The 111,134-nt window shown below is 69.1% G+C and carries 112 protein-coding genes (2 of these 112 only partly in view); 53 read left to right on the top strand and 59 right to left on the bottom strand.

Features of this window, described 5'->3' with window-relative positions:
• The 5 genes from E9232_RS06985 to E9232_RS07005 all read left to right on the top strand — a co-directional run.
• Nucleotides 1–471: the 3' portion of a sugar ABC transporter ATP-binding protein gene (locus E9232_RS06985; protein ID WP_309792979.1), read on the top strand. It extends 1,035 nt beyond the left edge of the window; 471 of the gene's 1,506 nt are visible here — the last part of the coding sequence; its start codon lies off the left edge, out of view; its stop codon occupies nt 469–471.
• A gap of 2 nt (nt 472–473) precedes the next feature.
• Nucleotides 474–1,457: an ABC transporter permease gene (locus E9232_RS06990; protein WP_309792980.1), complete on the top strand. Its 984-nt coding sequence runs from the start codon at nt 474–476 to the stop codon at nt 1,455–1,457.
• Nucleotides 1,458–1,492: 35 nt separating this feature from the next.
• Complete coding sequence (locus E9232_RS06995) at nt 1,493–2,998, top strand: xylulokinase (protein WP_309792981.1); 1,506 nt, start codon at nt 1,493–1,495, stop codon at nt 2,996–2,998.
• Between the two features lie 38 nt (nt 2,999–3,036).
• Nucleotides 3,037–4,104 carry a glycerol dehydrogenase gene (locus E9232_RS07000; protein WP_309792982.1) on the top strand — a complete coding sequence of 356 codons (1,068 nt, stop codon included), beginning with the start codon at nt 3,037–3,039 and terminating at the stop codon, nt 4,102–4,104.
• A gap of 175 nt (nt 4,105–4,279) precedes the next feature.
• Nucleotides 4,280–5,032 carry an SDR family NAD(P)-dependent oxidoreductase gene (locus E9232_RS07005; protein WP_309792984.1) on the top strand — a complete coding sequence of 251 codons (753 nt, stop codon included), beginning with the start codon at nt 4,280–4,282 and terminating at the stop codon, nt 5,030–5,032.
• Between the two features lie 4 nt (nt 5,033–5,036).
• Here the strand turns inward: E9232_RS07005 and E9232_RS07010 are convergent, their stop codons facing one another.
• Complete coding sequence (locus E9232_RS07010) at nt 5,037–5,879, bottom strand: aldo/keto reductase (RefSeq protein ID WP_309792986.1); 843 nt, start codon at nt 5,877–5,879, stop codon at nt 5,037–5,039.
• 228 nt (nt 5,880–6,107) lie between these two features.
• Between E9232_RS07010 and E9232_RS07015 the strand changes: the two genes are divergently transcribed.
• On the top strand, nt 6,108–7,010 hold the full coding sequence (locus E9232_RS07015; protein WP_309792987.1) for an NAD-dependent epimerase/dehydratase family protein: 903 nt from the start codon (nt 6,108–6,110) through the stop codon (nt 7,008–7,010).
• Nucleotides 7,011–7,022: 12 nt separating this feature from the next.
• Here E9232_RS07015 and E9232_RS07020 read toward each other — a convergent pair whose 3' ends face one another.
• From E9232_RS07020 to lpxA (E9232_RS07035), 4 genes are all read right to left on the bottom strand, one after another.
• Nucleotides 7,023–7,163: a hypothetical protein gene (locus E9232_RS07020; RefSeq protein WP_309792988.1), complete on the bottom strand. Its 141-nt coding sequence runs from the start codon at nt 7,161–7,163 to the stop codon at nt 7,023–7,025.
• The gene (locus E9232_RS07025; protein ID WP_309792990.1) at nt 7,141–7,731 is read right to left on the bottom strand and encodes an SRPBCC family protein; all 591 of its coding nucleotides are present in this window, start codon (nt 7,729–7,731) and stop codon (nt 7,141–7,143) included. The genes E9232_RS07020 and E9232_RS07025 overlap by 23 nt, the downstream gene beginning before the upstream one ends.
• Nucleotides 7,732–7,829: 98 nt before the next feature.
• Complete coding sequence (gene lpxA / locus E9232_RS07030; protein WP_309792991.1) at nt 7,830–8,612, bottom strand: acyl-ACP--UDP-N-acetylglucosamine O-acyltransferase; 783 nt, start codon at nt 8,610–8,612, stop codon at nt 7,830–7,832.
• A 151-nt stretch (nt 8,613–8,763) separates the two neighbouring features.
• Nucleotides 8,764–9,552 (bottom strand): acyl-ACP--UDP-N-acetylglucosamine O-acyltransferase, encoded by a 789-nt coding sequence (gene lpxA / locus E9232_RS07035; protein WP_309792992.1) that lies wholly within the window; start codon nt 9,550–9,552, stop codon nt 8,764–8,766.
• A gap of 261 nt (nt 9,553–9,813) precedes the next feature.
• On the opposite strand from lpxA (E9232_RS07035), the gene E9232_RS07040 reads away from it, so the two are divergent.
• Nucleotides 9,814–10,425: a LysE family translocator gene (locus E9232_RS07040; RefSeq protein WP_309792993.1), complete on the top strand. Its 612-nt coding sequence runs from the start codon at nt 9,814–9,816 to the stop codon at nt 10,423–10,425.
• Here E9232_RS07040 and E9232_RS07045 read toward each other — a convergent pair.
• From E9232_RS07045 to E9232_RS07070, 6 genes are all read right to left on the bottom strand, one after another.
• On the bottom strand, nt 10,422–11,543 hold the full coding sequence (locus E9232_RS07045; protein WP_309792994.1) for a DegT/DnrJ/EryC1/StrS family aminotransferase: 1,122 nt from the start codon (nt 11,541–11,543) through the stop codon (nt 10,422–10,424). The genes E9232_RS07040 and E9232_RS07045 overlap by 4 nt on opposite strands.
• 101 nt (nt 11,544–11,644) lie before the next feature.
• Nucleotides 11,645–11,968 carry a helix-turn-helix domain-containing protein gene (locus E9232_RS07050; protein ID WP_441721092.1) on the bottom strand — a complete coding sequence of 108 codons (324 nt, stop codon included), beginning with the start codon at nt 11,966–11,968 and terminating at the stop codon, nt 11,645–11,647.
• Nucleotides 11,969–12,256: 288 nt separating this feature from the next.
• Nucleotides 12,257–14,356, bottom strand: coding sequence for a dipeptide ABC transporter ATP-binding protein (locus tag E9232_RS07055; protein ID WP_309792996.1), 2,100 nt, complete (start codon nt 14,354–14,356; stop codon nt 12,257–12,259).
• Nucleotides 14,357–14,360: 4 nt separating this feature from the next.
• The gene (locus tag E9232_RS07060) at nt 14,361–15,251 is read right to left on the bottom strand and encodes an ABC transporter permease (protein ID WP_309792997.1); all 891 of its coding nucleotides are present in this window, start codon (nt 15,249–15,251) and stop codon (nt 14,361–14,363) included.
• An 11-nt stretch (nt 15,252–15,262) separates the two neighbouring features.
• Nucleotides 15,263–16,195: an ABC transporter permease gene (locus E9232_RS07065; RefSeq protein WP_309792998.1), complete on the bottom strand. Its 933-nt coding sequence runs from the start codon at nt 16,193–16,195 to the stop codon at nt 15,263–15,265.
• Nucleotides 16,196–16,271: 76 nt separating this feature from the next.
• Nucleotides 16,272–17,936, bottom strand: coding sequence for an ABC transporter substrate-binding protein (locus tag E9232_RS07070; RefSeq protein WP_309792999.1), 1,665 nt, complete (start codon nt 17,934–17,936; stop codon nt 16,272–16,274).
• Nucleotides 17,937–18,271: 335 nt separating this feature from the next.
• Here E9232_RS07070 and E9232_RS07075 point away from each other — a divergent pair, with 335 nt between their 5' ends.
• Genes E9232_RS07075 through E9232_RS07095 form a run of 5 tightly spaced genes read left to right on the top strand, consistent with a single transcriptional unit; the run spans nt 18,272 to nt 22,130 of the window.
• Complete coding sequence (locus tag E9232_RS07075; RefSeq protein ID WP_309793000.1) at nt 18,272–18,907, top strand: NUDIX domain-containing protein; 636 nt, start codon at nt 18,272–18,274, stop codon at nt 18,905–18,907.
• A gap of 37 nt (nt 18,908–18,944) precedes the next feature.
• Nucleotides 18,945–19,973 (top strand): cysteine synthase A, encoded by a 1,029-nt coding sequence (locus tag E9232_RS07080; protein ID WP_309793001.1) that lies wholly within the window; start codon nt 18,945–18,947, stop codon nt 19,971–19,973.
• Complete coding sequence (locus E9232_RS07085) at nt 19,970–20,695, top strand: alanyl-tRNA editing protein (RefSeq protein WP_309793002.1); 726 nt, start codon at nt 19,970–19,972, stop codon at nt 20,693–20,695. The genes E9232_RS07080 and E9232_RS07085 overlap by 4 nt, the downstream gene beginning before the upstream one ends.
• Nucleotides 20,692–21,546 carry a sulfurtransferase gene (locus tag E9232_RS07090; RefSeq protein WP_309793003.1) on the top strand — a complete coding sequence of 285 codons (855 nt, stop codon included), beginning with the start codon at nt 20,692–20,694 and terminating at the stop codon, nt 21,544–21,546. Before E9232_RS07085 ends, E9232_RS07090 begins: the two co-directional genes overlap by 4 nt.
• A gap of 2 nt (nt 21,547–21,548) precedes the next feature.
• On the top strand, nt 21,549–22,130 hold the full coding sequence (locus E9232_RS07095) for a GNAT family N-acetyltransferase (protein WP_309793004.1): 582 nt from the start codon (nt 21,549–21,551) through the stop codon (nt 22,128–22,130).
• Nucleotides 22,131–22,269: 139 nt separating this feature from the next.
• On the opposite strand, the gene E9232_RS07100 is transcribed toward E9232_RS07095, so the two are convergent.
• The 7 genes from E9232_RS07100 to E9232_RS07130 form a co-directional block, all read right to left on the bottom strand.
• A complete protein-coding gene (locus E9232_RS07100) occupies nt 22,270–23,427 on the bottom strand; it encodes a porin (protein ID WP_309793005.1) in 1,158 nt (385 codons plus the stop codon).
• Nucleotides 23,428–23,918: 491 nt separating this feature from the next.
• Complete coding sequence (locus tag E9232_RS07105; protein ID WP_309793006.1) at nt 23,919–25,067, bottom strand: porin; 1,149 nt, start codon at nt 25,065–25,067, stop codon at nt 23,919–23,921.
• A 620-nt stretch (nt 25,068–25,687) separates the two neighbouring features.
• The gene (locus E9232_RS07110) at nt 25,688–26,458 is read right to left on the bottom strand and encodes an amino acid ABC transporter ATP-binding protein (protein WP_309793007.1); all 771 of its coding nucleotides are present in this window, start codon (nt 26,456–26,458) and stop codon (nt 25,688–25,690) included.
• A 16-nt stretch (nt 26,459–26,474) separates the two neighbouring features.
• Nucleotides 26,475–27,653 (bottom strand): amino acid ABC transporter permease, encoded by a 1,179-nt coding sequence (locus tag E9232_RS07115; RefSeq protein WP_309793008.1) that lies wholly within the window; start codon nt 27,651–27,653, stop codon nt 26,475–26,477.
• Between the two features lie 2 nt (nt 27,654–27,655).
• Nucleotides 27,656–28,846: an amino acid ABC transporter permease gene (locus tag E9232_RS07120; protein WP_309793009.1), complete on the bottom strand. Its 1,191-nt coding sequence runs from the start codon at nt 28,844–28,846 to the stop codon at nt 27,656–27,658.
• Between the two features lie 92 nt (nt 28,847–28,938).
• Entirely contained in the window at nt 28,939–29,967 is a 1,029-nt protein-coding gene (locus E9232_RS07125) for an amino acid ABC transporter substrate-binding protein (protein ID WP_309793010.1), read from the bottom strand.
• Nucleotides 29,968–30,306: 339 nt separating this feature from the next.
• Nucleotides 30,307–31,248: a nucleoside hydrolase gene (locus E9232_RS07130; RefSeq protein WP_309793011.1), complete on the bottom strand. Its 942-nt coding sequence runs from the start codon at nt 31,246–31,248 to the stop codon at nt 30,307–30,309.
• 158 nt (nt 31,249–31,406) lie between these two features.
• Here E9232_RS07130 and E9232_RS07135 point away from each other — a divergent pair, with 158 nt between their 5' ends.
• Nucleotides 31,407–31,604, top strand: a complete 198-nt coding sequence (locus E9232_RS07135) for a hypothetical protein (RefSeq protein WP_309793012.1) — start codon at nt 31,407–31,409, stop codon at nt 31,602–31,604.
• Between the two features lie 12 nt (nt 31,605–31,616).
• On the opposite strand, the gene E9232_RS07140 is transcribed toward E9232_RS07135, so the two are convergent.
• From E9232_RS07140 to E9232_RS07160, 5 genes are all read right to left on the bottom strand, one after another.
• Nucleotides 31,617–32,126 carry a winged helix-turn-helix transcriptional regulator gene (locus E9232_RS07140; protein WP_309793013.1) on the bottom strand — a complete coding sequence of 170 codons (510 nt, stop codon included), beginning with the start codon at nt 32,124–32,126 and terminating at the stop codon, nt 31,617–31,619.
• A gap of 103 nt (nt 32,127–32,229) precedes the next feature.
• A complete protein-coding gene (locus tag E9232_RS07145; RefSeq protein WP_309793014.1) occupies nt 32,230–33,315 on the bottom strand; it encodes an ABC transporter ATP-binding protein in 1,086 nt (361 codons plus the stop codon).
• Between the two features lie 79 nt (nt 33,316–33,394).
• Nucleotides 33,395–34,855, bottom strand: a complete 1,461-nt coding sequence (locus E9232_RS07150) for an extracellular solute-binding protein (RefSeq protein ID WP_309793015.1) — start codon at nt 34,853–34,855, stop codon at nt 33,395–33,397.
• A gap of 26 nt (nt 34,856–34,881) precedes the next feature.
• The gene (locus tag E9232_RS07155) at nt 34,882–35,919 is read right to left on the bottom strand and encodes a carbohydrate ABC transporter permease (RefSeq protein WP_309793016.1); all 1,038 of its coding nucleotides are present in this window, start codon (nt 35,917–35,919) and stop codon (nt 34,882–34,884) included.
• Nucleotides 35,916–36,785 carry a carbohydrate ABC transporter permease gene (locus E9232_RS07160; RefSeq protein ID WP_309793018.1) on the bottom strand — a complete coding sequence of 290 codons (870 nt, stop codon included), beginning with the start codon at nt 36,783–36,785 and terminating at the stop codon, nt 35,916–35,918. Before E9232_RS07160 ends, E9232_RS07155 begins: the two co-directional genes overlap by 4 nt.
• A gap of 117 nt (nt 36,786–36,902) precedes the next feature.
• Between E9232_RS07160 and E9232_RS07165 the strand changes: the two genes are divergently transcribed.
• Nucleotides 36,903–37,616, top strand: a complete 714-nt coding sequence (locus E9232_RS07165; protein ID WP_309793019.1) for an HAD family hydrolase — start codon at nt 36,903–36,905, stop codon at nt 37,614–37,616.
• 22 nt (nt 37,617–37,638) lie between these two features.
• Here E9232_RS07165 and rnk read toward each other — a convergent pair whose 3' ends face one another.
• The 5 genes from rnk to E9232_RS07190 form a co-directional block, all read right to left on the bottom strand.
• Entirely contained in the window at nt 37,639–38,049 is a 411-nt protein-coding gene (gene rnk / locus E9232_RS07170) for a nucleoside diphosphate kinase regulator (protein ID WP_309793020.1), read from the bottom strand.
• A gap of 359 nt (nt 38,050–38,408) precedes the next feature.
• Nucleotides 38,409–40,529 carry a calcium-binding protein gene (locus E9232_RS07175; RefSeq protein WP_309793021.1) on the bottom strand — a complete coding sequence of 707 codons (2,121 nt, stop codon included), beginning with the start codon at nt 40,527–40,529 and terminating at the stop codon, nt 38,409–38,411.
• 286 nt (nt 40,530–40,815) lie between these two features.
• The gene (rbsK, locus tag E9232_RS07180; RefSeq protein WP_309793023.1) at nt 40,816–41,745 is read right to left on the bottom strand and encodes a ribokinase; all 930 of its coding nucleotides are present in this window, start codon (nt 41,743–41,745) and stop codon (nt 40,816–40,818) included.
• A 13-nt stretch (nt 41,746–41,758) separates the two neighbouring features.
• Nucleotides 41,759–42,208, bottom strand: coding sequence for an RbsD/FucU family protein (locus E9232_RS07185; protein ID WP_309793024.1), 450 nt, complete (start codon nt 42,206–42,208; stop codon nt 41,759–41,761).
• A 24-nt stretch (nt 42,209–42,232) separates the two neighbouring features.
• Nucleotides 42,233–43,744: an FGGY-family carbohydrate kinase gene (locus E9232_RS07190; RefSeq protein ID WP_309793025.1), complete on the bottom strand. Its 1,512-nt coding sequence runs from the start codon at nt 43,742–43,744 to the stop codon at nt 42,233–42,235.
• A 117-nt stretch (nt 43,745–43,861) separates the two neighbouring features.
• Between E9232_RS07190 and lptF the strand changes: the two genes are divergently transcribed.
• From lptF to E9232_RS07205, 3 genes are all read left to right on the top strand, one after another.
• Complete coding sequence (gene lptF, locus E9232_RS07195; protein WP_309793026.1) at nt 43,862–45,001, top strand: LPS export ABC transporter permease LptF; 1,140 nt, start codon at nt 43,862–43,864, stop codon at nt 44,999–45,001.
• A gap of 118 nt (nt 45,002–45,119) precedes the next feature.
• On the top strand, nt 45,120–46,934 hold the full coding sequence (gene recQ, locus E9232_RS07200) for a DNA helicase RecQ (RefSeq protein WP_309793027.1): 1,815 nt from the start codon (nt 45,120–45,122) through the stop codon (nt 46,932–46,934).
• A gap of 215 nt (nt 46,935–47,149) precedes the next feature.
• The gene (locus E9232_RS07205; protein WP_309793029.1) at nt 47,150–47,968 is read left to right on the top strand and encodes a hypothetical protein; all 819 of its coding nucleotides are present in this window, start codon (nt 47,150–47,152) and stop codon (nt 47,966–47,968) included.
• A 174-nt stretch (nt 47,969–48,142) separates the two neighbouring features.
• On the opposite strand, the gene E9232_RS07210 is transcribed toward E9232_RS07205, so the two are convergent.
• Nucleotides 48,143–48,580 (bottom strand): HIT family protein, encoded by a 438-nt coding sequence (locus tag E9232_RS07210; RefSeq protein WP_309793031.1) that lies wholly within the window; start codon nt 48,578–48,580, stop codon nt 48,143–48,145.
• 137 nt (nt 48,581–48,717) lie between these two features.
• Here E9232_RS07210 and E9232_RS07215 point away from each other — a divergent pair, with 137 nt between their 5' ends.
• From E9232_RS07215 to hisI, 3 genes are all read left to right on the top strand, one after another.
• Nucleotides 48,718–49,287, top strand: a complete 570-nt coding sequence (locus tag E9232_RS07215) for a GNAT family N-acetyltransferase (RefSeq protein ID WP_309793032.1) — start codon at nt 48,718–48,720, stop codon at nt 49,285–49,287.
• Nucleotides 49,288–49,392: 105 nt separating this feature from the next.
• Nucleotides 49,393–50,577 (top strand): cystathionine beta-lyase, encoded by a 1,185-nt coding sequence (gene metC / locus E9232_RS07220; protein ID WP_309793034.1) that lies wholly within the window; start codon nt 49,393–49,395, stop codon nt 50,575–50,577.
• On the top strand, nt 50,574–50,972 hold the full coding sequence (gene hisI, locus E9232_RS07225) for a phosphoribosyl-AMP cyclohydrolase (protein WP_309793035.1): 399 nt from the start codon (nt 50,574–50,576) through the stop codon (nt 50,970–50,972). The genes metC and hisI overlap by 4 nt, the downstream gene beginning before the upstream one ends.
• Before the next feature lie 19 nt (nt 50,973–50,991).
• On the opposite strand, the gene E9232_RS07230 is transcribed toward hisI, so the two are convergent.
• The gene (locus E9232_RS07230) at nt 50,992–51,918 is read right to left on the bottom strand and encodes a LysR family transcriptional regulator (protein WP_309793036.1); all 927 of its coding nucleotides are present in this window, start codon (nt 51,916–51,918) and stop codon (nt 50,992–50,994) included.
• Between the two features lie 99 nt (nt 51,919–52,017).
• Between E9232_RS07230 and E9232_RS07235 the strand changes: the two genes are divergently transcribed.
• Nucleotides 52,018–52,890: an NmrA/HSCARG family protein gene (locus E9232_RS07235; protein ID WP_309793037.1), complete on the top strand. Its 873-nt coding sequence runs from the start codon at nt 52,018–52,020 to the stop codon at nt 52,888–52,890.
• Nucleotides 52,891–52,946: 56 nt separating this feature from the next.
• Here E9232_RS07235 and E9232_RS07240 read toward each other — a convergent pair whose 3' ends face one another.
• Entirely contained in the window at nt 52,947–54,266 is a 1,320-nt protein-coding gene (locus E9232_RS07240; RefSeq protein ID WP_309793038.1) for an MFS transporter, read from the bottom strand.
• 531 nt (nt 54,267–54,797) lie between these two features.
• Between E9232_RS07240 and E9232_RS07245 the strand changes: the two genes are divergently transcribed.
• Both E9232_RS07245 and E9232_RS07250 read left to right on the top strand, forming a co-directional pair.
• Complete coding sequence (locus E9232_RS07245) at nt 54,798–55,397, top strand: class I SAM-dependent methyltransferase (protein ID WP_309793039.1); 600 nt, start codon at nt 54,798–54,800, stop codon at nt 55,395–55,397.
• Between the two features lie 111 nt (nt 55,398–55,508).
• Entirely contained in the window at nt 55,509–56,624 is a 1,116-nt protein-coding gene (locus E9232_RS07250) for a hypothetical protein (RefSeq protein WP_309793040.1), read from the top strand.
• Between the two features lie 12 nt (nt 56,625–56,636).
• Here E9232_RS07250 and E9232_RS07255 read toward each other — a convergent pair whose 3' ends face one another.
• Nucleotides 56,637–57,824, bottom strand: a complete 1,188-nt coding sequence (locus E9232_RS07255; RefSeq protein WP_309793041.1) for an acetyl-CoA C-acyltransferase — start codon at nt 57,822–57,824, stop codon at nt 56,637–56,639.
• A 110-nt stretch (nt 57,825–57,934) separates the two neighbouring features.
• Here E9232_RS07255 and E9232_RS07260 point away from each other — a divergent pair, with 110 nt between their 5' ends.
• The 4 genes from E9232_RS07260 to E9232_RS07275 all read left to right on the top strand — a co-directional run bounded on the left by E9232_RS07260 (nt 57,935) and on the right by E9232_RS07275 (nt 60,895).
• Nucleotides 57,935–58,531, top strand: coding sequence for a TetR/AcrR family transcriptional regulator (locus E9232_RS07260; RefSeq protein ID WP_309793042.1), 597 nt, complete (start codon nt 57,935–57,937; stop codon nt 58,529–58,531).
• A 137-nt stretch (nt 58,532–58,668) separates the two neighbouring features.
• On the top strand, nt 58,669–59,550 hold the full coding sequence (locus tag E9232_RS07265) for an alpha/beta fold hydrolase (protein ID WP_309793043.1): 882 nt from the start codon (nt 58,669–58,671) through the stop codon (nt 59,548–59,550).
• Nucleotides 59,551–59,616: 66 nt separating this feature from the next.
• The gene (locus E9232_RS07270) at nt 59,617–60,564 is read left to right on the top strand and encodes an isopenicillin N synthase family dioxygenase (RefSeq protein WP_309793044.1); all 948 of its coding nucleotides are present in this window, start codon (nt 59,617–59,619) and stop codon (nt 60,562–60,564) included.
• 43 nt (nt 60,565–60,607) lie between these two features.
• Nucleotides 60,608–60,895 (top strand): DUF1488 family protein, encoded by a 288-nt coding sequence (locus E9232_RS07275; protein ID WP_309793045.1) that lies wholly within the window; start codon nt 60,608–60,610, stop codon nt 60,893–60,895.
• Between the two features lie 24 nt (nt 60,896–60,919).
• Here E9232_RS07275 and E9232_RS07280 read toward each other — a convergent pair whose 3' ends face one another.
• Both E9232_RS07280 and E9232_RS07285 read right to left on the bottom strand, forming a co-directional pair.
• Nucleotides 60,920–61,426, bottom strand: a complete 507-nt coding sequence (locus E9232_RS07280; RefSeq protein ID WP_309793046.1) for a hypothetical protein — start codon at nt 61,424–61,426, stop codon at nt 60,920–60,922.
• 567 nt (nt 61,427–61,993) lie between these two features.
• A complete protein-coding gene (locus E9232_RS07285) occupies nt 61,994–62,896 on the bottom strand; it encodes a proline iminopeptidase-family hydrolase (protein WP_309793047.1) in 903 nt (300 codons plus the stop codon).
• A gap of 211 nt (nt 62,897–63,107) precedes the next feature.
• On the opposite strand from E9232_RS07285, the gene E9232_RS07290 reads away from it, so the two are divergent.
• From E9232_RS07290 to E9232_RS07325, 8 genes are all read left to right on the top strand, one after another.
• Nucleotides 63,108–63,629, top strand: a complete 522-nt coding sequence (locus tag E9232_RS07290; protein WP_309793048.1) for an acyltransferase — start codon at nt 63,108–63,110, stop codon at nt 63,627–63,629.
• Complete coding sequence (locus E9232_RS07295; RefSeq protein WP_309793049.1) at nt 63,626–64,081, top strand: MaoC/PaaZ C-terminal domain-containing protein; 456 nt, start codon at nt 63,626–63,628, stop codon at nt 64,079–64,081. The genes E9232_RS07290 and E9232_RS07295 overlap by 4 nt, the downstream gene beginning before the upstream one ends.
• The gene (locus E9232_RS07300) at nt 64,063–64,794 is read left to right on the top strand and encodes an SDR family NAD(P)-dependent oxidoreductase (protein ID WP_309793050.1); all 732 of its coding nucleotides are present in this window, start codon (nt 64,063–64,065) and stop codon (nt 64,792–64,794) included. The genes E9232_RS07295 and E9232_RS07300 overlap by 19 nt, the downstream gene beginning before the upstream one ends.
• Before the next feature lie 10 nt (nt 64,795–64,804).
• On the top strand, nt 64,805–66,598 hold the full coding sequence (locus E9232_RS07305; RefSeq protein WP_309793052.1) for an HAD-IIIC family phosphatase: 1,794 nt from the start codon (nt 64,805–64,807) through the stop codon (nt 66,596–66,598).
• Entirely contained in the window at nt 66,595–66,846 is a 252-nt protein-coding gene (locus E9232_RS07310; RefSeq protein ID WP_309793053.1) for an acyl carrier protein, read from the top strand. Before E9232_RS07305 ends, E9232_RS07310 begins: the two co-directional genes overlap by 4 nt.
• A 164-nt stretch (nt 66,847–67,010) precedes the next feature.
• Nucleotides 67,011–67,718 carry a TylF/MycF/NovP-related O-methyltransferase gene (locus E9232_RS07315; RefSeq protein WP_309793054.1) on the top strand — a complete coding sequence of 236 codons (708 nt, stop codon included), beginning with the start codon at nt 67,011–67,013 and terminating at the stop codon, nt 67,716–67,718.
• Nucleotides 67,719–67,871: 153 nt separating this feature from the next.
• A complete protein-coding gene (locus E9232_RS07320) occupies nt 67,872–69,146 on the top strand; it encodes a polysaccharide biosynthesis protein (RefSeq protein ID WP_309793055.1) in 1,275 nt (424 codons plus the stop codon).
• Nucleotides 69,147–69,158: 12 nt separating this feature from the next.
• Nucleotides 69,159–69,479 (top strand): hypothetical protein, encoded by a 321-nt coding sequence (locus E9232_RS07325; RefSeq protein ID WP_309793056.1) that lies wholly within the window; start codon nt 69,159–69,161, stop codon nt 69,477–69,479.
• A gap of 70 nt (nt 69,480–69,549) precedes the next feature.
• Here E9232_RS07325 and proX read toward each other — a convergent pair whose 3' ends face one another.
• The 10 genes from proX to E9232_RS07375 form a co-directional block, all read right to left on the bottom strand.
• The gene (proX, locus tag E9232_RS07330; RefSeq protein WP_309793057.1) at nt 69,550–70,605 is read right to left on the bottom strand and encodes a glycine betaine/L-proline ABC transporter substrate-binding protein ProX; all 1,056 of its coding nucleotides are present in this window, start codon (nt 70,603–70,605) and stop codon (nt 69,550–69,552) included.
• A 51-nt stretch (nt 70,606–70,656) separates the two neighbouring features.
• Nucleotides 70,657–71,604 (bottom strand): ABC transporter permease, encoded by a 948-nt coding sequence (locus E9232_RS07335; protein WP_309793058.1) that lies wholly within the window; start codon nt 71,602–71,604, stop codon nt 70,657–70,659.
• A 15-nt stretch (nt 71,605–71,619) separates the two neighbouring features.
• Entirely contained in the window at nt 71,620–72,804 is a 1,185-nt protein-coding gene (locus E9232_RS07340) for a quaternary amine ABC transporter ATP-binding protein (protein ID WP_309793059.1), read from the bottom strand.
• A gap of 169 nt (nt 72,805–72,973) precedes the next feature.
• Complete coding sequence (locus E9232_RS07345; protein WP_309793060.1) at nt 72,974–73,288, bottom strand: NIPSNAP family protein; 315 nt, start codon at nt 73,286–73,288, stop codon at nt 72,974–72,976.
• Nucleotides 73,285–73,674, bottom strand: coding sequence for a carboxymuconolactone decarboxylase family protein (locus E9232_RS07350; RefSeq protein WP_309793061.1), 390 nt, complete (start codon nt 73,672–73,674; stop codon nt 73,285–73,287). The genes E9232_RS07345 and E9232_RS07350 overlap by 4 nt, the downstream gene beginning before the upstream one ends.
• Nucleotides 73,667–74,455 (bottom strand): alpha/beta fold hydrolase, encoded by a 789-nt coding sequence (locus E9232_RS07355; RefSeq protein WP_309793063.1) that lies wholly within the window; start codon nt 74,453–74,455, stop codon nt 73,667–73,669. The genes E9232_RS07350 and E9232_RS07355 overlap by 8 nt, the downstream gene beginning before the upstream one ends.
• A 439-nt stretch (nt 74,456–74,894) precedes the next feature.
• Nucleotides 74,895–75,983 (bottom strand): LLM class flavin-dependent oxidoreductase, encoded by a 1,089-nt coding sequence (locus tag E9232_RS07360; RefSeq protein ID WP_309793064.1) that lies wholly within the window; start codon nt 75,981–75,983, stop codon nt 74,895–74,897.
• A 47-nt stretch (nt 75,984–76,030) separates the two neighbouring features.
• On the bottom strand, nt 76,031–77,530 hold the full coding sequence (locus E9232_RS07365) for an aldehyde dehydrogenase (protein WP_309793065.1): 1,500 nt from the start codon (nt 77,528–77,530) through the stop codon (nt 76,031–76,033).
• A gap of 46 nt (nt 77,531–77,576) precedes the next feature.
• Nucleotides 77,577–78,557, bottom strand: coding sequence for a flavin reductase (locus tag E9232_RS07370; RefSeq protein ID WP_309793067.1), 981 nt, complete (start codon nt 78,555–78,557; stop codon nt 77,577–77,579).
• Between the two features lie 115 nt (nt 78,558–78,672).
• Nucleotides 78,673–80,490 (bottom strand): helix-turn-helix domain-containing protein, encoded by a 1,818-nt coding sequence (locus E9232_RS07375; protein ID WP_309793068.1) that lies wholly within the window; start codon nt 80,488–80,490, stop codon nt 78,673–78,675.
• Between the two features lie 161 nt (nt 80,491–80,651).
• On the opposite strand from E9232_RS07375, the gene E9232_RS07380 reads away from it, so the two are divergent.
• The 3 genes from E9232_RS07380 to E9232_RS07390 all read left to right on the top strand — a co-directional run bounded on the left by E9232_RS07380 (nt 80,652) and on the right by E9232_RS07390 (nt 82,560).
• Nucleotides 80,652–81,230 carry an amino acid synthesis family protein gene (locus E9232_RS07380; RefSeq protein ID WP_309793069.1) on the top strand — a complete coding sequence of 193 codons (579 nt, stop codon included), beginning with the start codon at nt 80,652–80,654 and terminating at the stop codon, nt 81,228–81,230.
• A gap of 169 nt (nt 81,231–81,399) precedes the next feature.
• Nucleotides 81,400–82,020 carry a LysE family translocator gene (locus tag E9232_RS07385; protein ID WP_309793070.1) on the top strand — a complete coding sequence of 207 codons (621 nt, stop codon included), beginning with the start codon at nt 81,400–81,402 and terminating at the stop codon, nt 82,018–82,020.
• Between the two features lie 117 nt (nt 82,021–82,137).
• Complete coding sequence (locus E9232_RS07390; protein WP_309793072.1) at nt 82,138–82,560, top strand: DoxX family protein; 423 nt, start codon at nt 82,138–82,140, stop codon at nt 82,558–82,560.
• Nucleotides 82,561–82,573: 13 nt separating this feature from the next.
• Here the strand turns inward: E9232_RS07390 and E9232_RS07395 are convergent, their stop codons facing one another.
• Complete coding sequence (locus tag E9232_RS07395; RefSeq protein ID WP_309793073.1) at nt 82,574–83,545, bottom strand: MBL fold metallo-hydrolase; 972 nt, start codon at nt 83,543–83,545, stop codon at nt 82,574–82,576.
• Entirely contained in the window at nt 83,542–84,429 is an 888-nt protein-coding gene (locus E9232_RS07400; RefSeq protein ID WP_309793074.1) for an alpha/beta fold hydrolase, read from the bottom strand. The genes E9232_RS07395 and E9232_RS07400 overlap by 4 nt, the downstream gene beginning before the upstream one ends.
• Nucleotides 84,430–84,558: 129 nt before the next feature.
• Here E9232_RS07400 and E9232_RS07405 point away from each other — a divergent pair, with 129 nt between their 5' ends.
• On the top strand, nt 84,559–85,476 hold the full coding sequence (locus E9232_RS07405) for a LysR family transcriptional regulator (protein WP_309793075.1): 918 nt from the start codon (nt 84,559–84,561) through the stop codon (nt 85,474–85,476).
• 4 nt (nt 85,477–85,480) lie between these two features.
• Here the strand turns inward: E9232_RS07405 and doeB are convergent, their stop codons facing one another.
• The 10 genes from doeB to ehuR all read right to left on the bottom strand — a co-directional run bounded on the left by doeB (nt 85,481) and on the right by ehuR (nt 95,277).
• Nucleotides 85,481–86,488, bottom strand: a complete 1,008-nt coding sequence (gene doeB / locus E9232_RS07410; RefSeq protein ID WP_309793076.1) for a N(2)-acetyl-L-2,4-diaminobutanoate deacetylase DoeB — start codon at nt 86,486–86,488, stop codon at nt 85,481–85,483.
• Nucleotides 86,485–87,663, bottom strand: a complete 1,179-nt coding sequence (gene doeA / locus E9232_RS07415; protein ID WP_309793077.1) for an ectoine hydrolase DoeA — start codon at nt 87,661–87,663, stop codon at nt 86,485–86,487. The genes doeB and doeA overlap by 4 nt, the downstream gene beginning before the upstream one ends.
• Nucleotides 87,664–87,674: 11 nt before the next feature.
• Nucleotides 87,675–88,658, bottom strand: coding sequence for an ectoine utilization protein EutC (gene eutC, locus E9232_RS07420; protein ID WP_309793079.1), 984 nt, complete (start codon nt 88,656–88,658; stop codon nt 87,675–87,677).
• Nucleotides 88,655–89,647 carry a hydroxyectoine utilization dehydratase EutB gene (gene eutB / locus E9232_RS07425; protein ID WP_309793081.1) on the bottom strand — a complete coding sequence of 331 codons (993 nt, stop codon included), beginning with the start codon at nt 89,645–89,647 and terminating at the stop codon, nt 88,655–88,657. Before eutB ends, eutC begins: the two co-directional genes overlap by 4 nt.
• A 304-nt stretch (nt 89,648–89,951) precedes the next feature.
• Nucleotides 89,952–90,713, bottom strand: a complete 762-nt coding sequence (gene eutA / locus E9232_RS07430) for an ectoine utilization protein EutA (protein ID WP_309793082.1) — start codon at nt 90,711–90,713, stop codon at nt 89,952–89,954.
• A 13-nt stretch (nt 90,714–90,726) separates the two neighbouring features.
• A complete protein-coding gene (gene ehuD / locus E9232_RS07435; protein ID WP_309793083.1) occupies nt 90,727–91,383 on the bottom strand; it encodes an ectoine/hydroxyectoine ABC transporter permease subunit EhuD in 657 nt (218 codons plus the stop codon).
• Between the two features lie 4 nt (nt 91,384–91,387).
• Nucleotides 91,388–92,047 (bottom strand): ectoine/hydroxyectoine ABC transporter permease subunit EhuC, encoded by a 660-nt coding sequence (ehuC, locus tag E9232_RS07440; protein ID WP_309793084.1) that lies wholly within the window; start codon nt 92,045–92,047, stop codon nt 91,388–91,390.
• A 23-nt stretch (nt 92,048–92,070) separates the two neighbouring features.
• Nucleotides 92,071–92,913, bottom strand: coding sequence for an ectoine/hydroxyectoine ABC transporter substrate-binding protein EhuB (gene ehuB, locus E9232_RS07445; protein WP_309793085.1), 843 nt, complete (start codon nt 92,911–92,913; stop codon nt 92,071–92,073).
• A gap of 37 nt (nt 92,914–92,950) precedes the next feature.
• Complete coding sequence (gene ehuA, locus E9232_RS07450) at nt 92,951–93,751, bottom strand: ectoine/hydroxyectoine ABC transporter ATP-binding protein EhuA (protein WP_309793086.1); 801 nt, start codon at nt 93,749–93,751, stop codon at nt 92,951–92,953.
• Between the two features lie 134 nt (nt 93,752–93,885).
• On the bottom strand, nt 93,886–95,277 hold the full coding sequence (gene ehuR / locus E9232_RS07455) for a MocR-like ectoine utilization transcription factor EhuR (RefSeq protein ID WP_309793087.1): 1,392 nt from the start codon (nt 95,275–95,277) through the stop codon (nt 93,886–93,888).
• 66 nt (nt 95,278–95,343) lie between these two features.
• Here ehuR and E9232_RS07460 point away from each other — a divergent pair, with 66 nt between their 5' ends.
• The 4 genes from E9232_RS07460 to E9232_RS07475 all read left to right on the top strand — a co-directional run bounded on the left by E9232_RS07460 (nt 95,344) and on the right by E9232_RS07475 (nt 100,106).
• A complete protein-coding gene (locus E9232_RS07460; RefSeq protein WP_309793088.1) occupies nt 95,344–95,835 on the top strand; it encodes an Lrp/AsnC family transcriptional regulator in 492 nt (163 codons plus the stop codon).
• Between the two features lie 129 nt (nt 95,836–95,964).
• Complete coding sequence (locus E9232_RS07465; RefSeq protein ID WP_309793089.1) at nt 95,965–97,458, top strand: NAD-dependent succinate-semialdehyde dehydrogenase; 1,494 nt, start codon at nt 95,965–95,967, stop codon at nt 97,456–97,458.
• A 147-nt stretch (nt 97,459–97,605) separates the two neighbouring features.
• Nucleotides 97,606–98,985 (top strand): aspartate aminotransferase family protein, encoded by a 1,380-nt coding sequence (locus E9232_RS07470; RefSeq protein ID WP_309793090.1) that lies wholly within the window; start codon nt 97,606–97,608, stop codon nt 98,983–98,985.
• A 14-nt stretch (nt 98,986–98,999) separates the two neighbouring features.
• A complete protein-coding gene (locus E9232_RS07475; RefSeq protein ID WP_309793092.1) occupies nt 99,000–100,106 on the top strand; it encodes an alcohol dehydrogenase family protein in 1,107 nt (368 codons plus the stop codon).
• A 1-nt stretch (nt 100,107) separates the two neighbouring features.
• On the opposite strand, the gene E9232_RS07480 is transcribed toward E9232_RS07475, so the two are convergent.
• Genes E9232_RS07480 through E9232_RS07490 form a run of 3 tightly spaced genes read right to left on the bottom strand, consistent with a single transcriptional unit; the run spans nt 100,108 to nt 101,613 of the window.
• Nucleotides 100,108–100,584 carry an SRPBCC family protein gene (locus E9232_RS07480; protein ID WP_309793093.1) on the bottom strand — a complete coding sequence of 159 codons (477 nt, stop codon included), beginning with the start codon at nt 100,582–100,584 and terminating at the stop codon, nt 100,108–100,110.
• Entirely contained in the window at nt 100,581–100,922 is a 342-nt protein-coding gene (locus tag E9232_RS07485; RefSeq protein WP_309793094.1) for an ArsR/SmtB family transcription factor, read from the bottom strand. Before E9232_RS07485 ends, E9232_RS07480 begins: the two co-directional genes overlap by 4 nt.
• A 10-nt stretch (nt 100,923–100,932) precedes the next feature.
• Nucleotides 100,933–101,613, bottom strand: a complete 681-nt coding sequence (locus tag E9232_RS07490; RefSeq protein ID WP_309793096.1) for a glutathione S-transferase family protein — start codon at nt 101,611–101,613, stop codon at nt 100,933–100,935.
• A gap of 219 nt (nt 101,614–101,832) precedes the next feature.
• Here E9232_RS07490 and E9232_RS07495 point away from each other — a divergent pair, with 219 nt between their 5' ends.
• The 10 genes from E9232_RS07495 to E9232_RS07540 all read left to right on the top strand — a co-directional run.
• Nucleotides 101,833–102,573, top strand: a complete 741-nt coding sequence (locus tag E9232_RS07495) for a response regulator (protein ID WP_309793097.1) — start codon at nt 101,833–101,835, stop codon at nt 102,571–102,573.
• Entirely contained in the window at nt 102,573–103,913 is a 1,341-nt protein-coding gene (locus E9232_RS07500) for an ATP-binding protein (protein ID WP_309793099.1), read from the top strand. Before E9232_RS07495 ends, E9232_RS07500 begins: the two co-directional genes overlap by 1 nt.
• On the top strand, nt 103,910–104,104 hold the full coding sequence (locus E9232_RS07505) for a hypothetical protein (RefSeq protein WP_309793100.1): 195 nt from the start codon (nt 103,910–103,912) through the stop codon (nt 104,102–104,104). Before E9232_RS07500 ends, E9232_RS07505 begins: the two co-directional genes overlap by 4 nt.
• Nucleotides 104,105–104,370: 266 nt before the next feature.
• Nucleotides 104,371–104,877, top strand: coding sequence for a Ros/MucR family transcriptional regulator (locus tag E9232_RS07510; protein ID WP_309793101.1), 507 nt, complete (start codon nt 104,371–104,373; stop codon nt 104,875–104,877).
• A gap of 55 nt (nt 104,878–104,932) precedes the next feature.
• Nucleotides 104,933–105,634, top strand: coding sequence for an MBL fold metallo-hydrolase (locus tag E9232_RS07515; RefSeq protein WP_309793102.1), 702 nt, complete (start codon nt 104,933–104,935; stop codon nt 105,632–105,634).
• 100 nt (nt 105,635–105,734) lie between these two features.
• Nucleotides 105,735–106,442: an aspartate/glutamate racemase family protein gene (locus tag E9232_RS07520; RefSeq protein ID WP_309793105.1), complete on the top strand. Its 708-nt coding sequence runs from the start codon at nt 105,735–105,737 to the stop codon at nt 106,440–106,442.
• Between the two features lie 245 nt (nt 106,443–106,687).
• Entirely contained in the window at nt 106,688–108,352 is a 1,665-nt protein-coding gene (locus E9232_RS07525; protein ID WP_309793107.1) for a TIGR04028 family ABC transporter substrate-binding protein, read from the top strand.
• A gap of 300 nt (nt 108,353–108,652) precedes the next feature.
• Nucleotides 108,653–109,597 carry an ABC transporter permease gene (locus E9232_RS07530; RefSeq protein WP_309793108.1) on the top strand — a complete coding sequence of 315 codons (945 nt, stop codon included), beginning with the start codon at nt 108,653–108,655 and terminating at the stop codon, nt 109,595–109,597.
• Nucleotides 109,594–110,496 (top strand): ABC transporter permease, encoded by a 903-nt coding sequence (locus E9232_RS07535; RefSeq protein WP_309793109.1) that lies wholly within the window; start codon nt 109,594–109,596, stop codon nt 110,494–110,496. The genes E9232_RS07530 and E9232_RS07535 overlap by 4 nt, the downstream gene beginning before the upstream one ends.
• Nucleotides 110,493–111,134 carry the start of a dipeptide ABC transporter ATP-binding protein gene (locus E9232_RS07540; protein WP_309793110.1) on the top strand. The gene runs 1,005 nt beyond the window's last position, so 642 of the gene's 1,647 nt are visible here — the first part of the coding sequence; its start codon is at nt 110,493–110,495; its stop codon lies off the right edge, out of view. Before E9232_RS07535 ends, E9232_RS07540 begins: the two co-directional genes overlap by 4 nt.

Below are 111,134 nucleotides of genomic sequence, written 5' to 3' on the forward strand. Positions count from 1 at the left end.
CGGGTCAACGCCACCATGGCGCGGCTGAAGCCGGTGGTGAACCCGCTGGGCTTCATCCGCCGCGCGGTCGAGCGGCGCACCGTCGGCGCCTTGGCCGACAGCCTGCGGGTCAAGGCGGCGGGCATCGAGGCGCCCGTGTCCAGCCTGTCCGGCGGCAACCAGCAGAAGATCGTGCTGGCCAAGTGGTTCCATGTCGGCGGCGAGGTCATCATCCTCGACGAACCGACCCGCGGCGTCGATGTCGGCGCCAAGGCCGAGATCTACGCCCTGATCGAGCGCATGGCCGCCGGGGGCAAGGCGGTGATCGTGATCTCGTCGGAGCACCAGGAGCTGTTCGGCCTGTGCGACCGGGTGCTGGTGATGGGCGAAGGCGAGATCCGCGGCGAGCTGCCGCCGGAGCGCTACAGCGAGGAAAACCTGCTGTCGCTGGCGATGACCCGCCGCGACGGCGAGCTGAAGATGGCGGGCTGACCATGACCACCACGACTGCCCCGGCGCCGGACAAGGCGCACGACCGCATCGACATCGGCGAGCTGTTCCACCGCTACGGCACCTTCTGCATCTTCGTGCTGCTGATCATCGGCGCGCATTTCATGTCGCCGGCCTTCCTGACCGAGCGGAACATCATGAATGTGCTGCGCCAGATCTCCGGCACCGGGATCATGGCGGTGGGCATGCTGCTGGTGATCCTGACCCGCGGCATCGACCTGTCGGTGGGGTCGGTCTCGGCGCTGGGCAGCGTGCTGTCCGCCTATCTCGTCGCCACCTGGTCGCCGGGGGCGTCGACGGCGCTGACCGTCCTGTCCGGCGCCGGCTGCGGCCTGGTCACCGGCATCCTGGTCGCCTATCTGCGCCTGCCCGCCTTCGTCATGACCCTGGCGATGATGACGGCGGCGCGCGGCCTGTCGCTGATCGTCTCGAACGGCCAGCCGATCCTGCTGGGCGACAGCGGCCAGGCCTTCACCGATTTCGGCGCCGGCTTCCTGTTCGGCGTGCCCCAGCCGGTGATCCTGATGTTCGCCGTCTTCATCGTCGGCGGCGTGCTGCTGGCCTTCACCAAATTCGGCCGCATCGTCAAGGCGATCGGGTCGAATGAGGAGGCGGTGCGCCTGTCCGGCCTGGCCGTGCCGCGCTATGTCTGCGCCGTCTACGTCATCTCCGGCGCCCTGGCCGCCCTGGCCGGCATCATCTCCACCGCCCGCGCGGGGGTCGGCTCGGCCCAGGTCGGCGTCGGGGCCGAGCTGGCGGTGATTGCCGCGGTGGTGATCGGCGGCGCCAGCCTGATGGGCGGCCGCGGCGGCGTGATCAACACCCTGCTCGGCGCCATGGTGATGGGCGTGATCAGCAACATCATGAATCTCGGCAACGTGCCGGGCTATCATCAGCAGGTCCTGATGGGCGCCATCATCGTCATCGCCGTCCTGCTGCAGCACGGCACGCGGTGGCTGCGCCGCTAGGCCCCCTGCCCCGACCCCAGCCGCGCGGATCCACCATGACCAGCCAGGACCTGTATCTCTCGATCGATGTCGGCACCGGCAGCGCCCGGGCCGCGCTGGTCGATGCCGGCGGCCGGATCCTGACCATCGCGGCGCGGGAATACGACCAGATCGTCCCGGCCTTCGGCTGGTCGGAGCAGCGGCCGGCCGATTGGTGGGCCGGCGTCACCGAATCGGTCCGCACCGTGCTGGACCGGGTCGACGGCGCCCGCAGCCGGATCGCCGCTGTCTGCGCCTGCGGCCAGATGCACGGCACGGTGCTGGTCGACGCCAACGGCGCCCTGACCCGCGACACCGTCCCGCTGTGGAACGACAAGCGCACCCTGGACCTGGTCACCGCGTTCGAGCGCAGCCACGACCCGAAGGACTACCTGGCCGAAAGCGGCAATCCGCCGACCCCGGCCTGGCCGGCCTTCAAGCTGGCCTGGATCCGCGACCACGACCCGAAGGCCTACCACGCCGCGGCCGCGGTGATGATGCCCAAGGACTACGTCAATTTCCGCCTGACCGGCGAGATCGCCATGGAGGCGACGGAGGGGTCCTGCAGCTTCCTGATGAACCCCAAGACGCGCGAGTGGTCCCCCGCCATGGTGGCGATGATGGGGCTGGATGCGGCCAAGCTGCCGCGGCTGCGGTCGCCGCTGGAGATCCTGGGCGGGGTCACCGCCGCCGCGGCCGTCGAGACCGGCCTGGCCGAGGGCACGCCGGTGCTGGTCGGCGGCGCCGATTATCCGGTGGCGCTGCTGGGCTCGGGCGCCTGCCGCCCCGGTCTGGGGTCCGACGTCACCGGCACCTCCTCGATCATCACCCTGATCACCGAGGCGCCGCTGCTGGACCCGGAGATTTCCAACGTCGCGACCATCGAGGGCGGCTGGGGGCCGTTCGTGCTGCTGGAGACCGGCGGCGACGCCATGCGCTGGGCCCGCCGCGCCTTCCATGAGGGCGCGCTGGGCTATCCCGAGATCGTCGCCAAGGCGGCCGAGGCCGCGCCGGGCGCCCAGGGCCTGCTGTTCGTGCCCTACCTGACCGGCGAGCGGCTGGGCGCCCACCGCAACGCCCGGGCCCAGTTCTTCGGCCTCGGCGCCGGGCACGGCCTGGCCGAGCTGCACCGGGCGGTGCTGGAGGGCGTCGCCTTCGCCGTCACCCGGCATATCCGGGTGATGGAAACGGCGTCGGGCCGCCCGCTGGACCGCGTCATCGCCTCCGGCGGCGGCGCCAAGACCGAGCTGTGGCTGAAGATCAAGGCCAGTACCTATGGCATCCCGATCCTGGTGCCGGAAGAGGCGGAATGCGGCGTGATCGGCTGCGCCGCCATGGTCGCCGCCGCCACCGGCCGCTTTAGCACGGTGCAGGACGCCGCCGAGGCCTTCGTCCGCTATGGCGCCGAGATCCCGCCGGACCCGGCATGGGCCGACCGCTACCTCAGGATGCAGCCGGTGTTCGACCGGCTCTACCACCACAGCCAGGCGCTGTACGACGACCTGGACCGCATCGCCCAATGACGACCGGGCGGCGAGACCGCCCGCAGGAGCCTCCCATCATGATCATCGGCGCCCGCTTTCCCGGCCGCTACCTGCAGGGTCCCGGCATCGTCGCCCGGCTGGGCCAGGAACTGGCCGGCTTCGGGGCCAAGGCCATCATCGTGCTCGACCGCGGCGTCCACGACCTGCTGGCCGAGACCATCCGAGCGGCCTGCGACGGCCATCTCGCGATCGAGCTGATCCGCCATGGCGGCGAATGTTCGAACGACGAGATCGCGTCGGTGGCCGCGGCGGCCAGGGCGTCCGGCGCCCGCGTGGTGCTCGGCGCCGGCGGCGGCAAGGCGCTGGACACCGCCAAGGCGGCGGCGCATGAGGCCGGGATCGCCTGCGTGGTGATGCCGACCATCGCCGCGTCGGACGCGCCCTGCAGCGCCCTGGCCGTGGTCTACAAGCCGAACGGGTCGGTCGACCACGACCACTTCCTGCCGCGCAACCCGGACCTGGTGATCGTCGACACCGAGATCGTGGCCCGGGCGCCGGCCCGCTTCCTGGCCGCCGGCATCGGCGACGCGCTGGCGACCTGGTACGAGGCCGAGGCCTGCCGCCGCAGCGGCGCGCTGAACTGCCTGGGCGTGCGCGGCGTGCCGCTGGCCTATGAGATCGCCCGCATCTGCCGCGACACCGTGTTCGAATTCGGCGTGGCCGCCCTGGCCGAATGCGATGCCAAGGTCCCCGGCCCGGCCTTCGAGCGGATCGTCGAGGCCAACATCCTGCTGAGCGGGCTGGGCTTCGAATCCGGCGGCGTCGCCGGCGCCCACGCCATCCATCACGGGCTGTCGGAGCTGGACGAGGTGCACCACCACCTGCATGGCGAGAAGGTCGCGATCGGCGTGCTGGCCGAGCTGAAGCTGCAGGGCGTGCCGGAGGAGGAATACGTCAGGGTGCGCGACTTCTGCGCCGCGGTGCGGCTGCCGACCCGGCTGCGCGACATCGGCATCGTCGACGCCACCGAGGCGAAGCTGCGCATCATCGCCGAGCGCGCCTGCCGGCCGGGCGAGATCATGCACAATGAGGCGATGCCGGTGACCGCCGAGATGGTCGTGCGCGTCCTGCGCGAGTTGGTGTAACGCCCATAGCGTCCCCTCCATCTTGTCATTGCCCGGCTTGACCGGGCAATCCAGGGGCCATCGAGAGCCGCTCTCGAAAGCCCCTGGATCCTCGGGTCAAGCCCGAGGATGACAGCGGAGGGGGCGGCCGTAACATGTGTCTGACCGAACCGATCGACGACAACCGGAGACCATCGTGGACGAAATCAAGGCGACCTTCCGGCCGGACCTGTATGCCGGCAAGCGCGTGCTGGTGTCCGGCGCCTCCAGCGGCATCGGCCTGGCCGTGGCCCGCGGCTTCCGCGATGTCGGGGCCGCGGTGATCGCCACCGGCAGCTCCGAAGCCAAGCTGGCGGCGGCGCGGACCGACGGCCGCAATGAAGGCATCCGCTTCGAAACGCTGGATGTGCGCGACCCCGCAGCGCTCATCGCCTTCGTCGGCGCCCTGCCCGGCCTGGATGTCCTGGTCAACGCCGCCGGCATCGCCCGGCCGACGGCGGAGTTCACCGACGCGACCTATCTCGAGGTGATCGACGTCAACCTGAACAGCGTCATGCGCCTGTCGATGGCGGCGCGGCCGCATCTGGCGGCCAGCCGGGGGTCGATCATCAACTTCGCCTCGATGCTGAGCTATCTCGCCGACGCCACGGTCCCGGCCTATGGCGCCAGCAAGACCGGCGTGGTCGGGCTGACCCGGCAGCTGGCCCATGCCTTCGGGCCGGAGGGCATCCGGGTCAACGCCATCTCGCCGGGCTATCACCGCACCGACATGACCAAGGCGCTGTGGAACGACCCCGAGCCGGCGGCCCGCATCGCCGCACGCTCGGCCCTGAAGCGCTGGGGCGAGGCCGAGGACCTGGTCGGCACCGCCCTGTTCCTGGCCTCGCCCGCCGCCGCCTTCCTGACCGGCGCTGACCTGCCGGTGGATGGCGGCTATGTGACGGGCTAAGGCCTCAGGCCGCGACCGCGTCCCAGACCGGGGCCAGGCCGTCCGGGCTGACCAGGCGGCCATCCGGCCGGGCCAGGGCGTGGATCGCGGCCATCTCGTCATCCGACAGCGCGAAGTCTGAGATCGCCAGGTTGGCGGCGGCCCGGTCCTCGCTGACCGTCTTCGACAGGGCGACGACGCCCTGCTGCACCAGCCAGCGCAGCACCACCTGGGCCGCGGTCTTGCCGTGGCGGGCGCCGATCGCCTGGATCGCGGGATCGTCGATCACCTTGCCGTCGGCCATGCCGTAATAGGCGGTGACGCTCATGCCGGCCTTCCGCGCCGCGGCCAGCACCGGCGCCTGGTCGAGATAGGGGTGGTACTCGACCTGGTTGGTGACCAGCGGCGCCTGGCTCAGCACCACCGCCTCGGCCATCAGCGCCGTGCTGAAGTTGCTGACGCCGATGTGGCGCACCTTGCCCGCGGCCTTCACCTGGTTCAGCGCGCCGATCTGCTCGGCCAACGGCACCTGAGCGTTCGGCCAATGCAGCAGCAGCAGGTCGACATGGTCGGTGCGCAGCTTCTTCAGGCTTTCGTCGACCGAGCGCAGGAAGGCCTCGTGCCGATAATTCGCGACCCAGACCTTGGTGGTCAGGAAGACGTCGTTGCGGGCGACGCCGGACGCGGCCAGGCCTTCGCCCACCTCGGCCTCGTTGCCGTAGATCTGCGCCGTGTCGACATGGCGGTAGCCGTGCGACAGCACATGGCGGACCATGCGCGCGGTGTCGGCGCCGTTCATGCGGAAGGTGCCGAAGCCCAGCGCCGGGATCTCGGCGCCATTCGCGGTGACGGTGGGAAGGTTGGACATCTCAGGTTTCCTTGATTGGCCGAAGCGTTCGGGTCGGACCGCAATGTGGGTCGCAACTGGGCCGGCGATAATCCGGCGCTGGAGCCAAGAACCTGTGAATTGAATTCACGGCGGGCGGGATTGCCGCCTGGGAATTCGCGTCACGCCAGCTTGTCCGGCAGGGACGCTTATCACCGGCCCCTCCCTGCCCCATCTCTATGACCGCAAGCCCACAGCCCGGAGCCACCCATGACGATCTTCCTCACCGGAGCCAGCGGCTTCATCGGCGGCGCCATCGCCGCCAAGCTGATCGTCGCGGGGCACGGCATCCGCGGCCTGGTGCGGACGCCGGAGAAGGCGGCGCAGTTGCAGGCGCTCGGGATCGAGCCGGTGCTGGGCGACCTGTCGGACACCGCGCTGCTGGCGCGTGAGGCCCGGGCGGCCGACGGCGTGGTCAACGCCGCCAGCTCCGACGACCGCCCCGCGGTCGAGGCCTTCCTCGATGCGCTGGCCGGGACCGGCAAGCCGTTCCTGCACACCAGCGGCAGCAGCATCGTGGCCGACGAGGCCCGCGGCGACTGGGCGTCGGACCGCACCTATGACGAGGACACGCCGATCGACCCGCTGCCCGGCAAGTCGGCGCGCGTCGCCATCGACCGCCTGGTCACGGACGCCGCCGGCCGCGGCGTGCGGTCGGTGGTGCTGTGCAACACCCTGATCTACGGCACCGGCCCCGGCCTGCACGCCGACAGCGTGCAGATTCCGACCCTGGTGGCCCAGGCGCGCCAGAGCGGGATCGTCCGCCATGTCGGGCGCGGCCTGAACATCTGGTCGAACGTGCATGTCGAGGATGTCGCCGAGCTCTACGCCCTGGCGCTGGACCGGGCACCGGCCGGCGCCTTCTACTTCGTCGAGAACGGCGAGGCATCCTTCGCCCAGGCCACCGCCGCCATCGCCCACCGCCTCGGCCTCGGCGCGCCGCAGGACTGGCCGATCGACGACGCCGTCGCCGCGCTGGGCTTCGGCAAGGCCGTCTATTCCCTCGGCTCCAACAGCCGGGTACACGGCAAGCGGGCCCGATCGGAGCTGGGCTGGGCGCCGAAGCACGCCTCGCTGACGGAATGGATCGAGCGCGAGATGCCGGTGGCCTGAGGCCGGTTCGCCTCAGGCGTCGGCGGCGGGCGGCATCCAGCCGGTGCGCGCGGCCCATTGGGCGGCGCCGGCCATGATCACGTCGAACACCGGGTCCTTGATGTCGCAATAGGTATCGACGTCGGACAGGTCATAGGCGGCCATGGCGATCATGATCGGCTCCGGCTGGAACGGGGCCGGTGGTTCTATCGCCGCTCGGCGCCTGGCCCAGTGGCTCGCCACCGCCGGCCGGTCTCGCCCCGACGACCGTCAAGGGGCGCAGCGCCCGGGCGTAGGCCGCGAGGATCAGCGGCCAGCCCTGCGATGATGCCATGGCGTCTCGCAGCAGTGCCGCCCCCTCGCAGTGCCGCTCGAAACCCCGATGCTCCAGCTCCACACGGGTTCGGCTGCCTTCGGATGTGAAACGGATCTCCAATTCGCTGGCCTTTTCCGGCGGCCCCGGTGCCCGCTGCGGGCAGATGGCGAAGGCCAGCACCAGCCGCGACGGCGGCTCGAAGGCGCGGACCTCGCCCCAGCCGGTCTCGCGGCCGTGCCGATCACGCTCGTACCAGCGGCCGCCGGCCCGCGGTTCGATCGCCGCGGTGTCGAACGCCGCCTGGCCGTAGGTGTATTCGAGCGGCCACCAGCACCCGAGCCGGTTGGCGAAGCTGTCGAAGGCCCGAACTTGCGGCGCCTCGACGATGATGCTGGTCCGGACCGGGCTGAGAGTGTCTCCGATCATGGCTGTCTCCCTCGAAGGGCATCCCGGCCGCCGCGGCGAAGGCCGCGCTGCACCAGGGGTCGAGTCATCAACAGCCGCAGCGGCGAAAAATCACCACGTCATGCGGCGACCAGGCCGCGCCTGGTGTCGGCCAGGAATTCCAGCAGCTCGGCGACGCCCTTCTCGCCGGCATGGTCGCGCCGCACCAGCGCCATGCGCTCGGCCTTGGCGCCGGTGCCGCGGAACAGCAGGCGGAACACCCGGCGCAGGGCCAGGACCTCCGCTTCCTCGAAGCCGTGGCGGCGCAACCCGACCTCGTTCAGCGACACCAGCCGGGCCCGGTCGCCCTGGACCAGGCAGAACGGCGGCACGTCCTGCGCCACCATGGCGCCGGCGGCGACGAAGGCATGGGCGCCGATGCGGGTGAACTGGTGCACCCCCACGAGGCCGCTGACATGGGCGTGGTCGCCGACCTCGACATGCCCGGCCAGGGTGGCGGCGTTGGCGAAGCGGGTGTGGCTGCCGATGCGGCAGTCATGGGCGATGTGGGCGCAGGCCATGAACAGGTTGCCGTCGCCGATCTCGGTCAGCCCGCCGGAGACGCCGACGCCGGGCTGGATGGTGACGTATTCGCGGATGATGTTGTCGCGGCCGATCACCAGCCGCGTCTCCTCGCCCTTCCATTTCAGATCCTGCGGCGGCGCGCCGACCGAGGCGAACTGGAAGATCTGGTTGCCGTCGCCGATCTCGGTCCGGCCCTCGATCACGGCGTGCGGCCCGACGATGCAGTCGCGCCCCAGCCGGACCTTCGGCCCGATCACGGCATAAGGGCCGATGCGTGCGTCCTCGCCGATCTCGGCGCCGGGTTCGATGATGGCGGTGGCATGGATCTGGGACGGCATCGCGCAGGCTCCCGACAGCGGAAACGGACAGGCGCGGCCGGCCGAAGCCGATCCATCGCTGCCGCCGATCCTGCCGCCGGAGGCGAAGCCCACAAACTCAAAATTTGTTACGAATCATTGCGTTGCCGGACGGCATTGCGCCATCGGCGGTTCAGGCCGCCGCCAGCCCGCGCTTGCTGTCCGACAGGAAGGTCAGCAGTTGGTCGACGCCGCGCCGCTCGCCATAGGAGTGGCTGACCGCCGCCATCCGCTCGGCCTTGCTGCCGCCGTGGCGGAACAGCATGCGGAACACCTTGCGCAGCATCAGCACGTCGGCCTCGATGAAGCCGTTGCGGCGCAGCCCGACCTCGTTCAGCGACACCAGCCGGGCCCGGTCGCCCTGCGCCAGGCAGAAGGGCGGCACGTCCTGGGAAACCATGGCGCCGGCCGCCACGAAGGCGTAGGCGCCGATGCGGGTGAACTGGTGAACCGCCACCAGGCCGCTGAGGAAGGCGTGGTCGCCGACCTCGCCATAGCCGGCGATCATGGCGCCGTTGACGAAGCGGGTGTGGCTGCCGATGCGGCAATCATGGGCGACATGGGCGTTGGCCATGAACAGGTTGCCGTCGCCGATCGTGGTGACGCCGAGCGGCCGCGCCGCGCCGGAATGGATGGTGACATGTTCGCGGAAGACGTTGCCGTCGCCGATCCGCAGCCGGCTGTTGCCGCCGCTGAACTTCAGGTCCTGCGGCTGGGCGCCGACCGAGGCGAACTGGAAGATGTGGTTGCGGTCGCCGATCTCGGTGTCGCCTTCGACCACGGCATGCGGGCCGACGATGTTGTCGCGCCCGAGCCGAACCCCTTCGCCGATCACGGCATAAGCCCCGACGCGCGTGCCTTCGCCGATTTCGACACCGGGCGCAATGATGGAGGTGGCATGGAGCAAGCTCGGTGAAGACATGTTTTCCGATGCCCCAAAATATTTGGATAAAGCGGGCCGGATCTGGAGTAGATCGATGGCACCTTTTTATCGCTTATCGATACTGCGCCCAATCATGCCGCAAACAAAAGTTAAAATTTATTTCTGGATTTATTCTGGATCGTCAGAATCGTTCTAATCTGACGAATGTCTAACCTTTTCAATAGGCTGGGAGACGAGACGATTTCGAGCGTGCATAATGGCCGGGCCGATATTGCCAAGCCCTTGCCGAAGGTGCAGCCGATGGATCCGTCGACGCTTCTGATCTATGCCGTCACGCTCGGCGTGGCTTGCGCCGTCCCGGGCCCGACAACGGCGGCGCTGGTGGCGCGCGTGCTGGGCCGCGGCACCCAGGGAGCGCTCGCCTTCTGCGGCGGGCTGCTGTTCGGCGACCTGCTGTGGCTCAGCGCCACAGTCCTGGGCCTGGCCATGCTGGCGGCGACGCTGCAGCCGGTGTTCGTGGTGATCAAATATGCCGGCGCCGCCTATCTGCTGTACCTCGCCTGGCGGCTGTGGACCGCGCCGGCCGCGGCGCCGGTCGAGGCCCAGCCGGTGCGCGGCGAAGGGCTGCGGCTGTTCCTGACCGGGCTGTCGGTCTGCCTGGGCAACCCGAAGACGACGCTGTTCTACCTGGCGCTGCTGCCGACCCTGATCGACCTGCCGCACCTCACCTGGGTCGGCTTCACCGAGGTCGCCGCCACCCTGGTCGCAGTCTACACCACGGTGCTCACGCTCTATGTCGTGCTGGCCCTGCGGGCGCGCCGGATGTTCCGGTCGCCCCAGGCGATGCGGGTGATCAACCGCGGCACCGGCGCCGTGATGGCCGGCGCCGCGGTGGCCGTCGCGACGCGCTAGCCCACGGCCGCCAGCACCCCGTCGCAGACCCGGTCGGCGTCGGCGTCGGACAGGAAGGGGTGCATCGGCAGGCTCAGCACCTCGCGGCACAGCGCCTCGCTGACCGGCAGCGACCCCTCGCCCTCGCCATGGGCCCGGTAGGCCTCGGCCAGATGCATCGGCGTCGGGTAGTAGATCGCGGTCGGGATCCCGGCCTCGCCCAGCCTGGCCCGGACGGCGTCGCGGTTCGCCACGCGGATGGTGTACTGGGCCCAGGCGCAGAACAGCCCGTCCGGCATCACCGGCGTCTGCACCCGGTTGGACAGCCGGGCGGAATAGTGCCGCGCCAGCCGGTCGCGGGCGTCCAGCTCGTCCTGGAAGCTCGGCAGCTTGGCCAGCAGCACCGCCGCCTGGATGGTGTCGAACCGGGCGTTGAGGCCGACCCTAACGGTATCGTAGCGGCTCTTGCCCTCGCCATGGACGCGGATCGACTTCAGCACCTCGGCCAGCCCGTCGTCATCGGTGTAGACCGCGCCGCCGTCGCCGTAGCAGCCCAGCGGCTTGGCCGGGTAGAAGCTGGTGGCGGTGACCGGCGCCAGCGACCCGACGGGGCGGCCACGGAACTGGCCGCCGAGGCTCTGCGCGGCATCGGCGATGACGAACAGGTCGTGCGCGTCGGCGATCGCCTGCAGCTTGGGATAGTCGACCGGCAGGCCGAACAGGTCGACCGCGATCACCGCCTTCGGCGCCAGCTGGCCAGCGGCCTTGGTCGCCGCGATCCGGCGCTGGAGATCCGCGAGGTCGATCAGGAAGGTGTGCGGGTCGACATCGACGAAGACCGGCGACGCGCCGAGCAGCAGGATCGCCTCTGCCGTCGCGGTGAAGGTGAAGCCGGGCACGAAGACCGCATCGCCCCGGCCGATGCCGCGGGCCATCAGCGGCATGATCAGCGCGTCGGTGCCGCTGGCCACCGTCAGGCAGTGGCGAGCGCCGGCGCGGCGCGCCAGCTCGGCCTCCAGCTCCCCCACCTCGGGCCCCAGGATGTACTGTCCGTGGTCGAGCACCGCATGGATGCGGGCGTCGATCAGGGGCTTCAGGCGCGCGTATTGCTGCTTGAGGTCGACGAAGGGAAGAGACACGGGCGAGCCTCGGCTGGAACGGAACTGGGGCTGATGTAGCCCCGCGCCGCCGCCGGCGCCAGCCGGAAGTGCACTCCGGCGGCGCGCCGGGACGACGCGAATCAGTGCTCCGTCGCCTCCGGCCCCAGCGAGCGCAGCAGGTCGACCAGCCGGCGGCGGATGGTCGGATCCTCGATCCGGTAATAGGCGCGCACCAGCTCCAGCGTCTCGCGGCTGGCCACCATCTCGCTGTCATTGGCCGGATGGGTGGCATTGCCGTTGTGCTGGAGGTCGACGATGCCCTCGAAGAAATAGCCGACCGGCACGTTCAGGATGCGGGTCAGCTGATGCAGCCGGCTGGCGCTGACACGGTTGGCGCCGCGTTCGTACTTCTGGATCTGCTGGAACGAGACGCCGAAGGCCGCCGCCAGCTTTTCCTGGCTCATTCCCAGAAGGGTCCGGCGCTGGCGCAGGCGCGCGCCGACATGGATGTCCACCGGATCCGGGCCGTCTTCTGAAATCGTCTTGCGACGGCGCTGTCGATCCATACCCTGGGTGGCCATACTATTCTATCCTCCTGCGGGCCTTGGCCCGACACCAGATACGACCGCGAACGGTCGAATTTGGTGCGGTTCCCCAAAGCCGCAGCGTCGAACCGGGCCCGCCTACATACTATAGTATGCCGCGAGCAACCCGGCCGCAATACCCGCATAAGGCGATCTGCACCGGGACGTTTAACCCGCACGCCCCAGAACGGGTTCCACCGCCGCGAGGTCGGGCAACGGAATATGGCAGCGGATTACATGGCCGTCGCCATTGGCGCGGTCCGGCGGCGGTTCGCTCTCGCAGATGTCGCCTAGCTTGCGCGGGCAGCGGGTGTGGAACGGGCAGCCCAGGGGCGGGTCGAGCGGGCTGGGCATCGCCCCTTCCAGGATGATGCGCTTCTTCTCGATCGTCGGGTCCGCCACCGGCACCGCGGCCAGCAGCGCCTCGGTGTAGGGGTGGTAGGGCGGCTGGAACACGGCGTCGGTGGTGCCCTGCTCCATGATCTGGCCGAGATACATCACCACCACCTGGTCGGCGAGGTAGCGCACCACGCCGAGATCGTGGCTGATGAACAGCAGCGTGGTGCCGGAGCGGCGCTGGATGTCGATCAGGAGGCCGGTCACCGCCGCCTGGACCGAGACGTCGAGGGCCGAGACCGGCTCGTCCGCCACCACCATCGCCGGGTCGCCGGCGAAGGCGCGGGCGATGCCGATGCGCTGCTTCTGGCCGCCAGACAGCTGGCGCGGCTTGCGGTCGGCGAAGGCGCGCGGCAGCTTGACCAGGTCGAGCAGGCGGAAGACCTCGGCATCGACATCGGCGCGCCGCTTCTTCACCCCGAACTTGCGGATCACCCGGCCGATCTGCCGCCCGACTGTCATGCTGGGGTTCAGCGTGTCGTTCGGATTCTGGAACACCATCTGCAGCGACGACAGCAGCGGCGCGCCGCGGCTCTGCACCGGCTGGCGGCCGATGTCGGTGCCGCGGAAGGCGACGGTGCCGGCGGTCGCCGTCTCCAGCCCCATCAGCACCCGGGCGAAGGTCGACTTGCCGCAGCCGCTTTCGCCGACGATGGCGACGGTCTGGCCGCCCTTGGCCTCGAAGCTGAGCGCCTCGTTGGCGCGGATGTAGCGGGTGCGATCGCTGCCGAAGAAGGCGGCGATCGAGTTGTCGTAGATCGGGTAGTGCTTGCCCATGGCGGCGACCTGCAGCACCACTTGGTTGTCAGCCTTGGCCGCGGGCAGGGCCTCGGCCACCGCCGCCACCGGCGGCAGCGCCTCGATCTCCTGCCAGCGCAGGCAGCGCACGCCACGGGTCTCGCCGGCCGGCAGCATCGGCACCGGCGCCGCGTCGCAGCGGCCGGCCTCGAAGAAGTCGCAGCGCGGCGCGAACCAGCAGCCCTTGGGCCGGTTCTGCGGCAGCGGCAGCTGGCCGCGGATCGGCACCAGCGGCCGGCTGGTCTTGTCGCGCCCGGGCGTCGGAATGCAGCCGAACAGCCCCTGGGTGTAGGGGTGGCGCGGGGCGGCGAAGATCTGGGCGATCGTCCCCTCTTCCACCGCCTGGCCGGCATACATGACGCAGACCCGGTCGCAGGTCTCGCGGATCAGCCCGAGATTGTGGCTGATGTACAGCATCGCCGTGCCCAACGTCCGGCCGAGCTCGGCGATCAGGTCGACGATGCCGGCCTCGACCGTGACGTCCAGCGCAGTGGTCGGCTCGTCCAGCAGCAGCAGCGACGGGTTCGACAGCAGCGCCATGGCGATCACCACGCGCTGCTGCTGGCCACCCGAGATCTGGTGCGGATAGGCCTGCATCACCCGCCCGGGGTCGGCCAGCCGCACCCGGGCCAGCATGTCCCGCGCCCGGTCCCGCGCCTGGGCCGGGGTGCAGCCCGGCTCATGGCACAGCGGCACCTCGGCCAGCTGGTCGCCGATGCGCAGCGCCGGGTTCAGCGCCGACATCGGCTCCTGGTAGACCATGGCGATCTCGGCGCCGCGGATCCGGCGCAGATCCTCCTTCGACATCGCCAGCATGTCGCGGCCGCGGAACTTCATCGAGCCGCCGGCGATGCGGCCGTTGCCGCCGAGATAGCGCATGATCGCCATCGCGACGGTCGACTTGCCGCAGCCGCTTTCGCCCACCAGCCCGACGCATTCGCCCGGCTGGATGGTCAGCGAGAAATCCACCACCGCCGGGATCTCGGCGGCGCGGGTGAGATAGGAGATCGAGAGCTTGTCGATCTCCAGGATCGGCGAGCGGGTGTCGCGCGGCGGAATCACCTCGGCAATCATCGGCTCAGTCCTTGAGCGAGATCTCGCGCAGCCCGTCGGCCAGGAGATTGAGGCCGAGGACCAGCGAGGAGATCGCGATGCAGGGGAAGACCGTCATCCACGGCGCGAAGGTGGCCATGGCGCGGGTCTCGTTGACCATGCCGCCCCAGTCCGGGTCCGGCGGCGGCAGGCCGAGGCCGAGGAAGCCGAGCACGCCGATGGTGATGATGGTGTAGCCCAGGCGCAGGCAGGCATCCACGATCAGCGGCCCGCGGGCGTTGGGCAGGATTTCGACGAACATGATGTAGAGCGAGGATTCGCCCCGGGTCTGCGCCGCGGCGACGTAGTCGCGGTTGCGCAGGTCCAGCACCAGGCCGCGGACGATGCGCATGATGCCGGGGGCGCTGGCGCAGGTCACCGCCAGCACGATGTTGATGCCGGACGGGCCGAAGGTGGTGATGATGACGACGTAGAGCACCAGGATCGGGAAGGACAGAATGATGTCGCCGATCCGGCTGAGCACGTCGTCCCACAACCCGCGCTTGTAGCCGGCGAACAGCCCCATGGTGACGCCGAGGGCATAGGCGCAGGCGGTGGCCAGCGGCGCGTAGATCAGCACCCGCTGGGCGCCCCAGATCACCCGGCTGAGGATGTCGCGGCCGAGCTGGTCGGTGCCGAGCCAGAACACTCCGCCGCCCGGCGCGGGCGTGCCCGGCGGCTTGAACGGCACCAGGTTCTGGTTCGGCGGGAACGGCGCGATCACCGGCGCCAGGATCGCGACCAGGATCCAGGCCAGGACGATCAGCACCCCGATCAGCCCGACCCAGCTTTCGCGCAGCAGCAGCGCCGAGCGCAGCGCGCGCACCACCGGGTTGCGGCTGAGCGAGGATGGGGGCGGCAGCGAGACGTCGGCCATTGCGGTCTCCGTCAGGTGAAGCGGATGCGGGGATTGAGGTAGGTGTAGCCGACATCGGCGATGGTCTGGGTCGCCACCGCGACGAAGACCGAGACCATGGCGCAGGCCTGGATCAGATAGATGTCCTGGTTCAGCGAGGCCTCGAGCAGCAGGGCGCCGAAGCCCTTGTAGCCGAAGAAGGCCTCGACCACGATCACGCCCGACAGCAGCCAGTTGATCTGCAGCACGATCACGGTGAAGGGCGCGATCAGGGCGTTGCGCAAGGCGTGGCGCATGATCACCCGCCGGTACGGGATGCCCTTCAGCACCGCGGTGCGGATATAGGGGCTCTGCATCACTTCGGCCATCGAGGCGCGCATCATCCGGGTGATGTAGCCGAAATCGTAGAGCACCAGGACCAGCACCGGCATGACCAGCTGCAGCGGGTCGAAGCCCTGGTTCATCCCGCTGGTGCCCGGCAGCCATTTCAGGACCAGGACGAACAGGAAGGACAGGAAGGTCGCCGAGGCGAATTCGGGGATCGAGGTGGTGATGATCGACAGCACCGAGATCGACCGGTCGGTGGCCGACCCCTCGCGCATGCCAGCGAGCACGCCGAGCACGACCGAGACCGGCACCATCAGCGCGAAGACGAAGGCAGCCAGGATCCCGGTGTTGGCCAGCCGCGGCCACAGCACCGCGGCGACCGGCGTCTTGAAGCGCAGCGAATCGCCGAAATCGCCGCTCGCCATGCGGCCGAGCCAGGCGAAGTAGCGCTCGTACCACGGCGCGAAATAGCCATGCGCCTCGAGCCAAAGATGGCGCTGCTCGTCCGAGCTGTAGGGGCCGAGGACCTTCACCGCCACGGCCGACCCGTTCACCTCCAGCAGGAGGAAGACCAGCAGCGACACCGCCAGCATGGTCAGGATCATGAAGAAGGCGCGCTTGGCGAGGAAGATCAGCATGGCTAGACCGCCTCGCCGGCCTTGCCGGCACGGGGGCGCAAGACGCGCCCCCGTCCGGAAGCTACAGGCTGTGCCGTCACGCCGACAGCCACACCTTGTCGAGATACATCTCGCGGGCGAAGTGGTAGGCGAAGCCCTGCACCTTGTCGGTGCCCGCGGTGTAGATCTTCAGCCAGAACGGGATGATGCTGATGGCATCTTCCTGCAGGATCTGTTCGATCTTCTTCATGATCTCCTTGCGCTTGGGCACGTCGATCGTGGCCTGCGCCTGGTTCAGAAGAGTCTCGAACTCGGGGTTGTCGTAGCCGCTCTCGTTCCAGGCGGCACCCTTGCGGTAGGCGACGTCGAGCACCTGCACGCCGAGCGGGCGGGTGGTCCACTGGGTCACGCTGAACGGCCATTTGGTCCAGCGGTCCCAATAGGTGCCGCCGGGCAGGATGTTCACCTTCAGGTTGATCCCCGCCGGCTTCAGCATCTCGGACAGGACGACGCCGATCTGGCCTTCCCATTTCGGGTCGTCGACGCAGTGGATCTCGATGTCCAGGCCGTTGGGGTAGCCCGCCTCGGCCAGCAGCTTCTTGGCCTTGTCGTAATCCTGCTTCAGCGGCCCGAGATCGGTGTATTCGGGGTGGATCGGGGCGACGTGGAAATCCTGGCCCGCGGTGCCCAGCCCCTGATAGGCCAGCTGCAGCAGCCGGTCGTGGTCGACGCAGGCCTGCACCGCCTGGCGCACCTTCTTGTTGTCGAACGGCTTCTCGGTCACCCGCATGCGGGCGACGCCGACGATCGCGGTGTCCTTGTCGTAGACCTTGATCGCCGGATTGGCCTGGTAGCCGGGCAGCAGGTTGGGATCGAGCTTGTACAGGAGGTCGACCTGGCCGGAGGACAGCGCCGCCAGCTCCGCCGCCGGATCGGCACCGAGATCGATGAACTGAAGCTCGTCGACATAGGGCTCGCCGCCCCAGTAGTCGGCCTTCTTGGTGAAGATCGCGCGCTGGCCGACGGAATATTCCTTCAGGGTGAACGGGCCGGTGCCGATCGGGTTCTTGATCAGGTTGGCGCCGTCCTTGGCGAAGTTGCGATGGGTAATCAGCGCGGGATAGTCGCCCAGGCTCTCGGGGAAGGAGAGCATGGCGTTGGTGAAGTTGAAGCGCACGGTGTGGTCGTCGATCTTTTCCAGCGCGTTCGGCGCCATCTTCACCGTCTCGCCGTCCTTGACCGTCAGGCCGCTGAAGCGGCCCTGGTTGGACGAACCGGTCTTGCTGTCCAGCCAGCGGGTAAAGGTGGCGATCACGTCGTCGGCGCCGAAATCGTCGCCGTTGCTCCACTTCACGCCCTGGCGCAGATGCATGGTCCAGACCGTGACGGTGTCGTTCGCCTCCCACTTCTCGGCGAGATGGGGGTGGGCGAGGTTGTCGGTGCCGACCCGCACCAGCGGCTCGATGATCTGCCGCGCCGAATTGCCCTTCTCCGACCAGTCGTAGATGGCGGGGTCGCTGGCATCCATCACGAAGATGCCCAGGCGCAGCGTGCCGCCCTTGCGCGGCGTCTCCTGCGCCAGCGCCTGCGGCATCAGCGGTTCGCCGGTCAGCAGCGAGGCCATGGAATAGGCGGTCGGAATCGCGAGACCGAGCAGCACCGAGGTGCGTAGGAATTCGCGCCGGTCGACCCGCCCGTCGCGGAGGTCCTCCGCCAGCTTCGGAATCGCCACGTGGACTTTTCCGAGATCTTTGATGTTCATCTGTCTCTCCCTGTCGAGACGCTGGAACCCACCCTGTCGGGCGGCGGCTTTCTTTAGCTTTTGAAGCCTCGGCCCGAAGCCGAGGACATTAGACGGCCGGGCGGCGATCCCGTTGTTTCCCCTGGCGACAGTGAAGCGCCCGTCCGCGACATTGGGCCGCCCCAACCCGACCCCGGAGTATCGCGGCCGTTTTCCCGCCCCGTCAAACCCTATCCCGGCAGCATCCCCGGACTCGCGGCACGCGATGTCCAGGGCCTGCGGCGTGCCGCGCCGTGGCGCCGCGGGGCGGGCGCCGCTATGGTCCGGCCGTCGCCGTCGCGCAGGAGAGAACCAGAGTGGCCTTCGACAACGATCGGGATGTCGAGCTGATCGAGCGCCGGACCGAATATGCCGGATTCTTCCGGCTGGACCGGCTGCAGCTGCGCCATCGCCGCTTCAACGGCGACTGGACCGCCCCGCTGACGCGCGAACTGGTGCTGCGCCGCCCCGCCGTCGCCCTGCTGCCTTATGATCCGGTCGCGGACCGGGTGGTGCTGCTGGAGCAGTTCCGGCTGGGCGCCTGGATCGCCGACCGGCCAGGCTGGATGGTCGAGATCCCGGCCGGGCTGATCGATACTGGCGAGTCGAAGGAGGATTCGGCCGCCCGCGAGACCCTGGAGGAGACCGGCCTCGCCGTGGCCGAGCTGCTGCCGGTCGGCGAGTTCGCCACCAGCCCGGGCGGCTTCAACGAATGGGTCAGCCTGTTCTGCGGCCGGGTCGACGCCCCAGCCGAGACCAGCCTGCACGGGCTGGCGTCGGAGCAGGAGGACATCCGCATCCTGCCGATGCCGGCGTCGGACGCCCTGGCGCTGCTGGCCGAGGGCCGCATCCAGAACGCCATCACCCTGATCGCCCTGCAATGGTTCGCCCTGAACCGCGACGCGCTGCGCCGCCGCTGGGCTTCGCTTGAAGCCTCCGGCAGCGCCGCCTAAGGTCCGCAAGGACGCCGCGACCCGAATGGGACCCAGCATGACCGACACGCCATCCCGCCATATCGTCGACGGCCTCGTCGGCGCCATCGGCAACACCCCGCTGATCCGCCTCCGCGGCCTGTCGGAGGAGACCGGCTGCGAGATCCTGGGCAAGGCCGAGTTCCTCAACCCCGGCGGCTCGGTCAAGGACCGCGCGGCGCTGGCGATCATCCGCGACGCCGAGGCGCGCGGCACGCTGAGGCCCGGCGGCACCATCGTCGAGGGCACGGCGGGCAACACCGGCATCGGCCTGGCCCTGGTGGGCCGGGCGCTGGGCTATCGCAGCGTCATCGTCCTGCCGCGGACCCAGAGCCAGGAGAAGAAGGACGCGATCCGCCTGGCCGGGGCCAAGCTGGTCGAGGTCGATGCGGTGCCCTACAAGGACCCCGGCAACTACGTCCACTACTCCGGCCGCCTCGCTGCCGAGCTGGCCAAGACCGAGCCGAACGGCGCCATCTGGGCCAACCAGTTCGACAACACCGCCAATCGCGACGGCCACTATCGCACCACCGGGCCGGAGATCTGGGACCAGACCGGCGGACGGATCGACGGCTTCACCTGCGCCGTCGGCACCGGCGGCACCCTGGCCGGCATCGCCATGGCGCTGAAGGAGCGCGACCCCAAGGTGCAGATCGCGCTGACCGACCCGCTCGGCGCCTCGCTGTACAATTGGTATGCCCATGGCGAGTTGAAGGCCGAGGGCAGTTCGATCACCGAAGGCATCGGCCAGGGCCGGGTGACCAAGAACCTCGAGGGCATGCCGCTGGACTGGGCGCAGCAGGCGACCGATGAGGAGGCGCTGACCATCCTGTTCCGCCTGGCCAAGGAGGAAGGGCTGCTGCTCGGCGGGTCCACCGGCATCAACCTGGCCGGTGCGGTCAAGATGGCGCAGCGGCTGGGGCCCGGCCACACCATCGTCACCATCCTGGCCGACCACGGAAGCCGCTACCAATCCAAGCTCTACAACCCGGAATTCCTGCGCGAGAAGGGATTGCCGCTGCCCGACTGGCTGGAGACCGCCGCATGACCGAGCTGCTGTTCCGCGACGACGCCTATCTCGGCACCGCGACCGCCACGGTGGTCGCCGCGACGCCGGAGGGCATCGTTCTGGACCGGACCATCTTCTACGCCACCGGCGGCGGCCAGCCCGGCGACACCGGCACGATCCGCTGGGCCGGCGGCGAGGCCGCGATCGCCGACACCCGCAAGGGCGAGGCGCCGGACGAGATCCGCCACATCCTGGCGGAGGGCGCTGCCCTGCCCGCCCCCGGCACCGCGGTCGAGCTGGCCCTGGACTGGGAGCGGCGGCACCGCCACATGCGGATGCACACCGCCCTGCACCTGCTGTGCATCGCCGTCATCGGCGACGTCACCGGCGGCCAGATCGGCGCCGATCGCAGCCGGCTGGACTTCAACCTGCCGGACGGGCCGCCGGACGCCGCGGCCGTCACCGCCGAGCTGAACCGCCTGGTCGCGGCCGCCCTGCCGATCGGGACGTCCTGGATCACCGACGAGGAGATGGCGGCGCGGCCGGACCTGGTGCGCACCATGTCGGTGAAGCCGCCGACCGGCTCCGGCCGGGTCCGGCTGGTGCGGATCGGCGATCCCGAGGCGCCGATCGACCTGCAGCCCTGCGGCGGCACCCATGTCCGCAACACCGCTGAGATCGGCGCCCTCGCGATCGCCAAGATCGAGAACAAGGGCAAGCAGAACCGCCGGATCGTCATCACCTTCGCAGGCGAAGCATGAACACCATCGTCTCCACCGCCTGGCTGGCCGACCACCTGGACGATCCCGACATCCGGATCGTCGACGCCACCTACCACCTGCCGACGGCGAAGCGCGACGCGGCGGCGGAGTTCGCCGAGGCCCATATCCCCGGCGCCGTCCGGTTCGACGTCGACGACATCGCGGCGCCGGAGAGCAAGCTGCCCGGCGGGCTGCCCCACATGCTGCCCTCCCCGGCCCTGTTCGCGGAGAAGGTCGGCGCTCTCGGCATCGGCAATGACAGCTTCGTGGTCTGCTACGACGTCTACGGGCTGATGAGCGCGGCCCGTGCCTGGTGGATGCTGCGCGCCTTCGGCCATGACGGGGTGGCCGTGCTGGATGGCGGCCTGCCGGCCTGGCGGGCCGAGGGCCGGCCGCTGGCCAGCGGCCCGACGACATCAGCCGCAGCCCGATTCGTGGCCCACCCCCGGCCGCGGCTGGTGCGCGCCAAGGGCGAGATCCTGGCCGGCAGGGCGGGCACGGTGATCGACGCGCGCGCCCGCGACCGCTTCGAGGGCACCGCGCCGGAGCCGCGGGCCGGGCTGCGCGGCGGGCATATTCCCGGCAGCCTCAGCCTGCCTTTCGGCGACCTGCTGGATCCCGCCACCAAGACCCTGCTGCCGCCCGAGGCGATCGCCGCGCGCTTCGCCGCCGCCGGATTGCCGGAGGACGGGCCGGTCACGACCAGCTGCGGCAGCGGCGTCACCGCCTGCGTCCTGGCCCTCGGCCTGCACCGGATCGGCCGCGAGGACGCCGCCGTGTATGATGGCGCCTGGTCGGAATGGGGCCTGCCGGGGGACACGCCGGTCGAGACCGGCCCGGCCCGGAGGTGAGCATGAGCGATCCGGCGGTCGGCGAGCTGACGATCACCGTCACCCAGCTGGAGATGACGGCCCGGCCGGTGCGCCCGCCCCCGCCGCCGCCCCTGGCGCGGCATGCGCTGATGCGGGCCGAGCCCGCGACCGTGTCCTACTACCGCTACCTCTACGACACGGTCGGCGCCAACTGGCTGTGGACCGACCGGCGGCTGTGGGACGATGCCCGGCTGCAGGCCCGGCTGGTCGACGACCGGACCGAGGTCTATGTGCTGTATGTCGACGGCGTGCCGGCCGGGTTCGGCGAGCTGTTCCAGACCGAGGCGGACCTGTCCGACCTCGCCTATTTCGGGCTGCTGCCCGACTTCATCGGCCGCCGGCTGGGGCCGTTCCTGCTGCGGTCGATCATCGACATCGCCTGGTCGCGGCCGATCCGGCGGATGACGGTCGATACCTGCACCCTCGACCATCCCAAGGCGCTGGCCCACTACCAGCGCGCCGGCTTCGCGCCCTATGGGCAGCGGGTGGTGCGCCGGCCCGACCCCCGGCTGACCGGCCTGCTGCCGATCACCGCCGCGCCGCATATCCCGCTCGCAACCTGAGGGTTGAGCCAGCCTTTTGCTGTCATTGCCGGGCCTGACCCGGGCATCCAGAGGCTGTCGACAGTCTCTGGATGCCCGGGTCAGGCCCGGGCATGACAGTTGTAAATGGAATGTCAGGCTCTCAAACTACCCCGTTGCCTCAGAAGCCGAGGATGAGACCCGTGATCAGGTTGGCGTTCTCGAAATCCCCGCCCTCGCGGAAGTTCTGCTTCTCGTAGATCACTTCGGCATAGGTGTTGAGGCCGGGGGCCACGGTGTAGGTCACGTTCGCGCCGACGATGTGGTTGTCCTGCAGGTCCTGGCCGTTGCCGTCACCATCGGCCGCGTTCAGGCCGCTGTGCTTGCCCGCCCAGGTGTAGGCGTAGGACAGCGATGCCAGGAACGGGCCGGACTGGTAGCTGAGATCGCCGATGATCGTGTCGACCGACTTGTCGGCAAGAGCGATGCTCTCATTGTGGGTCCAGTTCACGCTGGCCCAGAAGCCCTGGTACCCAACCTTGCCGCCGATCGTGTAGACCTCGAGATTGTGGCCATGCGGATTGGCGCCGGCCGCTGAGGTCTGGACGCCGTTGCCGTAGGCCGCGGTGGCGGCGCCCCGCACCGACAGATCGCCGAACGTGTCCTCGTAGTTCACGCCGGCGGTGACGACATTCTCGTAGAAGGTCTGGTCGTCGTTGATCAGGTCGTTGACGCCGCCGGCGCCGGCATGGCCCGCGCCGCCGACCACGGGCGTGAAGTCGATGCCGAAGCTGAAGCCGTTGAAGGTCGGCGACAGATACTTGATGCGGGTGTCCTCGTTGGTCAGCCCGGCCAGGTAGGTCGCATCGATCGAGTAGAAATTCCCGCCGCCGAGCGGGAAATCACCGTCGAGCAGCTCGCCGAAATCCAGCGCGCCCGCGCCCATATCGCTGACGAGATCATCATGGGCATAGACGTAGCCGATGTCGTCGGCGATCGTCGGCGCATTGCCGAAGGTGATCGTGCCGAAGGTGCCCTTCACATAGACATAGGTGCGCGTGACCCGGACGCCGTCGTCCCGGTTGACGGAGTTGAAACGTATGCGGGCCCCGTATTCGAGGCCGGAATCGGTGACGTTCTTGACGTCGAAGATCAGCCGCGCATTGGTCTGGAAGTCGTAGTCGCGATCGAAACTGTCACTGCGGGAATCCGACAGCGACAATGTGGACTGGAAAGCAACGAAGCCGCTGATCTTGACCTGCAGGCCGGCGGCGGCAACAGGGGCCGAAGCCAATGCCACCACCGCCAGCGCCGCGGCGCCGCTGATCACTACCCTCATCATGGTCCCTCCTCTGCCTTGCGTCCCCCATCTCCATCTCTCAGGGGGCCGTTCCCGGTCCGCCATCCGAGGTTGTCGTCGGGGGGCCGAGGCCCGGCTATGCAAGCCTGACAAAGAATCACATCGAAAAACGCCTCTCCGGGCAGGCGCCGGCCTTCGCCGCTGGGGCGTGGCGGGTGCCCTGCGTGGGAACCTTACCCGGAAGGAGTGCGGAAAGTTAATCCGCTCCTTGGTGCCAAAGCAATCGTAATATACATACATGTATGTATGCAATATGAGTCCGGGCTTGGCCTGAAATGAAAAGGGGCGGCTCAGCGAGCCGCCCCAATGGAACCAGGCAATAAAAAAGGATGCGCGGCCTGCAGACCGCGCATCCTCCTTCGACCGGACGTGACCTTTCAGCCTTCGAGGGGACGAGACAGAGACCGTTAGGAGTGGTCTGTCACGCCCGGTCTTCCCGGACCAACCGTCCGGACGGGTCTTCCTGGGCCTCAGAAGGCCAGGTTGATGCCCGTCAGCAGGTTGGCATTCTCGAACTCCGAACCCGTGCGGAAATTCTGGCGCTCGTAGATGACTTCCGCGTAGGTGTTCAGGCCCGGCGCGACGGTGTAGGTCAGGTTCACACCGGCGATGTGGTTGTCCCGCAGGTCCTGGCCGTCGCCGTCGCCCGAGGCCGCATTGAGGCCGTTGTGGCTGCCGGCCCAGGTGTAGGCGTAGGACACGGAGGCCAGGAACGGACCCCAGGTGTAGCTCAGGTCGCCGATGACGGTGTCGACGGACTTGTCGGTCGCGAAGAAGCTGGCGTTGTGGGTCCAGTTCACGCTGGCCGCGATGCCGCCGGACCGGACCCGGCCACCGAGGGTGTAGACCTCGAGGTCGTGATTCTCGGGGTTGTTGGCGGTGGTCACGCCGTTACCGTAGGCGGCGGTGCCGGCCAGCAACACGTTGAGGCCGTCGAAATCCTGCGTCCAGTTCACGCCGCCGGTGACGACGTTCTCGTAGATCGTGCTGTCGTCGTTGATCAGGTCGTTCACGCCGCCGGAGCCGGCATGGGCTGCGCCACCGACCACGGGGGTGAAGTCGACGCCGAAGCTGAAGCCGTTGATCGTCGGCGAGATGTACTTGATGCGGGTGTCCTGGTTGGTCAGGCCCGCGAGGTAGGTGGCGTCGATCGAGTAGAAGTTCATGCCGCCCTGGGCGATATTGTCGCCGTCGAGCAGGTCGCCGAAGTCGCCGCCGCCGGCGCCGCGTTCCCCGGCCAGTTCGTCATGCGCGTAGATGTAGCCGATGTCGTCGGCCACCGTCGGCGCGTTACCGAAGGTGATCGTGCCGAAGCCGCCCTTCACGTACACATAGGTACGGGTGACCTTGACGCCGGCATCGCGGTTGACGTCGTTGAAGCGGATGCGGGCACCGTATTCGAGGCCGGAATCGGTGACGTTCTTGATGTCGAAGACCAGTCGCGCGTTGGTCTGGAAATCATAGTCGCGATCGAAGTTGTCGCTGCGGGTGTCGGTCAGCGACAGCGAGCCCTGGAACGCGACGAAACCGCTGATCTTGACCTGCAGTTCAGCCGAGGCGGAGGCCGAGGCCAACGCAACTGCCACCAGCGCCGTGGTGCCGATAAGTACCTTCTTCATCTTCCCTCCTCTGCCCCGCATCTCTGTGAGGCTATTCGCTCTGGACGCCTGTCGGCCCGTCTGCTTGCCCTGGCCTAGGCAGTTTGCCGGAACCCCGGGCAAGAACCCGGCCTCGAAAGCCGGGTGATGGCGGTCGTGTCGAAAGCGAGTCCCCCGAAACGGCGCCGATCTGTGTCATCAAAAGCACCATCCGGATCGGCCTTACCCACCCACCGAATGACGTCCCTCTGATGTGCCGGACGTTAGTCCCGCGCTGGGAAGTGGAGCAATGGGATTATACATCCAAGAATGTATGTAAGATGAAATAGCAACGATGTGTGGCGAACCGGCAACACTGACGGTTACCCGAATGGCATCATCCGATTTCTGGCTGAATCAGAAGGGCCGCGTCCCTGCCGGCACCGGCCGCGAGGGAGCTGTCGAATTCCAGCCACGCTGGGATCCGGAGTCGCGCTTGATTCCGGTCGTCATGACCGGTGGCTCGAAACGGCGGGGTCGCACAGGCAGGCTATGCGGGGGGATCGACCGCCACGACGGCAACGCACGTCAGGCGGAGCGGAGGCCGGCCCATTCCGGACCGAACCCAGGGGCGCCGCCGACTCGGCGACGCCCCGGCACGGTCAATGCGCCAGGATCTGGCTCAGGAACAGCTTGGTGCGGTCCGACTTCGGGTTCTTGAAGAACTCTTCCGGCTCGTTCTGTTCGACGATCTGGCCGCGGTCCATGAAGATCACCCGGTTCGCCACGGTCCGCGCGAAGCCCATCTCATGGGTGACGCAGATCATGGTGATGCCCTCGCGGGCCAGCTCGATCATCACGTCGAGCACTTCCTTGATCATCTCGGGGTCCAGCGCCGAGGTCGGCTCGTCGAACAGCAGGATCTTCGGCTTCATGCACAGCGAGCGGGCGATCGCCACGCGCTGCTGCTGGCCGCCGGAGAGCTGGCCCGGATATTTCCCGGCCTGTTCGGGGATCTTGACCCGGCTGAGGAAGTACATCGCCGTCTCCTCGGCCTCCTTCTTCGGGATCTTGCGAACCCAGATCGGGGCCAGGGTCAGGTTCTCCAGCACGGTCAGGTGCGGGAACAGGTTGAACTGCTGGAACACCATGCCGACCTCGCGGCGGATGGCGTCAATGTTCTTCACATCGTTGGTCAGCTCGATCTTGTCGACGATGATCGAGCCCTTCTGATGCTCCTCCAGCCGGTTGAGGCAGCGGATCAGGGTCGATTTGCCGGAGCCCGAGGGCCCGCAGATCACGACCTTCTCGCCCCTCTCGACGGCGAGGTTGATGTCCCGGAGGACATGGAACTCACCGTACCATTTGTTGACCCCGGACATCTGGATCAGCACGTCCGGTTCGGTGGCGGCGGGCGCCGGTGTTGCGGCCATTTTCAGTCTCCCTGTCTCAGCGACGGCGCGTGCCGATGTTCAGATACCTCTCCAGGTGCTGCGAGTATTTCGACATGGAGAAGCAGAACACGAAGAACAGCAGCGAAACGAACAGATAGGCTTCCTTGTAGAACGGCCCCCAGATCGAGTCGGACAGGCCAAGCCGGGCGGCGCCGAGCAGGTCGAACAGGCCGACCATGATCACCAGCGTCGTGTCCATGAAGGACCCGATGAAGGTGTTGACCAGGGCCGGGATCGAGATCCGCAGCGCCTGCGGCAGGATGATCAGCCGCTGCTTCTGCCAATAGCTCAGGCCGAGGCTGTCGGCCGCCTCGAACTGGCCCTTGGGGATCGACTGCAGCCCGCCGCGCACCACCTCGGCCAGATAGGCGGCGGTGAACATGATGATCGCCACCTGGGCGCGCAGCAGGTAGTTGAAGTTCCAGCCCTCGGGCAGGAACAGCGGGAACATCACCGAGGCCATGAACAGCACGGTGATCAGCGGCACGCCGCGCACCAGTTCGATGTAGGTGACGCACAGCGTCCGGATCGCCGGCATGTTCGACCGGCGGCCGAGCGCCAGCAGGATCGAGAACGGGAAGGCCAGGGCCAGGCCGATCATCGACAGGCCCATGGTCAGCGGCAGGCCGCCCCATTTCCCGGTCTCGACCAGCGTCATGCCGGGGATCGGGATTTCGAGGAAGCCGAGCGGGATGGCCCCGTACATCAGCGTGATGGCCGCGACGATCACGACCACCCAGGCGACGATCAGCCGCTTGCCCCAGAACCGCCGCACGGTGCTGCTGACGGCAAGGCCGAGCAGCAGCAGCATGGCCAGGATCGGCCGCCAATACTCGTCGAACGGGTAGAGGCCGAAGAAGATCAGCCGGTACTTCTCGTTGACGAAGGCCCAGCACGCCCCCGTCGCGGCCCGGCAGGCGGCGACGACATCGGCCGGCGTCTGGTCCGGTGTCGCCGGCCCCCACACCGGGTCGATGAACGCCCAGGAGATGAAGGGCGGGATCAGCCGGATCGCGAGGTAGGCGATCACCACGGTCAGGACGATGTTGTACCAGGTGCTGAACAGGTTGTGCCGGACCCAGGCGATCGGCCCGGTGGTCGAGCCGGGCGGCGGCTCGGCCGGGATCTCCCGGGTGGCGACGAAGGGTTCGGTGAAGGAGTGGGTCGCCGCCATGATCAGCGCTCCCGCAGCGACATGCGCCGGTTGTAGATGTTCATGCCGATCGAGATCGACAGGCTGATGAACAGATAGACCGCCATGAAGATCGAGATCGCCTCGACCACCTGGCCGGTCTGGTTGCCGATGGTGTTGCCGATCGACACCAGCTCGGGATAGCCGATCACCACCGCGAGCGAGCTGTTCTTGGTGATGTTGAGGTATTGGCTGGTCATCGGCGGGATGATCATGCGCAGCGCCTGCGGCAGGATGATCCGGCGCAACGTGACCCCGGAATGCAGGCCGAGCGCGCGGGCCGCCTCGGTCTGGCCATGCGAGACGGCGAGGATGCCGCCGCGCACGATCTCGGCGATGAAGCTGGCGGTGTAGACGGTCAGGCCCAGCAGCATCGCCGCGAATTCCGGCGAAAGCGTCCAGCCCCCCGAGAAGTTGAAGCCCTTCAGCTCGGGGATCTCGAACGCCGCTGGCGCACCGCCGGCCAGCCAGACCACCAGCGGCAGGCCGATGAACAGGGCCAGCCCGACCCAGAAGCTGTGGAACGGCTGCCCGGTCGCCGCCTGGCGCTGGCGGGCCCAGCGGGCGATGCCCCAGCCGATGACCAGCGCCACCAGCGCGGCGATCAGGACCCAGACGAAGATCGGGTTGTCCTCGATCGACGGCACCTGGATGCCGCGATTGCTGATGAAGACGCCGGGCACCGGGTTCGCCGCCTGGCGCGGGGCCGGGGCGCTGACCCGGATCAGCCCGGCCCAGAGCAGCAGCTGGACGGTCAGCGGGATGTTGCGCACCAGGTCGACATAGCCGGCGGCCAGCTTGGCCACCAGCCAGTTCGAGGACAGCCGGCTGACGCCGACGACGACTCCCAGCAAGGTCGCCAGGATGATGCCGAGAATGGACACCTTGAGCGTGTTCACCAGCCCGACCAGGAAGGCGCGGGAATAGGGATCGCTGGGCGTGTAGGAAATCGGCGTCTCGGCGATGGCGAAGCCGGCCTCACGGTTGAGGAAGCCGTATCCCGTCGCGATGCCGCGAACCTCGCGGTTGTGGATCAGGTTCGACACCAGGAACCAGCCGACGCCGATCACCACCAGCAGAAGGACGACCTGGTAAAAAATCGAACGGAGCCTCGGGTCGTTGAAGGCCGATCCACGGCGCACGGCAGTTCCTGCCGCGGCAACGTCCATGGTCATTGCGTCACACCTCGTTCAAACCGCCCTGTCGCTTCTTTTCGGCCTGAAACAACACCGCCGGCCCGTTTCGGGGCCGGCGGCTTGATCGTCCGTTAACGGATCGGAGGCGCGTATTGCAGGCCGCCCTGGGTCCACAGCGCGTTCAGGCCGCGCTTCAGCCCCAGCGTCGTCTTCTCGCCGACATTGCGCTCGAACATCTCGCCGTAATTGCCGACCTGCTTGATGGCGTTGTAGGCCCAGGTCTCCGGCAGGCCGAGCGCCTCGCCCATGCCCGGGGTCTTGCCCAGCAGGCGCTGGATCGTCGGGTCCGGCGAATCCGCGAAGCTGTCGATGTTCGCGCTGGTGACGCCGCTTTCTTCCGCCTGGAGCTGGGCGTTGAACACCCAGCGGGTGATGTTGGCCCATTGCGGGTCGCCCTGGCGGACGCCGATGGCCAGCGGCTCCTTCGAGATGATCTCGGGCAGGATGATGTAGTCGTCCGGCTTCGGCGCCTTGGCGGCGCGGGTCGCGGCAAGGCCGGAGGCGTCGGTGGTGTAGGCATCGCAGCGGCCGGAGAAGAAGGCGGATTCGACATCCTCCAGCTTCTCGATGACCACCGGCTTGAACTCGAGCTTGTTGGCCCGGAACCAGTCGGTCAGGTTCAGCTCGGTGGTGGTGCCGGGCTGGACGCAGATGGTGGCGCCGTTGAGGTCCTTGGCGCTGGTGACGCCGAGCGACTTGGCCACCATGAAGCCCTGGCCGTCATAGAAGTTGACGGCGGTGAAGTCGAGGCCGAGCGAGGTGTTGCGCGACAGCGACCAGGTCGTGTTGCGGGCCAGCACATCGACTTCGCCCGACTGCAGGGCGGTGAAGCGCACCTGGGCGTTGAGCGGCGTGAACTTGACCTTTTCGGCGTCGCCGAACACCGCGGCGGCGAGGGCGCGGCAGGTGTCGACGTCGATCCCGGTCCACTTGCCCTGGCTGTCCGGCAGCGCGAAGCCGGCGAGGCCGGTGTTCACGCCGCACTGGATGAAGCCGCGCTGCTTGACGGCGTCGAAGGTCGCACCGGCCTGGGCCGAGGCGGCGAAGCCTGCCGCGACAACGGCCGCAACGCCCGCGGCGAGCAGAGTACGAAAATTCATGAAACCTCCCCTTATGGCTCCAGCATTCGCCGAAGCGAAACCGCAGATCGTCCCGGCGGCATACCGCCGCCGGGGGAGAGCCATTAGAATGAACATTCCCGAGGAATGCACGGCATTTTTGCTACCCCCTCAATCACGACCGGAATGGGCGGAATGCTTTCCGAATAATCATCCGACCAATCCAGACAAGCACAGTTGCCGGTTCTTTCGGCAACCCAGGCTTTGCCCTGCCCGAACCCTGGACGGGGGGTGGATCGGCCGGCCATCCCATCCGGGACCGGATGTATCGCGACAATCGCCAAGAAGAAGCGTCGGGCCGGTCCAACGCCGCCTCCGTGGTCAACGCAGCAGGCCGTCCATGAAGCCGGCGACGAGGCGTTCGCGGTCGATCCGCGTCGCCACCCGGATGACGGGCCGGCTCGCAGCACCCGGCTCCTCGGGATAGCCGCGACGGTCGGCCAGGGTCATGCCGCGCGTCAGGTCGCCGTCGAGCTCGACCCGCACCGCCCAGTCGGCGTAGTCGGCCAGGCCGGGATCGACCAGCAGCATCGCCGCGGCCGGATCATGCAGGGCGCAGCCGCGCACGCCGTGGCGGCTGTGATAGAAGCCGGTGTAGTGCTGCAGGATCGACCAGGCGAAGCGCCCGCGCGGGCGGCCGTCGGCCTCGATCCGCGCCAGCTCCGCCTCGCCGAGCCAAGCAGTCATGGTGACGTCGAGCCCGACCAGGACGACCGGCCAGGCGGCGGCGAACACCGCCTCCGCCGCTTCCGGATCGTGGAAGATGTTGGCCTCGGCCGCGGCGGTGATGTTGCCGGGCACCGTCACCGCGCCACCCATCACCACCACCCGCTCGACCAGCTGCGGCAGGTCGGGCTCGAGATGCAGCGCCAGCGCCAGGTTGGTCAGCGGGCCGGTGGCCAGGATGGTGCAGGCCCCGGGTTCGGCGCGCACCAGCCGGACCAGCTGCTCCGCCGCCGTCTCGGCCGCGAAGGGGCGCAGCGGCGCGCCGGGGCCGTAGCCGCCGAGGCCGTCATCGCCATGGACATGGCCGCTGATGCTGACCGGCTGGGCCAGCGGCGCCTCGGCCCCGACCGCGACCGGCACATGGCTTAGCCCGACGAGGTCGAAGACATGCTGGGCGTTGGCCGCGGCGACCGTGGCGTGGGCGTTGCCATGGACGCTGCCGAGGGCCGCGATCTCGATGCCCGGCCGGTCGGCCAGCCACAGGATGGCCAGCGCGTCGTCGATGCCGACATCGCAGTCGAGAATGATCTTGGACATCGCAGCACCGTCCTTCCGGTCGAACCCTATTGGCGAAAGCCGGCGACCATAACGCCGCGGTTGCCGGGGAGAAAGCGCGTTGCGGGAGGCGCCGGGCTGGATGCCCGCCGCGGTCCGTGCCACTCTCCCCGCCCCTGCCCTGCCTCCCCTGGAGATCCATGCCGACGCCGCAAGCGCATCCCTGGCTCGAACCGCTCTGGGTCCGGCTGCTGATCATCGTGCTGCTGATCGCGGCGCTGACGGCGGAGGTCCTGTGGCTGCAGGACCATCTGTGGCTCTTCCTCTGGGGCGGCGCCCTGGTCTATGCGATCTGGGACTTCTTCCTGCGCGGCGTCTACGGCCGGCCGAAGGCTTAGTAGGCGGCGGGATCAGGCCGCCGCACCGCCCTGGCTGTCGCGGACGGCCTCGTAGGCCTTCTGCAGGCGTTCGCCGACGCTGGGTCCGCGGGCCGGGTGGGGCAGGCCGAGATGGGCCGCGCGCAGCTCGTCCATGAATTCGGCCCAGAGGTCGGGCCCGCCCTCCTCCAGCAGCTGGGCTCGGATCGACAGCTCCGGCGTCGCCGGCGTGTGCCGCCGGCCCCAGGCGCCCATATGGGCCAGCAGCGGCACCAGCTGGATCGCCTTCTCGGTCAGGCTGTAGATCGCCTTCTGCTTGTGGCTGGCGTCGTCGGCCCGGGTCAGGAAGCCCGATTCGGTCAACCGCTTCAGCCGGTCGGCCAGGATGTTGGAGGCGATGCCCTCCTCCGACCGGGTCAGCAGCTCGCGGAAATGCCGGCGGCCACCGAACATCATGTCGCGGATCACCAGCAGGCTCCAGCGGTCGCCCAGGGCCTCGAGGGTGAGATTGATCGGACAGCCGGATCGCGGTTCGCTGCTCATGAGGGTCGCTCCATTCCGATTGTAATATGCAACCGGAATGATCGAGGTGCAACCAGTTGTTATAAGAAACCACACGCAGCGCCGAGGGCCCGGCTGAACGCCTTCAGACCGCCTGGCCGCCGGCCGTCTCGAACAGGTGCAGCCGCTCGGGGTCGAAGCTGATCCGGGTCGGCTCGTCCGGCCGGGCCGGGAAATGGGCGTCGACCTGCGCGGTGAAGCGGCCGCCCGCGACCTCACCCAGGATCAGGGTGTGGGGGCCCAGCGGCTCGATCACCCGCGGCATGATCGGCAGCGTGACCGGCCCGGCGTCGCCGCCCGCCACATGCTCCGGCCGCAGGCCGATGGTGACGGCAAGGCCGTCGCGCCCGGCCAGCGCCGCGCGCCTGGCCGCGGGCACCGGCAGCACCGTGCCGTCCGCCAGCCGCAGCCCCGGCGTACCGCCATGGGCGACCAGGGTCGCGGGCAAAAAATTCATGCTGGGCGCGCCGATGAAGGCGGCGACGAACAGGTTGGCCGGGGTCTCGTACAGTGTCAGCGGCTCGGCCGCCTGCTCGATCCGGCCCTGGTTCATCACCACCACCCGGTCGGCCATGGTCATGGCCTCGACCTGGTCATGGGTGACGTAGACGATGGTGGTCTGCAGCCGCCGGTGCAGCGCCTTGATCTCGGCCCGCATCTCGATGCGCAGCTTGGCGTCGAGGTTGGACAGCGGCTCGTCGAACAGGAACACATCGGGGTCGCGGACGATGGCGCGGCCGATGGCGACGCGCTGGCGCTGGCCGCCCGAGAGCTGCTTCGGCCGGCGGTCGAGATAGGGGTCGAGGCCGAGGATGCGCGCGGCGTTGGCGATCTTGGCCTCGATCTCGGCCTTCGGCTCGCGCCGCACCTTCATGCCGTAGCCGATGTTCTCCCGCACGCTCATATGCGGGTAGAGGGCATAGTTCTGGAACACCATGGCGCAGTTGCGCAGGCCGGGCCGCAGCTGGGTGACGTCGCGGTCGCCGATCCGGATGGCGCCGCCGGTGGTGGGCTCCAGCCCGGCGATCATGCGCAGGGTGGTGGTCTTGCCGCAGCCGGACGGGCCGACCAGCACCACGAATTCGCGGTCCGCGATCTCGAGGTCGAGCGACGGGATGACAGGGACGTCGCCGTAGTTCTTGGTCACGGCTTCGAGTGTGACGCGGGCCATGCTGTCCTTGCGGGTCTGGAACCGTGGGCCTCGGTGCGGGTCCCCGCCACGAACGGTGCGGCGGGGACCCGGCTGCCGTCTACTTCTTCAGGGGCGGCAGGCCCATCGAGGCGCGATAGGCGGCAAGCTGGGTGTCGCGGCCGAACTCGTCGGTCAGCTTGTTCCATTCGGTCGCGATGGTGTCGAGCGCCTGCTGCGCCGTCTCCTGCCCCGCCAGCGCCTTGGACAGCTCGATCTCCAGCACTTCGGTGTAGGAGAAGTAGCCGGGGATGCGCATGTCGAGCGCGACGTTCTTGGCCTCCAGGCTGCCGCGCTGGGCGGCGAGGTACTCGTCCGCCTCCTCCTTGGTCATCTTGGCCAGCCAGCGGTCCGGCACGAAATGGCTGAGGCGGTAGGGGTTGACGCCGGAGCCGCCGGTCACCGTGGCGATGCCGCTGTTCTCCGGGTTCGAGACCCATTCGACGAAGTTCCAGGACGCCTCGACATTCTTGCCGGCCGAGGGCACCGCCGCCTGCCAGCCGCCGAAGGCCATGAAGGGCGAGAACACCGGCTGGTCGGTCTTCTCCCAATCCTTGGTCTTGTGGTTCCAGATCTCGGTCGACCCCGGGGTCAGGGCCGAGCCGACATGGCCGGCGACCTGGCTTTGGGTCTTGTCGGAGGCGATGACGCCGGTGTCGCCCCAGTCGAAGTTCATCGCCACCTGGCCGCCGGCGAAGGCGGTGCGGATGTCGCCCGAGGAGAAGTTGAGCGCGCCCGGCGGCGAGAACTTCACCGACTTGATGTAGTCGTCCAGCGCCCGCACCCAGCCCGGGTTGTTGACCGCGGCGTCCATCGTCTCCGGGTCGAAGAACATGCTGCCGGGGTTCTGCGGGTCGTTGGTGTAGCTGGCGGCGTGGGTGAAGAAGAACCAGAACTGCTGGCCGCCGCGCCGGAACGCCTCCGCCGTGCCCCACAGCTTCTGGTCGGGCCGGGTGAAGAACTCGGCGATGTCGTAGTATTCCTTCCAGGTCTTCGGCACCGCCAGGTCGTAGCCGTACTTGGCCTTGAACGCCGCCTGCTCCTTCGGGTCGTCGAACAGATCCTTGCGGTAGGACAGGGTGTGCAGGTCGCCGTCGATGGTCTGCGACAGGTGCTTGCCGTCCCACACCATCAGCCGGTCGCGATAGACCGGGGCGATGTCCTCCCAGTCCTTGCCCTCGCGCACCGAGGCCGGCATCTCCGACAGGTAGGGTGCGAAATCCGGCATCCAGGCCGGAGCGAAGGTGATGATGTCGAAGGTCGATTCCCCGGCGGTCATCGCCGTCAGGTATTTCGGATACAGCTCGCCGAACGGGAACTCCACGACATTGACCTTGCCGCAGGTCTTCTGCTCCCAGGTCTTGGCCGCCATCTGCACCGCCAGGGCGATGAAGGGGCCGGTCTGCGACCCCGCGGTCAGGGTCACGCCGGTGTAGTCGGGGTCGCAGGCCGCCGCGGCCGGCCCGGCCAGCGCCGCCGCCAGCGTCAGCGCACCGGCGGTTGCAAGAAGCATGGTCTTCATTGTTGTTCTCCCTCCCTGTCGCGCGATCATCGGATGCTGCCCAGCAGCAGGCCCGATCGCATGAGCCTGGCCAGGAGGACGGCCATCACCATCATCGGGGCGATCGAGACCATGGCGGCGACCGAGATCGCCCACCATTCGTCGCCGCGATAGGAGTTCTGCCCCGACAGCAGGATCGGCAGGGTCTGCCAGCTTCCCGCGGTCAGCAGCAGCGAGAACAGGAACTCGTTCCAGACGAAGCTGAGCGTGATCATCGCCGTGGCGATCAGCCCCGGCCGCGCCATCGGCAGCACGATCTCGAAGAAGATGCGGATCCGCGGCACGTCGTCGACCAGCGCCGCCTCCTCGATCTCGACCGGCAGCGCCTGGAAGAAGTCGCGCATCAGCCAGACCACGATCGGCAGCGAGAAGGCGGTGTAGCACAGCACCATGCCCCAGTAGCTGTCGAGCAGCGGGAAGCCGGCCTTGCCGACTTCGGAATAGAGCAGGTAGAGCGCGAAGGCGGTGACGATCGGCGGGAACATGCGCTGGCTGACGAACCAGAACACCACATCGTCATTGCCCAGGACCGGCCCGGGCAGGCGCAGGCGGTTCAGCAGCATCGACACGGCGAGGGCCAGCACCAGGGCGCCGCCCAGCGCCGGCAGCCGCTTCAGCCCCAGCACGTTTCCCAGCAGCAGGAAGGCGCCAATGGCGACCACCGCGAAGGACAGACCGGCCAGCAGCCGCACCTGGAACGGGAAGCGCACCAGCGCATAGGCGGCCATCGACCCCAGCAGCACCGCCAGCGCGGTCGCCGACACCGCGATCAGGGTCGAGTTGACGAAGGGGGTGATGAAATCGCCGCGCAGGCCGGACCAGGCGTCGACCCAGGCCTGCACCGTGGGCTGGAAGTCGATCCAGGGCAGGTAGGTCGGCCCACCATTGACCGCGGTCGGCGGCTTGAACGAGGTGATCAGCGTCCAGTAGACCGGGAACAGCGTGACCAGGAACCACCCCAGGCACAGCAGGAAGATGAAGCCGCGCTTGATCCCGCCGCCGTTCATGTCCTGGGCGCCCCTCATCGCTGCTTCTCCAGATGCGGCTTGAGAATGGCGAGGTAGATCGTGCCGAAGATGGTGATCACGATCAGGAACAGGAAGCTGAGCGCCGAGGTGTAGCCCAGGTTGAACTTCTTGAACCCCTCCTGATAGGCGAACAGGGTCAGGGTCTCGGTCGACACGCCGGGCCCGCCGCCGGTCAGCACGAACACCGTGTCGATGATCTTGAAGCTCTCGATGATGCGGATGAAGATCACCGCGGCCGAGATCGGCAGCAGCATCGGGAAGGTGATGCCCCAGAACTGCTGCCAGCTGCTGGCGTTCTCCAGCTGCGCCGCCTCGTAGACATCCTGCGGCAGGCTCTGCAGCCCGGCCAGCAGCATCAGGATGACGAAGGGCGTCCACTGCCAGACCTCGACCGCGATGATGGTGCCCAAGGCCCAGGTCGCGTCGGTCAGGAACGGCAGGTTGGGCAGCCCGAACCAGGTGAAGAACTGGTTGACCGGCCCGACCGTCGAATGGAACAGCATGCGCCCGACCAGCGACACCGCGATCGGCGCCATCAGCATCGGCAGCAGGAAGCCGACGCGGAACAGACGTTCGCCGGGAATCTTGCTATGCAGCGCGAGCGCAACAGCAAAGCCGAGGACGTACTGGATCGAGACCGAGACGAACACGATGATCGAGGTCGTCTGGACGGTGGCCCAGAAGCGCGGATTGACGAGCAGCGATGTGTAGTTGTCGAAGCCGACGAAGCGCGGCGGCAGCGGCGGCACCAGCCGCATGCTCTGGAAGCTGATGGTGAACGAATAGATCAGCGGAAAGATGCCGACCAGGAGGACGACGAGGAAGGCCGGCCAGATGAAGACATGCTTGATCGGCTCTCGCAACGCCCCTATCCCCCCGATCGCCGGCGGTCCTTGCCTTCCGGTCTCGTTGACTTGTCGTACGTTATGGTAAGACCGCCCTGTCGCGCAACCGGGCGGACGGAAGTGGAGAGAGACCCGATGGATACCGTCGACCCCGTGCAGATCGCCCTACCCGTCTCTTTCGGGACCGGCGTGTCGGCGGTAATCTTCGACTGCGACGGCGTGCTGGTCGACAGCGAGTTCGTGGCCTGCCGTGCGGTGGCCGAGCTGATCGCGCATTTCGAGCCGCGGGCGCCGGTCGAGGAACTGGTCGAACAGCTGGTCGGCACCCCCGACACCTACATCCTGCGCCAGGTGGCGGAGCGCTTCGGCACGGTGTTCCCGGACGACATCGGCCAGCGCATGGTGCGGGTGATCGACGACGCGCTGGCCCAGGGCCTCGACGCCATTCCGGGGGTGCGCCCGGCGCTGGAGGGCCTGGCCCTGCCGATGGCGGTGGCGTCGAACAGCCATGCCGCCCGGGTCCGCCGCTCGCTCGAGATCGCCGGGATCTCGCATCTGTTCGGCGACCACGTCTACACGCCGGAGATGGTGGCGCACCCGAAGCCGGCGCCGGACCTCTATCTGCATGCGGCCGGGCGCCTGGGCATCGACCCGCGGCATTGCCTGGTGATCGAGGACAGCGTGCCCGGCACCACCGCCGGCGTCGCCGCCGGCATGCGGGTGATCGGCTTCCTCGGCGGGCGCCACATCCGCGACGGCCATGCCGAGCGGCTGCGCGCCGCCGGCGCCGGGCTGATCTGCCCGCACATGGACGACCTCGCGGGACTGGTCGCAGGCCTCAGGGCCTGACCGGCCAGCCCCCCGGCAGGGGTCAGGCGGCGGCCTGCGCCCGCTCGATCTTGGTCACGGTGAGGTTGCGCGGCTTGCCGGACGGGGTGACCCAGGTGATGGTCTGGCCGCGACGCAGGCCGATCAGCGCGACGCCGACCGGGGTCAGCACCGACAGGCGCCCGGCCTCGATGTCGGCCTCCTCCGGATACACCAGCGTGACGGTGTGCTCGTCCCCGGTCTCGGCGTCGCGATAGCTGACGGTCGAATGCATCTGCACGACACCCTTGGCCGCGGCCGCGTCGATGATCTGGGCGCGCTCCAGCTCGTCCGCCAGGAAGTCCGCGATCGCCGGGAAAGCATCTGCCGCGGCGTCGGCCAGCGCGGCGAGACGGTCGAAGTCGCCGGCGGTGACGTGAATCTCGGGGCGCTTCGGCAGGCTGCTGCGGGACATGTTGTTTTTCCTTTCTTTTAAGACGACCGCCCCGGGATCGTGATCGCGGCTGGCGCCCAGTCTGGCCGGGACACGAGGGCTTTTTTCGGGGGTGGGGCGAACGGTGTCGCGGGACGCGACTCAGGCGAGAACGGACGAAGGGCGCCGACGGTGCGGGGCGACAGCCCCGGCGGTCAGCGGCCTGGAATCACAAGCGGCGTTCGACACGCCGCCATCCGGTTCGTCCACACGGTTCTCATAGCCAAGAGATAGGCAGTCGGACGGCAGGCGTCAACGACGGCCGCTGCGGGCCAGGGCCACGCAAGGAAAAGGGCCGCGCGACGCTGGGCGCCGCGCGGCCGTCCCGGACCGAAGCCCGGTCAGAGCACGAAGTCGGCCGCCACCAGCTGGCCGTGGGTGTCCACGCGGATCTCGAAATCCGCGCGGCCGTCGCCATTGGTGTCGCCGGACACGATCCCCCCGGCGAACCGCAGCTCGCCCGCGACATTGTGGAAGGCCTGGTTGCCGATGAAGGTGAAGGCCTGGTTGCCGAAGGCGAAGAAGTTCGAGTTTGCGTCGATCGCCGACAGGTCGATCCTGTCGCCCTCGATATGGCTGAAGTCGGTGATCACGTCGCGCCCGGTGCCCACCGCGGATTCCGTGGCCAGCGTGAAGCGGAACGTGTCGGCCCCGCCGCCACCGGTCATGGTGTCGGTGCCGGCGCCACCGACCAGCGCGTCCTGGCCCAGCCCGCCCTTCAGGGCATCATTGCCGACGCCGCCCTTCAGCAGGTCGTCGCCGGTGCCGCCCGAGAGCTTGTCATTGCCGCTGCCGCCGTCGAGCTGGTCGTTGCCGAGCCAGCCGTCGATGGTGTCGGCACCTGATGTGCCGACGCGGATGTCGTTGATGTCGCGCAGCGCGCCGTGCAGGTCGGTCAGGGTCTGCGCCGCCGCATCCACCGTGCTCTCCAGCGTGCCGGCCAGCTGGATCAGGGCGGCCAGCTGCGGCACGCCGCCGATGTCCTGCAGGTCGGCGATCACCTCCTTGAGGTCCTGCACCACGTCGGAGGTGTTGGTCAGTGTCATGTCGAGCACCGCCTGCAGGCCGTCGCGGCCGTTGACGCCCCCGACCAGGTCCTCCAGCGCCACGCCGAGCACGCCATGCTCGCCGAAGAACTGGTTGAGGATCGCGTCGGGCACGACGCCGTGCAGCAGGCCGTTGTCGCCGGCCAGCAGGTCGGCCACCGTGCCGGCGATCGCCAGCGGGCCGGCGACCTTGATCACCTCGCCGCCCGCGACCAGCACACCGACGTCGAGCAGTGTGTTGAACACGTCTCCGACCAGGCCGTCACTCAGGGCGCCGCGCAGGCCGAGCTGGTCGCCGCCGAGGATGCCGAACTCGCCGAAGATGTTGCCGATCAGGCCGCCGTCGCCGTGCAGCAGGCTGCCGGTCAGCACCCCACCGAGCACATCGGTCAGCAGGGTGTCGACCACGCCGGTGGCGGCGCCGAGCACGCTGTTCAGCAGGCCCGCCACCCCGCCGGTGCCGAGCAGGCCGCCCAGCAGCACGTCCGGCGACAGGCTGCCGAGGATGCCGGTCAAGAGGTCGGTCAGGCCGCTGCCGTCGGGCCCCAGCACGCCGCCCAGCAGCCCGCCGAGGATGCCGTCCTGCAGCAGGGTGTCGAGCACGTCCAGGCCCGGCAGCGAGGTGAAGATCCCGCCGATGATCTCGCCGATGTCGGTGCTGACCCCGATGCCGTGCAGGATGCTGCCGATCAGGCCGTCTTCGGCCAGCAGGTTGCCGACGATGCCGGACACCGAGAGGTCGTCGAACAGGTCGCCGACATTCCCGAGCAGGCCGCCGATCAGCCCGGTGATCAGGCCATGCTCGCCGACCAGGCTGTCGGCGATGCCGCCGACCGTGCCGACGACGCCGCCAAGCAGCCCGTCAGCGCCGATCAGCGCGTCGATCAGGCCGGCTGGCCCGCTCTGCAGCACGTCGACGAGATGGGTCAGCAGCCCGTCCTCGCCCAGCAGGTTGCCAAGCAGCCCATGGGCGCCGAGCAGGCCGGTGTCGCTGAGCAGCGCGTCGAGCAGCGCGCCCAGGGGCAGGCCGCCCAGCAGGTTGCCCAACAACCCGTCGAGGTTGCCGAGCACATCGGTGACGAGCCCGCTGATGATGCCGGTGAGCGCGTCGCCGCTGAGCAAGTCGCCGAGCAGGCCGCCGGCATCGGCCAAGCCGTCGAGCAGCCCGGTGAGCAAGCCGGTCAGGCCGCCGCTGAGCAACCCGCCGAGCAGGCCTTCCAGCAGGCCGTTCAGCACGCCGTCCAGCAGGCCGCCGACGCCGCCCAGCACCGCCCCGAGCAGGCCGCCGACCACGCCGGTGAGCAGGTCGTCGAGCCCGCCGAGCAGGTCGTCGACGCCGGTGAGGACGCCGCCGAGCAGGCCGTCCTCGCCCAAGAGGCCGTCGAGCAACCCCCCAAGCAGGCCGCCGTCATCCAACAATCCATCCAAGGAATTCGCTGAAGCCATCGTCTCCTCCTCCAGGGAAAGAATTGCCCCAGACGCCATCGTTCTTTGCGATGGTTGCTAGCCTCTGCTATCAAGCTAGCACGCATTACGGGTTTGAATAAGAATTTATGCAGAAAAGTAGGATTCAGAACTTTTCAACTGCAGAACAAATTGCATCAGTATTTGATTTCACTTTGCATAAAATATTAATCAACACCGTGCGCAGGCCACCCGCTGCGGCGACCGTGCCGCACCGGCAATGCCCGGATGGCCCGGGCTAGGCGTTGCGCAGCAGGGCCTCGACCTCGTCGCGCCGTGGCATCGAGGGGGCGGTGCCGGGGCGGGTCACCGAGATGCCGGCGACGGCGCAGCCGAAGCGCACCGCCTCGGCGACCGGCCGGCCTTCGGCCAGCGCCAGGGCGAAGCCGCCGTTGAAGGCGTCGCCCGCCCCCGCGGTCTCGACCACCTCGCCGGCCGAAAACGCTGGAATGTGAATGCATTCTGACCGGTTCTTCAGAAGCGCGCCCTTGGCCCCGAGGGTGACGACCACGGCGCCGACGCCCTTGGCCAGCAGCACCTGGGCCGCCCGCTCGGCCTGCTGGCCGCTGTCGACCGCGAAATCGACCAGGCTTTCCGCCTCGGTCTCGTTCGGGGTGAGATAGTCGACCAGGGGATAGAGATCGTCCGGCAAGGCCATGGCCGGGGCCGGATTCAGGATGGTGGTGACGCCATGCCGCCGGGCGATCTCCAGCCCCCGCCGCACCACCGGCAGCGGCAGCTCGAGCTGAGCGACGAAGATCCGCGCCCCGGCGATCGCCGGGGCCGCCGCCTCCATCTCGGCCTCGGTCAGGGCGGCGGCCGCCCCGGCCTCGATGATGATGGCGTTCTCGCCGGTCCGGCTGTCGATGAAGATGAAGGCGGCGCCGGTCGGGCGCTGCGCATCGGTCAGCACATGGCCGGAATCGATGCCCTCGGCGGCATAGAGCCCGCGCGCCATCTCGCCGAACGGATCGGCCCCGATCTTGGTGATGAAGGCGACGTCGGCGCCGGCCCGCGCCGCCGCGACCGACTGGTTCGACCCCTTGCCGCCGGGGCCGAGCTTGAAGCCGTTCGACAGCAGGGTCTCGCCCATCATCGGCAGGCGGGCGGCGCGGAAGGCGAGGTCGGCGACGAACACGCCTTGGATGGCGATCTTCGGCAAGGCCATGGCGGTCGGTTCCCTACTTCGGCGCGATCACGCCCATCTTCAGCAGGAAGCAGCCATAGAACCGCCCCTCCCCGGCCCGGACCACGGCAAAGGACTTCTTCGCCGCCTCGTAGAAGGCGAAGCGCTCGATCGACCCCATCGGCCAGGACCGGCCCTCGGCGCGGTCGATCTCGGCCTGGACCTCGCGCTGCACCTCCGGGATCTCGTCGGGCTGGCCCACCACCTCCATGCGCTGGGCGGGATGGTCGACGAAGGTGTCGAGCGGCATCACCGACAGGATGGCGCGCACCGCGCGGGCGGCGCTGATGCCCGGCAGCTCCAGCGGTGTCTTGACCATGGTCAGCTGCGCCACCGAGCGGGCGGGGAAGTTGGTGTCGCAGATCACGAGGTCGTCGCCATGGCCCATGCTGGCCAGGGTGTAGAGCAGGTCCGGGGTGATGATCGGATCGATGTTCTTGAGCATTTTCCGTCGCTTCCCTGAAGAACTTCAGATTGTTTGTGATGGCGTGCGCAGCGGCGCCAGGGCCGGGTACAGCTGCTGGTAGCGGGCGTAGATCTCGCGGTAGGCGGCGTGGCGGGCAGGGTCGGGCTCGACCACCCGCTCCGGCTGCACCATCGCCGCCGCGACCTCCGCCATGTCGGCGAAATGGCCGGCGCCGAGCGCCGCCAGCATGCCGCTGCCCAGCAGCGGCGCCTCCGGCACCCTGGTCACCTGCAGCGGCACGCCGGAGACGTCGGCATGGGTCTGCAGCCACAGCGGCGAGCGGGTGGCGCCGCCGCAGATCACCACCTCGCTGGGGGCGAAGCCGTTGGCGCGCATCGCGTCCAGGATCAGCTCGCTGCCGAAGGCAATGCCCTCGATCGCGGCGCGGAAGATGTGCGCCGGCCCGTGCTTGAGGCTGAGGCCGGTGATGGCGCCGCGCGAGGCCGGGTCGGTGTAGGGCGTGCGGTTGCCCTGAAAATGGTCGAGCATCAGCAGGCCTTCGGCCCCCGGCGGCAGCGCCGCGGCCTCCCGGTTCAGCTGGTCGTAGCTCGCGCCCTCGCCGAACAGCCGCTTCAGCCAGGCGATCACCGAGCCGGTCGAGGTCTGGCCGCCCTCGACCACATGCAGCCCCGGCACCACCGCGTCGGGATAGCTGCCCCAGATGCCGCGGCCGTGCAGGGCCGTGGGCGACAGGCCGAGCAGGAGATGCGAGGAGCCGGTGATGAAGGCCAGCTTGCCCGGCGTCACCACGCCGAGGCCGATCATGCCGATGAAGGCGTCGGGCCCGCCCTGGGCCACCGGCGTCCCCGGCTTCAACCCGAGATGGGCGGCGGCGTCCGGCGTCAGGGGTCCGATCACCTCACCCAGCGGCAGGATCTCGGACGGCCATTTCTCGAGCAGCGCGGACAGGCCGAGCGTGTCGAGCAGGCTGCGGGGGTGGCCGCCATTGCGGTTGTCGTGGTGCCAGCGGATCGACGCGGTGTTGATCGACCCGACCCAGCGGCCGCTCAGGCGCAGGGTGATGAAGTCCTGGTATTCGCCGATCAGCGCGGCGGCGTCGAACACCCGGGGCTCGTTCTCCTTCAGCCACAGCGCCTTGGGGATCATCCATTCCGACGAGACCGGCCCGGCGCCGGCGCTGTTGACCTTCAGCGCCGGGTCGCCCGATGCCGCCACCTTGGCGGCCTGTGCCGCGGCCCGCACATCCATCCAGATCAAGGCGGGGCGCAGGGCCCGGCCCGCCCGGTCGAGCGCGACGACGGAGCAGCAGGTGGTGTCGACCGACAGGGCGTCGACCTGGTCGGCCGCGATCCCGGCCTGGGCCAGGGCAGCCGGCACCGCCTCGCCCATCGCCCGCCACCAGTCCTCGGGATCCTGCTCGGCTTGGGCCGGGGCCGGGAACCGGGTGGGATAGGTCGCGACACCCATGCCCCGCACGGCGCCCTGCAGGTCGAACACGGCGGCGCGCAGCCCTTCGGTGCCGCCATCCACGCCGATCACATATCCGCCTGCCATGCGCCTCCCCATTCGCGCGTTGATTTGTCGTGCATTTCGGCGCGCGGCATTGTGGATCAGGGCCGCGACGCTTGGCAACATTGGCCGTCTCGCGCGCGCTGGTGTATAGCCTCGGCCATGTCGCTGCTCAGCCGCTATGTCTTCCGTCAGATCGCGGTGGCCACGGTGCTCGCCACCGTGATCCTCGTCTTCGCCATCATGCTCACCACCTCGATGCGGCTGATCCAGCTGATCGTCGACGGCGGCGTCGGCGTGGGCACCTTCCTGCACCTCGTCATCCTGTCGATGCCGGAGTTCCTGATCGCGGTGCTGCCGATCGGCGTCGTGGCGGCCTGCCTGATCATCTACAACCGGATGCTGGCCGACGGCGAGCTGCTGGTGATGCGCGGCGCCGGTATCGGCCAGATGCGTCTGGCCCTGCCCGGCCTGGCGATGGCGGTGATCATCACCGGCTTCAGCTATTCGATGACCCTGTACTTCTGGCCGGTGGCCAATCGCGAGTTCCGCGATCTCAGCGCCATCGCCCAGTCGGACGTCTCGGCCGCGCTGCTGCAGACCGGCGAGTTCAACGCCATCGGCGATTCGATGACCGTGTTCGTGCGCGACCGCAACCCGGTGACCGGCGATCTCAGCGACATCCTGGTGCACAACACCGACAACCAGGACCAGCCGGTCACCATCATCGCCAAGCGCGGCTATATCGAGGACAGCGACGACGGGCCGCGGATGGTGGCCATCGACGGCGTGATCCAGCAGCTCAACCGCAAGACCGGGCGGGTCGAGCCGGTTGCCTTCGACAGCTATACGGTGCCCCTGAGCTCGGCCGGCGCCGAGGATCTGGCCCGCAACTACCGCCAGCCCTCCGAGCGGTTCCTGCCCGACCTGCTGTACCCCGACCCGAACTCGCCCCGCGACCAGAAGAACTATGGCCGGCTGGTGATGGAAGGCCACAAGCGGCTGACCGACCCGCTGCTGCCCTTCGCCTATGTCGTGTTCTGCCTCGGCGTGCTGCTCAGCGGCGACTACAACCGCCGCGGCCTGGCCCGACGCATCCTGATCGCCGCCCTCGGCGTGGTCGCCGTGCAGGCCACCACCATGAGCGTCGCCGGCATGGCCCGCGATTCGCTGGCGCTGCTGCCGCTCATGTACGCGCTGCCGGTCCTGACCACGGTGGTGGGCTTCGCCATCCTGCTGCTGTCCCGCCGCCGGCATGTCCCGGCGGAGGCGCCGCGCGCCTCCGGCATGGCCCCGGCCTGACGCGGATCCGGCCAGCCAAGGCTGGTGGAACGACGTCGTCCAACCACAATCTGTTGTGGTTTGAATCGAACCCAAACCAGCATTTGGTTTGATCCGCGCGGGCCGCTATAAGCGGCTCATGCGCGATCCGCTCACCGTCCTCCACGATGTCTTCGGCTATTCCGCCTTCCGCGGCGAGCAGGCGGAGATCGTCGACCATCTGGTTTCCGGCGGCGACGCGCTGGTGCTGATGCCGACCGGCGGCGGCAAGTCGCTGTGCTTCCAGGTGCCGGCTTTGGTGCGGCCGGGGATCGGCGTCGTGGTCTCGCCGCTGATCGCGCTGATGCAGGACCAGGTCGAGACGCTGCGCCAGCTCGGCGTCCGCGCCTCGGCGCTGCATTCATCGCTGCCCCCCGGCGAATCGGGGAACATCATGCGGGCGATGCGGGCGGGTGAGCTGGACCTGCTCTACGTCTCGCCGGAGCGGCTGCTGACCGACGGGCTGCTGGACCTGCTCGACGGCTGCAAGCTGGCCCTGTTCGCGATCGACGAGGCCCATTGCGTGTCGCAATGGGGCCACGACTTCCGGCCGGAATACCTGCAGCTCGACGTGCTGGCGACGCGCTATCCCGGCGTGCCGCGCATCGCCCTGACCGCGACCGCCGACGGTCCGACCCGGCGCGACATCGCCGAGCGGCTGAAGCTGCAGGGCGGCCGCATCTTCGTCGCCGGCTTCGACCGGCCGAACATCCGCTACCGCATCGTGCCGAAGGAGAATCCGAAGGCGCAGCTGCTGTCCTTCATCCAGCGCGAGCACCAGAACGAGGCCGGCATCGTCTATTGCCTGTCGCGCAACAAGGTCGACACCACGGCCGAGTGGCTGCGCGGCGAGGGCATCGAGGCCCTGCCCTACCATGCCGGGCTGGACCGCGAGGTCCGGGCCCGGAACCAGGACCGCTTCCTCAAGGAGGACGGCGTGGTCATGGTCGCGACCATCGCCTTCGGCATGGGCATCGACAAGCCGGACGTCCGCTTCGTCGCCCATCTCGACCTGCCGAAGAGCCTGGAGGCCTATTACCAGGAGACCGGCCGCGCCGGGCGCGACGGGCTGCCCTCGGACGCCTGGATGGCCTACGGCATCCAGGATGTCGGCAAGATCCAGGGGCTGATCGCCGAATCGGACGCACCGGAGCGGCAGAAGCAGATCGACCGGCAGAAGCTGGATGCGCTGCTGGGCTATTGCGAGACGGTGCGCTGCCGGCGCCAGGTGCTGCTGGAGTATTTCTCCGACTCGCTGCCCGCCCCCTGCGGCAACTGCGACACCTGCCTGGAGCCGATCGAGGCCTTCGACGGCACCGAGCTGGCGCGCAAGGCGTTGTCCTGCGTCTACCGCACCGGCCAGCGCTTCGGCGTCGGCCAGGTGATCGACGTGCTGACCGCGACCGAGACCGACCGCGTCCGCCAGCTCGGCCACGACAAGCTCAGCACCTGGGGCATCGGCCGCGACCTGGCCAAGGCGGAGTGGAAATCGGTCTTCCGCCAGCTGGTGGCGGCCGGCCTGCTGATCGTCGACACCGAAGGCCATGGCGCGCTGCACCTGGCCCCGGAATGCCGCGACGTGCTGCGCGGCGAGCGCGAGATCCGGCTGCGGCGCGAGGCGGTGAAGAAGGCGGTTCGCGGCAACGGCCGCAACGGCAGCCGCACCCCGCGGGCCCTGCCGAGCGACCCGGCCGAGGCCTCGCTGTTCCAGGCGCTGCGGACCCGGCGGCTGGAGCTGGCGCGGGAACAGGGCGTGCCGCCCTACGTCATCTTCCACGACGCCACCCTGACCGAGCTGGCCCATGCCAAGCCGCGCTCGATGACCGAATTCGCCGCCATCCCCGGCGTCGGCCAGGCCAAGCTGCTGCGCTATGCCGAAGCCTTCCTGACGGTGATCGAACAGCACGCGGAATAGAGCGGAGGCCAGATTCGGGTCGGGCGAAACCCTCTTGGCTTCAGTGAGCTACGGGACTTACTTAAGATGTCATTGCCCGGCTTGACCGGGCAATCCAGGGGCCACCAAGAGCTGTTCTGGCCCGCCCCTGGATGCCACGGTCAAGCCGTGGCATGACAAAAAAAAGATGAAGCCCATATATCCTTAACTCTCGATTCTCGTTCATGATGTGTTCCATGAACAAGCCGCAGACCGCCCAGGCATCGGAGGCCCCGGCCGCTCCCCAGGAGGAGCGGGCGGCGCGGCATCTGCGCCTGCTGGCCCGGGCGGCCGAGATCCAGATGGAGGTGATGGAGGCCACCCGCACCGAGGCGATCACGAAACCGCAGCCCGGCATCGACTATTGCCAGCACATCGCGGTCGCCACCCGCTCGCTGCGGCTGACCCTGCTGCTGGAGGAGGAGATGGCCCGACCCCCGGAGGAGCGCGCGGCGCTGGCGAAGGCCAGGCCCGCGGCATCGCCATGGGCCAACTGGCACGAGAAGCACGCGACGCTGGGCGTCACCCCAGTGGCTGCCGAGGTGGCTGTCGAGGCGGCGGTCGGAAGGACCGAAAACAAGGCGGGCGACCACCTGCGCGCCGAGACCGTCGAGCGGCTGGAACGTCCCGAGCGGGTGGAGATGGCGGAACGGGTCGAGCGCTGCCCGATGCCGAAAGCCCGGTCGACCGTGGTGCCGCGGTGGGCGTGGCACCAGGAGCGGGTGAAGCTGGCCGTCGTCCGGGCGGCCGATGACGGGAGTGGGAGCGAGGAGAGCGACCGCCTCCATGCCAGGGTCTGCCAGCGGCTGGAGCAGCCGGAGGTGGCGGAGATGATTGAGCGCAGTCCGGCGCCGGAGGCGGTGGCCCGGCTGTGCCGGGAGCTCGGCCTGCCGCCGGAGGCGGATCGATGGCTCGAGCTGGCGGATGAGATGCTGGAGGAGGAGGGTTTCATCCCCGAGCCGGAGGCGCCCCCCGCCGCCCCCGCCCGCAGGCCCGAGGCGCCGGACACGGGGTGAGCGCGTCGCCTCTCCCGCCCCCTCCCTCGTCATTGAGAGGAGGCGAAGCCGACGAAGCAATCCATGGGCCCGCACGAGCGGCCCGATGGATTGCTTTGCTGCGCTCACAATGACAATGGGGGATGGCGGGAGAGGCGAGGTGAACGGCTGCCCCGGCGTCCCGCCCGCCCCCCCTCACACCTCCAGATGCGCGGCGATGTCCCGGGCCAGGCGGCGCAGGTCGTCGCCATCGGCCATCTGGCCGTGGCCATGCCCCTTCAGCGGCCGGCCCTGCCAGCACGGAATGACGTGGAAGTGCAGGTGGTCGACCGTCTGCCCCGCGGCGCGACCATTGAACTGCGTCACCACCACGCCGTCGGGCAGCAGCGCCACCCGCACCGCCGCCGCCACCCGCTGCACCACCACGATCAGCCGCCGCAGCGTCTCGGCCTCCGCGTCGAGGATGGTGCGGGCGTCGGCCTTGGGGATGACCAGCACATGGCCCCTGGATTGCGGGAACAGGTCCATGAACGCCAGGGCGTCGGCATCCTCATGGACGGGGATCGCGGGGGCCTCGCCGCGCAGGATGCGGGCGAAGATGTTCTCGGGGTCGTAGGGTCCGTCCAGCGACATCGCTTGTCCTGACTGCAGAAATCGACGATCGCGCCAGCATCGCCGGCCCGGGTTACCGCGGATTTGCACCGATCGCGTTTCGGGTTGCAGCGGTAGCCCGTGGCCCCTGCCCCGCGCCCTCTGCTATCCTCGCCGACATGGAACCGGCCGGTATCGACCTGGAGACTCCCCGGCTTCGGCTGCGTCGCTGGCGCGCCGAGGATCGCCCGCGCTTCGCGGCCATCAACGCCGAACCCGCCGTGCAGCGCCACCTCAACCCCCTCACGCGCGAGGGGTCGGATGCCATGCTGGACCGGATCGACGCGCATTTCGCCCGGCACGGCTGGGGCTTCTGGGCGGTCGAGGAGCGCGAGGGCGGCGCCCTGATCGGGCTGTGCGGGCTGGCGCGGGCCGATTGGCCGGCCTTCTTCACCCCGGCGGTGGAGATCGGCTGGCGCCTGTCCACCCCCTGGCAAGGCCGGGGCTTGGCGCGGGAGGCCGCGTCGGCCGCGCTGGACTTCGCCTTCGGCACCCTCGAGCTGGACCGGGTGGTCAGCTTCACGGTGCCGGCGAACACCCCGTCCTGGGGGCTGATGGAGCGGCTGGGCATGCGCCGGCTCGGCGAGTTCGACCATCCCAACCTGCCGGAAGGCCACGCCCTGCGGCGCCACGTGGTCTACGAGACCACCGCCGCGGAGCACCGGGCGAGGTCGGCCGTTCCGCGCTGAATCCACGCAGTCAGGGCGGAATTGCGCGGATCGGGTTTGACCGTGCTGTCCGGCTGGCCGAAAGATGGCGGCGTCCAGCGCCACCACCGACTGACAGCCAACCCCATGTCCAAATCCCGCCGCCCCGCCACCATCCTCGCCCATGCCGGCCGCGACCCCGGGGCCAATCACGGCATGGTCAATCCGCCGGTCTATCACACCTCCACCGTGATCTGGCCGACCGTGGCGGCGATGGACGCGGCGCACACCGGCTTCGAGCATGGCCAGTACAGCTATGGTCGGGTCGGCACGCCGACCAGCGAGGCCTTCGAGGACGTGGTCACGGCGCTGGAGGGCGGCTATGGCAGCATCGCCGTGTCCTCCGGCCTCGCCGCGGTCAACGTGGCGATGACCGCCTTCGTCAAGGCCGGCGACCATGTCCTGGTGACCGACAGCGTCTACGGACCCGGCCGCCGCTACGGCGACGCGGTGCTGAGCCGCTTCGGCGTCCAGGTCGAATACTACGACCCGCTGATCGGCGCCGGGATCGAGGCCCTGTTCCGCGACAACACCCGGCTGGTCTATCTCGAATCGCCGGGATCGCTGACCTTCGAGGTGCAGGACGTGCCGGCGATCACCGCCGCGGCGCGGGCCCAGGGCATCGTCTCCATCCTCGACAACACCTGGGCCACCCCGCTGTATTTCGATGCCTTCGGCCATGGCGTCGACGTCACCGTCCATGCCGCGACCAAATACATGGTCGGCCATTCCGACGCGATGATGGGCATCGTCGGCGCCCGCGAGAAATCGGTGTGGTCGCAGCTGAAAACCTTCGCGGTCCAGGCCGGGCACTGCGCCGGGCCCGACGACCTCTACCTCGCCCAGCGCGGCCTGCGCACCATGGGGGTGCGGCTGCGCCAGCACCAGGAGAACGGCCTGGAGGTCGCTCGCTGGCTGCAGGCGCGGCCCGAGGTGTCGCGGGTGCTGCACCCGGCCCTGCCGCAGGATCCCGGCCACACCACGTGGAAGCGCGACTTCACCGGCGCGTCCGGCCTGTTCTCCTTCGTGCTGAAGCCGGCGGCGAAGGCCCAGGTCGACGCCATGCTGGACGGGATGGAGCTGTTCCAGATGGGCGCCAGCTGGGGCGGCTATGAGAGCCTGATCACCCCGATCCAGCCGGAGAAGATCCGCACCGCGACGCATTGGCAGGCCGAAGGCCCCGGCATCCGCCTGCATGTCGGGCTGGAGGACACCGGCGACCTGATCGCCGACCTGGAGGCCGGCTTCGACCGGCTGCGGGCGGGGGCATGACTGCGGATCCGTTCCTCGACGAGGTCCGGTTCGACGCCGACGGGCTGGTTCCGGCGATCGCGCAGCAGCATGACACCGGCGAGATCCTGATGATGGCCTGGATGAGCCGCGAGGCGCTGGCGGAGACCCTGGCCACCGGCCGGGTCTGCTACTGGTCGCGCTCGCGCCAGGCCCTATGGCGCAAGGGCGACACCTCGGGCCAGACCCAGCGGCTGGTCGAGTTGCGGCTGGATTGCGACGGCGATGCGGTGCTGGTCCGGGTCGACCAGACCGGCGTCGCCTGCCACACCGGCCGGCGCAGCTGCTTCTTCCGGGTGGCCGACGGCGGCGCCTGGAAGACCGACCAGCCGGTGCTGCACGATCCCAAGGCGCTGTACGGCCACAGCCACGGGTGAGCCGCGCGGGCGGCGATCGTCACGGCGGTGCGATGCCGGCGTCGTCGTGCGCGCCGATCCCGAGCGCGGCCAGCCTCGCGGCGGCAAGCTCGATGAAGGCCCTGACCAGCGGCGGCAGGTGCTGGCTGCTGGGATAGACCGCATGGAGACCGCCGGCCGGCGTGGCGTAGCCGGCCAGGACGCGGCGCAGCCGCCCGTCCGCGACCAGGGGCCGGGCGAACGCGTCGGGCAGCAGGGCGATGCCGTGGCCGGCGAGCGTGGCCCCCGCCACCGCCTGCATCTCGTTTGCGGCGAAGCGCCCGGACACCGCCACGGTCTCCTGGCCCTGCGGCCCGTCCAGCACCCAGGACGCGCCGGCCGCCGACGGGCCCGCGATGACGCAGTCATGGCCGGCGAGATCCGCCGGCGCGGCCGGCACGCCGCGGCGCGCCAGATAGTCCGGGCTGGCGCACAGGATGCGGCGGATGGGGCCGAGCTTGCGCGCGATCAAGGTCGAGTCCGGGAGGATCCCCGTCCGGAAGGCAAGATCGATGCCGTTCTCGACCAGGTTCAGCTTGTCGTCGGTCAGCCGCAGTTCGACCTTGGCTTTGGGATAGGCCGCCAGGAAGTCGAACACCGTGGCGGTCAGGAAGCCGCTGCCGAAGCCGACCGGCGCCGAGATCCGGATCGTGCCCGACGGCTCCGACCGCGCTTCCGCCAGCCGCTGATGGGCGTCGTCGATCAGCCGCAGCGCCTGACTGCCCTGCTCATAGTAGAGCCGGCCCGCATCCGTCACGCCCAGGCTGCGCGTGGTCCGCTGCAGCAGCCGCACCCCGACCGCCAGCTCCAGCGCGGCGACGCGGCGGCTGACCGTCGTCTTGGGCATGCCGAGCAGCCGCGCGGCGGCGGTGAAGCTGCCGGCCTCGACCACGCGGGCGAACACCACGATGTCGTTCAGATCGAGCATTATATCCCCAGATGGGACAGGATTTCCCGATTGTCGCCTATAATGGACCAATATGGGAGACCCCAACTCTGCTCCGTCAGCCACAGAAGGAGCAGACCCATGAGCAGCATCAAACGAAGCGTCCTGGTCACCGGCGCCACGGGCCAGCAGGGCGGCGCGGTTGCCGACGCCTTGCTGTCGCGGGGCCATCGCGTCAAGGCGCTGACCCGCAAGCCGGACGGCGAGGCCGCGCGGCGGCTGGCCGCGGCCGGCGCGGAGATCGTGCCCGGCGATCTCGACGACACGGCCGCCGTGGTGAAGGCGGCCCAGGGCGTCGACACCATGTTCCTGATGGGCACCAGCTACGAGGCCGGGCCGGAGGAAGAGACCCGCCAGGGGATCAAGGCCGCGGATGCGGCGAAGACCGCCGGCATCGGGCACCTGATCTATTCCTCGGTCGCGAGCGCCGACCGCAAGACCGGCGTGCCGCATTTCGAGAGCAAATATCTGGTCGAGCGGCATATCGCCGGGCTCGGCCTGCCCTTCACCGTCAGCGCGCCGGTCGCGTTCATGGAGAATGCCGTCGCGCCCTGGGGGATCGGCGGGCTGCGCCAGGGCGTGCACGCCTTTGCAATGCCGCCCGATCGCGCCCTCCAGCTGGTCGCCCTGGCGGATATCGGGGCCTTCGTCGCGGCCCTGGCCGAGCGGCGCGAGCCGGTGTTCGGCCGGCGCTTCGACATCGCCGGGGACGAGCTGGCGGGCGCGGAGCAGGCGCGGATCCTGTCACAGGCCATCGGCCGCCCGATCGCCTATCAGGAGATCCCGATCGCCGCCGCGCGGCAGCAGAGCGAGGACACGGCGCTGATGTTCGAGTGGTTCACCCGCACCGGCTACTCCACCGACATCGCCGGGTTGCGGCGGGACTTCCCGGAGGTCCGCTGGCACAGCTATGCCGATTGGGCGGGCGGCTTCGACTGGAGCGTGCTCGGCTGAGGGGCACTGGCCGCCGATCCCCGCGGGCGCGTCGTGCCCGCGGGGATCGGTGCGTCTCAGTTGTGTCCGGACACCCGGGTCAGGTCCTCGCGGCTGGTCTCGTTGATCAGCCACACCGCGATCACGCTGATCACCGCGGCGACGGTGATGTAGCCGCCGACCCAGCCGAGGCCGCCTTCCGTCGCCAGGGTCTGGGCGATGTAGGGGGCCAGCGAGGCGCCGAGGATGCCGGCCAGATTGTAGGTCAGCGATGCCCCGGTGTAGCGCACCCGGGTCGGGAACAGCTCGGGCAGGAACGCGCCCATCGGCCCGAAGATCAGCCCCATCAGGAACAGCCCCAGGCACAGGAACAGGGTGACCAGCACCACCGAGCCGCTGCCGAGCAGCGGGGCCAGGGCGAAGCCGAACAGCGCGGTCAGGATGCCGCCGATGATCAGCACCGGGCGGCGGCCGAAGCGGTCGCTGAGCCGCGACGAGATCGGGATGCCGATGCCGAGGAACACGATGGCGATGCATTCGAGGCCCAGGAACGCCTGCCGCGAATAGCCCAGCGACTTGGTGCCGAAGCCCAGCGCGAACACCGTGGTGATGTAGAACAGGGCATAGCAGGACACCATCGCCAGGGTGCCGAGGAGGGTGACCCTGCCGTAGCGGGTCAGCACCTCGCCGATCGGCACCCGCACCCGCTCCTGCCGCGCCATCGCCTCGCGGAACACCGGCGTCTCCACCAGCTTCAGCCGGACATAGAGGCCGACGATCACCAGCGCGGCGCTGAGCAGGAACGGCACCCGCCAGCCCCAGCTGCGGAAATGCGCGTCGTCCAGCCCCAGCGCCAGCAGCAGGAACAGCCCGTTGGCGGCGAGGAAGCCGATCGGGGCGCCGAGCTGCGGGAACATGCCGAACCAGCCGCGCTTGCCGGCCGGCGCATTCTCCACCGCCAGCAGCGCCGCCCCGCCCCATTCGCCGCCGAGGCCCAGCCCCTGGCCGAAGCGCAGCAGGCACAGCAGGGCCGGTGCCACCCAGCCGATGGTGGCGTAGCCGGGCAAGAACCCGATCAGCGTGGTCGAGATCCCCATCAGCAGCAGCGACGCCACCAGCGTCGCCTTGCGGCCGATGCGGTCGCCGAAATGGCCCAGCAGCGCGGAGCCGACCGGCCGGGCGATGAAGGCGATGGCGAAGGTGGCGAAGGACAGCAGAAGCTGCGCCGTCTCCGATTCGCTGGGGAAGAACACCGGGCCCAGCACCAGTGCAGCGGCGGTGCCGTAGACGTAGAAGTCGTAGAACTCGATGGCGGTGCCGATCAGGCTCGCGACCACGATCCGGCCAGTGGTGTTGGCGGGCGCGGGCGCTGCCGCTCCGAATGTTGTGTCAGTCATGAAGCGATGCACCGATGGTTGCGCGAGCCGGGAGGACGGGGACTATTTCTGTCGGGGAAGGCAGCGGCGTCAACTCCGGCCGGCCCTGGCGCCGAGCGCCGCCGGCATGACTGGAACGCGTCCGATGAAGGCCGCCGGCCGTCGCATCCCTCGAAATCCCCGCCAGTGCCCCACCGACAGATGCCGGATCGCCGCTACGCTTTGATGTCGGAACCGGCAGAATGGGTTACCGCGGTAATCCGCAGCGGCGAGAATTTCCAGGGAATGCGCTGGCCGGCCGCCCCAAGTTCAACAGGCGAATCCATCGCGGTCCGAGGCCGGGTCTCTCGAATGACTGTTCATTTTTCGGAAAAAGCCAAACGGAAGCGGCCGAACATCTGATTCCGTGTGTTTGCTGTTTTGCGGTCGACAAAACGCCCGGAATGCCGCGACGATCTTGCGATTGGAAACAGAACGGCGCATCACAGCGTTCGTCGCCCGGAGGACCCAAAACGCCTCCATCCGTTCGACGTCGTAAGGACCTGTTGCCCGATGACCGACCACAAAGCCGCCCAAGACCGGCCGGATATGAACCCCTGGCTGTTCTTCCGCCGCTGGCTCGCCAACCCCCGCGAAGTGGGATCGGTGACCCCGTCCTCGCCCGCGCTGAAGCGCCGGCTGACGCAGGAGATCGTCCGTGCGCCCGACGAGTATGTCGTCGAGCTCGGCGGCGGCACCGGTGCCATCACCCGTGGCATCCTGGAGCGCGGGGTTCCGGCCGACCGGCTCTACGTCATCGAGATCAACCACGAGATGGCGCAGCACCTGCGCGACATCTTTCCCGGCATCCATGTCATCGAAGGCGATGCCCGCCGCCTGACCGAGATCCTGCCGCCGCAGGTCGTCGGCAAGGTCGGCACCACGCTGTGCGGCATCCCGATGATGCTGCTGACGATCGAGGAGCAGCAGGCGATCGTCGATTCGGCCTATTCGGTGATGCCGAAGGGCCGGCAGATCGTGCTGTACACCTACGCCCTCGCCTCGCCGCTGCCGCGCGACAAGCTCGGGCTGGCCGGCCGCCGCGTCGGCTTCGTCCCAGCCAACATCCCGCCGGCCTCGGTCTGGGCCTACCGGCAGGGCAAGGCGGGCTGACCCGCCCCGCTTCCGTGCGGATGCGCGACAGGGCATAATTCCGAACTGGTGAACGGGACGGCGGCGCGGGATCGATGCCGCCTCCGTCGGGCTTCGAGGGGGAGTGCGACGATGAGACGTTCGGCAGTTCTGCTGGCCGTTTTCGGGTTGGCCGCGCCGGCGGCGCAGGCGCAGGTCCCGAACACCGCCTACCACGTGCAGCTCCAGGTCAATCGCTACAGCGAGGATATCGGCCTGTCCGGCGTCGGGTCGTGCCGGATCGGCACCGGCGTGATCGGCACCTTCCCCGACAGCGCCGGCCGCCTGGCCATCGGCACGCCGGTCGACCTGGCGGTGCCCTGCGCCCGGCCCGGCCGCGGTTCCGGCTATTCGACCGCCGACCTGGCGAGTGCCCATTTCCTCGACGCCCGCCTCGCCGGCGTCCCTGGCGGCGGCTTCAGCATCATCGCCCTGCAGCCGCGTGCCGTGCCTTCGGTCCTGCCGTCGGCCGCGGCGCCGCAGCCGGTCATCCAGCAGCAGGTGCTGATCGCCCCGCCGCCCCCGGTGGTGATCCGGTCACCGGCCCAGCCATCGATGCCGCTGCCGGTGGCTCCGGTGGCGCCGTCGCGCCCGCTGGTGATCGGACAGCAGCCGATCGCCCCGACCGTGGTGCCCGCGTCGCCCGGCCCCGCCTTCGTGCCGCGGCCCCTGGGCTATGTCCCGGCGCCGCAGCCGGTGGCCGGCGACAGCGCGACCATGCGTCCCGACGCCGCGATCGTGATCACCTACGACGCCGCCGGGGCCGGTCGGTCGCAGCGCGTCGTGACGCCGACCGATCCGGCCTATCCCGGGCTGTTGAGCCAGCTGGGCGGCATCGCACCGGGCCAGACCAAGCCGCTGCCGCGGCCGGTGGCGGCCGCGGCGCTGGTGCCGAACGCGGTGGGCGGCGACAAGCTGCGCTCGCTCGTGGTCGGCAACTCCCTGACCGGGACCGACCTCCGCTATAACCGCCAGGGGGCCTGGACCGAGTATTACGACCCGAGCGGGGTCGTCACCCGGTCCGAGGCGACCCGGCGCCAGGTCGGCAGCTGGGCCATCCGCGGCGATGCGCTGTGCACCCGCTATCCCGGCCAGGCCGAAAGCTGCCTGACCCTGTCGACCACCGCGACGGCGCTGCGCGGCTATGCTGGCGCCACGCTGATCGCGCTGGACCTGCGGATCCTGCCCGGGAATGCGATCCCGGGCTGAACCGCGGCCCCCTCAGGGGCGTTCGATGGCGATGGCTGTGGCCTCGCCGCCGCCGATGCACAGCGCGGCGACGCCGCGATGCACGCCCTGCCGCTGCATCGCCGCCAGCAGGGTGACGATCAGCCGGGCGCCGGTGGCGCCGATCGGATGGCCCAGCGCGCAGGCGCCGCCATGGATGTTGACCTTGTCGTGCGGCAGGTCGAGGTCGCGCATCGCCGCCATCACCACCGCGGCGAAGGCCTCGTTGATCTCGAACAGGTCGACGTCGCCGGCCCGCCAGCCGACCCGGTCGAGCAGGGTGCGGATCGCGCCGATCGGCGCTGTGGTGAACCATTCGGGTGCCTGGGAGTGGGTGGCGTGGCCGCGGATCACCGCCAGCACCGGCAGCCCCAGCCGGTCGGCCACCGAACGCCGGGCCAGCACCAGCGCCGCGGCGCCGTCGGCATTGGCGCTGGAGCTGGCGGCGGTGATGGTGCCGTCGGGCCGGAAGGCCGGCTTCAGCGTCGGGATCTTGTCGGCCGACAGCTTCTGCGGATTCTCGTCGACCGCGATCTCCACGGCGCCGCCCTTGCCGGGCACCGACACCGGCACGATTTCGGCCACGAAGGCACCTTCGGCGATCGCGGCCTGGGCCCGCCGCAGCGAGGTCATGGCGTAGTCGTCCTGGTCGGCCCGGGTGAAGCCGTAGCGCTGTGCGGTGGCCTCGCCGAAATCGCCCATCGCCCGGCCCTTGTCATAGGCGTCCTCGAGCCCGTCCAGCGCAGCGTGGTCGAAGATCCGGCTGTGGCCGAAGCGCAGGCCGTCGCGGGCGCCGGGCAGCAGGTACGGCGCGTTCGACATGCTCTCCATGCCGCCGGTGACCACGATCCCGGCCGAGCCGGCGGCGATCAGGTCGCGGCCGAGCATGGTGGCCTTCATGCCGGAGCCGCAGACCTTGTTGACCGTGGTGGCCCCGACCGCGTCGGGCAGCCCTGCCCCGCGGGCAGCCTGGCGCGCCGGCGCCTGCCCCTGCCCGGCCGGCAGCACGCAGCCGATCAGCACCTCGTCGACCTGCGCCGGCGTGACGCCGGCCCGGGCCACGGCCGCGGCGATGGCGGCCGCCCCAAGCTGCGGCGCGGCCAGCGGCACCAGCGCGCCCCGGAACCGGCCGAGGGGGGTGCGGGCGGCACCGACGATCACGACGGGATCTTCAGCGGACATGGGAAGTCCTCGGGTCTATAATATGATGAACAACATATTATAACCATCATCTAAAAAGACAACCACCCGCTGACGAGACCGCGCCGGCAGCGATGATCGGGAAGACGCCCATGCGCTACAGCAAGGACCACAAGAGCGAGACCCGCGACCGGATCGTCCAGACCGCCGCCCGCCGCTTCCGCGAGGATGGGGTGGAGGCGGTCGGCGTCGCCGCGCTGATGGCGGATGCCGGCCTGACCCATGGCGGCTTCTACGCCCATTTCCCGTCGAAGGAGGCGCTGGTCGCCGCCGCCTGCGCCGAGGGCTTCAGCCAGAACGGCGCCCGGCTGCGCAGGACGGTGGAGCGCCACCCGGCCGGCGAGCGCGTGGCGGCGCTGGCGGACGCCTATCTGAGCCCGGCGCATCGCGACAATCCCGGCCAGGGCTGCGCCGCCGCCGCGATCGGGGCGGAGATCGCGCGCCACCCGGCCGAGACCCGCGCCGCCTTCACCCAGGGCCTGCAGGGGCTGCTGCGGCTGGCGGAGGACGCCCTGCGGGCCGATGGCGGCGACCCGGCGGCCGCGCCGCAGGCGGTCAACGCCATGGTCGGCGCCCTGATCATGGCGCGCACCGCGGCGGATGACCCTGTCCTGTCGGACAGCCTGCTGGAGGCCGGAAGGCGGACTCTCCGCAGCCTGGTGCCGGCGCCGCAAGCCCCCGCCCGCTGAGGCTGGCGGACCGGTCGGTCGCCCATTGCAGCTGTAACCGACGCACCCGGATCTGACATTCTTGCGAAATGAGTGTCGGCCAGCTTCGATCGCGGAAGTTCACTTTGTCCCCGGGGAGGACGGATATGCACCGATCGATGAGAAGCATCCTGCGAGGCGCGGTGGTGGCCATCGGCCTGGGCGTCGCGACCCCGGCCCTGATGGCGCCGATCGCGACCGGCCAGGCCCGGGCGGCCGAGGTATGGCAGACCCTGCCGGCGCCGGCCCCGGCGCCGAAGGGCGCCACCACCGGCATGGCCCCGGTCAACGGCATCCAGATGTATTACGCCGTCTACGGCAAGGGCCGGCCGGTGATCCTGCTGCATGGCGGCCTGTCCAACTCGGATTATTGGAACAGCCTGGTGCCCGAACTGGTGGCGCGCAACTTCCAGGTGATCGTGGCCGACAGCCGCGGCCACGGCCGCAGCACGCGTTCGGCCCAGCCCTACAGCTACGACCTCATGTCGTCGGACGTGCTGGCGCTGCTGGACTACCTGAAGGTTCCGAAGGCCGACCTGGTGGGCTGGAGCGATGGCGGCATCATCGGCCTCGACATCGCCATCCACCAGCCGGAGCGGCTGAACCGCCTCTACGCCTACGGCGCCAATTCCGACCTGACCGGGCTGAAGCCGGATTTCGACAAGAGCCCGACCTTCGCCGCCTTCATCGAGCGCGCCGGCACGGAATATCAGAAGCTGTCCAAGACGCCGGACCAGTATGACGCGTTCCTGCAGCAGGTCTCGCAGATGTGGTCGACGCAGCCCGACTTCACCGCCGACCAGCTGCGCGGCATCACGGTGCGGACCGCGATTGCCGACGGCGAGTACGAAGAGGCCATCAAGCGCGGGCACACGGACTACATGGCCCGCACCATCCCGGGCGCCGAGCTGCACATCCTGCCGAATGTCAGCCATTTCGGCCTGCTGCAGAACCCGGAGGAATTCAATCGCGTGGTCCTTGAGTTCCTGACTGAAAAATAGGTCCATTGACCCCCTGACCCATCGCGACCACCCTGCCCCGTCTTTCACAGCGGCAGGGCGGATGCGATGACCGATTTCTGGCGGATCCCGGTGATCGACATCGCGGCGCTGCAGCAGGACGACGCGGTGGCGGCCGGTCAAATCGCCGCCAGGATCGGCCGGGCCTGCGAGACCGCCGGGTTCTTCTACGTCACCGGCCATGGCGTGCCGGAGCCGGTGGTCGACGGCGTGCTGGCCGCGGCGGCCTGGTTCTTCGATCGGCCGCAGGCGGAGCGCGACGCGCTGGATGTCGCCGGGTCGCCCTGCTTCCGCGGCTATGTGCCGATGGGCATCACCGGCCCCGGCGTGCCCCACCGTCTGCTGGAGGCGTTCCAGCTGATGCTCGACCTCGGCCCTGACGATCCCGACGTCCGCGCCGGCAGCGTCATGCACGGGCCCAACCGGTGGCCGGAGGATGGCCTGGATTTCCGGATGGCGCTGGAGACCTACTACAGCGCGATGACCGCGCTGTCCGACCGGCTGCTGGACGCCTTCGCCCGGGCGCTCGGCCTCGACGCCGGCTATTTCCGGCCCTATTTCACCAAGCCGCTGACCCAGCTGCGCCTGCTGCATTATCCGCCGCAGCCGCCCGACGAGGATGCGATGGGGGTCGAGGCGCACACCGACACCGGCGCCTTCACCATCCTGCTGCAGGACGCCTCGGGCGGGCTGGAGGTGCGCAACCGCGCCGGCGAGTGGATTGCGGCGGCGCCGGTCCCGGGCAGCTTCGTCATCAACATCGGCGACATGATGCAGCGCTGGACCGAAAGCCGCTTCGTCTCCACCCCGCACCGCGTCGCAAACCGGTCGGGCCGGGATCGGATCTCGGTGCCGTTCTTCGCCAACCCCGACTATGCCGCGGTGATCACGCCGGTGACCGGCGACCGCACCGAACCGCTGGCCTGCGGCCCCTATGTGGAAGCCGCCTACCGCGCTGCCTGGCCGCGGGCGGCCCGCACGCCGGCACCGGTCTGACCCGGGCGTTGCCGCGCCGCCGGGCCGGCTGGTAGAAGGCGCCATGCCGCCCCGCCCGATCTTCACCTTCCCCGACGATGCCGATTGGAACGAGCCGCGCCAGGCTGTCGAGTTCGGGGTCGAGATCGGCGACTACATCGGCCGCGCCTTCCTGCCGGCCGCGGCGATGCGGACCCTGCTCGGCCACAAGCCGACACCGGCCGAAGCGGTGGAGGTCTACCACTACCACCGCACCGCGATCGAACGCGCGGTGGAGCTGCGGATCGAGGAACGGCGGTTGGACCCCGATGCGAACGTAACCCTGGATGGCCGCGACCTGCGGCGGCGGTGACGGATCGAAAGCCGGGCACGCCGTTCACTCCGGAGGCGGATGCTTGAAAGCCGGCATGCGAAAGCCGTTGCCCCACACGACGGTGTAGCCTTGTTTCATCAGGCAGATCTGGAGAAGCGTCAGATCGTCCACCGCCCCATTCGAGGTCATGGACGCGGCCAATCCATTGAACCCGGCGGCCGCCCCCGTCAGGGCGCCCAGGCCGGCCGCGTTCCGGACATTGCCGTTGAAGAGAGTCGCGCCTCCTCCCGCAATCGTCGCCCCCGCCATCGTTGTCGCCGCGACAAGCATCGCGCCGTTCGGGCGAGACGACGGCTGTCCCGCGACATGGTCCTGGCACAGCTTCAGATCCGCCTCGTAATGGACGCCGCCGTCGCGGGAGGCATAGGGATCGATATCGGGATGCATATCATAGACGCTGCAGGCGGAGAGCAGCACGGACACGACCGCGATCAACGGCGCGCGGCGGTTGATGAACCGGGCTTCGGTGTTGCGATCGCGCTTTGGGGCAACACGGTCCTGCTGTCGCATGGAAAGGCCTCATTGAAAGCGTCAGCCCGACATATACCAAAAATAGTGTTATCGCTTTGCATGCTATTTTTATATGACCCGGGCTTCAGTCTATGCGTCGGAGCACGAGCGCCCTTCACGGGATAGAAATTGCGATCGCTTCTTATTGTGATGGCTGTGACACCTGATTCATCGCAGACAGACCAGCTGGGCGCGACACGCGCCGATGCGTGCTGACCGAGGGGATCCGACATCCGCCGATCCGGCGGATCGGGTCCACGGGGCTCGGCGCCCGGCATGATCGAGCAATGCGGCGGTCTATCTCGACTGGATCCTGGGCGAGATCGCGGCCCACTCGCTGGCGGGCGCGATGGCGGCGGAGGCGGCCTGCCTGCTGCGCCGCCGCGACCGGCCGGACGGCACGCCCCAACCCGCTGTTCGAGCCGATCCAGACGATTGAGATCCGGCCGCTCGAAGACTGTTTGTGGTTGCGAGAACCGGAGCGCAGCGGACGTTTGGTCTCGTCGAGCACGGGAAGCGCAGGAACCGCCATCAGACGGCGGCGCCGGCGCGTTCCCAGACGGTCTCTCAGTCCCGCGCGTCCAGGAACTCCGCCACCGCGGCGAGGCAGGCCGCCTTTTCCTCGACATGCGGCATGTGGCTGGACTCCTCGAAGATCCGCCAGCGCACATCCGGGATATGGTCGGCGAAGGGCTGCACCGTCGCCGGCGTCGCCTCGTCGTGACGGCCCGAGATCAGCAGCACCGGCACCGCGATGCGGTCGAGCCGGTCGATCACGCTCCAGTTCTTCAGCGAGCCCACGACATGGAACTCGGTCGGCCCGTTCATGCTGCGATAGACGGTCGGGTCGGCGTCGACGGCCGCGAAGGTGCGCGCCACCTCGGGCGGCCAGGGCACCACGCGGCAGACATGGCGGTCGTAGAACACCCGGCTGGCGGCGGCATATTCGGCGGAATCGATGGTGCCGGCCTGCTCGTGCCGCAGCAGCGTCGCCTGGACCTCGGGCGGCAGCGCCGCGCGCAGCCGGTTCGCCTCGCGGATCCACAGCGCCATCGAGGCCGGGGAATTGGCGATGACCAGGCTCTTCAGCCCGGGCGGCCGCCGCACCGCGTGCTCCGCCCCCAGCATGCCGCCCCAGGACTGGCCGAGCAGATGGTAGCCGTCGGCGATGCCGAGATGGCGCAGCAGGGTGTCGAGCTCGTCCAGGAACAGGTCGACCGTCCAGAAGTCGGCGCCCTTGTCCGGCAGATGGGTCGAATGGCCATTGCCGAGCTGGTCGTAATGCACCACCGCCCGCCCGGTCGCCGCCAGGTCCTTGAAGGAATCGACATAGTCGTGGGTGCAGCCCGGCCCGCCATGGGCCACGACCAGCGGCCGCTTCGGCCCGCCGAGGTCGCCGGTGATCCGGACCCAGGTGCGGTGTCCGCGGAAGCCAACATGGTCTTCCCGGCTGGTGATCGTCCCTGCCATTGCACCCCCCTTGCTGCTGTGCAAACGACGCTAGCCGCCCGTAGGGTTCGGAACAACCCCGATGGCAGGAACCGCCGGCCATTGGCGCTGGCGGCCCCTTGCAATGCTCAAACGATGCCGATACATACCGTCCGGGTTCGCGTTGGTCGTCAGGGGCTTTGGGCGACTCCCAGATTTGCATTGAGCATTTGTGCTTAGGAGGGAACGGCATATGCTCTTGGGGAATTTTCTGGGCTGGTCGCCAATACGCGCGATCACTTTGGGTATTCTTGCGGCCCTTCGACTTTTCATGCGATTTGTCAATCTCGCGCGGGCGCGCGCCCTGTTCCCGACTTCCCGTGACGTGTTCGTGCATTGGACGGCTGAAATCAAACAGCCGGAGAATCTCACCCTCGGCAAGGGCGTGATCATCGGCCAGCGCTGCACCATCGGCGCCGCCGCCCCGATCTACCTCGGCGACGACGTCCATCTGTCGAAGGGCGTCTTGATCGACACCGGCTACGCCGACATCACCACGCTGCCGCCCTACAAGTCCTTTTCGAAGCCGATCCGGATCGAACGCGGCGTCTGGCTGGGCGCCGGCTCGATGGTGCTCGCCGGCGTGACCATCGGCGAGAACTCGGTGGTGGCCGCGGGCGCCATCGTCCGCAAGAGCGTGCCGCCGAACACGGTGGTGTCGTCGCCGCGCCCGACCCTGCAATCCCTGGCCGATATCGAGCGGGTGCCGCGATGACCGATCCCCAGTCCCTTCCCGAGACCGCCCTGGACCTGTCGCTGGACGCGCTGCCGGTCGGCTATACCGCCACGATCGCCTGGACCGCCGAGAACGCGGAGATCGATGCCTTCGCTGCGGTGAGCGGGGATTACAACCCGCTGCACATGGATCCGGCCTATGCCACCTCGCTGGGGTTCGCCGACCGCGTCTCGCACGGCATGCTGCTGGGCGCCAAGCTGTCCGGCTTCATCGGCATGGTGCTGCCGGGCCGGCGCTGCCTGCTGCTGGAACAGACCCTGGCCTTTCCCAACGCCGTGCTGCCGGGCGATCGGGTGACCCTCACCGGAGAGGTCGCCGAGATCTGGCCCGACCAGTCGATGCTGCGGCTGAAGGTCAGGGCGACCAAGGCCGGGGCCGGCAAGCCCATCGTCGTCGCCCGGGGGTCGGTGCTGTGCAAAACCCTGTCCTGATCCTCGGCGCGTCCGGCGGCATCGGCGCCGGGATCGCCCGGCGGCTGGCCCGGCAGGGATCCAGCGTCATCCTGCATGGCCGCCAGCGCGACCGGCTCGACGCGCTGGCCGCCGAGATCGGCCCGGCCGCCACGGTGGAGATCGCCGACCTCACCGACGAGGCCGAGATCGGCGCCCTGTTCGCGCGCATCGCGGAGGCCCGCACCGCCCTCTCCGGGCTGGTGTTCTCGGTGGCCGCGCCGTTCGCGAAGAAGCTGACGCACCGCACCGGCTGGGGCGAGTTCGACCGCCAGATCACGACGCAGCTCAAGGCCCTGCATCTCTGCGCGGCCGCGGCCTTCCCGCTGCTCGCCGGCCAGGAAGCCACCACCCGGATGGTGGTCGTCACCTCGGAATACGCGATGGGCATGCCGCCGGTGAAGACCGCGAGCTATTCCGCCGCCAAGGCCGCGATCACCGCCTATGCCCGCGTGGTGGCCCAGGAATGGATCGGGCGCGGCGTCCGGGTCCATATCGTGGCGCCGGGCATGGTGCGGACGGAGTTCACCTCGGACATCCCCGACGCCTGGCTTGAAGACCATGTGACGCGGCTGCCGGAAAAGCGGCTGACGACGGTGGAGGATGTCGCGGATATGGTGGCGTTCCTGATGACCGACGCGGCCGACTGCCTCTACGGCACGCCGCTGCAGGTCAGCCGGGCGGAGCGGCGCTGAGGAGATGGCGATGGACATGGCCGTGACCACCCTGATCGACGAATGCCGCGCGCCCGGCTTCGCCTCGCAGGACTATGTCGCCCTGCAGCGCGCCGGCAGGCGGGTGCGCAAGGCCATCGCGAGCGGCGAGATCGCGGGACCGCCGGTCCGCATCGCCGTCGTGTCCTCCTTCCTGTCGGACATGGTGGTCGACCTGCTGCCGGCGCTGCTGCTGCGGCGCGGCGTGGTCGCGACGATCGCCGCCGGCCCCTATGGCGGGATCGCGACCGAGATCCTGAACCCGGGCGGCGGCGTGTGCCGCGGCGCCGACTTGGTGATGGTGCTGCCGACCCATCGCGACCTGGCCCACGCGCCCGGCTTCGACGCCACGCGCGCGGACTCCGATGCGGCGGTGGCCCGCGAGGTGGCCGACTGGCAGGGGCTGTGGTCCGCCCTTGCCGTCCCGACGGTCCAGCTCAGCTTCGACCCGCCGCCGGACCGGCCGCTGGGCGAGCTCGACGGGCTGTCGCCGGGCGGGCTGCTGTTCCACGCCCGCAGCGTCAACCGCGCGATCGCCGAGGCGGTGCCGGCGCATGTCACCGTGGTCGATGCCGAGGCGCTGGCGCAGCGCGTCGGCCCGGCCTGGCACGACGCGGCGCTGTACGCCCTGTGCAAGCAGCCCTTCGGCGCCGCAGCCCTGGTCGAGGTCGCCGACACCCTGGCCGCCGCCGCGGCGGGGCAGCTGGGCAAGGCCCGCAAGGTGCTGGTGCTCGACCTCGACAACACGGTGTGGGGCGGCGTCGTCGGCGATGTCGGCCTCGCCGGGCTGGTGCTCGGCCGCGAGACCGCGGAGGGCGAGGCGTTCCTGGCGCTGCAGGCCTATGCCAAGCGGCTGGCGGGGCGCGGCGTCATCCTCGCCGTCTGCTCCAAGAACCGGGAGGATCTGGCGCGCGAGCCCTTCCGCGACCATCCCTCGATGATCCTGAAGGAAGAGGACATCGCCTGCTTCGTCGCCAATTTCGACGATAAGGCGACCAACCTGCGCCGCATCGCCGCCACCCTGAATGTCGGCCTCGACAGCTTGGTCTTCGTCGACGACAACCCGGTCGAGCGCGCCTGGGTGCAGCGTGAGCTCGGCGAGGTCCTGGTGGTCGACCTGCCGGAGGATCCGGCCGGCTACTGCGCCGCGATCGAGCGGGAGAAGGCCTTCCCCACCTCGCGCATCACCGGCGAGGATCTGCGCCGCAATGCGCTGTACCGGACCCGCGCCGAGACCATCGCGCAGGCCGGCGCGGCCCACGACATCGACGCCTTCCTGGCCAGCCTGGAGCCGGTGGCGGAGGTCGAGCCGGTCGGCCCCGCCTCGCTCGACCGCATCGTCCAACTGATCGCCAAGACCAACCAGTTCAAGCTGAACCCGACGGTGTTCACGCCCGACGAGATCACCGCCAATCGCGACGGCGTCATCGCCATCCGCTTCAAGGACCGGCTGCAGGACCACGGCATCACCGCCATCGCCGTGACCGAGCCGGAAGACGGCGCGCTGGTCATCCGCAACTGGGTGATGAGCTGCCGGGTGTTCTCGCGCCGGCTGGAGCATGCGACGCTGGAGCTGATCCGGCGCCGGGCGGCCCGCCTCGACCTCGACCGCATCGTGCTCGACTTCCGGCTGTCGCCGAAGAACGCCCTGGTCAAGGACGTGCTGGCCGAGCTCGGCTTCGAGGAGACGTCGCCGGAGGGCCGTTATGCCGCCTCTTTGTTGCCGCAACGCGCGCGCATGCAGCACCACATCAGCATCGTGACCCCTGACGGAGACGGCAATTGACCAAGGAAGACGTGATCGCCCGCCTCGCCGACGTGTTCCACGCGGTGTTCGACGATGACAGCATCGTGCTGACGCCGCAGACCACCGCGGCCGACATCGAGGAATGGGACAGCCTGAACCAGATCAAGATCATCGTCGGCGCCCAGAGCGCCTTCGGCGTGAAGCTCGACGCGCGCCGGATCAAGGACTTCCAGAATGTCGGCCAGATGGTCGACTACATCTCGGAACAGCTGGCCGCCGCCGGCTGAGGGGCACCCCCCTTCGCCGCACACACCCCCGATCATCGACGGTCTCGACGAGCCCGGTCGCGAGGCAACAGACGGTCCTGGATTTAGCCCTGCCTCCCCCGGCCGGGCATGATTCGATTGACGTTCACGATGCGACCATTGTCCATCAGCAGGAGTTGAAGCATATGCTCGAGCAGTTTGCCAAAAAGTTTGTCGACGCCCTGCTGCTGCCGACCGCGCGCCGGCTGCGCCGCCGTCTGGGCACCAGCACGGTGGTCGGCGTGATGCAGCAGATGGCCAGGGAGCGGTCTGCGGCATATGGCACGGAGCATATGAAGTCGGCGATCCTGTTCGACGATCCGGACGGGCTGCGCCCCTACGCCTTCAAGAAGCGCATCCCGGGTGGGCTGAACCTGGAATTCGGCGTCTGGCAGGGCAAGGGCGTCAACACCTTCGCGTCGCTGACCGACGAGATGGTCTATGGCTTCGACTCCTTCGAAGGGCTGATGGAGGATTGGGGCGGGCAGATCGGCAGCGAGAAGGGGCTGTTCGACGTGGGCGGGCAGTTGCCCAAGGTGCGGTCGAATGTCCGGCTGATCAAAGGCTGGTTCCAGGACACCCTGCCGGGCTTCCTGGCGGAACATCCCGGCGACCTGTCCTTCATGAATGTGGATTGCGACACCTACGAAGCGACGACCTACGTCCTTCAGACCATCGACAAGCGGATCGTCGTCGGCACCATCATCATTTTCGACGAGTACCTGAACTACCCCGGCTGGGAGCTGGGCGAGTACAAGGCCTGGCAGGAATTCTGCGCCGCCAACGCCGTGACCTACGACTATCTCGCCATCTACGAGGGACGGGTCGCCCTCAAGGTCACCGGGCGGAGCTGAAGGCCCGGCCGGCCGGATGCAGGATGTCGAGAGCGATCATGAGGATGCGGGCTTGAGGCGGACGTCAGACCAGAGGCACGGCGAGGGGTCTGCGGCACGGCCCGCGGGTCTGGAGTCCGTGCAGCGCCCGGGCGATAGGGTTGGCGCCGGCGTATGAACCTGGCACGGGTCAGAGCCATCGGCGGACAGGCGGCACTGTTCCTGATGGCCTTCGCGCTCGGCAAGGGGATCGCCTTCTTCGGCCCCCTGCTGCTGTCGCAGATCATGAACATCCAGGATTACGGCACCGCGGAGCTGTCGCTCAGCGTCGGCACGATCGGGGCCCAGGTCCTCAGCCTCGGCATTCTCGGCGCCATCCCGCAACTGGTGCTGATCCGGAAAGAGGATCGCGTCCAGGACCTGCTGTTCTTCGTCGTCGCGTCGATCGGCGTGCTCGGCCTCGCCGCGGCGGCTGTCGCCTATGCTGCGTCCAGCGACCTCCTCTATGCCTTTGCCGCGATTGCCATCGTCGGCACCGGCGCCCAGCTCACAGCGGCCACCTACTACCGCACCATCGGGCGGCGCTACCGCACCCTGGTCTCCGACAACCTGTCGCTCTACCTCTTCCTCGCCGTCGGCGGCGTGGTCTTCCTCATGCTGGGGCGGGTGCCGCTGGGGCCGGTGGTCCTGGGTTATGGCGGCGTGGTGCTCGGCGTCACCATCTTCTCCTTCATCGCCCTGGCCCGGACGATCCGGCCGCACTTCTTCGCCGCCCACGCCGACGCCCGGCGCATGGGCTTCTTCATGATGGTGAACTCGCTGGTCTATTTCACCATCGTCAACAGCTCGCGCGTCCTGATCGGCTACTTCCTGTCGGTGGAGGCGGTCTCGGTCTATTCCGTCTGCTTCCGCATCTCGATCGCGATCTTCCTGGTCCACCAGCTGGTCGGCACCGCCTTCTACAAGACGCTGTACGAGGCCTCGGCCGAATGGTTCGACCGGTATTTCGTGATCCTGCTGGCCGTCACCATGGTGGGGGCGTCCGTCCTCCTCACCACCTTCGAGCTGTATGGCGCCGTCCTGCTGCCCGCTTGGGCCGGATACATGGACCAGATGTCGGGCGTGCTGCCGATCACCTGCATGCAGGTGATCTGGTGGGTGTCGCTGGCGCTGCTGGAGTTCCGGATCAACCGCACCCTGATCTCGAAACAGGCGACGCTGTGGCTGGTCGCCTGCGCCGGACTGATGATCGTGGCCCTGGCCACGCTGAGTGCGCTGCACCTGCTGACCCTGGCGACCGCGGCGCTGGTCTTCGCCTGCACCCTGTTCCTGGCGCTTCAGGCGCAGCTGTTCCTGCTGCGGCGCAACCGAGTGCCTCTGCCGAAGACCCAGATCGCGCTGTTCGCGCCGCTGGTGTTCCTGGTCCCCGCGTTCTTCCTGCAGAGCTGACGGCGGCCCGCCGTGACCATGCCGGCACGACCGGGCAGATCCTCCCTGTGGCGCGGCCTGCGGTGGATGCTGGCGGCCCTGACGGTCCTGCTGTTGCTGCCGCTGCTGTCGGTGCTGGCGACCGCCCTGATCGCCAACACTCTGGGATGCGCGGTCGACGAGGGCAGCATCCATCCCTGCCTGGTGGCCGGCACCGACATCGGCGGCCTGCTCTACGGCATGGGCATGATGGGCTGGCTGATGATCTTCACCGCGCCGCTGACCGTCCTGGCCCTCCTCGGCTGGCTGGCGGCCGGGCTCCTGGCACTGGCGAGGATTCTGCGCCGGCGCTAGCAAACAGCCAATCCCTGACCGATCGATCGGTCAGGGATTGGCCCTTGCTACAGAGGGAAGGATCAGGCCGTCACTGCCCGGCCATTGCCTGGGCGACCCAGCCGTCGAATTCGGCCTGGTTGGCGGCGATCCAGTCGTCGGCCAGCTTCTTGATGTTGCGGTTGCTGCTGCCGTCCTTGTTGATCGAGCCTTCCCAGGCCACCCAGGTCTCGCGCGGCCAGCTGGCGGCTTCGATCAGCGTCTTCACCGCCGGGTTGGCGGCCAGGAAGCTGCGGTTGACGACGGTGTTGTAGTTCCATTCGCCCAGCGCCATGCGGCACGGGTCCTGGCCGCCGGCGCAGCCGACCACGCCGGGAACCAGGGCGGTCTTGATCGGCGGCATGCCCTCGGGCAGGGAATCGAACGGGGTCGGCAGCCACACCACATCCTTGCCGGGCACCAGCGCGTCGTTCACCCAGGATGGGCTCCAGGTGTAGTACAGCGCGGGTTCGCCGCGCTGGACCCGGGCCACGGTCTCGCCCATCAGCGCCTCGTACTTGCCGCGGACGATGTGGACGGTGTCGGACAGGCCGAACGCCTTGACCTGGTGCTCGATGACGTCGGCGCAGCTCCAGCCGGGATCGCAGCCGGTCAGCTCGGCCTTGCCGTCGGTGCCGAACAGGGCAGCGATCTTCGGGTCCTTCAGCTGGTCGAAATGGGTGATGGCGTTGGCGTCGGCGGTCTTCTTGTCGATCAGGTAGCCGTTGATGCCGCCGCCGCGGATGCCGCCGGTGCCGACGACCGCCAGCTCCTTCTCGACCTTGCGGTAGCCCGGCTCGCGCTGCGGCAGGGTGACGGCGGAGCTCATGTCGACATCGCCCTGCGACGCCGCCTGGAAGAACAGCGTGCCGTTCATCACGGTGACGTTGACGTCGTAGCCCAGCTTCTTGAACGCCGTGACCAGGATCTGGTCCTCGACATAGTTGCCGCCCAGGCTGTCGTCCTGGACGAAGCGGATGGTCTTGCCGCTGCCCGGCAGGTCGGCCGCCAGGGCGGGCAGCGCCGTTGCGGACAGGGCTGCGGTCAGGATTGCTGCTGCCAGAACTGTTGAAGACAGGCGGGCGCGACGGCCCATGCTGGAAACCATTGGTGTGCCTCCGAGTGACTTTTGTTGTTTGCCGAACGATGAAGATCCGGGTCAGGCCGTAGGCTGCGCCGTCGACCCGCCGGCGACGGCCGGCTGTGCCCGATCGTCCTGCCGGCCGACCAGGCGCAGCAGCACGGCGCGGAGCGATACCCCCTTGCCGCCCTTGGATTTGGCGAGCGATTGGGTGATGCGGTCGAGTGTCATGGCCAGCAGCACGATGGCCAGGCCGCCGACCGCGGCGCGGCCGACATCCAGCCGGCCGAGGCCCTGCAGCACCACCAGCCCCAGCCCTTCCGCGCCGATCATGGCGACCACCACCGACATCACCATGGCGGTCAGCACGGTCTGGTTCAGGCCGCCCAGGATGGTCGGCATCGCCAGCGGCAGCTGCACTTCCCATAGCAGTTGCCGACCGGTGGCGCCGAAGGCCAGCCCGGCCTCGACCATCTCCTTGTCGACCATGCGGATGCCGAGATTGGTGAAGCGGATCAGTGGCGGCGCCGCCGCCATGATCACCGCCACCTCGCCCGGCACGGTGCCGACGCCGAACATCATCACGATCGGCACGAGATAGACGAAGGTTGGCGTGGTCTGCATCACGTCCAGCACCGGGCGGACGATGCGCCACACCGCGTCGCTGCGGGCGCACAGGATGCCGATCGGCACGCTGATGCAGACGCAGATCACGATTGCGGTGGTGATCAGCGCCAGGGTCGTGATCGCCTCGGTCCAGACGCCGGTGAAGGCGATGACGACCAGGGACACCACGGTGAACAGGGCGACGCCGCGGGACGAGAGCTTCCAGGCGATCAGCCCTGCCAGCACGACGAAGACCGGGAATGGAATGCCCTGCAGCGTGTGCTCGATCAGGCCCAGCAGGTGCTCCACCGGCCATTTGACGGTCTGGAAGAAGGGCCGCAGGTTTTGCGACATCCATTGCACGCCCGCCTGGATCCATTTGTCGACCGGCAGGACGTAGAGATCATCCGCATCGAACATCGGTGCCGTCCGTTGTCAGGAGTGGGGGGCGGTCGCGGCGGGGGCCGCGATGCGGGCGAGGATCTGGGCGGGTTCGACGCAGCCGAGCAGCCGGCCGCCATCGTCGATCACGGCCACGGGCTGGCCGGTGCTGCAGGCGCCGGCGATGTCGGCCAGCCGGGCATGGCCCGGCACGGTGGCGCAGCCGGCGGCGGCGAGGGTCCGGGCGCTGATGCCCTGCTGCAGCCGCGGCAGGTCGGCTTCGGCGATGGTGCCGATCAGCCGGCCGGCATCGTCGACCACGAAGGACCGGCCGGCGCGGCCGGGGCCGGCCCGGTCGGCGGTGCCGTCGGCACGGACGACGATCGGGGCGGCGTCGACCATCACCGAGCGGGCGTCGAACAGGCGCGACCGGTCGACCTCGCGGGTGAAGGCGGCGACGTAGTCGCTGCCCGGGGCGGTCACGATCTCCTGCGGCGTCCCCTCCCGCACCACGGCGCCGTCGGCCATGATGGCGATGCGGGTGCCGAGCTTCAGCGCTTCCTGGAAGTCGTGGGTGATGAACAGGATGGTCTTGTGCAGCGTGCGCTGCAGCCGCAGCAGTTCGTCCTGCATCTCGGTGCGGATCAGCGGGTCGAGGGCGCTGAACGCCTCGTCCATGATCAGCACATCGGCATCGGTGGCCAGCGCGCGGGCCAGCCCCACCCGCTGGCGCATGCCGCCGCTGAGCGCGCTCGGCAGATGGTGGCCCCAGCGCGCCAGGCCGACCACGGACAGGATCTCCTCCGCCTTCTTCCGGCGCTCGCGGGCGGAGATGCCGCGCAGCTTGAGGCCGAATTCGACATTCTCGAACACGGTCCGGTGCGGCATCAGGGCGAAGTGCTGGAACACCATCGACACGCGGGTCCGGCGGATGTCGCGCAGATGGGCGGCGTCGGCCGCGACCACGTCGTCGCCATCCAGCAGGATGCGCCCGGCGGTGGGTTCGATGAGCCGGTTGATGCAGCGCGCCAGGGTGGATTTGCCGGAGCCGGACAGGCCCATGATCATGTAGATCGCCCCCGCCGGAACCGACAGCGAGACGTTGTTCAGCCCCACCACCTGGCCGGTCTCGGCCTGGACCTGCTCCTTGGTCGCGCCGGCGGCCAGCCGCTGCAGCGCGGCCTTCGGCATGTCGGAAAAGACCTTGTAGAGGTGCTCGACCCGAATTCGATCCGTCACCGTCACCACCCTGTTTTCGGGGCGGCCAGTCGCGGCAGTCGCGCCAGCCACCGTTCTTTGGCCCTGGGATATTGGGGCTGGAATCCGGCGATGCGTCTTCCCGCGATGCGGGGGAAGCAGCGCCCCGGCCCTCCTATGAAGAGTAGCAAACCCGCGATGCCTCCCTCCCCTACCGCAACGGCGAGAAATCGGTCGGCACCAGGATGCGGTTCTCCAGCGTGTCCAGCGTCGCGGTCAGCTTGACCAGGAAGGCCTGCCAGGCCGGGTCGGCGGCCAGGCGCCGGCGCCGCTCCGCCCGGTCGTTGAGGTCGGCATAGCCCCAGAGATGGACGATGTGGTTCAGCGGCCCGATCTCGGTGTGGAAATAGCCGATCAGGTTGCCGAGGATCGGCTGCTGGATCGCCAGCCCCTCCTCGCGCACCAGCTGCAAATAGCGCGCCAGTTGGCCCGGTTTGACCTTGTAGATCCGCTCCTCGACGATCACGGCGCCGCCTCCGCCGCCATCTCGATGCGGACCGCCCTGGCGATGCGGAAGCACTCGACGCCGGCCGGCACGCCGCAATAGACCGCGATCTGAATCAGCGCCGCCCGCAGCTCGGCATCGCTCAGCCCGTTGCGGATGGCGCCGCGGAAATGCACCTGGAACTCGTGCATCCGGCCCAGCGCTGCGAGCATGCCGAGATTGAGCAGGCTGCGCTGGCGCAGATCCAGGTCGTCATTGGTCCAGCACTGGCCCCAGCAATACTCGTTCAGCACATCCTGGAACGGCCGCGAGAAGTCGTCGGCATTCTCCAGGGCGCGGTCGACATAGGCGTCGCCGAGCACGGCGCGGCGCACGGTCTCGCCGCGGGCACGGAGCGTTTCATCCATGAGGGGCCTCGTCGGGAAAGAGCAGGAAGTCGCGCATCAGGCCGGCGATCCGGTCCGGCGCCTCGACCAGGATCGAATGGCGCAGGCCGGGCAGGATCTCCAGCCGCGACCCGGCGATGCGGTCGTGCATGAAGCGGGCCATCCGCGGGTTCGATCCCTGGTCGTCCGCGCCGGTCGCGATCAGGGTCGGGTGGCGGATGCGGTCGAGCTGATCGCCGAGATCGGTTTCGGCCAGGACGCGGTATGAAGCGGCATAGCAGCCCGGGTCGTTGGCGGCGTTGCGTTCGCGCAGCCGCTGCAGCAGCTCCGGATTGGCCGCCTGGAACGCCTCGGTCAGCCAGCGTCCGACCGAGGCGTCGTAATGCGAGGCCGGTTCGCCGCGCTGCATCGCCGCCAGCCGGTCCCGCACCCGCTCGCGCTCGGCCTCGGTGCGGCCGGCGATGGTGCTGAGCAGCACCAGCCGCCGCACCCGGTGGCCATGGGTCAGCGCCAGGCGCTGGGCGATCAACCCGCCGAGCGAGAAGCCGGCGAGGTCGAAGCGGCCGAAGCCCTCGCGATCCGCCAGTTCCAACAGGTCGCAGACGAAATCGTCGATCTCGTAGCGCCCCGTCACCCGTTCCGACCGCCCATGCCCACGCAGGTCGAAGCGCAGGATGCGGAAGTCGCCTTCCAGGGCCGCGACGACGCCGTCCCAGGCCTCGAGATACGACCCCACGCCATGGACCAGGACAAGCGGGCGGATGCCTGTACCATCCACGCGATGATGAAGGGCGACCGTCATCGGCTGGTGTCCTGGCTCACAATTAGCTGACCCGGCGCGGGGTAGATCTGGCGGCTCGTGGCCGATGCAGCCGGCCTTGTTTTGCCTCTCCCGCAAGCGAGACCTTTTCGGAATAGACCGAGCCCGCTCCTTTCTCGTCCCCCCTCCCCTTGCGGGAGGGGGTTAGGGGGAGGGGGCTGCGCGCGTCCGCGCGCGAATGGGCAAAGGACAGGCTTCGCCTCCGGAGCCAAATTGCGCGAGTCCGGGTCGGCTCTGCGCATCGAAAACCCCCTCCCCCTACCCCCCTCTCGCAAGGGGAGGGGGGACTCATTTTTGAGTGCGGTCGAAGTCATTGCGAACCTCCGGGACGATCCGGAGGCATTCTGAGAAGCCCCGCAAGCGGGAGAGGCAATCGGGGTATGCCGGAGGATCTGTGAGTCAGACATTCCCAAAGCCAGACCTAGCCTGCCATCGCCAGCTTGGCCGCATCCGCCGCGCGGGACCGCGCCCGTTCCGCGAACACCGGCATGACCTCGCGGATGAACAGCGACAGGGTCTTCTTCTGCAGCTCGAAGGGCAGGTTGAAGGACAGGCCCAGGCAGTACTGGTCGACCCCCGCCGCCTCATAGGGCAGCAGCTTCTCGATCACCTCGTCCGGCGTGCCGAACATCAGGTTCTCGCGCACGCTTTCCGGGCTGTAATTGGACCGGTTGGCCACGACCTCGAACGGCACCGCCTCGGGGAAGCCGTTGGTCACGGTGCCGACATTCTGGAACAGGTTCTCGAAATAGCGGCCGTAATCGACGCTGTGGCGGACCGGCACCTCCCAATCCTCCGGCCGCTCATAGACGCAGGTCCGGCGCTGCATCATGAAGCGCGGCCGCGGCACCTTCGGATGGTCGGCGACCGCCTTAGCGAACTTGTCGCCCAGCACCGCGATCTCCGCCGCCGGGGCGGACAGCGGGGTCGACAGGATGCTGGCGCCGATGCCGACGGCCCAGTCGAAGGTGCCGGGGTCGCGGGCGGCGACCCAGATCGGCGGGTGGCCCTTCTGCAGCGGCTTCGGCACCGAGGTCGCCAGCGGGAACTTCCAGTACTTGCCGTCATGGGCGTAGTCGCCGGCCCACAGCGCCTTCACCGCCGGCACGATCTCCTTGAGATAGGCCACGCCCTCCTGCTGGATCATGCCGCCGGCCATGCGGTCGAACTCGTACTGGTACGAGCCGCGGGCGATGCCGAATTCGAGGCGCCCGCCGGTCAGCTGGTCGCACAGCGCAGCCTCGCCGGCCAGGCGGATCGGGTCCCAGTAGGGCGCGACCAGGGTGGCGGTGCCCAGGCGGATCCGGTCGGTGTGGTGGCCGTACCAGGCTAGGGTGGTGAACGGGTTCGGCGCGATGGTGCATTCGATGGTGTGGTGCTCGGCCGTCCACACGGTCTCGAACCCGCCGGCATCGGCCATCTTCACCAGCTCCAGCGTCTCGGCCATGACGGTCTGCATGTCCCGGGCCGGGCTGAAGCGCTCCATATTGATCGAAACGGCGAATTTCATCGGGTCGCTCTCCCCATTGGGTCGAAAGGTTGCGAGGTGCGGCGCCGTCAGCGCAGGCGGATGACGAACGGGTCCTGGGTCGCGCCGGAGTAGTCGACGACGACGTTCTTGAGGCGCGAGAACTCGCGCATCACCTCGAAGCCGCCGCGCCGGCCGTAGCCGCTTTCCTTGAAGCCGCCATTCGGCGACATGTAGGCGGCGGAGCGGTAGGTGTTGATCCACACCGTCCCGGCATCGACGTTGCGGGCGAAGCGCAGGGCGCGGTCGATGTTCTGGGTCCAGATGCCGGCGGCCAGGCCGTAGCGGGTGTCGTTGGCCAGGCCGATCAGCTCCGCCTCGTCGCGGAACGGCACCACCCCGACCACCGGGCCGAAGATCTCGTCGCGCATGAAGCCCATGTCGTTGCGCGCATCGACCAGCACCGTCGGCTCGTAATACCAGCCGCGCCCCAGCTCCCCCTGCTGCGGCCGGTGCCCGCCGACCGCGATCCGGGCGCCTTCGGCGACGCCGGAGCCGACATAGCCCTCGACCTTCTCGAGCTGGGCCGACAGGGCCAGCGGCCCGATCTCGGTGTCGTCGTTCTCGGGATGGCCGATGCGGATCCGCCGGGTGCGGTCGACCAGGCTGTCGACGAACCTGTCGTAGATGCCGGCCTCGACGAAGCAGCGCGACCCGGCGATGCAGGTCTGCCCGGCCGCGGCGAAGACGCCGGCGACGACGCCGTTCACCGCGCGGTCGAGGTCGACATCGGCGAACACCACATGCGGCGACTTGCCCCCCAGCTCCATCTGGCAGGGCACCAGTTGGGACGCGGCGTTGGCGGCGATCCGCTTGCCGGTCGCGGTGCTGCCGGTGAACACGATCTTGGCCAGGCCGGGATGGCGGGTCAGCGCCTCGCCCGCGGTGGCCCCGTTGCCGGTCACGACATTGACCACGCCGGCCGGGAACCCCGCCTCCATGATGATCTCGGCCAGGGCCAAGGTGGAGGCCGAGGTGTGCTCCGACGGCTTGATCACCACCGTGTTGCCGATGGCCAGACAGGGCGCCAGCGTGCCGGTCAGCAGCATCAGCGGCGAATTCCACGGCGTGATCATGCCGACCACGCCGACCGGTTCGCGCAGCGTCAGGTTCAGCATGTCCAGCTTGTTGACCGGGATGGTGTCGCCCTGCAGCTTGTCGGCCATCCCCGCAAAGTAGAGATAGGCGTCGGGCATGGCCCGCAGCTGGGCCAGCATCTCGCGCAGCAGCTTGCCGTTGTCGCGGGTCTCGATCCGGGCGAGGTCGTCGGCATGCTGCAGCAGCAGGTCGGCCAGCCGGCGCACCAGCTTGCCGCGGTCGGTCTGGGTCATGCGGCGCCAGGCCGGGTCGACGAAGGCGGCCTGGGCCGAGCGCACCGCCGCATCGACATCCTCGGCCCCTGCATCGGCCACCTCGTACCAGGGTTCGGCGGTGGTCGGGTCATAGCTCGCGATATAGCGGCCCGACAGCGGCGCCACGCGCCGGCCGCCGATGAACAGGCCCTGGCGCGACCCTTCGATGCTCTTCACGGAATGACTCATCATGCGTCTCTTCGGTCGGAATTTCAGGGGCGGCTCAGGCGTCGCTGGCCTGCCAGGGGCGGGCGTCGCCATCGATCATCGCGACGCGGCCGCCATCGCTGGAATCGATGTAGATACCGAAGCGGTCGGAGCTGCGTTCGCGCAGGTAGCGCCGCAGCATCGAGCGGATCTCGCGCACCGGGATCGCCTCGAAGGGCAGATCCTCGGGCGCGAAGAAGCGGAGGTCGGGCGGCAGTGCGGCGGCCGGGGCCGCGTCCTCCAGCCGGCCGCGATAGATGATGTAGCCGGGGTCGCTGTCGCCGACGTCGAACACCGCATAGAGGAAGGTGGAGTCGGACAAGAGCGGCAGGGCGCCGACATCGTCGAGGTCGACGGCGTGCTCGGCCCGGCGGCGGCGCGCGGTGGGCAGGCCCCAGCCGCCGTGGCCGTCGGCGCGCAGCAGGATGCGGCCGTCATGCTCGATCAGGTAGCCGACCACCATGCTGTGCGACGGCGACCAGCCGGCCGGCAGCGGGTCCTTCACCGCGGCGTAGCGCCCGCGGCAGAAGCCGAGCGGGGCCGAGGCGCTGGTGCCGAAGGCCTGCACCCGGCCGATCAGCACCATGTGGTCGCCGGCCTCGACCCGGTCGTGCACGGTGCAGTCGAACCAGGTCATGCAGTCGGTCAGCACCGGGGCGCCGGTGTGGACGGTGTCGTGCGAGATCGCCCCGAACTTGTCCGGCGACTTCGACGCGAACAGCGACGACACGTCGGTCTGCGCCTCGTGCAGCAGGTTGACGGCGAAGGCGGTGGAGGTACTGAACGCCGGGAAGCTGGCCGCGTGCCTGCCGATGCAGACCAGCAGCAGGGGCGGGTCGAGCGACACCGAGGTGAAGGAGTTCGCGGTCATGCCGCGCGGCGCCCCCTCCCCGTCCCAGGTGGTGACGACGGTGACCCCGGTGACGAAGGTCCCGAACGCCCGCCGCAGCTCGACGGCGTCGATCGGGCTGTGACCGTTCTGCTGGGGTGCTGACATCCGCGGGGCCTCCTCGATTTCGAGTGAGGCTATTCGCTCGGAACCGGGTGATCTTCCTGCGGTCGAGAGGAAGCGGAGGCGATGATGCTCCTATCCGTCGGAGCAAGCGGGGGCGTCAGCCGCGGCCGGCGCCGTCCTTGACCATGCCGTGCAGCCGGATGGCGAGTTCGAGCGAGAAGCGCCGCTCCGGCGTGTCCAGCTCGATGCCGAACAGCTCGTGGATCCGTGCCAGGCGATAGCGCAGCGTGGTGACGTGCAGGCCCATGGCGTCGGCGCAGGCCTGGTTGCGGCAGCCCTGGTCGAGGAACCGGGCCAGGGTCTCGATATAGGCCGTGCCGTGCTTCTGGTCGTGGCGCGCCACGGCGCCGATCGCGCCGTCGACGAAGCCCCGGACCTCATCGGTGTCGGCGGCCGACAGCAGCACCGGGAACGGCCCGAAATCCTGCGGCGTCAGCACCCCCTGGCGATGGAAGCGGCGGGCCAGCACGATCATGCGCTGGCACTGCTCCCAGGCGCCGGGATAGTCGCCCAGCGCGCGGCACGGCTTGCTGGCTACGACGATCGGGACGGCGTCGAGGACCCGCCGCGCCTCCTCCACGATCCGGCGCATCAGCTTCCGCGCCGCCTCCTCGCCGTCGCCGCCATCGGTCGGCAGCCGGCAGATGATGGCATCGCCGAAGGCCACGGCGCTGGACTGGGGATGCTGTTCCTGCGCCGCGCGGGTCACCGAACGGTGCAGTTCCAGCCCCGTGGCGGTGCCGATGCCGGTACCGGCCGGAAGACCGACCGCGATCAGCAGGGCGGGCACGGCTAGGTCGAAGCCCAGCCGCAGCGCCCGGGCGGTGATGTCGGCCGGGTCGCGCCAGCGCTGCTCGACGATCTCGGAGAACAGGTCGGTCAGGGTCTGCGATTCCGCCCGGAACCGGATGAAGCTGCGCATCATCTGGACGCTGAGCGCGAATTTGGCGCTGTCGAGCAAGAGGTGGTCGAGGTCGCCGAAATCGGTCGAGCGCGGGAACACCATCAGCACGCCGACCGCCTCGCGGTCGATCACCAGCGGCTCGATCCGCGCCGCCACCTTGAACCGCCCGGCGCCATGGTCGAGATGCAGGTCCCAGGCCTCGGCGCGCGGCTGGTCCACGGCGGCGCGGGCCGCCTTCACCAGTTGCCGGTTGAGCGTGGTGCGAACGGCCAGCTGCCAGGCCGCGTCGTCCAGGATCTCGGGCCGCGGCGAACGGCCGGCGACGATCAGGTTGGCGGTCAGGTCCAGCACCACGATCGGGTTGGGAAACACCTCGCCGATCATCGCCGCCGCCGACACCACCGACCCGTCGGCCAGCACCTGCTCCATCAGCGCCGAATTCACCGCCAGCACGCTCTGCAACCGTTCGGCGAAGACGTGCTCGGCCCGCAGCCGGTGCGCCTTGTCGACGGCGATGGCGCCGAGATGGACGATGCTGCCGAGGAAGGCGAGGTCGTCCTCGGTGACCTCGACCACGGTGCGCGACTGCACGGTCAGGACCATGGCGCGGCCCTCGGCGTCGTGGCAGCCCATCGGCAGCACCACCACGGTGCGGTAGCCGCGCTCATGCGCCTCCTGGCGGTAGGCCGGGAACTCCTCGGAGGCGAAGGCGTCGGGGATCACCACCGGCTCGTTGCGCGTCAGGGCGATCAGCGACGGGCTGGTGGCGAGGTTCCAGCGGTTCTCCAGCACGTTCGGGATCAGCGTCGGATCGTGCCGGGCCACGACATAGGCATAGCCGTTCTGCTGGTCGACGCTCATCACCGCGCCCATCGACCACATGCCGTGGTGGCAGGCGGCGTAGACGAGGTGCCGCAGCATGGTGGCGAGGTCGCCGCTGGAATTGATCAGGCTGGCGGCATCGCGAAGCGCGCGGAGCAGCGACCGGTGGTCCAAGGGCAAATGGCTCATCTGCGGAAACGATGCCGAGTTTAGGCGCGGGCGCGCGCCCCACTCTACCTCCCGGCCGGGGGGATTTCAGCGTCCGTTTCCTCCGATTCATAGGAAGACGCCCGCCGCGGCGCTGCCTAGGGTCGCGGCCTCCGAACCAGCCGAGAGCATGAGAGCGCGCCATGACGCTTGAGATCCGCAAGATCGCCGCCCACACGGAGCAGATATTCATCGAGGGCGGCAAGCGCGGCGCCCGGCCGGTGACCTCGGTCATCGTCGCGGCGGTGCTGGCGAACCCCTGGGCAGGGCGCGGCTTCGTCGAGGACCTGCGGCCGGAGGTGCTGGCGATCGCCCCGCCGCTGGCCGAGGCGCTGGTCGCCCGGCTGCTCGAGCTGATGCCGGCGGACCGGATCGAGGCCTATGGCAAGGCCGCGATCGTCGGCACCGGCGGCGAGGTCGAGCACGCCTCCGCCCTGATCCACACGCTGCGCTTCGGCAATGTGTTCCGCAACGCGGTGGGCGGCACCGCCTATCTCAGCTTCACCAACACCCGCGGGCCGGCCGGCGTCACCGTCTCGGTGCCGATGATCCACAAGACCGAGACCGGCAAGCGGTCGCATTTCATCACCGCCGAATTCGCCGTCACCGACGCGCCGGGGCCGGACGAGGTGCTGGTGGCGATCGGTGCCGCGGATGGCGGCCGGCTGCATCCGCGCATCGCCGACCGGTTCCAGGATATGCGGGAGATGGGGCTGGCCTGACCGATGGGCTAGCCGAGCGCAGCGGCCCATTGCCCCGGCGTGAGGCCGTGGCTGCAGGCGCCCTTGGCCCTACCGCCGCGCGGGCCGGTGTCGCACAAGCGTCCAAGACCGGCGTCGCTTCGCCCCTGTAGCCTGGTTCCCATCCGGCGACGCTACAGGGATTCCCATGATGGATCAGCTGCTTTTGGACCCCGGGGCCTGGCACCCCGTCCTGTCGCTGGTCCTGGCGGCCCTGGTGGTGATGGGCAGCCCGGGCCCGTCGACCATCAGCGTCACCGCCGTCGGCGCCGCCTTCGGCTTCCGGCGGTCCCTGCCCTATGTGTCGGGGCTGATCCTGGGCACCACCGCCGTCCTGCTCGCGATCGCCGCGGGGCTGGTCTCAATCCTGCTGTCGCTGCCACGCCTTGCCCCGGTCCTGCTGGGCCTGTCCGTCGCCTACATGATCTATCTGGCGTTCAGGATCGCCACGGCGCCGCCCTTGTCCGAACCCGGCCGGGACGTCCAGGCGCCCGGCCTCGTCGGCGGCTTTCTGCTCGCGGTGGCCAATCCCAAGGCCTATCTCGCCATCGCCGCGGTCTTCACCGGCACCACGCTCGCCGCCGATTCCCGCCTGACGGAAACGATGATCAAGGTGGCGGTGCTGACCGGGATGATCACCCTGATCCATCTCGCCTGGCTGGTCGCCGGCAGCGTCTTTGCCAGACTACTGCACCAACCGACGATATCCCGGGTGGTCAATCTGCTGTTCGCGGCCATCCTGGTGGCGACCACGGCCCTGGCAATTCTTTGATAGGATCGCGAGCGCCTCAGTTCCCGCAAGGTCGCGACTCGCGCCAGCCCAGCAGTTGAACCTGGTATTCCAGTTCGGTTACTCTGCGTATCTTACATGGGGGAAAGGCCGACGAGCATGGATGCATCAGAACCCTCGTGGCGGTCGATCGCTATTCTCATCGGCAGGATCATCTTCGCCGCGGTTTTCATCATGGCCGTGAGCTTCAAGTTCCTCGGCATGGGCGACACCGCGGGCTACATCGCCGCCGCGGGTTTTCCGGCTCCGCTTCTCCTGGCCTGGCTTGCCGCGATCCTGGAATGTGCGCTGGCCATCTGTTTCCTCACGGGCGCGTTCTTCTCGGAAGCGGCGCTCGTCGCCGCGGCCTATGTCCTGTTCCTGGCCTTCGCCTTCCACGGCCCATCGCATTGGGCGGGGAACCAGGCCGAGTTCGGCTTCTTCGTCGATCACTTCTCCTTCATCGCCGGGCTGCTGTTCGCGGCCGTGAACGGTCCGGGGCGGCTGTTGGCGGTCTCCCGGACCGTGATCGGCAGGTCGTAGGCCCGGCGCGGTTTCAGACGCCCTCGTAGACCAGCTTGGTGAAGAGGGCGGGGCCGATGACGAACTGGCCCCATTTCGCGTCATAGGCCGCGGTCGGCTTGGCCGCGACGATCTCCTCCAGGGACCGGCCCTGGCGTTTCAGCGCCGCGACGTTGTCCCGGATCGCCACCAGCATGTCGCGATAGGCCTGGAGCTCCGCCCGGTTGCTGACGGGCTGGCCGTGGCCCGGGATGATGATCGTCTTGTCGGTGGTCACAGCCAGGGTGGCCTCGGCCCCGCGGATCGTGCCGTCGATGCTGCCGCCGGTCGAATAGTCGATGAACGGGTAGATCCCATTCCAGTAGATATCGGCGGCGTGGACGATGTCCGCCTCGGCGAAGGTGACGGAGATGTCGCTGTCGGTGTGGGCCGGGCCGTAATACTTCAGCGCGAGGGTGGAGCGGTTCAGTTGCACGCTCCGGTCCGTGGCGAAGACGTCGGCCGGAATGGCGCCCGGCGGCGATGCCGGGAAGTCGAAGTTCCAGTCCTCGACCCGCTGGGCGGCGATGAGATGCTTGCGGGTGTTCTCATGGGCCAGGATGGCAGCACCTTCGGCATGCAGCCATTCATTGCCGTCGGCATGGTCGAAATGCCAATGGGTGTTGATCAGGTGCGTGATCGGCTCGGGTCCCAGGCTGGCGAGGGCCTTGGTGAGCTGCGGCCGGGACACGCCGATGCCGGCATCGACCAGCAGCTTGCCGTCCGGGCCGGTGAGCACGGCGATGTTGCCGCCGGACCCCTCGAGCACGCTGACATTGCCGCGCAGCGTGTGGACCTGGATCGGCGCCGTGGCCGCCGCCGCGCGGATCGTGTCGACGATGCCGCGGGCCTCGGTAAAGACCTGGTGCGGGGTCAGCCAGCTGCCGTCAGGGGCGAAGGTGGCCGAGCCGCCGCAGCACAGACAGAAGCCCTGGCGTGACGCGACGGGGTGATCGGCCGGCGTCACGGCCCGCCCCCTACCTTCCGATCGAGGAAGTCGCGGATCAGGGGGAAGATCTCGTCGGCCTTGTCCTCCAGGGCGAAATGGCCGGTGTCGAACAGGTGGAATTCGAGGTCCGGCAGGTCGCGCTTGTAGGGGTGGGCGCCGTCGGCCGGAAAGATGACGTCGTTCTGGCCCCACACGATCAGCGTCGGCGGCTTGCGCTCGCGGAAGAAGGCCTGGAACTGGGGGTAGAGCGGGACGTTGCTGCCGTAGTCCTTGAACAGGTCGAGCTGGACGTCCTTGTTCCCCGGCCGGTCCAGCAGCGCCTGGTCGTGGACCCAGTTGTCGGGGGAGATGCGTGAGACGTCGCGCACGCCGTCGGTGTACTGGAACTTCGTCGTCTCCGGCGCCACCAGGAAGGCCAGCGCCTCGCGCCGCGCCGCCGAGTCCTCCGCCCAATACGCCTTGATCGGGTCCCAGAACTGCTTGAGGCCCTCCTCATAGGCGTTGCCGTTCTGAATGATCAGCGCGCTGACCCGCTCGGGGTGCTTCAGCGCCAGGCGGTAGCCGACCGGCGCGCCATAATCCATCACATACATGGCGTAGCGCCGGACGCCGAGCTGCTCCAGCAGCCCGTCCACCACATCGGCGTAGTGGGCGAAGGTGTAGGCGTACTCCCGGTGGTCGGGCATGCCGCTCTGGCCGAAGCCGGGATAGTCCGGCGCGATCACGCGGTAGCGGTCCGCCAAAGCGGGGATCAAATTGCGGAACATATGCGACGAGGTCGGGAAGCCGTGCAGCAGCAGCACGACCGGCGCATCGGCCGGGCCGGCCTCGCGGTAGAAGACCTCCACGCCTTCGATGGCGACGGTGCGATGGTGGGTGACGGCCGGCTTCGGGGCTTGCATCTCGGTCTTCCTCATCTGGAGGGCCTGCGGGGGAGTGACCCATCTGCCGCCGCAAGAGGCTACGGCTTTGTCCCCGTCGCCAGAACGTCTATCGTGGGAAAGCCTTGCTTTCGCCAGCCGGAAGGACCGATGGACCGACTGGACGCCATGCGCGTGTTCGTCACCACGCTCGATGAAGGGAGCCTTGCCGGTGCCGGACGTCGGCTGGGCCGCTCACCGGCCGCCGTCACCCGCGCCATCGCCTTTCTCGAAAGCCAGGTCGGCGTCCAGCTGCTGCATCGCAGCACGCGTGGCCTGCGGCTGACCGATGCGGGCGAACGCTACGCCGCGGCCTGCCGCCGCATGCTGACCGACCTCGAGGAAGCCGACCTGTCGGTGGCCGGCGAACGAACCGCGCCGCGTGGCCTGCTGACGATCACGGCGCCGGTGATGTTCGGAACCCAGATCCTGCGCCCGATCATCGGCGCCTTCCTGCGGGCCCATCCCGACGTCCAGGTCCGCTTCCTGCTGCTCGACCAGATGATCAACCTGATCGAGGAGGGCGTGGACGTGGCGCTGAGGATCGCGGCCCTGCCGGATTCGGCGATGATCGCGCTGCATGTCGGCAATGTCAGGCGCGTGCTGTGCGCCTCGCCGGACTACCTCGCGCGCAAGCCGGCGATCACGGTGCCGGCCGATCTTTCGGAGCATGACTGCATCGCGATCGCCCCGCTGAGCCCGAATGAGGTCTGGAGCTTCCCGCCGGCGCCGGGACACCGGGTGAACCGCAACGTGCGGGTGCGCCCGCGCCTGATGGTCAATGCCGATCAGGCCGCGGTGGACGCCGCCGTGGACGGCGAGGGCGTGCTGCGCGTCATGTCGTACAAGATCGACCGCCACGTCCGGGAAGGCCGCCTCGTCATCCTGCTGCCGGACGACGAGTTGCCCCCGCTGCCCGCCCATCTCATCGCCCCCGAAGGCCGGCTGGCGACCGCCAAGGTCCGGGCCTTCATGGATTTCGCCGCGGCCCGGCTGAAGGCGGTGTTCGCCGACATGAACCGACCGTGACGCCCTAATCCTCCACGGTGCCGATCACCGTCAGGCAGTCCCCCGCCTTGACCAGGCCGGGGAAGTGCCGGGCGGCGAGGATGCCGTTCAGCGCCGCCCGGTATTCCGCCGGCGCCCCGCCGGTGCGGTCGACCGGGTGGATCCGGGCGATGACGTCGCCCTTCCGCACCGGGTCGCCGAGATCGACGCAGGTCTCGGCCATGCCGTCCTGCTCCGCGAAGCAGAAGCAGTCGGAAGACGGCATGTCGAGCCAGCGGCTGGGCGCCGGCTCCACCGCCTCCGCCAGGATGCCGGCATGGCGCAGCAGGTTGCGCACGCCGCGTTTGGCGATGCCGACGGTGCGGGCCGTGGCGGTGCCGCCGCCGCCGAGTTCGGTGGTGACGAAGACCTTGCCCGCCGCCTCGGCCGCGGTGTCGTACATGCCGACGGCGTCGATCTCCAGCATCCGCATCGACCAGGGCGCCGCGAAGGCCGCGACCGCCGCGAAGCTGCGCGCCTCCTGGTCCTTGTCGGGCAGGATATGGGCGGCGGCGAAGGGCACGAAATCCAGCGTCTTCCCGCCGGAATGGAAGTCCAGCACGATGTCGGCCAGCGGCAGCAGGGCGCGCTGGAAATAGTCCGCGATCTTCTGCGTCGCGGTGCCGTCGGGCCGGCCGGGGAAGCTGCGGTTCAGATTGCCCTTGTCGATCGGCGAGGTGCGGGTGCCGGCGCGGAAGGCCGGGTAGTTCATCGCCGGGACGATGATCACCCGCCCCCGCACCTGCGCCGGATCCAGCGTCCGCGCCAGGTCGAACAGCGCGATCGGGCCCTCGTATTCGTCGCCGTGATTGGCGCCGGTGAGAAGGGCGGTCGGGCCCTCCCCGTTCTGGATCACGGCGATCGGGATCATCACCGAGCCCCAGGCGGAATCGTCCCGGCTGTAGGGCAGGCGCAGCGTGCCGTGCTGCACCCCGTCGCGGTCGAAATCGACCGACGGCACGATCGGCGATGGCGGCAGGTCGACACCGGTCATGGCTTGACGAAGAGCTGGCGCGGCACGTCGGCCAGGATCTCGACCCCGCCCTCGGCGATGGCGATGCTCTCGGTGATCTCCAGCCCCATGTCTTCCAGCCATAGCCCGGTCATGAAGTGGAAGGTCATGCCGGGCTCCAGCACGGTGCGGTCGCCCGGGCGCAGGCTCATGGTCCGTTCGCCCCAATCCGGCGGATAGCTCAGCCCGATCGGGTAGCCGGTGCGGTTGTCCTTGGTGATGCCGTACTTCTTCAGCACGCCGAAGAAGGCATGGGCGATGTCCTCGCAGGTGTTGCCCGGCCGCGCCGCCTCCAGCCCGGCCTCCATCCCCTCCAGCACCGCCTTCTCGGCGTCGAGGAAGGCCTGGGTCGGCTTGCCCAGGAACACCGTGCGCGACAGCGGGCAGTGGTAGCGCTTGTAGCAGCCGGCGATCTCGAAGAAGGTTCCCTCCCCGCTGCGCATCGGCTTGTCGTCCCAGGTCAGGTGCGGCGCCGAGGCGTCCGCGCCCGAGGGCAGCAGCGGCACGATTGCGGGATAGTCGCCGCCGACGCCGTCCACCCCGCGGATGCCGGCATCGTAGATCTCGGCGACGAGGTCGTTCTTGCGCAGGCCGGGCTCGACTTTCTCGACGATCCGCTTGTGCATCGCCTCGACGATGCGCGCGGCCTTTCGCATGTAGTCCAGCTCCTGCGGGCTCTTCACCGCGCGCTGCCAGTTCACCAGCGCGGTGGCGTCGGCGAAGCGGGCGTTGGGCAGGTGGCGCTGCAGCGATGCGAAGGCGGCGGCCGAGAACCAGTAATTGTCCATCTCGACGCCGATCGACAGCCGGCCCCAGCCGCGCGAGTCGATGATCCCGGCCAGCCGGTCCATCGGGTGCCGTTCGGTCGACTGCACGTAATGGTCGGGATAGCCGATGATGTTGTCATGCGCGAGATAGGCGGTGCGCTTTGCGCCGTTGGCGTCCTGGCCGCGGCCGTACCAGATCGGCTCGCCCTCCGGCGGCACCAGCACGCCCTGGTGGACGTAGAAGGACCAGCCGTCATAGCCGGTCAGCCACGCCATGTTCGAGGGGTCGCTGACCCACAGCAGGTCGATCCCCTGGCGGGCCATGGCGGCGCGGGTCTTGGCCAGCCGCGCGGCATATTCCTCGCGGCTGAAGTTCAAGGTGACGGACATGGCGGTGCCTTTCAGCTTTCGAAGGGGGTGCCGATGCCGGCGGCGGCCACGCGGCCGCGGGCCAGGGTGGCGATGGCGGTGTCCTGGGCGCCGGTGCCGGTGAGGTCGGCGACGGTGATGGCGGTGGCGGAGCTGCGGCTGGGCGCGGTGCCGGCGATGACGGCGCCGAGTTCGGGGAAGACGGCATCGGCCGCGACGGTGCCGGCGGCGATGGCGTGATGCAGCTCGCCCAGCCGCCGCACCTGCGCCAGGCTGTCGGCGACATAGAGGTCGGCACGGGCGAGGATGGCGGGATCCAGCTCGTTCTTGTGCTCGGCGTCCGAGCCTATCGCGGTGATGTGCTGGCCGGGCGACAGCCAGCCGGCGCTCAGCACCGGTTCGGTCGCCGGCGTGGTGGTGACGATGATGTCGGCGCCGTCGACCGCTGCTTCCGGCGCCACCTCGGCGCGGACGGCGATGCCCAGCCGGTCGGACAACGTCACCGCCAGGGCATCCGCCCGCTCGGGCCGGCGGGCCCAGATCCGCGCCTCGACGATCGGCCGCACCAGCATCAGCGCCTGCAACTGCAGCTGCGCCTGCATGCCGGCACCGAAGATCGCGGCCACCTTCGCATCCTTGCGGGACAGGTGCCTGGCCGCCACCGCGCCCGCCGCGGCGGTGCGCACGTCGGTCAGGTAGCCATTGTCGAACAGCACCGCATCGACCTGCCCGGTCCTGGCACTGAACAGCACCATCAGCCCGCTGGTGCTGGGCAGGCCCAGCTTCGGGTTGTCGAAGAAGCCGGGGCTGATCTTGATGGCGAAGCCGTCCAGGCCGGGCACATAGGCGGTCTTCACATCGACCTCGCCATGATGCTCAGGGATGTCCAGGCGCAGGATCGGCGGCATCACCACCGCCTTGGTGGCCAGCGCCAGGAACGCCTGCTCGACGCAGGCGACGGTATCGCGGTCGAGCGGCACGGCGCGGCGCAGTTCCGCCTCCGTCACGATGGTCATGCGGGGCACGGTGTCTCCTCCCAGGCGCCGCTGACGATCCTGCGGTGCAGCGCCATGTCGATGTTGCGGCCCGAGACCACCAGCACGGTCGGACCGGATACGGTGAGCTTGCCGGCCAGCAACGCGCCGATGCCGACCGCGCCGCCGCCCTCGACGATCTCCTGCTCCGCGGCATAGGCGTGGTCGATCGCCGCGGCGATCTCGGCCTCGGCCAGCAGCACGACCTCGTCCAGCAGGTCGCGGGCCAGGGCAAAGGTGTGGCGGTTGTCCAGGCCGATGCCGCCGCCGAGCGAATCCGCCAGGGTCGGCAATTCCTCGACCGGCACCGGGCGGCCGGCGGCAAGGCTGAGCTGCATCGCCGGGCCGCGTTCCATCGACACGCCGGTCATCCGGGCCAGTGGCCGCAACGCCTTGACCGCCGCGGCGATGCCGCCGAACAGGCCGCCGCCGGACAGCGGCACCACCACCTGCTCCACGTCGGCCACGTCGGCGACGATCTCCAGCCCGATGCTGCCCTGGCCGGAGATCACATCCGGGTGATCGAAGGGCGGGATGGCGGTGAACCCCTCCTCCGCCACCAGCCGGTCGACCTCATCCTGGGCGTCGTCCTGCGACCGGCCGACGATGCGGATCTCCGCCCCCAGGGTGCGGATCGCGGCGACCTTGTTCTCCGGCACCAGGGCGGACATGCACACGATGCAACGCAGGCCTTGGCGGGCGGCGGCATGAGCCAGGCCGCGGCCGTGATTGCCGGTCGAGGCGGCGGCGATCCCAACCTTGCGGGCCTCCGGCGGCAGCGACAGCACCGCGTTGGTCGCGCCGCGCAGCTTGAAGCTGCCGGTGGTCTGCCGGGTCTCGAGCTTGAGGAACACCGGCGCGCCGGCGCGCTCCGACAGGGTCGGCGACGGCACCAGCGGCGTGCGCACGACCTCTCCGGCGATGCGCTCCGCGGCGGCATGGATGGTGGCGAGGGTGACGGCGTGGGTCATCGGGCGGGCCTCGCCGTCCGCAGAGAGACGTAGGTTGGGTTCGCACTTGGCGAACCCAACCTACGAACTGTTCCCTCAGGACGCAGGCCCACCTTTTTTTGTCCCCCCTCCCCTTGCGGGAGGGGGGCAGGGGGAGGGGTCTGCGCGCGTCCGCGCGCGAATGCGATGGGCCTCGGAGTTCCGACCGGATGCGGCCGGTTCTGGCGGAGGGAACCCCCTCCCCCTACCCCCCTCCCGCAAGGGGAGGGGGGACTCGAATAGCCCGAATTGCTCGAATGGGATGCGCCGACCATCACCCCGCCCCTCACACCGCCATCAGCCGGCCGAGATCCGGCCGGGGCTGGTCGTCGCCGCACAGCCGCAGGGCCATCCAGGCGGTGGCGAGGTTGCTGGTCACCACCGGCTTGCCGATCCGGCGCTCGATCTCCGCCGCCACCCCGGCGGCACGCAGGGCGGTGCAGGAGATGAACAGCGCCTCGGCGTCCGGCGTCATCGCCGCCTCGGCCGCCGCGATGATCGAAGCCGGGGTGATCCGCGCCATCTCCCGGTCGTCGTCGAGGCCGAGGCAGGTAAAGCGGGCGATGCCGTAGCCGTGATCGGCGAAATAGGCCGCCATCGGCCGGCTGGTCTCGACCGTGTAGGGCGTCAGCAGCGCGATCCGGCGGACGCCCAGCGCGTCGAGGCCGCGGCGCGCGGCCAGCGGCGGCGTCACCACGGTGACGCCGGGCTTGGCCTCGCGGATCGCCACCTCGATCGCATCGTCGCCCATCACCACCGACGCCGAGGTGCAGGAGTAGCAGACGAGATCCAGATCCTCTTCCGGCAGGATCAGCCGGGCGCCTTCGCTCAGCCGCGGCTGCATCCGGCGCAGATTCTCCGGCGTGGTCGGGTTGGCATAGGCGATGCGGGCGACATAGACGCCGATCCGGTCGCTGGCCACCATGCGACGGAAATCCGGCTCGCTGGTGTGGTCGGTCGCCAGGGTGACGAGGCCGACCCGCTTCGGCAGCGGCCGGTCGTCGAAGCTGAGCGGCAGGGCGGATCGTTCGATCTCGGGCAGCGGCATCATCGACTCCGGGTCAGCGCAGCGGCCGGAAGCGGCGCTCCAGGACGCGGAGGCCGGTCACGGCGATCAGGCTGATGACGAGGAAGAAGGCGCCGACCAGCGTGATCGGCTCCAGGTAGCGGTAGTTGAAGTTGGCGACGCTGCGGGCCTGGTTCATCAGCTCCAGGACCGTGATGGCGGAGAGCAGCGGCGTCTCCTTGAACATGGCGATGAAGTAGTTGGCCAGGGCCGGGATCATCGGCGGGATCGCCTGCGGCAGGATGATGTGGCGCCAGCTCTGGCCGACCGTGAGGTTGCAGGCCTTCGCCGCTTCCCACTGGCCGCGCGGCGTGTTGTCGATGCCGGCGCGGTACACCTCCGCCGTGTAGGTGGCGTAGTGCAGGCCGAGGCCGATCACCCCGGCGGTCAGCGGCGACAGGGTCAGGCCGAGATCCGGCATGATGTAGAACAGGAAGTAGAGTTGCACGAGCAGCGGGGTGCCGCGGATGAATTCGGCGACGAAGCCGGTGCCGCGCGCCAGCCAGCGGCGCGGCGACCGGCGCAGCAGCGCCAGGCCGAGGCCCAGCACCACCGCCAGGGCATAGCCCAGGATGGTGGCCAGGATGGTGATCTTGGCGCCCTGCAGCAGGGTCGGCAGGATCTCGACGACGAAGGCCCAGTCCCAATCCATGGCGTCAGCTCCGCACGCCGTCGAGGCCGCGCGCCAAGCGGCGTTCCAGCGCCCGCACTCCCGTCGAGATCAGCGTGGCGAGGAGGAAGTAGATCACCAGGATGGTGAGGAAGGGAAAGGCGGTGCTGCCAGTCTGGGCCCGCACGATCTGGGCCTGGAAGGTGAGGTCGGCCAGCGAGATCAGCGACACCACGGCAGTGGCCTTCAAGAGTTCGATCGCATTGTTGCCGAAGGTCGGCAGCATCAGCACGAAGGCCTGGGGCAGGATGACATGGCGCAGGCTCTGCCGCCGTGTCAGGTTCAGCGCCACGCAGGCCTCGCGCTGTTCGCGGCCGATCGACTGCACCGCGCCGCGCACCACCTCGGCGCCATAGGCCCCGACATTGAGGCCCAGCGCCAGCACCCCGGCCTGCAGCGGGCTGAGTTCGAACCCCGCCAGCGGCAGCACGAAATAGACCCAGAACAGCTGCACGAAGATCGAGGTGCCGCGGAAGAACTCGATATAGACGGTGGCCAGCGATCGCAGGGCGAAGCTGGACGAGATTCGCCCCAGCCCGGCCAGGAAGGCGACGACCAACGCCAGGGCGCAGCCGAGCACGGTCAGCTCGATCGTCACCCAGGCGCCCTGCAGGATCAGCCCGAAATAGCCGGCCCAGTCGGTCATGCGGCGGCTCTTCCCTCAGCCCCTCAGTTCGGACCGCCGCACAGCGCGTCGCGGTTGGTCTCGATCGCGGCCTTGGCCGAGAAGCCGTAGGGTTCGACGATCTTGGCGAATTCGCCGGACTGCTTCAGCGCCGCCAGCTCCTTGTCGAAGGCGTCGCGCAGCGCCGTGTCCTGCTTGCGGAAGGCGGCACCGTCGCAATAGACCGGGGCGTTCTTCACCGGGCCGATCATCTCGATGTTCGGGTCCGACGCCTTCTTCATCAGGTCCTGGATCGACAGGATCGGCAGCGAATAGGCGTCGATGCGGCCGTCCTGCAGCATCTTGATGCCGCTCTGCCCGTCCGGCACCACGATCACCCGCTCCCGCGGTACCCCGGCCTCCAGTGCCAGCCGCTCCTCGGTGCCGCCGCCGGGCGCGCCGATCTTGGCGTCGGCATTGGCGGCGATGTCGGCATAGCTCTGGAAGTTCAGCGGATTGCCCTTCTTCACCGCGAAGGCCTCGCCGTCGCACAGGATCGGCTGGGAATAGGCGACGGCGCGGCAGCGCTCCGGCTTCATGAACAGGCCAGCGGTGACGGCATCGAAGCGGCGCGCCTGCAGCCCGGGGATCATGGCGCCGTATTCCGAGATCGAGGCGACGACGTCGGCCACGCCCATGCGCTTGAACACCTCGCGGGCCACGTCCGGCCCGGCGCCGGAGACCTTGCCGTCCGCCGCCACCGCGGTGAAGGGCGGCTCGTTGGCGATGGCGATGCGAGCGAAGCCCTGCTCCTTGAGATTGTCCAGCGTGTCGGCTGCGGCCGGCTGCGCCAAAGCCACGGCCGACGCGGCGGCCAGGACCAGACGCGCGCAAAATCCATTGTTCATTTCTGCCTCTCCTGTTTTGCGTTGTCGCAGCGCGGCGTCAGACCCGATGGCCGGCGGCAATGATCTTCTTGAGGAAAATCTGGGTCCGCTCCTCGCGCGGATTGCGGAAGATCGCGTCCGGCGGCCCCTCCTCCACGATCCGGCCCTGGTCGAAGAACAGGACGCGGTCGGCGAAGTCGTGGGCGAAGCTCATCTCGTGGGTGACCAGCAACATGGTCATGTCGGTCTCGGCGGCCAGGCGGCGCATGACGTTCAGCACCTCCTCCACCAGCTCGGGGTCGAGCGCCGAGGTGACCTCGTCGAACAGCATGATCCTGGGTTGCAGCGCCAAAGCGCGGGCGATGGCGACGCGCTGCTTCTGGCCGCCGGACAGCTGCGCCGGCATCGCCTTGGCCTTGCCGGCCATGCCGACCAGCTCGAGCAATTCCATCGCTCGCGTCTCGGCCGATTTGCGGTCGACGCCGGCGGTCAGCATCGGGGCCAAGGTGACGTTGTCCAGCACGCATTTGTGCGGGAACAGGTTGAACAGCTGGAACACCATGCCGATCTTGGCGCGCATCTTGTGCAGGTGGCGCTCATCGGCCGCCACCAGCCCGCCATTGCGCGGCATGTGGAACAGCTGCTCGCCCTCGATGCGGATGTGGCCGCCGTTGATCTCCTCCAGCGTCATCAGGATGCGCAGGATGGTGGTCTTGCCGGAGCCGGACGGGCCGATCAGCGCCAGCTTCTCACCGGGCTTCACGGTGAAGGACAGGTCGTTCAGCACAGTCAGCGGGCCGAAGCGCTTGGTCACGCCTTCGACGCTGATGCATGGGGCCGATGATGTCGGGTCTGGCAAGTCGCTCTCCCTGTTGCGGCGACGGCCTTGAATGGACGTCACGATGGGAGGGAGACAAAATCATGTCAAATGGAAAAACAAATCAGTACAATTTTCAGTTCGTGATGATTTGTTAGGCATCGGCATGCCTGTTTCTACATCGCCAGCAACACCGGCTCCGGTTCGCCCTGCAGCAGGTTGACCACGATCTTGAGGCCGTCGCGCAGCTGCTCCGGCGTGGTCGACCCGACCGAGACGCGCACCGCCGGCCAAGCCGGACGGCCGTCGATGGCGAAGGACGCACCCGGCGCGATGGCCACGCCCTGCAGCCGGGCATGGGACACGAACTCCTCCTCCGACCGGCCTTCGCCCAGGGGCAGCCAGACATGCAGCCCTTCCGGATGGGCGCGATGCGGGATGCCGGCCAGCAGTTCCGCCGCGATCGCCTGGCGGCCGCGGATCGCCGTGTTCTGCCAGCGCACCAGCTCCGCCGCCGTGCCGGTTTCGACCCAGCGGGCGGCCAGTTCGGCGACCAGCCCGGTCGCCATCCAGTTGGTGACCAGGCTGCGGTTGGCCACGGCCGGGCAGAGCCGGTCGGGCACCACGAGATAGCCGGCCCGCAGCCCCGGCATCACGCATTTGGTGAAGGTGGTGACGTACAGCGTCCGCTCCGGCGCCAGGGCCGCCAGCGGCGGCAGCCGCTCGCTCAACAGCGGCGCCAGCACGTCGTTCTCGATGATCTGCAGCCCGTGGCGCCGCGCCACCGTAACGATCTCCGCCCGCCGCGCCGCGCCCATCAGGCTGGCGGTGGCGTTGATCGGGTTCGGCATGACGAACAGGGCGCGGACATCGCCCTCGCGGCAGGCCTCGTCCAGCGCCTCGGGCACCACGCCCTCGCCGTCGATCGCCACGCCGCGCAGCCGCAGGCCGAGATAGGCGGCCAGCGGCACCAGCGTGTGGTGGCCGACCGCCTCGGTCACCACGGTCGATCCCGGCGGCGCCGCGGCCATCAGGGCGATGGTCATGCCCGAGGTGGCGCCGTTGGTCAGGTGGATGGTGCTCGGCGCCGCTTCCACCCCGCAATGGTCGCGCAGCCAGTCCTGGCCCACCCGGCGGTGGCGGGCGAACAGCATGTTCGGCCGGAAGGACAGCACGGCGGAGGGCGGCAGGGTGTCGGCCAGATCATGCAGCGCCGCCTTCATCGCCTCGATGTGCTTGGTCTCGCACACCACCGGCTTCAGGATCGACAGGTCAATCACCTCGCTCAGCCGCTCCGGAATATAGGGCGGCGCCGGCTCGCGCTGCGGCGGGCGGATGAAGGTGCCGCGCCCGGTCTCGCCGGAGATCAGGCCGCGGCGGATCAGCTCCTCATAGGCACGGCTGACGGTCTGCACCGACAGCTTCAGCGTCTCCGCCATCTGCCGGTGCGTCGCCAGCCTTTCCCCCGGCTGCAGCCGCCCGTCGGCGATGGCGCGCGCGATCTGGTCGGCCAGGGACAGATAGGCGGGCCGGCGCAGGGTCTCGGGGTCGGGTTGCCAGATTGTCATGATTGGACTGTGATCCAGGATCAGTTCAATTGACAACCGGAATCCCGACCCGGCATGGTCAGGACCATGTCCGTCAAGCTCGACCCCATCGACCTGCGCATCCTCGCCGAGATCCAGCGCGACGGTCGCATCACCAAACTCGCCCTCGCCGAGCGGGTCGGGCTGTCGCCGACGCCGTGCTGGACCCGGCTGCACCGGCTGCAGCAGGAAGGCATCATCACCGGCTATCACGCCCGCATCGCGCTGCGCCGGATCGCGCCCTTCGCCATGGTGTTCGTCGAGATCACGCTGGGCGCCCACCGCCAGGCCGATTTCGACCGGTTCGAGCGGGCGGTGAAGGCGGTGCCGGAGGTGGTCGGCTGCTGGTCGCTGGGCGGCGGCATCGACTATCTCCTGAAGATCGTCGCCCGCGACATCGACGGCTACCAGCGGCTGATCGACCGGCTGCTGGAAAGCGAGATCGGCATCGACCGCTACTTCACCTACATCGTCACCCGCACCGTGAAGGACGATGTCGCCGTGCCGATCGAGGTGTTGGCGGAACCGGGTCAGGCCTAGCGGGGAGAGAGACTCTCTCCTCGGGAGGGGATGGGCGGAGACATCCTCTCCATCCTCCCCCGCAAACAGCCTCCTTCTCCCCGGCCCCGCCCCTACCCTGCAGGCCTCGCCCTTGACGGAGGCCCGCCCATGACCGCCCTCGCCACCCGGCCCAGCCAGCATGAGGCGCTGGGCCGCCTGACCGACCGCCGGCTGCTGCGCGAGATGGCCTATGTCGATGGCCGCTGGACCGCGGCGCCGAGCGGCGCCGTGTTCGAGGTCACCGATCCCGCCACCGGCATCGCCATTGCCCGCGTCGCCCGGCTGGGCGCGGCGGAGACGGACCGCGCCATCGTCGCCGCCCAGGCCGCCTTTCCCGCCTGGCGGGCGCTGCTGCCGCAAGAGCGCGCTGCCCGGCTGCGCAACTGGTTCGACCGCATCCTGGCGGCCAGGGAAGACCTGGCCCTGCTGATGACCCTGGAGCAGGGCAAGCCGCTGGCGGAATCCCGCGGTGAGATCGATTACGGTGCCGGCTTCGTCGAGTGGTTCGCCGAGGAGGCGAAGCGCCTGAACGTCGAATCCGTCACCAGCCACCTGCCCGGCGCCGAGATGATGGTGCGGCGCGAGGCGCTGGGCGTGGTCGGCGTCGCCACCCCCTGGAACTTCCCCTGCGCCATGCTGACCCGCAAGGCCGCGGCCGCCCTGGCCGCCGGCTGCACCGTGGTGGCGCATCCGTCGTCGCAGACCCCGCTTTCTGCCCTGGCCCTGGCCGAGCTGGCGGAGCGGGCGAGCATCCCGGCCGGGGTGTTCAACGTCGTCACCGGCGACCCGGAGCCGATCGTCGGCCGCCTGTGCGCCGACAAGCGGGTGCGGGCCGTGAGCTTCACCGGGTCGACCGAGATCGGCCGGCTGATCGCCGAACGCTGCGCCCCGACGATCAAGCGGCTGCAGCTGGAGCTGGGCGGCCACGCGCCCCTGATCGTCTTCGCCGATGCCGATCTCGACCGCGCCGTGTCGATCGCGGTCGATGCCAAATTCGCCACTTCGGGCCAGGACTGCTTGGCGGCCAACCGGATCTATGTCGAACGGCCGGTCTACGCCGCCTTCTGCCAGGCCTTCGCGGCCCGGGTCGCCACGCTCAAGGTCGGCAACGGCCTCAATTCCGAAACCGAGATCGGGCCGCTGATGCACGATCGCGCCGTGGCCAAGGCGGCGGCCCAGGTGGCGGACGCGGTGGCGCAGGGCGCCCGCTGCCTGACCGGCGGTGGGGTCCATGCCGCCGGCCCGCTGTTCTTCGCACCGACCGTGCTGGCCGATGTGCCGGACAGCGCCGCGATCATGCGCGAGGAGACCTTCGCCCCGGTCGCCGCCGTCGTCCCGTTCGACAGCGAAGACGAGGTCGTCGCCCGCGCCAACGACACCGAATACGGCCTGGTCGCATACGTCGTCACCCGCGACGGCGCCCGCATGCTGCGGCTGGGCCGGGCGCTGGACTATGGCATGGTCGCGATCAACCGGGTGAAGATCACCGGCGCCCCGATCCCGTTCGGCGGCACCAAGCAGTCCGGCCTCGGCCGCGAAGGCTCGCGCCACGGCATCGAAGCCTTCACCGAGCTGAAATACCTCTGCCTCGACGCGGCCTGAACCCATGAAAGATCGTCATTGCGAGCGCAGCGAAGCAATCCATGCCAGGCGGCGCCATGGATTGCTTCGTCGACTTCGTCTCCTCGCAATGACGATTTTGACGGGCTCGTCTGTCCAAGCAGCACTCTTTTACTGAGGAGACTTCCGATGGCCCTTCGCGGCAACGAACTCGACGCCTGGGATCGCGACCATTTCTTCCATCCCTCGACCCATATGGCGGCCCATGCGCGGGGCGAGACGCCGAACCGGATCATCACCGGCGGCGAAGGCGTCTACATCACCGACCGCGACGGCAAGCGCAGCCTGGATGCCTTCGCCGGCCTGTACTGCGTCAATGTCGGCTATGGCCGCCGCGAGATCGCCGATGCGATCGCCGCGCAGGCGCAGAAGCTGGCCTACTACCATGCCTATGTCGGCCATGGCAGCGAGCCGTCGATCCAGCTGGCCAAGATGATCATCGACCGGGCCCCCGCCGGCATGTCGCGGGTGTTCTTCGGCCTGTCCGGCTCCGACGCCAACGAGACCAACATCAAGCTGGTCTGGTACGTGAACAACGTCCTGGGGCGGCCGGAGAAGAAGAAGATCATCTCGCGCTGGCGCGGCTATCACGGCTCCGGCCTGATGACCGGCAGCCTGACCGGGCTGGAGGTGTTCCACAAGGCCTTCGACCTGCCGCTGACCCAAGTGCGGCACACCGAGGCCCCCTACTATTACGGCCGCCAGGACCGATCGCAGAGTGAGGAGCAGTTCTCCCAAGCCTGCGCCGACAAGCTGGAAGAGATGATCCTGGCCGAGGGGCCGGAGACGGTGGCCGCCTTCATCGGCGAGCCGATGCTCGGCACCGGCGGGCTGGTGCCGCCGCCATCAGGCTATTGGGAGAAGATCCAGGCGGTCCTGGCCAGATACGACGTGCTGCTGATCGCCGACGAGGTCATCACCGGCTTCGGCCGCCTCGGCTCGATGTTCGGGTCCGACCATTACGGCATCAAGCCGGACCTGATCACCATCGCCAAGGGCCTGACCTCGGCCTATGCGCCCCTATCCGGCGTGATCGTGTCGGAGAAGGTCTGGAAGATCCTGGAGAAGGGCTCCGACGCGCTGGGCGCCATCGGCCATGGCTGGACCTATTCCTCGCACCCGCTGTGCACCGCCGCCGCAGTCGCCAATCTGGAGCTGGTCGACAGCCTGGGCCTGGTCGAGAACGCGCGGGAGACCGGCGCCTATTTCCGGCAGTCCCTGGCCGATGCCCTGGCCGGGCAGCGCATCGTCGGCGACGTGCGCGGCGAAGGCCTGGCGGCGGCGGTGGAGTTCAGCGCCGACAAGGACGACCGGGTGGCGTTCGACCCGGCGCTGAAGATCGGCCCGCGGATCTATGCGGCGACGCTGGCCCGCGGCGTCATCACCCGCGCCATGCCCCAGGGCGACATCCTGGGCCTCGCCCCGCCGCTGTGCCTGACCCGCGACGAGGCCGACATCGTGGTCAAGGCCGTCGCCGGCGCGGTCGAGGCGGTGTCCAGAGAGCTGTGAACGGGAGGGACGTCATGATCGCCGAAACCATCCCCGCCACCATGCACGCCGTGGTCCTGACCGGCCATGGCGGGCCGGACAAGCTGGTCCATCGCAGCGACGTGCCGGTGCCGAGGCCGGCCGCCGGCGAGGTGCTGATCGCGGTCTCGGCCTGCGGCATGAACAACACCGATGTCTGGGTCCGCGAAGGCGCCTATGGCACCGAGGCCGATCCGGACGCGGTGTCGAGCTGGCGCGGCCGCGGCGAACGGTCGACCCTGACCTTCCCGCGGATCCAGGGCACCGACGCGGTCGGCCGCATCGCCGCGGTCGGCCCCGGCGTGCCCGCCGGGCGGATCGGTGAACGGGTGATGGTCGATTTCAGCATCTACAACCGCGATGACGACAGCCTGGCCGACATCGACTACATCGGCCACGGCCGCGACGGCGGCTATGCCGACTACATGACCGTTCCGGCCGATCACGCCCATCGCGTCGACACACCGATGACCGATGTCGAGCTGGCCACCTTCTGCTGCGCCTACCTGACCGGCGAGCACATGCTGGACCGAGCCCGGGTGGCGGCGGGCGAGCGGGTGCTGGTCACCGGTGCCTCCGGCGGCGTCGGCTCCGGCATCGTCCAGCTGTGCCGGGCCCGCGGCGCCATCCCCTATGCCGTGGTCGGGCGCGGCAAGGAGGATGCGGTGGCAGCGATCGGTGCCGAAGCCGTGATCACCCGCGACGCCGGCGACCTGGTCTCAGCGGTGGAGGCCGCGACCAAGGGCCGGCCGATCGACGTCGTCGCCGATCTGGTCGGCGGTGCCATGTTCAACGACCTGCTGCGCATCCTGCGGCCGGAGGGGCGCTACACCACCGCCGGCGCCATCGCCGGCCCGGTGGTGCAGCTCGACCTGCGGACGATGTATCTGAAGCACCTCGAGCTGCACGGCTCGTCCCAGGGCACCCGCGGCGCGTTCCGGCGGCTGGTGCGCTATATCGAGGACGGCAAGCTCAAGCCCCTGGTCGGCGGCATCTACCGCCTGTCCGACTTCCGCCGCGCCCAGGCCGATTTCATCGCCAAGGGCTTCGTCGGCAAGCTGGTGGTGGTACCCGACGCGAAATGGAGCGCCGCGGCGGGGTGACCTACTGGCGGGCCGGCCCCGCCTGCCGCACGAACAGCGCCAGCCGGTCCAGCCCCTCCTCGGTTCCACGTCGCCGGCTGCCCTGGTCGGGGTAGCCATCGAGGAACACCACCTGCTCGGTGAAGGTCATCGCGGTGCCGGCGGCGGACGGTTCAAGGACGACGGTCGCCAGCGATACCGAGATCCGCGTCTGCCCAACCTGCATGTCATAGGCGTAGACGATGCGCTGGTCGGCAACGATGTCGAGGAACCGCGCCTGGTAGAGATGGTCGGGGTGGCCCGGCGGGGCGACCCGGTTCAGCTCGGTCCCGCCGACGCGGAAATCGAGGCTGTATTCGACCCCGGCCCAATCGTCGTGGCAGGCGAACCAGCTGCGCTTGGCCTCGGCATTCGCCCAGGCGGCGAAGACACGGCGCGGCGGGGCGGCCAGGCTGCGCTCGATGACGAAGGTCTCGTGGGCGACGGATCGGATGGTCATTCCTGGGCTCCAGGGTCGTCGGGGTGGTCGGCGAGATAGCGGTCGAGACGATCGAAGCGACCATTCCAGGAGGCCCGGCGGTCGGCCACCCAGCCCTCGATCAGGGCCAAAGCCGCGGCCTCGATCCGGTAGGTCCGCACCCGGCCGGCCTTCTCCGACAGCACGATGCCGCCGGCCTCGAGCACATGCAGGTGCTTCAGCACCGACGGCAGCGCCATGGCCAGCGGCCGCGCCAGCTCCTTCACTGAAGCCGGCCCCCGGCTCAGCCGGTCGACCATGCCGCGGCGGGTCGGGTCCGACAGCGCGTGGAACAGGCGGTCGAGCGGGTCCGGAGTCACGGCACCCGGCTCAATCCGCGAGGAACCGCGCCGGGATGGCGTCGTATGCCGGGTAGAAATGGAAGTAGGGCCGCGCCTCCCTGAGGGTGCGGACCACCGAGGGCCGCGCCACCAGGCGCTCGAAATAGGCGGCCGTCCGCGGATGGCTCGCGGCGAAGGGCACCAGGGTGCCGGCGTAGAACAGCGCCGGGGTGGCGGCGCAGTCGGCGATGCTGAATGCCTCGCCGATCGCCCAGGGCCCCGTTTCCAGCTGCCGTTCGATCACATCGTAGGCGGTGGCCAGCGTCGCCTTCGCCTCGGCGACGCCCTGGGGGTCCTTCTGCCCGTCCGGCCGCCGCAGATCGGTCACCAGCTTCTGCATCGGCCCCTGGACGTAGAGATCGAAGAACCGATCCCACAGCCGCGCCTGCAGGGCCAGGTCGGGATCGTCGGGCAGCAGCGGCACCGGGCCGCGGTGATGGCGGTCGAGATACTCGATGATGATGCTGGTTTCCGGGATCATCTGGCCACGGGCCTCGTCGCGCAGCACCGGAAACTTGCCGACCGGCCAGACGGCGGTGAATTCCGCTGCGGACGCCTCGTCCAGCTTGTCGACGATCCGGCCCTCGAAGGGCGTGCCGTTCTCGTACAGCGCGATCAGGACCTTGTGGCAGAACGAGGCCAGCGGATGGAGGTACAGCGTCAGTGCCATGGTCCGGCTCCCGGCTGAACAGTTTCTATATCAGCTAACTATCAGCCCGGCCTGGCCGTCGCAAGCATTGGTTTCCCAATCGGCTCACTATCCCGAAACCACTGGTGCGGCGGAAACAAAAAGACACACAACATCACGTGACGCGGGGCAGTGCGGCACCGACAATGGGCCAGCCTCGAAGCCTTTCCCCTCATCCCGACAGTCAAGCCAAGCGACGCCATGGCGCCCGTCCGTTCGACCCGACCTGCCGCGAAACCGCACATCCTGCTGGTCGAGGACGATCCCGAGATCTCGCGGATGCTGACCGACGTGCTGTCCGAGAGCGGGTTCATCGCCTCCTCGGTGGGTTCGGCAGTCGACATGGATGCGTTCCTGGCCCGCAAGACGGTGGACCTGATCGTGCTCGACATCATGCTGCCGGGCGAGGACGGGCTGAGCATCTGCCGCCGGCTGCGGGCGGCGTCGGAGGTCCCGATCATCATGGTGACGGCGCGCGGCGAGGACATCGACCGGATCATCGGGCTGGAGATCGGCGCCGACGACTATGTGCCCAAGCCGTTCAACTCGCGCGAGCTGATGGCGCGCATCCGCGCCCTGTTGCGCCGCGCCCAGGGCGGGCACACAGCCGTCCGCAGCCGCGCCCGGCCGCTGGGTTTCGCCGGATGGCGGATCGACGCCGCGCTGCGGCAGCTGCACGACCCGGACGGCGTCAGGGTGGCCATGACCAGCATGGAGTTCGACCTGCTGCTGGTGCTGTGCCGCAACCCCGGCCGGGTGCTGTCGCGCGAGCAGCTGCTGGAGCTGGTCCATTCCGGCGCGTCGGGCCCGATCGAACGCAGCATCGACGTCCATGTCAGCCGCATCCGCCAGAAGATCGAGCCGGATCCGCGCGACCCCACGCTGATCAAGACCGTACGTCTGGGGGGCTATGTCTTCACCCCGACCGTGAAGGAGGGCTGATGCGGTTTCCGGATCGCCTGATTCCCCGCAGCATCACCACCCAGATCACCGGCATCGTCACGCTCTCCGTGCTGATCGGCACGGTGCTGACCGCGACGGCCACCTTCGTGGTCACCGGCGGGCCATCGTCTCGGGACCGCCCGGTCGTCCGGATCGCACAGATCGCACAGCTGGCCCAGGCGGCGGAGACCCCGGCCGATGTGGCCGTGATCATCGCCACCGCCCGGCGCGCTGGCGTCCAGGTCACCCAGGTCCCGCCGGGCGAGTTCGAGACCCTGCCCCGCGCCGACCTGCCCGGCCTGCCGGAGCTGGAGGCCCGCGAGCCAGGGCTCGATCGCGGCAACGACGTGATCGAGGTGGTCCGGCACCCGGGACAGGGCGGCCGCCAACTGGCGGTCCGGATCAGCGACGGCAGCGCCCTGGTCTTCGAGGCGCCGCGGCGACCCAACCTCTGGCACTTCGTCCTGGGGCCGACCGCCCTGACCTCGATCACGCTGCTGGTCGTCGTCCTGCTGCTCTCCGTCTACGCCGTGCGCTGGATCATCGCGCCGCTCTCCGCCGTCGCCGCCGCCACGCAATCCTTCGGCCGGTTCCCCGACCAGGACCAGGCGGTGCGCCGCAAGGGGCCGCGCGAGATCGTCCGGGTCGCCGACGCGCTCAACGAGATGCGAACCCGCATCCGCGCCCTGCTCGACGACCGCATGCGCATGCTGGCCGCCATCAGCCACGACCTGCGCACCCCCCTGACCCGCCTGCGGCTGCGGGCGGAGCGGGTGGCGGACCGGCGCCTGCGCGACGCCATGCTGCATGACATCGGGCGGGTCAGCCGCATGCTGGACGAGACCCTGGACTATCTGCGGCAGGATGGCCGGTCCGAATGCATGTCGCGCGCCGACCTGCCGAGCCTGCTGCAGACCGTCTGCTCCGACTTCGCCGATGTCGGCCATGCCGTGTCCTACAGCGGGCCCGGCCGGCTGACCTGGACCTGCCGGCCCAGCGCGCTGACCCGGGCCGTGACCAATGTGGTGGAGAACGGCGTCAAGCATGGCTCGTCGGTGACCGTGGCCCTCGCGGTCGGCGCCGACGGGACGGCCGAGATCGAGGTCTCGGATGACGGCCCCGGCATCCGGGCCGAGCTGCGCGACCGGGTGTTCGAACCCTTCTTCAAGGCCGACGACGCGCGGGCGGCGGGCGACGGCTTCGGCCTGGGCCTTTCGATCGCGCGGGACGTGGTGAAGGGCCATGGCGGCGACATATCCCTGCTGGAACGTCACCCCGCCGGCCTGACCGTCCGCATCACATTGCCGGCACCGGCCAGCAGCGCGGAGGCCACGCGATGACCGTCGATCCGGCTTGGCGGGACCACAGCGACACCGTCGCCTGCGCCCGCCTGCTGATGGCGATGGACGGCGGGCAGGCCGGCAGCGCCGCGGTACAGCTGGCGGCCCGGGCGCTGGATAACGGCGACATCGAGCTGAGCCACGCCTGGCGCCGGGTTTCCGAGGTCATCGAGGACCTCAGCCGCACCTGATCGCGGACACCGAACCGCCGCGCTTCGTTACAGACTGAAACATCGGACACAAAACGTAACAAAAATAAACCCCACAGACATTCTCCCAGGGGCCACCTCCCGTAGTGTTCGCTGGTGAACCGGTCGGGATGCCGGGTCCGACCAAGGACCTGGAGACAGAGCGCCGGGACCGCAGGGAGCCCCGTCTCGTCGAGGACTTCGCCTAGTCCACGAGCGGGTTCGTCCGAGCCGATCCAGACTTTGCCCATCTCCCGTGGAGAATGTTGATGAACGACAACCAGCTCGCTGCCGGTGAAACCCAGGCGACAGACAAGATGCGGCCCCTCACCACCCAGATCGTCACCGCCTATCTCTCGCACAACAAGGTCTCGAGCCGGGATCTTCCGGACGTCATCCGCCAGGTCCATGACGCGCTCCACGACCTCGATACGACGGCCCGACCGGCCTCGAACCAGCTGAAGCCCGCAGTGCCCGTGAAGAAGTCGGTGATGCCGGACTACATCATCTGCCTCGAGGACGGCCGGAAGCGGAAGCTGCTGAAGCGCTACCTGCTGGCCACATACAACCTGACCCCGGAGGCCTATCGCCAGCGCTGGGGGCTGCCGGCCACCTATCCCATGATCGCCCCGAACTACGCCAAGCAGCGCCGGACCTACGCCATGGCGATCGGCCTCGGCACCTATGACCGCTCGGAAGCCACGGCGCCCGACGCGTCGAACGAACAGCCGGCCGAGGCGCCGCGCCGCGCCCAGATGCGTTCGGCGGCTGAATGATCGAGGCCGATCCAGGCAGGACGGCGGCGAGTCGGGATGCTGCGGCTGAGAGACCATGGCGCCCAAGCTGATCGCGCCCGGCCTCTACGCCATTCCCGTCGGCGCGGTGAACACCTTCCTGCTCGATTCGTGCAGGGGCTGCACCCTGATCGACACCGGCTTCCCGGGCAGCGCGGACAGGATCCTGCGGGCGATGCGGCAGATCGGGAAGCAGCCATCCGATCTCCGCCACATCGTCCTGACCCACGCCCATCCCGACCACATCGGCAGCCTCGCCGTGCTGAAGGGGGCGACCGGGGCGGTGGCCTACATGCACCCGCTCGATGCCCCGATTGCGATCGCCGGGACCGGGTTCCGTGCCGTCCACGCGGCGCCGGGCCGGCTGACCGGCCTGATGTTCCGGCTGTTTGTCCGGCCGGTCGACGCGATCGCGCCGGCCACCGTCGAACACCAGGTCCGCGACGGCGAGACCCTGCCGATCGCCGGGGGCCTGACGGCGATCCACGTTCCCGGCCACTGCGCCGGACAGCTGGCGTTCCTGTGGCCGCAGCATGGCGGCGTGCTGTTCGCGGCCGACGCCTGCAGCAACCTGCCGGGCCTGGGCCTGAGCCTGGGATACGAGGATCTCGAGGAGGGCAGACGCAGCCTGGGCCGGCTGGCGGCGCTGGATTTCCAGATCGCCTGCTTCGGGCATGGCGGCGCCATCCTGCAGGACGCCTCCGCCCGGTTCCGCAGGAAGTGGGGGTCGGGACCGTAGAGGGGGAGCGGACTGGAAAGCCCCGCCGGCCTCGGCGATACTCCATGGGACGTCCGCCGCGGCCGCGCGGCCCCACTCCGCCTCATGGAACCCGACCGTCATGCCCGACCACATCGGCATCGTGGGCTGCTCCGCCGAAGGCGCGGCGCTGTGCTACCGCACCATCTGCGCCGAGGGCGCGCAATTGCTCGGCCCGCACGCCCACCCTGAGATCTCGATGCACACGCCGTCGCTGGCCGACTATGTCGCCTGCCTCGAACGCGGCGACCGGCAGGGCGTGGCCGCGCTGATGCTGGACTCGGCGGCCAGGCTGGCCAGGGCCGGCGCGGACTTCCTGATCTGCCCGGACAACACCATCCACCAGGCGATGCCCGACGTCCTGCCGCGGTCGCCCCTGCCCTGGCTGCATATCGCCGAGGTCGTCGCCGACGAGGCCGTGGCGCGCGGCTTCCGGCGCCTCGGCGTCACCGGCACCCGCTGGCTGGTCGACAGCGAGGTCTATCCGGACAAGCTGACGGCGGTGGGGCTGGAGTTCCTGCGCCCCACCGACGCCGAGCGCGACGAGACCAACCGCATCATCATGGACGAGCTGGTCTATGGCGTGCTGAAGCCCGAGGCGGTCGCCGCCTTCCAGCGGGTGATCGGGCGGATGAAGGACCAAGGCTGCGACGCGGTCATCCTGGGCTGCACCGAGATCCCGCTGATCATGAACGACGGGAACTCGCCGTTGCCGACGCTCGATTCCACCCGCCTGCTGGCCCGGGCGGCCCTGCGCCGCGCGGTGCAAGGCGCCACAACGGCGACCTGAACGCACCGCAAGATAAAGCCGTCCGCAGGGCGAAGCCCCGGCTCGCCTGCGGCTTCGCTTCATCATAAATAACACTATTAATATGTATATATTGGTTATAAACTTTTCTTGCATGGTAAATTATATCTAATAGTATCTATCTCTCGTTGTTTCGGGCAATCGCCGGATCAAAGGCGGGACTCGGCACATCACACGCGGCTGATACACATATTTTTCTTGCGGAAATCGCAGCGCCGAGTCCGGCGATGAGGGGGACCATCGTGCCGATCAACCACCGTCTCAGAACCACCGCCGGAGCTGTCGCCGCCCTGCTGTCGACGATGCTGCTCGCGGCCCCGTCATCGGCCGCCGGCGATGCGGACACGCCGGTCACCGGCGGCACGCTGGTCTATCTCGAGCAGCAGCCCCACACCAACCTGTATCCCCCGGCGGGCGGGTTCTATCCGAATGGCGGCGTGCTGAACCAGATCACCGACAAGCTGACCTGGCAGGATCCGAAGACGCTGAAGATCGAGCCCTGGATCGCGGAATCCTGGACCGTCAACGCCGACGCCACCGAATATACCTTCAAGATCCGCGACGGTGTCACCTTCTCCGACGGCACGCCGCTGGACGCCAATGCGGTGGCGAAGAACTTCGACACCTACGGCAAGGGCAATGCCGCCCTGAAGCAGCCGGTGTCGGAGGTGATCAACAACTACGACCACAGCGAGGTGGTCGACGCGCACACGGTGCGCTTCTTCTTCAAGAAGCCGTCGCCGGGCTTCCTGCAGGGCACATCGGTGATCGGCTCCGGCCTCGTCTCGCTGGCCACCCTGGCGCGGCCGTTCGAGGAGCTGGGCGACGCGACCAGGATCATCGGGTCCGGCCCCTTCGTGGTCGAGAGCGAGACCCTGGGCAAGGAACTGACCTTCAAGGCCCGGGCGGACTACAATTGGGGCCCGGCGCCGCTGGCGCATCAGGGCCGCGCCTATCTCGACGGCATCAAGCTGATCGTGACGCCGGAGGACAGCGTCCGGATCGGCGCGCTGCTGGCCGGCCAGGCCGATTTCATCCGCCAGGTCCAGGCCTATGACGAGCCGCAGGTGAAGGACCAGGGCTACCTCGTCTATGCCGCGCCGACCCGCGGCGTGAACAACAGCGTGGTGTTCCGGCCGGACAATCCGCTGGTGGCGGATGTGCGGGTGCGCCAGGCGCTGCTGCACGCCACCGACGCCGACGAGATCGTCGGCACCCTGTTCTCCGACAACTATCCGAAGGCGACCTCGGTCATCGCCTCGACGGCGCAGGGCTATGTCGACCTGTCGGCCAAGCTGACCCATGACGAGGGCGAGGCGAAGCGGCTGCTCGACGAGGCCGGCTGGACCGTCGGCGCCGACGGGCTGCGCCAGAAGGACGGGCGCGAGCTGGTGCTGACCGCCTATGAATCCCTGCCCCAGCCGCAGAACAAGGAGACGCTGCAGCTGGTGGCCCAGCAATGGGGCCGCGTCGGGGTCAAGCTGAACGTGCTGGCCGGCGATGCCGGCAGCGCCATCGTCGACAATCTCGACCCGGAGAAGACGCCGGTGTCCCCGGCCATGGTCGGCCGCGCCGACCCCGACGTGATCAAGAGCCAGTTCTACCCGACCAACCGCGACGTGCTGCGGCAGAAGGGCGGCGCCAGCACCAAGGTGAAGAGCTTCGTCGACGACAAGCTGAACGGCCTGCTGGTGGCGCTGTCGTCCGAGCCGGACACGGCCAAGCGGCTGGCGATCGTCGCCGAGGTCCAGGCCTATGTGCTGGACCAGGCCTATGCCATCCCGATCTTCGAGGAGCCGCAGGCCTTCGCCGGCGCGCCCTACGCCAAGGGCATCGCCTTCGAGGCGGTCGGCCGCCCCAGCTTCTACGGCGCCTGGCTGGCGGCGCACTGAGCGGCGGAAGGTTCGACGGATGCTCAACGTGGCAAGACAAAGCGTGTTGCCTCTCCCGCTTGCGGGAGAGGTCGGACATCCGAAGGATGTCCGGGTGAGGGGATCGCGGCCTCGCCGAAAGCACGGCTCTGCCCCGGGAGAGCGCGTGATCCGCCCGGTCCTGAAACACCGGTCCTGGCCTCGTGGCCGAGATGCCCTCACCCGGTCTCGCTGCGCGAGCCCGACCTCTCCCGCAAGCGGGAGAGGCAATCGGATGGCGCGCAATTCCATGGCTGAGACGGTCTCCACGAGCTCTCTCCCATGACCCGCTATCTCCTCGGCCGGATCGGACAGGCGGTGGTGGTGCTGTGGGCCGCCTTCACGGCGTCCTTCATCCTGCTGCAGGCCCTGCCGGGCGACGCGATCCTGATCAAGTTCCAGAACCCGGATCTGGGGTTGAGCCCGGTCCAGATCGCCGAGATCCGGGAGTCCTACGGCGCCGACAGCCCGGTGTGGGCGCAGTACCTGCACACGCTGGGCAATTTCCTGACCGGGGATTTCGGCTATTCGGTCCAGGCCGGCGTGCCGGTCGGCGACGGCCTGCTGGCCAACCTGCCGCCGACCTTCCGCCTGGCCGCCTTCGGCTTCGCGCTGGCCGTGCTGCTGGCGGTGGCGATCGCCGCCCTGTCCAGCCTCGCATCCTTCTCCTGGCTGCGCTCCACCATCCAGGCCCTGCCCTCGCTGTTCGTGTCGGTGCCGACCTTCTGGCTCGGCATCATGCTGATCCAGCTGTTCTCGTTCCGGCTGAAGCTGATCCCGGTGATCAATCCCGGGCCGTGGGAGGGCCTGATCCTGCCGATGGTGACCCTGGCCATCCCGATCTCGGCGCCGCTGGCCCAGATCCTGGTGCGCAACATCGACGAGGTGCTGACCCATCCCTTCGTGGCCGTGGCCCGGGCCAAGGGCGCGTCGCGGGCCTGGGTGCTGTGGCGCCATGTGGCGCGCAACGCGCTGCTGCCCACCCTGACCATCGCCGGCGTGCTGTCGGGCGAGTTGCTGGCCGGCGCCGTGATCACCGAGACGGTGTTCGGGCTGAACGGCCTGGGCAGCATGACCGAGCAAGCGGTGCGCAACCAGGACACGGCGGTGATCCAGGCCGTCGTCGTGCTGTCGGCGGCGGTGTTCGTGGCCGTCAACCTGGCCGTGGACCTGCTGGTCCCGGTGCTCGACCCCCGTCTCAGGTCCAGGCTGGGAGCCGCCGCATGACCACGCTGCACACCGCCGACCGCACGCTGCTGCCTTCGGATGAGGGGCTGGAGGTCCGCGCCTCGGTCGCGCTGCCGGCCGACCGGCGCCGGCGGCCGCTGCTCGGCCGGTTGCAGCCGGGCCTGCTGCTGTCCTGGCTGGTGATCGCCATCGTCGCGCTGTGGGCCATCGCCCCCGGCCTGTTCACCAGCTACAGCGGCATCGCGGGCGTCCCGCGCGAGAAGCTGCGCCCGCCCGGCGTCAAGCACATCCTGGGCACCGATGCGCTGGGCCGGGACGTGTTCGCCCGCATCGTCCATGGCGCGGTGAACTCGCTGTCCGGCGCCTTCGTCGCGGTGGCCGTCGGCCTGATCGTCGGGACCGCGATGGGCCTGGTCGCGGGCTCGGCCGGCCGCCGGATCGACGATGTCGTCATGCGCATCGTCGATGTCCTGCTGTCGGTCCCGGCCCTGCTGCTGTGCCTCAGCATCGTCATCCTGCTCGGCTTCGGCACCATGAACGCGGCGATCGCCGTCGGCCTGACCACCATCGGGCGGTTCGCGCGGCTGTCGCGGTCCGAGGTGGTGCGGGTGCGGCGGACCGACTATGTCGAGGCCGCCTTCGGCAGCGGCGGCAGCTTCGGCGCGGTGCTGTGGCGGCACATCCTGCCGAACTCCCTGACCTCGGTGATCGCCCTGTCGGCGCTGCAGTTCGGCACTGCCATCCTGTGGCTGTCGACCCTCGGCTTCCTCGGCTACGGCGCCCCGCCACCGACCCCGGAATGGGGGCTGCTGATCGCCGAGGGCCGCAACTACATCGCCACCGCATGGTGGCTGACCACCGTGCCGGGGCTGGTCGTGGTGCTGGTCGTGCTGTCGGCCAACCGCATCGGCCGGTCGCTCGGGCGGGAGGCGGCATGACCGGCGAAGCGCTCCCGGTGCTCGAGGTCGAGAACCTCAGCGTCTCCTACCGCGACGGCCACAACGGCGCGCAGCGCGTCGTCGACGGGGTCAGCTTCCGGATCCTGCCGGGCGAAGTCGTCGCCCTGGTCGGGGAATCCGGTTCGGGCAAAACCACGACCGCCCAGGCGGTCATCGGCCTGCTGGCCGAGAACGGCCGGCTGGACGGCGGCGCCATCCGGCTGGCCGGGACCGACATCTCCGGCTGGTCGCAGAAGCGGCTCGATGCCATCCGCGGTGCCCGGATCAGCCTGATCCCGCAGGACCCCGGCAGCTCGCTGAACCCGGTCAAGACCATCGGCGCCCAGGTCGAGGAGATCCTGACCATCCACCGCCGCGGCGACCGGGTCGCCAACCGGGCCCGGGTGATCGAACTGCTGGGCCGCGTCGGCCTGTCCGACCCGGCGCTGCGGGCGACGCAGTATCCGCACGAGCTGTCGGGCGGCATGAAGCAGCGCGTGCTGATCGCCATCGCCATCGCGCTGCAGCCGGCCCTGATCATCGCGGACGAACCGACCAGCGCGCTCGACGTCACCGTGCAGCGCCGCATCCTCGACCTGATCGACGAGCTGCGCCGCGAATACGGCACCGCGGTGCTG

Source organism: Inquilinus ginsengisoli (genome assembly GCF_031453975.1).
Taxonomy (GTDB): Bacteria; Pseudomonadota; Alphaproteobacteria; order DSM-16000; family Inquilinaceae; genus Inquilinus; species Inquilinus ginsengisoli_A.

Excerpts from the sequence above, each read along its gene's own strand:
- E9232_RS07505 (WP_309793100.1), top strand. The coding sequence starts at position 103,910 with ATGACCGTCGATCCGGCTTGGCGGGACCACAGCGACACCGTCGCCTGC.
- E9232_RS07020 (WP_309792988.1), bottom strand. The coding sequence starts at position 7,163 with ATGATCGCCATGGCCGCCTATGACCTGTCCGACGTCGATACCTATTGC.
- E9232_RS07120 (WP_309793009.1), bottom strand. The coding sequence starts at position 28,846 with ATGACCATGGACGTTGCCGCGGCAGGAACTGCCGTGCGCCGTGGATCG.
- E9232_RS07090 (WP_309793003.1), top strand. The coding sequence starts at position 20,692 with ATGAACACCATCGTCTCCACCGCCTGGCTGGCCGACCACCTGGACGAT.
- E9232_RS07145 (WP_309793014.1), bottom strand. The coding sequence starts at position 33,315 with ATGGCCCGCGTCACACTCGAAGCCGTGACCAAGAACTACGGCGACGTC.
- E9232_RS07190 (WP_309793025.1), bottom strand. The coding sequence starts at position 43,744 with ATGGCAGGCGGATATGTGATCGGCGTGGATGGCGGCACCGAAGGGCTG.
- E9232_RS07335 (WP_309793058.1), bottom strand. The coding sequence starts at position 71,604 with ATGTTCGATGCGGATGATCTCTACGTCCTGCCGGTCGACAAATGGATC.
- E9232_RS07285 (WP_309793047.1), bottom strand. The coding sequence starts at position 62,896 with ATGGCAGGGACGATCACCAGCCGGGAAGACCATGTTGGCTTCCGCGGA.
- E9232_RS07500 (WP_309793099.1), top strand. The coding sequence starts at position 102,573 with ATGCGGTTTCCGGATCGCCTGATTCCCCGCAGCATCACCACCCAGATC.
- E9232_RS07470 (WP_309793090.1), top strand. The coding sequence starts at position 97,606 with ATGGCCCTTCGCGGCAACGAACTCGACGCCTGGGATCGCGACCATTTC.
- eutA (WP_309793082.1), bottom strand. The coding sequence starts at position 90,713 with ATGCCGCTGCCCGAGATCGAACGATCCGCCCTGCCGCTCAGCTTCGAC.
- recQ (WP_309793027.1), top strand. The coding sequence starts at position 45,120 with ATGCGCGATCCGCTCACCGTCCTCCACGATGTCTTCGGCTATTCCGCC.
- E9232_RS07245 (WP_309793039.1), top strand. The coding sequence starts at position 54,798 with ATGACCGACCACAAAGCCGCCCAAGACCGGCCGGATATGAACCCCTGG.
- eutC (WP_309793079.1), bottom strand. The coding sequence starts at position 88,658 with ATGACCATCGTGACGGAGGCGGAACTGCGCCGCGCCGTGCCGCTCGAC.
- ehuR (WP_309793087.1), bottom strand. The coding sequence starts at position 95,277 with ATGACAATCTGGCAACCCGACCCCGAGACCCTGCGCCGGCCCGCCTAT.
- E9232_RS07290 (WP_309793048.1), top strand. The coding sequence starts at position 63,108 with ATGCTCTTGGGGAATTTTCTGGGCTGGTCGCCAATACGCGCGATCACT.
- E9232_RS07380 (WP_309793069.1), top strand. The coding sequence starts at position 80,652 with ATGACGCTTGAGATCCGCAAGATCGCCGCCCACACGGAGCAGATATTC.
- E9232_RS07250 (WP_309793040.1), top strand. The coding sequence starts at position 55,509 with ATGAGACGTTCGGCAGTTCTGCTGGCCGTTTTCGGGTTGGCCGCGCCG.
- doeA (WP_309793077.1), bottom strand. The coding sequence starts at position 87,663 with ATGTCCGTCACCTTGAACTTCAGCCGCGAGGAATATGCCGCGCGGCTG.
- E9232_RS07260 (WP_309793042.1), top strand. The coding sequence starts at position 57,935 with ATGCGCTACAGCAAGGACCACAAGAGCGAGACCCGCGACCGGATCGTC.
- E9232_RS07270 (WP_309793044.1), top strand. The coding sequence starts at position 59,617 with ATGACCGATTTCTGGCGGATCCCGGTGATCGACATCGCGGCGCTGCAG.
- E9232_RS07295 (WP_309793049.1), top strand. The coding sequence starts at position 63,626 with ATGACCGATCCCCAGTCCCTTCCCGAGACCGCCCTGGACCTGTCGCTG.
- E9232_RS07085 (WP_309793002.1), top strand. The coding sequence starts at position 19,970 with ATGACCGAGCTGCTGTTCCGCGACGACGCCTATCTCGGCACCGCGACC.
- E9232_RS07530 (WP_309793108.1), top strand. The coding sequence starts at position 108,653 with ATGACCCGCTATCTCCTCGGCCGGATCGGACAGGCGGTGGTGGTGCTG.
- E9232_RS07475 (WP_309793092.1), top strand. The coding sequence starts at position 99,000 with ATGATCGCCGAAACCATCCCCGCCACCATGCACGCCGTGGTCCTGACC.
- rbsK (WP_309793023.1), bottom strand. The coding sequence starts at position 41,745 with ATGGCCTTGCCGAAGATCGCCATCCAAGGCGTGTTCGTCGCCGACCTC.
- E9232_RS07525 (WP_309793107.1), top strand. The coding sequence starts at position 106,688 with ATGAGGGGGACCATCGTGCCGATCAACCACCGTCTCAGAACCACCGCC.
- E9232_RS07125 (WP_309793010.1), bottom strand. The coding sequence starts at position 29,967 with ATGAATTTTCGTACTCTGCTCGCCGCGGGCGTTGCGGCCGTTGTCGCG.
- hisI (WP_309793035.1), top strand. The coding sequence starts at position 50,574 with ATGACTGCGGATCCGTTCCTCGACGAGGTCCGGTTCGACGCCGACGGG.
- rnk (WP_309793020.1), bottom strand. The coding sequence starts at position 38,049 with ATGTCCCGCAGCAGCCTGCCGAAGCGCCCCGAGATTCACGTCACCGCC.
- E9232_RS07140 (WP_309793013.1), bottom strand. The coding sequence starts at position 32,126 with ATGAGCAGCGAACCGCGATCCGGCTGTCCGATCAATCTCACCCTCGAG.
- ehuC (WP_309793084.1), bottom strand. The coding sequence starts at position 92,047 with ATGACCGACTGGGCCGGCTATTTCGGGCTGATCCTGCAGGGCGCCTGG.
- eutB (WP_309793081.1), bottom strand. The coding sequence starts at position 89,647 with ATGACCCACGCCGTCACCCTCGCCACCATCCATGCCGCCGCGGAGCGC.
- E9232_RS07100 (WP_309793005.1), bottom strand. The coding sequence starts at position 23,427 with ATGAGGGTAGTGATCAGCGGCGCCGCGGCGCTGGCGGTGGTGGCATTG.
- E9232_RS07065 (WP_309792998.1), bottom strand. The coding sequence starts at position 16,195 with ATGCTGATCTTCCTCGCCAAGCGCGCCTTCTTCATGATCCTGACCATG.
- E9232_RS07105 (WP_309793006.1), bottom strand. The coding sequence starts at position 25,067 with ATGAAGAAGGTACTTATCGGCACCACGGCGCTGGTGGCAGTTGCGTTG.
- E9232_RS07515 (WP_309793102.1), top strand. The coding sequence starts at position 104,933 with ATGGCGCCCAAGCTGATCGCGCCCGGCCTCTACGCCATTCCCGTCGGC.
- metC (WP_309793034.1), top strand. The coding sequence starts at position 49,393 with ATGTCCAAATCCCGCCGCCCCGCCACCATCCTCGCCCATGCCGGCCGC.
- E9232_RS07355 (WP_309793063.1), bottom strand. The coding sequence starts at position 74,455 with ATGACGGTCGCCCTTCATCATCGCGTGGATGGTACAGGCATCCGCCCG.
- E9232_RS07095 (WP_309793004.1), top strand. The coding sequence starts at position 21,549 with ATGAGCGATCCGGCGGTCGGCGAGCTGACGATCACCGTCACCCAGCTG.
- E9232_RS07155 (WP_309793016.1), bottom strand. The coding sequence starts at position 35,919 with ATGAGGGGCGCCCAGGACATGAACGGCGGCGGGATCAAGCGCGGCTTC.
- ehuB (WP_309793085.1), bottom strand. The coding sequence starts at position 92,913 with ATGAACAATGGATTTTGCGCGCGTCTGGTCCTGGCCGCCGCGTCGGCC.
- E9232_RS07070 (WP_309792999.1), bottom strand. The coding sequence starts at position 17,936 with ATGAACATCAAAGATCTCGGAAAAGTCCACGTGGCGATTCCGAAGCTG.
- E9232_RS07350 (WP_309793061.1), bottom strand. The coding sequence starts at position 73,674 with ATGGATGAAACGCTCCGTGCCCGCGGCGAGACCGTGCGCCGCGCCGTG.
- E9232_RS07165 (WP_309793019.1), top strand. The coding sequence starts at position 36,903 with ATGGATACCGTCGACCCCGTGCAGATCGCCCTACCCGTCTCTTTCGGG.
- E9232_RS07110 (WP_309793007.1), bottom strand. The coding sequence starts at position 26,458 with ATGGCCGCAACACCGGCGCCCGCCGCCACCGAACCGGACGTGCTGATC.
- E9232_RS07520 (WP_309793105.1), top strand. The coding sequence starts at position 105,735 with ATGCCCGACCACATCGGCATCGTGGGCTGCTCCGCCGAAGGCGCGGCG.
- E9232_RS07040 (WP_309792993.1), top strand. The coding sequence starts at position 9,814 with ATGGATCCGTCGACGCTTCTGATCTATGCCGTCACGCTCGGCGTGGCT.
- E9232_RS07275 (WP_309793045.1), top strand. The coding sequence starts at position 60,608 with ATGCCGCCCCGCCCGATCTTCACCTTCCCCGACGATGCCGATTGGAAC.
- E9232_RS07060 (WP_309792997.1), bottom strand. The coding sequence starts at position 15,251 with ATGGCCGACGTCTCGCTGCCGCCCCCATCCTCGCTCAGCCGCAACCCG.
- E9232_RS07235 (WP_309793037.1), top strand. The coding sequence starts at position 52,018 with ATGAGCAGCATCAAACGAAGCGTCCTGGTCACCGGCGCCACGGGCCAG.
- E9232_RS07495 (WP_309793097.1), top strand. The coding sequence starts at position 101,833 with ATGGCGCCCGTCCGTTCGACCCGACCTGCCGCGAAACCGCACATCCTG.
- lptF (WP_309793026.1), top strand. The coding sequence starts at position 43,862 with ATGTCGCTGCTCAGCCGCTATGTCTTCCGTCAGATCGCGGTGGCCACG.
- E9232_RS07385 (WP_309793070.1), top strand. The coding sequence starts at position 81,400 with ATGGATCAGCTGCTTTTGGACCCCGGGGCCTGGCACCCCGTCCTGTCG.
- E9232_RS06995 (WP_309792981.1), top strand. The coding sequence starts at position 1,493 with ATGACCAGCCAGGACCTGTATCTCTCGATCGATGTCGGCACCGGCAGC.
- E9232_RS07390 (WP_309793072.1), top strand. The coding sequence starts at position 82,138 with ATGGATGCATCAGAACCCTCGTGGCGGTCGATCGCTATTCTCATCGGC.
- proX (WP_309793057.1), bottom strand. The coding sequence starts at position 70,605 with ATGGTTTCCAGCATGGGCCGTCGCGCCCGCCTGTCTTCAACAGTTCTG.
- E9232_RS07405 (WP_309793075.1), top strand. The coding sequence starts at position 84,559 with ATGGACCGACTGGACGCCATGCGCGTGTTCGTCACCACGCTCGATGAA.
- E9232_RS07535 (WP_309793109.1), top strand. The coding sequence starts at position 109,594 with ATGACCACGCTGCACACCGCCGACCGCACGCTGCTGCCTTCGGATGAG.
- E9232_RS07130 (WP_309793011.1), bottom strand. The coding sequence starts at position 31,248 with ATGTCCAAGATCATTCTCGACTGCGATGTCGGCATCGACGACGCGCTG.
- E9232_RS07280 (WP_309793046.1), bottom strand. The coding sequence starts at position 61,426 with ATGCGACAGCAGGACCGTGTTGCCCCAAAGCGCGATCGCAACACCGAA.
- E9232_RS07135 (WP_309793012.1), top strand. The coding sequence starts at position 31,407 with ATGCCGACGCCGCAAGCGCATCCCTGGCTCGAACCGCTCTGGGTCCGG.
- E9232_RS07375 (WP_309793068.1), bottom strand. The coding sequence starts at position 80,490 with ATGAGCCATTTGCCCTTGGACCACCGGTCGCTGCTCCGCGCGCTTCGC.
- E9232_RS07460 (WP_309793088.1), top strand. The coding sequence starts at position 95,344 with ATGTCCGTCAAGCTCGACCCCATCGACCTGCGCATCCTCGCCGAGATC.
- E9232_RS07080 (WP_309793001.1), top strand. The coding sequence starts at position 18,945 with ATGACCGACACGCCATCCCGCCATATCGTCGACGGCCTCGTCGGCGCC.
- E9232_RS07230 (WP_309793036.1), bottom strand. The coding sequence starts at position 51,918 with ATGCTCGATCTGAACGACATCGTGGTGTTCGCCCGCGTGGTCGAGGCC.
- E9232_RS07360 (WP_309793064.1), bottom strand. The coding sequence starts at position 75,983 with ATGAAATTCGCCGTTTCGATCAATATGGAGCGCTTCAGCCCGGCCCGG.
- E9232_RS06990 (WP_309792980.1), top strand. The coding sequence starts at position 474 with ATGACCACCACGACTGCCCCGGCGCCGGACAAGGCGCACGACCGCATC.
- E9232_RS07255 (WP_309793041.1), bottom strand. The coding sequence starts at position 57,824 with ATGTCCGCTGAAGATCCCGTCGTGATCGTCGGTGCCGCCCGCACCCCC.
- E9232_RS07240 (WP_309793038.1), bottom strand. The coding sequence starts at position 54,266 with ATGACTGACACAACATTCGGAGCGGCAGCGCCCGCGCCCGCCAACACC.
- E9232_RS07265 (WP_309793043.1), top strand. The coding sequence starts at position 58,669 with ATGAGAAGCATCCTGCGAGGCGCGGTGGTGGCCATCGGCCTGGGCGTC.
- E9232_RS07050 (WP_441721092.1), bottom strand. The coding sequence starts at position 11,968 with ATGAGCCAGGAAAAGCTGGCGGCGGCCTTCGGCGTCTCGTTCCAGCAG.
- E9232_RS07480 (WP_309793093.1), bottom strand. The coding sequence starts at position 100,584 with ATGACCATCCGATCCGTCGCCCACGAGACCTTCGTCATCGAGCGCAGC.
- E9232_RS07215 (WP_309793032.1), top strand. The coding sequence starts at position 48,718 with ATGGAACCGGCCGGTATCGACCTGGAGACTCCCCGGCTTCGGCTGCGT.
- E9232_RS07315 (WP_309793054.1), top strand. The coding sequence starts at position 67,011 with ATGCTCGAGCAGTTTGCCAAAAAGTTTGTCGACGCCCTGCTGCTGCCG.
- doeB (WP_309793076.1), bottom strand. The coding sequence starts at position 86,488 with ATGACCGGTGTCGACCTGCCGCCATCGCCGATCGTGCCGTCGGTCGAT.
- E9232_RS07150 (WP_309793015.1), bottom strand. The coding sequence starts at position 34,855 with ATGAAGACCATGCTTCTTGCAACCGCCGGTGCGCTGACGCTGGCGGCG.
- E9232_RS07015 (WP_309792987.1), top strand. The coding sequence starts at position 6,108 with ATGACGATCTTCCTCACCGGAGCCAGCGGCTTCATCGGCGGCGCCATC.
- E9232_RS07010 (WP_309792986.1), bottom strand. The coding sequence starts at position 5,879 with ATGTCCAACCTTCCCACCGTCACCGCGAATGGCGCCGAGATCCCGGCG.
- E9232_RS07400 (WP_309793074.1), bottom strand. The coding sequence starts at position 84,429 with ATGCAAGCCCCGAAGCCGGCCGTCACCCACCATCGCACCGTCGCCATC.
- E9232_RS07115 (WP_309793008.1), bottom strand. The coding sequence starts at position 27,653 with ATGGCGGCGACCCACTCCTTCACCGAACCCTTCGTCGCCACCCGGGAG.
- lpxA (WP_309792992.1), bottom strand. The coding sequence starts at position 9,552 with ATGTCTTCACCGAGCTTGCTCCATGCCACCTCCATCATTGCGCCCGGT.
- ehuD (WP_309793083.1), bottom strand. The coding sequence starts at position 91,383 with ATGGATTGGGACTGGGCCTTCGTCGTCGAGATCCTGCCGACCCTGCTG.
- E9232_RS07370 (WP_309793067.1), bottom strand. The coding sequence starts at position 78,557 with ATGTCAGCACCCCAGCAGAACGGTCACAGCCCGATCGACGCCGTCGAG.
- E9232_RS07025 (WP_309792990.1), bottom strand. The coding sequence starts at position 7,731 with ATGATCGGAGACACTCTCAGCCCGGTCCGGACCAGCATCATCGTCGAG.
- E9232_RS07185 (WP_309793024.1), bottom strand. The coding sequence starts at position 42,208 with ATGCTCAAGAACATCGATCCGATCATCACCCCGGACCTGCTCTACACC.
- lpxA (WP_309792991.1), bottom strand. The coding sequence starts at position 8,612 with ATGCCGTCCCAGATCCATGCCACCGCCATCATCGAACCCGGCGCCGAG.
- E9232_RS07490 (WP_309793096.1), bottom strand. The coding sequence starts at position 101,613 with ATGGCACTGACGCTGTACCTCCATCCGCTGGCCTCGTTCTGCCACAAG.
- E9232_RS07000 (WP_309792982.1), top strand. The coding sequence starts at position 3,037 with ATGATCATCGGCGCCCGCTTTCCCGGCCGCTACCTGCAGGGTCCCGGC.
- E9232_RS07510 (WP_309793101.1), top strand. The coding sequence starts at position 104,371 with ATGAACGACAACCAGCTCGCTGCCGGTGAAACCCAGGCGACAGACAAG.
- E9232_RS07320 (WP_309793055.1), top strand. The coding sequence starts at position 67,872 with ATGAACCTGGCACGGGTCAGAGCCATCGGCGGACAGGCGGCACTGTTC.
- E9232_RS07205 (WP_309793029.1), top strand. The coding sequence starts at position 47,150 with ATGAACAAGCCGCAGACCGCCCAGGCATCGGAGGCCCCGGCCGCTCCC.
- E9232_RS07210 (WP_309793031.1), bottom strand. The coding sequence starts at position 48,580 with ATGTCGCTGGACGGACCCTACGACCCCGAGAACATCTTCGCCCGCATC.
- E9232_RS07465 (WP_309793089.1), top strand. The coding sequence starts at position 95,965 with ATGACCGCCCTCGCCACCCGGCCCAGCCAGCATGAGGCGCTGGGCCGC.
- E9232_RS07055 (WP_309792996.1), bottom strand. The coding sequence starts at position 14,356 with ATGATTGCCGAGGTGATTCCGCCGCGCGACACCCGCTCGCCGATCCTG.
- E9232_RS07305 (WP_309793052.1), top strand. The coding sequence starts at position 64,805 with ATGGACATGGCCGTGACCACCCTGATCGACGAATGCCGCGCGCCCGGC.